At 43.5% G+C, this 115,343-nt stretch carries 89 protein-coding genes, 1 pseudogene and 1 riboswitch (1 of these 91 running past the window's edge); of the genes and pseudogenes, 43 read left to right on the plus strand and 47 right to left on the minus strand.

Annotated elements, in window-relative coordinates:
• The first annotated feature begins 222 nt into the window (after positions 1–222).
• A complete protein-coding gene (locus AB4298_RS14715) occupies positions 223–660 on the plus strand; it encodes a hypothetical protein (RefSeq protein WP_371987283.1) in 438 nt (145 codons plus the stop codon).
• Positions 661–728: 68 nt separating this feature from the next.
• Here AB4298_RS14715 and AB4298_RS14720 read toward each other — a convergent pair whose 3' ends face one another.
• Positions 729–1,076, minus strand: a complete 348-nt coding sequence (locus tag AB4298_RS14720; RefSeq protein WP_371987284.1) for a RidA family protein — start codon at positions 1,074–1,076, stop codon at positions 729–731.
• A 190-nt stretch (positions 1,077–1,266) separates the two neighbouring features.
• On the opposite strand from AB4298_RS14720, the gene AB4298_RS14725 reads away from it, so the two are divergent.
• Entirely contained in the window at positions 1,267–1,764 is a 498-nt protein-coding gene (locus AB4298_RS14725) for a hypothetical protein (RefSeq protein ID WP_371987286.1), read from the plus strand.
• 111 nt (positions 1,765–1,875) lie between these two features.
• Here the strand turns inward: AB4298_RS14725 and AB4298_RS14730 are convergent, their stop codons facing one another.
• The 5 genes from AB4298_RS14730 to AB4298_RS14750 form a co-directional block, all read right to left on the minus strand.
• Positions 1,876–2,586, minus strand: coding sequence for a TorD/DmsD family molecular chaperone (locus tag AB4298_RS14730; RefSeq protein WP_371987288.1), 711 nt, complete (start codon positions 2,584–2,586; stop codon positions 1,876–1,878).
• A gap of 84 nt (positions 2,587–2,670) precedes the next feature.
• Complete coding sequence (locus tag AB4298_RS14735) at positions 2,671–3,336, minus strand: DMSO/selenate family reductase complex B subunit (protein WP_028768110.1); 666 nt, start codon at positions 3,334–3,336, stop codon at positions 2,671–2,673.
• Positions 3,337–3,350: 14 nt separating this feature from the next.
• Positions 3,351–5,867, minus strand: a complete 2,517-nt coding sequence (locus AB4298_RS14740) for a DMSO/selenate family reductase complex A subunit (RefSeq protein ID WP_371987290.1) — start codon at positions 5,865–5,867, stop codon at positions 3,351–3,353.
• A 39-nt stretch (positions 5,868–5,906) separates the two neighbouring features.
• Positions 5,907–7,931, minus strand: a complete 2,025-nt coding sequence (locus AB4298_RS14745) for an MtrB/PioB family decaheme-associated outer membrane protein (protein ID WP_371987291.1) — start codon at positions 7,929–7,931, stop codon at positions 5,907–5,909.
• 17 nt (positions 7,932–7,948) lie between these two features.
• A complete protein-coding gene (locus tag AB4298_RS14750; protein WP_248999592.1) occupies positions 7,949–8,875 on the minus strand; it encodes a DmsE family decaheme c-type cytochrome in 927 nt (308 codons plus the stop codon).
• A 737-nt stretch (positions 8,876–9,612) separates the two neighbouring features.
• On the opposite strand from AB4298_RS14750, the gene AB4298_RS14755 reads away from it, so the two are divergent.
• Positions 9,613–10,065 carry a methyltransferase family protein gene (locus tag AB4298_RS14755; RefSeq protein ID WP_371987485.1) on the plus strand — a complete coding sequence of 151 codons (453 nt, stop codon included), beginning with the start codon at positions 9,613–9,615 and terminating at the stop codon, positions 10,063–10,065.
• A 112-nt stretch (positions 10,066–10,177) separates the two neighbouring features.
• On the opposite strand, the gene AB4298_RS14760 is transcribed toward AB4298_RS14755, so the two are convergent.
• Positions 10,178–11,614 carry a DUF1176 domain-containing protein gene (locus tag AB4298_RS14760; RefSeq protein ID WP_371987293.1) on the minus strand — a complete coding sequence of 479 codons (1,437 nt, stop codon included), beginning with the start codon at positions 11,612–11,614 and terminating at the stop codon, positions 10,178–10,180.
• A 478-nt stretch (positions 11,615–12,092) separates the two neighbouring features.
• Between AB4298_RS14760 and AB4298_RS14765 the strand changes: the two genes are divergently transcribed.
• The 6 genes from AB4298_RS14765 to AB4298_RS14790 all read left to right on the plus strand — a co-directional run bounded on the left by AB4298_RS14765 (position 12,093) and on the right by AB4298_RS14790 (position 17,462).
• Complete coding sequence (locus AB4298_RS14765; RefSeq protein WP_248999594.1) at positions 12,093–12,404, plus strand: hypothetical protein; 312 nt, start codon at positions 12,093–12,095, stop codon at positions 12,402–12,404.
• Between the two features lie 45 nt (positions 12,405–12,449).
• Positions 12,450–13,175 (plus strand): hypothetical protein, encoded by a 726-nt coding sequence (locus AB4298_RS14770; protein WP_371987294.1) that lies wholly within the window; start codon positions 12,450–12,452, stop codon positions 13,173–13,175.
• Between the two features lie 2 nt (positions 13,176–13,177).
• Positions 13,178–14,077 (plus strand): hypothetical protein, encoded by a 900-nt coding sequence (locus AB4298_RS14775; protein ID WP_371987295.1) that lies wholly within the window; start codon positions 13,178–13,180, stop codon positions 14,075–14,077.
• Between the two features lie 30 nt (positions 14,078–14,107).
• Positions 14,108–15,088, plus strand: coding sequence for a hypothetical protein (locus AB4298_RS14780; RefSeq protein ID WP_371987296.1), 981 nt, complete (start codon positions 14,108–14,110; stop codon positions 15,086–15,088).
• Positions 15,078–16,028 (plus strand): PA3715 family protein, encoded by a 951-nt coding sequence (locus AB4298_RS14785; RefSeq protein ID WP_371987297.1) that lies wholly within the window; start codon positions 15,078–15,080, stop codon positions 16,026–16,028. The genes AB4298_RS14780 and AB4298_RS14785 overlap by 11 nt, the downstream gene beginning before the upstream one ends.
• Positions 16,029–16,187: 159 nt before the next feature.
• A complete protein-coding gene (locus tag AB4298_RS14790; protein WP_371987299.1) occupies positions 16,188–17,462 on the plus strand; it encodes a hypothetical protein in 1,275 nt (424 codons plus the stop codon).
• A gap of 411 nt (positions 17,463–17,873) precedes the next feature.
• Here AB4298_RS14790 and AB4298_RS14795 read toward each other — a convergent pair whose 3' ends face one another.
• The 5 genes from AB4298_RS14795 to AB4298_RS14815 form a co-directional block, all read right to left on the minus strand.
• Positions 17,874–18,341 carry a GNAT family N-acetyltransferase gene (locus tag AB4298_RS14795; protein ID WP_371987300.1) on the minus strand — a complete coding sequence of 156 codons (468 nt, stop codon included), beginning with the start codon at positions 18,339–18,341 and terminating at the stop codon, positions 17,874–17,876.
• Positions 18,342–19,059: 718 nt separating this feature from the next.
• The gene (locus tag AB4298_RS14800; RefSeq protein WP_371987301.1) at positions 19,060–19,626 is read right to left on the minus strand and encodes a LemA family protein; all 567 of its coding nucleotides are present in this window, start codon (positions 19,624–19,626) and stop codon (positions 19,060–19,062) included.
• Between the two features lie 100 nt (positions 19,627–19,726).
• A complete protein-coding gene (locus AB4298_RS14805) occupies positions 19,727–20,989 on the minus strand; it encodes a DUF3137 domain-containing protein (RefSeq protein WP_371987303.1) in 1,263 nt (420 codons plus the stop codon).
• Positions 20,976–22,316, minus strand: a complete 1,341-nt coding sequence (locus tag AB4298_RS14810) for a DUF3137 domain-containing protein (RefSeq protein WP_371987304.1) — start codon at positions 22,314–22,316, stop codon at positions 20,976–20,978. Before AB4298_RS14810 ends, AB4298_RS14805 begins: the two co-directional genes overlap by 14 nt.
• Positions 22,317–22,602: 286 nt before the next feature.
• Complete coding sequence (locus AB4298_RS14815) at positions 22,603–23,181, minus strand: thymidine kinase (protein WP_220783297.1); 579 nt, start codon at positions 23,179–23,181, stop codon at positions 22,603–22,605.
• Positions 23,182–23,560: 379 nt separating this feature from the next.
• Here AB4298_RS14815 and AB4298_RS14820 point away from each other — a divergent pair, with 379 nt between their 5' ends.
• Positions 23,561–25,681, plus strand: coding sequence for a M3 family metallopeptidase (locus tag AB4298_RS14820; protein WP_371987306.1), 2,121 nt, complete (start codon positions 23,561–23,563; stop codon positions 25,679–25,681).
• A 236-nt stretch (positions 25,682–25,917) separates the two neighbouring features.
• Here the strand turns inward: AB4298_RS14820 and AB4298_RS14825 are convergent, their stop codons facing one another.
• From AB4298_RS14825 to AB4298_RS14835, 3 genes are all read right to left on the minus strand, one after another.
• Entirely contained in the window at positions 25,918–27,498 is a 1,581-nt protein-coding gene (locus AB4298_RS14825) for a Na+/H+ antiporter NhaC family protein (RefSeq protein WP_371987307.1), read from the minus strand.
• 80 nt (positions 27,499–27,578) lie between these two features.
• Positions 27,579–27,801: riboswitch (Lysine riboswitch) on the minus strand.
• A gap of 206 nt (positions 27,802–28,007) precedes the next feature.
• Complete coding sequence (locus AB4298_RS14830) at positions 28,008–28,931, minus strand: electron transfer flavoprotein subunit alpha/FixB family protein (protein WP_371987308.1); 924 nt, start codon at positions 28,929–28,931, stop codon at positions 28,008–28,010.
• Positions 28,931–29,680, minus strand: coding sequence for an electron transfer flavoprotein subunit beta/FixA family protein (locus AB4298_RS14835; RefSeq protein WP_371987309.1), 750 nt, complete (start codon positions 29,678–29,680; stop codon positions 28,931–28,933). The genes AB4298_RS14830 and AB4298_RS14835 overlap by 1 nt, the downstream gene beginning before the upstream one ends.
• A 356-nt stretch (positions 29,681–30,036) precedes the next feature.
• On the opposite strand from AB4298_RS14835, the gene AB4298_RS14840 reads away from it, so the two are divergent.
• The 8 genes from AB4298_RS14840 (at position 30,037) to AB4298_RS14875 (ending at position 40,285) form a co-directional block, all read left to right on the plus strand.
• Positions 30,037–30,429 (plus strand): H-NS histone family protein, encoded by a 393-nt coding sequence (locus AB4298_RS14840; RefSeq protein WP_248999608.1) that lies wholly within the window; start codon positions 30,037–30,039, stop codon positions 30,427–30,429.
• Between the two features lie 160 nt (positions 30,430–30,589).
• A complete protein-coding gene (locus AB4298_RS14845) occupies positions 30,590–33,634 on the plus strand; it encodes an amidohydrolase family protein (RefSeq protein WP_371987310.1) in 3,045 nt (1,014 codons plus the stop codon).
• Complete coding sequence (locus tag AB4298_RS14850) at positions 33,634–35,004, plus strand: amidohydrolase family protein (protein ID WP_371987311.1); 1,371 nt, start codon at positions 33,634–33,636, stop codon at positions 35,002–35,004. Before AB4298_RS14845 ends, AB4298_RS14850 begins: the two co-directional genes overlap by 1 nt.
• Before the next feature lie 122 nt (positions 35,005–35,126).
• Positions 35,127–35,507, plus strand: a complete 381-nt coding sequence (gene rcsF, locus AB4298_RS14855) for an Rcs stress response system protein RcsF (RefSeq protein ID WP_371987312.1) — start codon at positions 35,127–35,129, stop codon at positions 35,505–35,507.
• Positions 35,508–35,537: 30 nt separating this feature from the next.
• Positions 35,538–36,287 carry a tRNA (N6-threonylcarbamoyladenosine(37)-N6)-methyltransferase TrmO gene (gene tsaA, locus AB4298_RS14860; RefSeq protein ID WP_371987314.1) on the plus strand — a complete coding sequence of 250 codons (750 nt, stop codon included), beginning with the start codon at positions 35,538–35,540 and terminating at the stop codon, positions 36,285–36,287.
• A 2-nt stretch (positions 36,288–36,289) separates the two neighbouring features.
• Positions 36,290–36,934 (plus strand): acyltransferase, encoded by a 645-nt coding sequence (locus AB4298_RS14865; RefSeq protein ID WP_371987316.1) that lies wholly within the window; start codon positions 36,290–36,292, stop codon positions 36,932–36,934.
• A gap of 253 nt (positions 36,935–37,187) precedes the next feature.
• The gene (locus AB4298_RS14870; protein ID WP_371987317.1) at positions 37,188–38,900 is read left to right on the plus strand and encodes a proline--tRNA ligase; all 1,713 of its coding nucleotides are present in this window, start codon (positions 37,188–37,190) and stop codon (positions 38,898–38,900) included.
• A 260-nt stretch (positions 38,901–39,160) separates the two neighbouring features.
• The gene (locus AB4298_RS14875) at positions 39,161–40,285 is read left to right on the plus strand and encodes a patatin-like phospholipase family protein (protein WP_248999614.1); all 1,125 of its coding nucleotides are present in this window, start codon (positions 39,161–39,163) and stop codon (positions 40,283–40,285) included.
• 36 nt (positions 40,286–40,321) lie between these two features.
• Here the strand turns inward: AB4298_RS14875 and AB4298_RS14880 are convergent, their stop codons facing one another.
• Positions 40,322–41,035 carry an SGNH/GDSL hydrolase family protein gene (locus AB4298_RS14880; RefSeq protein ID WP_371987319.1) on the minus strand — a complete coding sequence of 238 codons (714 nt, stop codon included), beginning with the start codon at positions 41,033–41,035 and terminating at the stop codon, positions 40,322–40,324.
• A 33-nt stretch (positions 41,036–41,068) separates the two neighbouring features.
• A complete protein-coding gene (locus AB4298_RS14885) occupies positions 41,069–43,018 on the minus strand; it encodes a monovalent cation:proton antiporter family protein (protein WP_248999616.1) in 1,950 nt (649 codons plus the stop codon).
• Between the two features lie 203 nt (positions 43,019–43,221).
• Between AB4298_RS14885 and dgcS the strand changes: the two genes are divergently transcribed.
• Entirely contained in the window at positions 43,222–44,112 is an 891-nt protein-coding gene (gene dgcS, locus AB4298_RS14890) for a diguanylate cyclase DgcS (RefSeq protein ID WP_371987321.1), read from the plus strand.
• Positions 44,113–44,327: 215 nt separating this feature from the next.
• Here dgcS and tilS read toward each other — a convergent pair whose 3' ends face one another.
• The 17 genes from tilS to rpsB form a co-directional block, all read right to left on the minus strand.
• Positions 44,328–45,743 (minus strand): tRNA lysidine(34) synthetase TilS, encoded by a 1,416-nt coding sequence (tilS, locus tag AB4298_RS14895; protein ID WP_371987322.1) that lies wholly within the window; start codon positions 45,741–45,743, stop codon positions 44,328–44,330.
• A 17-nt stretch (positions 45,744–45,760) separates the two neighbouring features.
• Complete coding sequence (gene dnaE, locus AB4298_RS14900) at positions 45,761–49,231, minus strand: DNA polymerase III subunit alpha (RefSeq protein ID WP_371987324.1); 3,471 nt, start codon at positions 49,229–49,231, stop codon at positions 45,761–45,763.
• 163 nt (positions 49,232–49,394) lie between these two features.
• Positions 49,395–50,021: a ribonuclease HII gene (rnhB, locus tag AB4298_RS14905; protein ID WP_248999620.1), complete on the minus strand. Its 627-nt coding sequence runs from the start codon at positions 50,019–50,021 to the stop codon at positions 49,395–49,397.
• Positions 50,021–51,172: a lipid-A-disaccharide synthase gene (gene lpxB, locus AB4298_RS14910; protein WP_371987325.1), complete on the minus strand. Its 1,152-nt coding sequence runs from the start codon at positions 51,170–51,172 to the stop codon at positions 50,021–50,023. Before lpxB ends, rnhB begins: the two co-directional genes overlap by 1 nt.
• A 70-nt stretch (positions 51,173–51,242) precedes the next feature.
• Positions 51,243–52,013, minus strand: a complete 771-nt coding sequence (gene lpxA, locus AB4298_RS14915; RefSeq protein WP_248999622.1) for an acyl-ACP--UDP-N-acetylglucosamine O-acyltransferase — start codon at positions 52,011–52,013, stop codon at positions 51,243–51,245.
• On the minus strand, positions 52,010–52,471 hold the full coding sequence (fabZ, locus tag AB4298_RS14920) for a 3-hydroxyacyl-ACP dehydratase FabZ (protein ID WP_248999623.1): 462 nt from the start codon (positions 52,469–52,471) through the stop codon (positions 52,010–52,012). Before fabZ ends, lpxA begins: the two co-directional genes overlap by 4 nt.
• A 32-nt stretch (positions 52,472–52,503) precedes the next feature.
• Entirely contained in the window at positions 52,504–53,520 is a 1,017-nt protein-coding gene (gene lpxD, locus AB4298_RS14925) for a UDP-3-O-(3-hydroxymyristoyl)glucosamine N-acyltransferase (protein ID WP_248999624.1), read from the minus strand.
• 4 nt (positions 53,521–53,524) lie between these two features.
• Positions 53,525–54,022: an OmpH/Skp family outer membrane protein gene (locus AB4298_RS14930; protein WP_248999654.1), complete on the minus strand. Its 498-nt coding sequence runs from the start codon at positions 54,020–54,022 to the stop codon at positions 53,525–53,527.
• 59 nt (positions 54,023–54,081) lie between these two features.
• Positions 54,082–56,565 carry an outer membrane protein assembly factor BamA gene (bamA, locus tag AB4298_RS14935; RefSeq protein WP_371987326.1) on the minus strand — a complete coding sequence of 828 codons (2,484 nt, stop codon included), beginning with the start codon at positions 56,563–56,565 and terminating at the stop codon, positions 54,082–54,084.
• 31 nt (positions 56,566–56,596) lie between these two features.
• On the minus strand, positions 56,597–57,967 hold the full coding sequence (gene rseP, locus AB4298_RS14940; protein ID WP_371987328.1) for a sigma E protease regulator RseP: 1,371 nt from the start codon (positions 57,965–57,967) through the stop codon (positions 56,597–56,599).
• A gap of 14 nt (positions 57,968–57,981) precedes the next feature.
• Complete coding sequence (gene ispC, locus AB4298_RS14945) at positions 57,982–59,172, minus strand: 1-deoxy-D-xylulose-5-phosphate reductoisomerase (RefSeq protein ID WP_371987330.1); 1,191 nt, start codon at positions 59,170–59,172, stop codon at positions 57,982–57,984.
• A 4-nt stretch (positions 59,173–59,176) separates the two neighbouring features.
• On the minus strand, positions 59,177–60,034 hold the full coding sequence (locus tag AB4298_RS14950; RefSeq protein WP_248999628.1) for a phosphatidate cytidylyltransferase: 858 nt from the start codon (positions 60,032–60,034) through the stop codon (positions 59,177–59,179).
• 20 nt (positions 60,035–60,054) lie between these two features.
• Positions 60,055–60,855 (minus strand): polyprenyl diphosphate synthase, encoded by an 801-nt coding sequence (uppS, locus tag AB4298_RS14955; protein WP_248999629.1) that lies wholly within the window; start codon positions 60,853–60,855, stop codon positions 60,055–60,057.
• Positions 60,856–61,107: 252 nt separating this feature from the next.
• Positions 61,108–61,665, minus strand: coding sequence for a ribosome recycling factor (gene frr / locus AB4298_RS14960; protein ID WP_220781437.1), 558 nt, complete (start codon positions 61,663–61,665; stop codon positions 61,108–61,110).
• 32 nt (positions 61,666–61,697) lie between these two features.
• On the minus strand, positions 61,698–62,426 hold the full coding sequence (pyrH, locus tag AB4298_RS14965) for a UMP kinase (protein ID WP_248999630.1): 729 nt from the start codon (positions 62,424–62,426) through the stop codon (positions 61,698–61,700).
• A gap of 144 nt (positions 62,427–62,570) precedes the next feature.
• On the minus strand, positions 62,571–63,422 hold the full coding sequence (gene tsf / locus AB4298_RS14970) for a translation elongation factor Ts (protein ID WP_248469581.1): 852 nt from the start codon (positions 63,420–63,422) through the stop codon (positions 62,571–62,573).
• A 133-nt stretch (positions 63,423–63,555) separates the two neighbouring features.
• Positions 63,556–64,284: a 30S ribosomal protein S2 gene (gene rpsB / locus AB4298_RS14975; RefSeq protein ID WP_028768063.1), complete on the minus strand. Its 729-nt coding sequence runs from the start codon at positions 64,282–64,284 to the stop codon at positions 63,556–63,558.
• A 255-nt stretch (positions 64,285–64,539) separates the two neighbouring features.
• On the opposite strand from rpsB, the gene map reads away from it, so the two are divergent.
• The 4 genes from map to AB4298_RS14995 all read left to right on the plus strand — a co-directional run bounded on the left by map (position 64,540) and on the right by AB4298_RS14995 (position 69,562).
• On the plus strand, positions 64,540–65,379 hold the full coding sequence (gene map / locus AB4298_RS14980; protein ID WP_283107295.1) for a type I methionyl aminopeptidase: 840 nt from the start codon (positions 64,540–64,542) through the stop codon (positions 65,377–65,379).
• Positions 65,380–65,593: 214 nt separating this feature from the next.
• Positions 65,594–68,149, plus strand: coding sequence for a bifunctional uridylyltransferase/uridylyl-removing protein GlnD (gene glnD, locus AB4298_RS14985; RefSeq protein WP_371987333.1), 2,556 nt, complete (start codon positions 65,594–65,596; stop codon positions 68,147–68,149).
• Positions 68,150–68,182: 33 nt separating this feature from the next.
• Positions 68,183–69,007 carry a 2,3,4,5-tetrahydropyridine-2,6-dicarboxylate N-succinyltransferase gene (dapD, locus tag AB4298_RS14990; RefSeq protein WP_248999633.1) on the plus strand — a complete coding sequence of 275 codons (825 nt, stop codon included), beginning with the start codon at positions 68,183–68,185 and terminating at the stop codon, positions 69,005–69,007.
• Positions 69,008–69,220: 213 nt separating this feature from the next.
• Positions 69,221–69,562: a DUF3718 domain-containing protein gene (locus AB4298_RS14995; protein ID WP_248999634.1), complete on the plus strand. Its 342-nt coding sequence runs from the start codon at positions 69,221–69,223 to the stop codon at positions 69,560–69,562.
• Positions 69,563–69,623: 61 nt separating this feature from the next.
• Here AB4298_RS14995 and purU read toward each other — a convergent pair whose 3' ends face one another.
• The 4 genes from purU to AB4298_RS15015 all read right to left on the minus strand — a co-directional run bounded on the left by purU (position 69,624) and on the right by AB4298_RS15015 (position 72,793).
• Positions 69,624–70,457 carry a formyltetrahydrofolate deformylase gene (purU, locus tag AB4298_RS15000; RefSeq protein ID WP_248999635.1) on the minus strand — a complete coding sequence of 278 codons (834 nt, stop codon included), beginning with the start codon at positions 70,455–70,457 and terminating at the stop codon, positions 69,624–69,626.
• Between the two features lie 260 nt (positions 70,458–70,717).
• Complete coding sequence (locus tag AB4298_RS15005) at positions 70,718–71,182, minus strand: flavodoxin (protein ID WP_371987335.1); 465 nt, start codon at positions 71,180–71,182, stop codon at positions 70,718–70,720.
• 396 nt (positions 71,183–71,578) lie between these two features.
• Complete coding sequence (gene truC / locus AB4298_RS15010) at positions 71,579–72,448, minus strand: tRNA pseudouridine(65) synthase TruC (protein WP_371987337.1); 870 nt, start codon at positions 72,446–72,448, stop codon at positions 71,579–71,581.
• A gap of 24 nt (positions 72,449–72,472) precedes the next feature.
• Positions 72,473–72,793 carry a YqcC family protein gene (locus AB4298_RS15015; protein WP_371987338.1) on the minus strand — a complete coding sequence of 107 codons (321 nt, stop codon included), beginning with the start codon at positions 72,791–72,793 and terminating at the stop codon, positions 72,473–72,475.
• 124 nt (positions 72,794–72,917) lie between these two features.
• Here AB4298_RS15015 and AB4298_RS15020 point away from each other — a divergent pair, with 124 nt between their 5' ends.
• The gene (locus AB4298_RS15020) at positions 72,918–73,931 is read left to right on the plus strand and encodes a DUF3549 family protein (protein ID WP_248999639.1); all 1,014 of its coding nucleotides are present in this window, start codon (positions 72,918–72,920) and stop codon (positions 73,929–73,931) included.
• Positions 73,928–74,323 (plus strand): DUF3301 domain-containing protein, encoded by a 396-nt coding sequence (locus AB4298_RS15025; protein WP_371987340.1) that lies wholly within the window; start codon positions 73,928–73,930, stop codon positions 74,321–74,323. The genes AB4298_RS15020 and AB4298_RS15025 overlap by 4 nt, the downstream gene beginning before the upstream one ends.
• 1,275 nt (positions 74,324–75,598) lie before the next feature.
• Here the strand turns inward: AB4298_RS15025 and AB4298_RS15030 are convergent.
• Together AB4298_RS15030 and AB4298_RS15035 are read right to left on the minus strand one after the other, a co-directional pair.
• Positions 75,599–75,898, minus strand: a complete 300-nt coding sequence (locus tag AB4298_RS15030) for an Mpo1-like protein (RefSeq protein ID WP_248999641.1) — start codon at positions 75,896–75,898, stop codon at positions 75,599–75,601.
• A complete protein-coding gene (locus tag AB4298_RS15035; protein WP_371987342.1) occupies positions 75,891–76,529 on the minus strand; it encodes a GNAT family N-acetyltransferase in 639 nt (212 codons plus the stop codon). Before AB4298_RS15035 ends, AB4298_RS15030 begins: the two co-directional genes overlap by 8 nt.
• Positions 76,530–76,768: 239 nt before the next feature.
• On the opposite strand from AB4298_RS15035, the gene AB4298_RS15040 reads away from it, so the two are divergent.
• Positions 76,769–77,023, plus strand: coding sequence for a DUF2789 domain-containing protein (locus AB4298_RS15040; RefSeq protein ID WP_248999643.1), 255 nt, complete (start codon positions 76,769–76,771; stop codon positions 77,021–77,023).
• Here the strand turns inward: AB4298_RS15040 and AB4298_RS15045 are convergent.
• The gene (locus AB4298_RS15045; RefSeq protein WP_283107296.1) at positions 77,020–77,412 is read right to left on the minus strand and encodes a DUF3192 domain-containing protein; all 393 of its coding nucleotides are present in this window, start codon (positions 77,410–77,412) and stop codon (positions 77,020–77,022) included. The genes AB4298_RS15040 and AB4298_RS15045 overlap by 4 nt on opposite strands.
• A 138-nt stretch (positions 77,413–77,550) precedes the next feature.
• On the opposite strand from AB4298_RS15045, the gene AB4298_RS15050 reads away from it, so the two are divergent.
• Together AB4298_RS15050 and AB4298_RS15055 are read left to right on the plus strand one after the other, a co-directional pair.
• On the plus strand, positions 77,551–77,919 hold the full coding sequence (locus AB4298_RS15050; RefSeq protein ID WP_371987344.1) for a hypothetical protein: 369 nt from the start codon (positions 77,551–77,553) through the stop codon (positions 77,917–77,919).
• Positions 77,910–78,683 (plus strand): Zn-ribbon-containing protein, encoded by a 774-nt coding sequence (locus AB4298_RS15055; RefSeq protein WP_371987345.1) that lies wholly within the window; start codon positions 77,910–77,912, stop codon positions 78,681–78,683. The genes AB4298_RS15050 and AB4298_RS15055 overlap by 10 nt, the downstream gene beginning before the upstream one ends.
• Positions 78,684–78,767: 84 nt before the next feature.
• Here AB4298_RS15055 and syd read toward each other — a convergent pair whose 3' ends face one another.
• Complete coding sequence (gene syd / locus AB4298_RS15060; RefSeq protein WP_248999646.1) at positions 78,768–79,409, minus strand: SecY-interacting protein; 642 nt, start codon at positions 79,407–79,409, stop codon at positions 78,768–78,770.
• Positions 79,410–79,468: 59 nt separating this feature from the next.
• Between syd and queF the strand changes: the two genes are divergently transcribed.
• Entirely contained in the window at positions 79,469–80,326 is an 858-nt protein-coding gene (queF, locus tag AB4298_RS15065; protein WP_371987486.1) for an NADPH-dependent 7-cyano-7-deazaguanine reductase QueF, read from the plus strand.
• Positions 80,327–80,411: 85 nt separating this feature from the next.
• Here the strand turns inward: queF and AB4298_RS15070 are convergent, their stop codons facing one another.
• Positions 80,412–81,338, minus strand: a complete 927-nt coding sequence (locus AB4298_RS15070) for a LysR family transcriptional regulator (protein WP_371987347.1) — start codon at positions 81,336–81,338, stop codon at positions 80,412–80,414.
• A gap of 263 nt (positions 81,339–81,601) precedes the next feature.
• Between AB4298_RS15070 and AB4298_RS15075 the strand changes: the two genes are divergently transcribed.
• Positions 81,602–83,587, plus strand: coding sequence for an alkyl/aryl-sulfatase (locus tag AB4298_RS15075; RefSeq protein ID WP_371987348.1), 1,986 nt, complete (start codon positions 81,602–81,604; stop codon positions 83,585–83,587).
• A gap of 62 nt (positions 83,588–83,649) precedes the next feature.
• Here the strand turns inward: AB4298_RS15075 and AB4298_RS15080 are convergent, their stop codons facing one another.
• Positions 83,650–84,627 carry a 4'-phosphopantetheinyl transferase family protein gene (locus AB4298_RS15080; protein ID WP_371987349.1) on the minus strand — a complete coding sequence of 326 codons (978 nt, stop codon included), beginning with the start codon at positions 84,625–84,627 and terminating at the stop codon, positions 83,650–83,652.
• 448 nt (positions 84,628–85,075) lie between these two features.
• On the opposite strand from AB4298_RS15080, the gene AB4298_RS15085 reads away from it, so the two are divergent.
• The 8 genes and pseudogenes from AB4298_RS15085 to AB4298_RS15115 all read left to right on the plus strand — a co-directional run bounded on the left by AB4298_RS15085 (position 85,076) and on the right by AB4298_RS15115 (position 107,421).
• Positions 85,076–85,942: a transcriptional regulator gene (locus AB4298_RS15085; RefSeq protein ID WP_371987351.1), complete on the plus strand. Its 867-nt coding sequence runs from the start codon at positions 85,076–85,078 to the stop codon at positions 85,940–85,942.
• The gene (pfaA, locus tag AB4298_RS15090; RefSeq protein WP_371987353.1) at positions 85,942–94,272 is read left to right on the plus strand and encodes an eicosapentaenoate synthase subunit PfaA; all 8,331 of its coding nucleotides are present in this window, start codon (positions 85,942–85,944) and stop codon (positions 94,270–94,272) included. The genes AB4298_RS15085 and pfaA overlap by 1 nt, the downstream gene beginning before the upstream one ends.
• A complete protein-coding gene (gene pfaB / locus AB4298_RS15095; protein WP_371987354.1) occupies positions 94,272–96,581 on the plus strand; it encodes an eicosapentaenoate synthase subunit PfaB in 2,310 nt (769 codons plus the stop codon). Before pfaA ends, pfaB begins: the two co-directional genes overlap by 1 nt.
• On the plus strand, positions 96,581–102,547 hold the full coding sequence (gene pfaC, locus AB4298_RS15100; RefSeq protein WP_371987356.1) for an eicosapentaenoate synthase subunit PfaC: 5,967 nt from the start codon (positions 96,581–96,583) through the stop codon (positions 102,545–102,547). Before pfaB ends, pfaC begins: the two co-directional genes overlap by 1 nt.
• Before the next feature lie 254 nt (positions 102,548–102,801).
• Positions 102,802–104,430, plus strand: coding sequence for an eicosapentaenoate synthase subunit PfaD (pfaD, locus tag AB4298_RS15105; protein ID WP_249000890.1), 1,629 nt, complete (start codon positions 102,802–102,804; stop codon positions 104,428–104,430).
• Between the two features lie 91 nt (positions 104,431–104,521).
• Positions 104,522–104,729, plus strand: a pseudogene (locus AB4298_RS21385) (hypothetical protein); the annotation flags it as partial.
• 445 nt (positions 104,730–105,174) lie between these two features.
• Positions 105,175–106,671 carry a sensor domain-containing diguanylate cyclase gene (locus tag AB4298_RS15110; protein ID WP_371987359.1) on the plus strand — a complete coding sequence of 499 codons (1,497 nt, stop codon included), beginning with the start codon at positions 105,175–105,177 and terminating at the stop codon, positions 106,669–106,671.
• 201 nt (positions 106,672–106,872) lie between these two features.
• Positions 106,873–107,421 carry a prepilin-type N-terminal cleavage/methylation domain-containing protein gene (locus AB4298_RS15115; RefSeq protein ID WP_249000892.1) on the plus strand — a complete coding sequence of 183 codons (549 nt, stop codon included), beginning with the start codon at positions 106,873–106,875 and terminating at the stop codon, positions 107,419–107,421.
• Between the two features lie 76 nt (positions 107,422–107,497).
• Here the strand turns inward: AB4298_RS15115 and AB4298_RS15120 are convergent, their stop codons facing one another.
• Both AB4298_RS15120 and AB4298_RS15125 read right to left on the minus strand, forming a co-directional pair.
• Positions 107,498–108,451: an ornithine cyclodeaminase family protein gene (locus tag AB4298_RS15120; RefSeq protein ID WP_371987360.1), complete on the minus strand. Its 954-nt coding sequence runs from the start codon at positions 108,449–108,451 to the stop codon at positions 107,498–107,500.
• On the minus strand, positions 108,420–109,586 hold the full coding sequence (locus AB4298_RS15125; protein WP_371987362.1) for a DSD1 family PLP-dependent enzyme: 1,167 nt from the start codon (positions 109,584–109,586) through the stop codon (positions 108,420–108,422). Before AB4298_RS15125 ends, AB4298_RS15120 begins: the two co-directional genes overlap by 32 nt.
• A 197-nt stretch (positions 109,587–109,783) precedes the next feature.
• On the opposite strand from AB4298_RS15125, the gene AB4298_RS15130 reads away from it, so the two are divergent.
• Positions 109,784–110,716, plus strand: a complete 933-nt coding sequence (locus tag AB4298_RS15130; protein WP_249000895.1) for a LysR substrate-binding domain-containing protein — start codon at positions 109,784–109,786, stop codon at positions 110,714–110,716.
• 21 nt (positions 110,717–110,737) lie between these two features.
• Here AB4298_RS15130 and AB4298_RS15135 read toward each other — a convergent pair whose 3' ends face one another.
• Positions 110,738–113,056 (minus strand): penicillin acylase family protein, encoded by a 2,319-nt coding sequence (locus AB4298_RS15135; RefSeq protein WP_371987363.1) that lies wholly within the window; start codon positions 113,054–113,056, stop codon positions 110,738–110,740.
• A 237-nt stretch (positions 113,057–113,293) separates the two neighbouring features.
• On the opposite strand from AB4298_RS15135, the gene AB4298_RS15140 reads away from it, so the two are divergent.
• The 4 genes from AB4298_RS15140 to AB4298_RS15155 form a co-directional block, all read left to right on the plus strand.
• Positions 113,294–113,545 (plus strand): hypothetical protein, encoded by a 252-nt coding sequence (locus AB4298_RS15140; protein WP_371987365.1) that lies wholly within the window; start codon positions 113,294–113,296, stop codon positions 113,543–113,545.
• Between the two features lie 478 nt (positions 113,546–114,023).
• Entirely contained in the window at positions 114,024–114,500 is a 477-nt protein-coding gene (locus AB4298_RS15145) for a GNAT family N-acetyltransferase (protein ID WP_371987366.1), read from the plus strand.
• Positions 114,501–114,639: 139 nt separating this feature from the next.
• Positions 114,640–114,927 (plus strand): hypothetical protein, encoded by a 288-nt coding sequence (locus AB4298_RS15150; protein ID WP_371987368.1) that lies wholly within the window; start codon positions 114,640–114,642, stop codon positions 114,925–114,927.
• 142 nt (positions 114,928–115,069) lie between these two features.
• Positions 115,070–115,343, plus strand: partial view of a GNAT family N-acetyltransferase gene (locus tag AB4298_RS15155; RefSeq protein ID WP_371987369.1) — the 5' portion only. The gene runs 152 nt beyond the window's last position; only the first 274 of its 426 coding nucleotides appear in the window; its start codon is at positions 115,070–115,072; its stop codon lies beyond the right edge, outside the window.

Consider the following 115,343-nt stretch of genomic DNA (forward strand, 5'->3'; position numbering starts at 1 on the left):
ACCTGAATCACCTGAATCACAAAGTAAACCAACTTAAATACAAAAAAGATACAGAGAGTTAGATACGGCATAAATTAAACTGAACCGGAAAAATTTAAGCAAATGTCGTTCATATTCTGAGTAACAAAAGATGCTATGTCAGTGACTTTGTTGCTGTAAATAATGCACTTAAAGCATCATTGTCTAGAATTATGCTAATGACATAGACAAAAGGCGCTAACTTTGAAAATCGCAATTTCTGGTGAGCAAACCATTTCTATATTTCAGCTTACAGCAGTATTCAGTATGGTGTTTGCTTTGGTAGGCTTTAGCTATAACGTATGGCGGATGGAAATCACCGAGTACAACAGTAATGCACGTTCGGCTAGTTTTGAGCTGTTATTACAGCTGTCTGAACTTGAATCTATCGTCTATGCAGCTCACTACGATAAAGATGTAATTCAAGGTAACCCACGTCAAGGCTGGGTAAAGGTCAATTTGATTGCCGACTTGAGCATGATAACAGAGCCTGAACTCAGTGTGGCTGCAGAGGAGCTCAAACTGAGCTGGCAATCAAATTGGCAGCATATGGCCGATGATGAAGCCAGCGCACAGGCTGTTGTGACCCAAATTGACGAGACACGCGCTAGAGTGCGTCAACTGCTTAAACGGTTAGATTAAACCACTATCAAACAGAATCAACATCTCTATACGCCATCACCTGATCTCAGTGACTAAAATATTCAGTTTTACTTAACCGCAGCAACAAAGGCAATTTCAACTAAGTAACTAGGATCGGCAAGCTCGACTTTCAAACAAGCACGGCTTGGTGCGCAGCCTTCTGGTAACCATGCCTGCCAAGCTTGGTTAAATACCGCCACGTTGGCAAAATCAGTCACGTAAATCGTTACCGATAACAGGCGTGACTTATCACTGCCAACACTGGCTAATGTTGCTTCAGCTTGGGCAAAAACCTGCTCAGTTTGGCTTAGCATATTGCCTTCTACATCAGCTGCAATTTCGACAAAATGTACCATGTTATTAAACACGGTCGCATCAGACCAATTTGCACATGGGTTAACGCGTTGAATATCCATTGGGGAACCTTAAAAGTCATGGTGATAGAAGCCGAATTTTAACAGAAATGTGCCGCAGACCTAGTGAATTTAGTATCTTAATCCGATAATGCTGCACTAAGCACATCGGGCTAATTGCCAAAATGCTAAACTACTTCATAAGCTTGGTTTAGCCTCTGTGATGAGGCTGTTTATACGAGATTTTAATGAGATGACGTTAAGACGCTCTTTAGGGCAACAATGGAGTAAATCCATCCTTGCTAGTCGCTTAGCCCTAACACTGCAAAAATCAGAAAAAGTGGTGCAACTGTTTGGTGGCGCGACTTCTCTTAGCACAGTGACCAACACCATTTCGGCATTAGTTTTTGCTGAAGGTGAACCGGTATGGCTGCCACCTATGACAAGCGATGAACAAACGCCTTTGGCTAATGAACTCGCCCTTCACTGCTTGTTTGCCGCCAGTCGTTTATTATTTATCAAAGAGATTGAGCAAAGCGAACTCAACCAATCTGAGCATTTAGTGTTAACTATCGGCTATCAATGGAGCCAGTCGTTAATCACCCCCTGCGCAGATAATCAAGATACTGCAGCGCTACTCGACGATAATGCAAAACAGTTATGCCAGTTATTGCAGACGATTAATACCCAACTTGAGCAAGTCAGAAACGATAAACGCCAGTCTAGTCGCAATATGGGAAGTTTTAACTAAGGTTTTTTATCAGGCCACTTACGCCAATAAAACGCGAGTATGACAAATCCATAAAAAAAGCCCGTAAATTAAATTTACGGGCTTTTTAGTACTCACATCACCGCTAACATATTAGCGGAACAAGCGTTTATCCAGCGCTAACACTTGAAAATCTTGCTGCAGTTGCAATAAGAAGTCTGTGGTTAGCAATGCAATACCGCGATAAAAATCGGTGTTGGCATGCTCCACAGCGAGCTCACAGCAACGCATTGCCCAAGGTAATAGGTGCTGCTGTAATAACACTTGAGTAAAGCGGATCAAAGCTTGGTTATCTGTTTCGCTCTGCAAACGACCAAATGTTTGATCAAGTACAGCGAAAAACAAACCAATATGGTCGATGGGCTGCTTGTAATCAAGCTGCAACTCAACGCCATGAGCCCGATAAAAATCCATCAGTTCAACTGTGGTTCTATCGTTAATTAACTGCTCTTCACACAAGTAGACTGAGCCTTGCGGCACAGCTGTCGGTTCGCCTGGCCCAAAGAAAAGTTGGCCGTAGTCCAGCTTTAAGGTAATTAATGCCTTCTCTGCATCTTCCGCGCTCACTTCACTCGACCATTGCTGTAAAAAATCACCCAGCAATTGACGACCAATGCAATTTTGCTCACGTCCGCCAAACTCTGGCCAGCTGCCAGCCACATCACACTCTTTTAGCCCGTCGATAAAGTCAGTCTCAGGATAACGAATAAGACAATGATGCAGTATTCGCGCTAGCCCTTGATACTCAGCAAAGTCCACTGCAGCAATAGATGAATGACTTAACGACTCAGATTTTGAAGACATAATTTACCTTACAAGCTAAGCGGGCTATCAAGCCCGCTGCTGTTGTGCTATTTAAAGACCTTAATACTTAACCTTTAGCTGAAGTTATACTTCAGTTGGGTTAAGAATATCGCCGCCTTGTCCACCATTCACGTTCGCCTTAATGATAAGGTTTGGTGAAGTGATTGATTCAGGTGGTAATGGTGCAATGTGACCATCGCCGTTACCATATTTAGCGCGTAGGTTATCCATAGTGTCAAAGTCTAGTGCACGTAGCGGACAAGACTCAACACATACAGGCTTACGGCCTTCAGCGATGCGCTCGAAACAACCATCACACTTGGTCATGACTTTACGTTCACGGTCAATTTGTGGTGCATCGTAAGGACATGCACGAGCACAGCTCTCACAACCGATACATAGATCTTGTGCAACGTGTACTAGACCATCTTCGCGGCGTTTATGCATTGCGCCCGTTGGGCAAGCTTTAACACACACAGGCTCAGAACAGTGGTTACAACCAATAGACATATAGTAAGCAAATACACTTTGCTCAAAACAGCCATTTTGACCTTCAGTCCATTGTCCGCCACCGTATTCGTACACACGGCGCCAAGTCACACCATTTAGCGCAGGTACGCCATTTTGTTCAGGGTTGGTATTGTTACGGATCTCGTTACCTTGACGGTCTTTACAAGATACATGACACGCTTTACAGCCAGTACACTTAGTGCTGTCGACGTAAAAACCGTATTGAGTTGCTTCAGTCATAATTAACTACTCTCTTAAATCTTTTTAATGGCAACACGAATAGTGTGCTGTGGGTTACCTTTAGCGACAGGGCTAGGCTGGTAGCGAGTTAACGAATTGATTGCGCCGCCTTCGTCAACGATATGGCCTTTGCCATTGCTTGCAGTCTTGTTACCTGGCTTGTACCAAGCACCTTGTCCTAGGGCAAATACACCTGGAGCAACACGTGGTGTGATACGTACAGTTACTTCAATTGAACCACGCTCGTTGTACATCTCAACCTTGTCGCCTGAGCTTAAACCGTGCTTAGCACCGTCCATTGGGTTAACCCAAACAGCGTCTTCTACCGCTTCACGTAACCAAGGTACGTTGTGGTAGCTTGAGTGAGTACGGCCCTTAGTGTGGTAACCCGCTAACTGAATTGGGTAATCTTCTTTAGTGCCTTCATCTTCATAACCGTCCCACGTTACCGTGTACTGTGGAATAGCTGTGATGGTGTCACCCTTAACCTTTGTCTCAGACTCTTGATCCCAGTTAGCCGCACGCCATGCAAGTTCAGCAGAGTAGATTTCAATCTTGCCACTTGGTGTTGAAAGCGCTTTGCCTTCTTTAACGAAGCTTTGCAGTGCAACGTGGTTGTCGTTCATGTTCTTACGGAAGAAACCAATTTCTTGTGCTTCTTTGTAAGTGGCCGGGAACGCAGGAGAAACACCGATGTTATTGCTGTTAGCTTTAGTGCTTTGGTAAAGCTCTTCTAACCACTCATCTTCGTTCTTGCCATCTCTAAAGCCTGCACCAACGCCCATCTTGTCTGCGATCATCGCTGCCGCTTCGTACATAGACTTACAATCCCACATAGTCTCAACAGAAGAAGACATTGCAGTTAGGTAGCCTAATGAACCAGAAGCATATGAATCGTTAACTAAGTCGTTTGATTCTAACCAGCTAGTGTCAGGTAGGATGATGTCAGCAAACTTAGCGCCTGGCGTCATCCAGCAATCACAAGATACGATGAATAAATCTTCAGCATTACGGAAGATATCAGCCGTATTGTTGATTTCAGCGTGCTGGTTCAGTAGCGAGCTATCAGATGCTGACAGAATAAACTTGATGTTAGCGCCAAGTGGTGTATCAAGGCCATCAGTGCCGCGAATACCGTGGCTACGCGCCGTCATGGTTTCGCCGCTGTTAATCGCTTCAGACCAAGTAAAGAAAGAGATGCTTTCTTTAACTGGGTTACTACCTGTTGGAATACCTGCACGAGACATACTGCTCATGTATGGCAATTCACCGTTTGATGCACCGCGAGTACCTAGCTTACCGGTTAGCACTGATAGCATGTATAGAGAACGCATGCTTTGCTCGCCGTTTGCTTGACGGTTAACGCCAGCGCCCACAACAATGTAAGGTGCTTTAGCTGTCATTAGCTTGCCAGCGATGTAGCGGATTTTCTCTGCAGAAATACCACAGATTTTTTCAGCCCACTCAGGTGTTTTAGCGTCAGTGTAAATACCTTGACCTAGAATGTAGTCTTGGTAGTTTTCATCTGAGTTCATCACCTTCGCGTATTCTTGGTCAGTAGCATCGCTGCTCGCTGCAAAAATCGCTTTTTGATCTTCAATTGACTGCTTGTTGAAACCCACTGAATGCTCAAGTACAAACGGTAGAGATTGACCCGCAAAGTTAGCGTGGTTGATCATCACATAAGCAACCGCTTCAGCAAACGCAGCATCTGTACCTGGACGAATTGGTAACCAGCTTGATTCTTTACCTAACATAGAGTCAGTGTAACGAGGATCAATCATCACCACTTCTAGGCCGTTGTTTCTTTGTAGCGCCTGTAGGTAATCGTAACCTTCACCAGAACCCGACTGACGGATTTCGCTTGGGTTGTAAGCCACGCCTAAGAAGAAGTCACTGTCTTCGATAGTAATCGTTGACGAACCAGCAGTACTGCCAGTACCGAAAGTGTGCTTCGCCGCTTCCATCTGCTGCGCCCAAGAGTAGTTACCATAAGCATTAAGGTAACCGCCGTTTAGGTTAAATAGACGGTTGAAACACGCATTTGATGCAAAACCGTAGTAAGCACCAGAACCGTAGCTACGGAATACTGACTTAGCACCATTTTCTTGTGCGTAAACAGCAGCAAGCTTTTCAGCGATAATGCTAGTTGCTTCGTCCCAGCTAATTGGTACAAATTCAGCTTTACCACGCTCGCCAACACGCTTCATTGGTGTCTTTAAACGGTCAACAGCGTAGTTTCTTTGACGTAGTGAACGACCACGCGCACAAGCACGTACTTCATGTAATCCGTACTCATCGGTTACTTGGTGGTCAGTTTCAACACGGGTTACGATACCGTCTTTAGTAAAAACCTTAATTGGACAGTTAGAACCACAGTTAACTAGGCAAGATGACCAGTTCACCACTTCGTCAGTTACTGGCGGCTGTGGCGGAATAACATTGGCATCATCAGAGCTTGAATTACAGCCGGTAACTGTTGCGGCGCAGCCCAGCGCGGCACTCATTTTTAAGAAACTTCTACGTTCCATAATCTTGTTTTCCTCAAACTTATTAATATCTGAATCGACTTATTTCAGCTTGTAGCTGAAGGTCAACATCAGTTGATGGGCGTTGTAATTGTGGTTCAGGTCACCCAAGGTCACTAAACCTGGAATGCTATCGGGAGTGACCGCAGCACTGTCGGTATCAAAATAACGTTCAAACTGGTAAGCCAACTTGACAGCCATTTGCTCAGAGATCAGGTATTGGCCGTATAAACTCACACTGTGGTTGTACGAGTAATAGCTGCCATAACTGTTTGGATTTGAGTTGCCATAGTTGTAGCCATTGACACCTGTATTGCTTGATGAGTTAGCAAATAGATAATCACTACCTAAAATCAATCTGCCATCCATCAAGCCAGAGTAAGTTGCACCCAAACCTAGATTAATGAACTCGTCATTCACTTCAGTGTGCCAAACTGACGCTTGGTCACCGTTTTGGTCTGAATCAATCCACTGCTGACCCGCAAATGCATACACTGACAACGGCTCAGCAACTTGAATATGAACATTCATGTCGTAACCGTAATCTTTAGCCTGAGTCAGGCCGATTTCAGTGGCATCATAATCATCATTAGCGTAGTAAGTGCTAACATCGAAGGTTAGCCACTCAAGCGGCGCATAGCTTGCTCTGGCATTAACTTCTGTGCGCTTGCGATCGGCAAGATTGTACTTACGCATTAACGACTCAGTTTCGTCGCTGGTAAGCTCATTAGCTTGGTAGTCACTACCGCCGCGCTCGCCATAGCTGACACCAAAATCTAGGGTTAGCTTGTCGATTGCACGGATGTTTAGCTTGCTCCAAAACTCATTATCACGAGTCTCTTCACGCTCACCGTAGCTACGTTCAACTTGTTTATAGTCGTAACCAGCTTGTAAGCGGTAACCACTGGCAATACGGTAGCTCGCGTTGGTTTTAAAGGTTTGACGTTCAATATCCATAGGCACGTTTTGTTTAAACGCACCTGACATTGAATTGAACTCGTATTGAGCAAAGTCAAATACCGATGAGCGATTATCACGCTTGCTGTAGTCATAGCTTGCACCTAAACGTAAGCGACTGCTTACTCGCGTGCTAGCCGCTAGGTTTGAACTTAAAGTATCAACCTGACCGTCCCAGTTTTGGATTGGGTTGCCGCTCATCTGGATAAGGTCTTGGTCTTGGATCATACGACCTGTTACCACACGACCGCTAAATACACTCGAAGCTAAACGGTATTGACCAGACAAAGACACTTGATGTGCTTGGTTATCTGGTGTTGCGCTATAAACGTCATAGGCATATGGCAGACTTAAGTCGCTCATATTATTATCGTAACGTGAGCCGTTATAGCTCAGTTCTGACAACCAGTTAGCACCGTCAAGTACCACACCGGCACTGAATTTATCTGTAGTTTCATCAACTGCTTCAGCAAAGTTAGTTGGCGTTGGGCTAGTTAGGCTTGCACTGCGGTGACCGGTTTTATCTTCGCGGTCATAGCGTGCATAACTGCTTAGGCCAAGACCTAATACTTCAGAGAAATCATACTCAAAACCGATACCACTGCGCTGTCTTTGTAAGGCTAAATCCAATACGCGAGTTTGATCGCTTGGCGTAAGCATGCCATTGTTTTGCCAAAGATTGGTCGAAGCATTGCTGCCTTGGTTCGTGGTAATCGTTTGGTAATCGACATCAAGCTTATAGTGACCGCTCTTACCTGCTTCCATAGTCACAAAGCCGTTATCCATACCCAACTGGTGAGCTTGAACTTTTGCTTTGTAGCCACTTTGCTGATAAGCAAGATCGGCATTCACACCAGCGATAGCGCCGTCTTCTCCGGTGCCAAACTGATTGATAGCATGGTTGTCATCAGCATCAACCGCGCCAACACTCACGCCAACACTGCCAGTGTAGCCTTGGGTTTCAACACAACGCTTACACTGATAGTTAGCCGTTTTGCCTTCGGCGATATTGGCGTTTTGCACACCAAAATCAGCCGCAAACGCGCTGGTTCCTGCACCTAGCAACGCTAAGGTGATCAGGTTTAATGAAAAAGGGTTAATTAAACGCATATTTGTCACTCCTAGACTTAACGGGCAAAGTTGCTGCCAGCAGGATGGTTAGAACCATGGATCTTGCTGTGGCAATTTAAACAACTCTTACCCGCACTGAATGCATCTAGACCAGCTTGGCTTGTCATGCGGCTTGCATGGCCATCGTCTGCGTGACATTGCTGACATAACTGCGGAGTACGCGACTTAAGTAAGTTGTCGTTAACACTACCGTGCGGTGTATGACAGCTTGAACAATCTTCCATTACCGGCGCATGCTCCCATAGGAATGGACCACGTTTGTCGGCATGACACTCAGCACAAGTTTCATTAAGGCTTGGCTTAATCAACGCACTTTCGGTCATAGAACCGTGTGGGTTGTGACAATCAATACACGTCATCTGGTCCCACTTCATTGGGTGTGATGAACGCTTGTTCATGTCAGCTTTAGCGCGGGTATGACAAGAAGTACAAGTGTCGTTAACCGTTAAACGGTCAAGAGCAGGATCTTTTGCCGCATGAACGTTATGACAATCACTACAAGCCACTTCTTCTAGATTGTGAGTACTGTTATGCCATGCCATCTGTTTAGGGTCGTTATGACAACCTTGGCAAACACTGTTTTGCGTTTCAGCAGGTAGCTTGCTGTCAGGACTGAAGCTAATCATTGGCTCTTTACCACCACGATTATGCTTACCTAACGGGCCATGACATGCTTCACACTGAATACCGGCCATAGGAGACTTGCTGTTATTCATGTCACCGTGAACACCGTCAAAAATCTCCATGACTTTGGTATTCTTCTTATGACACATCAGGCAAGAGTCAGCCCCTTTCGGAGAGTATTTACCTTCGGCAAATTTTTCGGTTAGTTTTTGCTCGAGTTGAGCTGAATCAAGCTTATCCCAAGGTGTTGCTTTAACAGGAGCAACACAAATAAGCAGCGTGAGTAAACTGCTAGCCATTAACTTGGCCACAAGACTCACTGACTTTATGGTTTTTCTACTGGACATTAACTTACAGGCCGGTTGTATATCGAAGTGGGTATTTTATTCTTTAGCGATATCTGACTTCAACAATCCGCATATCTGCCAACAACTTGAGGCATGACGCGTATTTTATAGAAATACGTTCGCTGGCTCACACTATAAAGATCTATTTAAGCCGCACCTTATAAAAGTTAAAATGCATCAAACAACATTAAATCAATGAGATACAAAACAAACAATAATGATTATCATCATCACGAGTTACTAATATAGATTATAATTGTTAAGCAATTGATTTTGCGCGGTGAGATTTTTGAAGCTAGATCACGAAGATTTTTCGAACTATTCCGCAACTAAACAGAGATACCTCCAAATAAGTAAACGTAATGTTTAATAAACCAATAAAATACGTTATACAAAGCCATTTAATTATAACTTAATCATCTAAATAACGAGTCAAAGCCAAAAACAACAGACTAAACAGCCTGTGTATTACAAAGATAAAAGTACTTTCTCCGCTAAACCTTATTAGCAGAGAAGGTCGTCAACACTGTTTCTTATAATTAACCAAAGACTATTTATTGATAGGCTTGATTAACCTATTATTTTGTTAACATCTCAAATAACTCACAGGACGAGTTTTGTCGATTTTCACTAACAGATTAGAAAATACAATCCCGCCTCCAATTGTCGCTTTTGTTTTTGCTAGCATCATGTGGGCAATGACATTACTCACTCCAGCACTAACTCAAAATCCAGCTAATGGCGTAAGCCCAGACCTGTTTTATACGAGTACTGCGACGCTGGCCGTCATAAGGCTAATCGCCATATGCAGCTTTTTGGGTTTAGGTATCATTGCGGCCATCGCTGGCGTTATCAGCTTTCGACAGGCACGCACTACAGTTAACCCACTCAAACCTGAATCCACTTCTGCACTCGTCACCTCTGGCATGTATAAATTCAGCCGTAACCCTATGTATTTAGGTATGGCATTAGCTTTATGTGCTTGGGCTATTTATTTAGCTTCACTTTGCAGCGTGCTCGGAATTATAGGCTTTATGCTTTATATGCAGCGCTTTCAGATTGCGCCGGAAGAACGCGCACTGGAAGTGATATTTGGTCAGACGTTTATAGACTATAAAAAGCGAGTCAGACCTTGGATTTGACCCAAATAAAATAAAAGTAAATAGAATAGAAACAAAATAGAAAAGAAATCACATTGCTTGATAAGAGCCGATTATCATCTCTAGATATCGGCTCTCAATAACTTTTGAGCAATTAAAAGTCGCGGAAAATAAGCGACTCTTTAGTTAACTGCAGCTCCCTTAAGCGCTTTTGTGTTAGCTCAATCTTACAGCCTACCAATACAGGCATCGCCATAGAACCTTCAACATATGTCAGCATCTCAGCCTTACAAACATCATTACGATACGTTAACCAAGAGGCCTGCGCCTGACTATAGGCGGTGCTTAACTCACTATTACTTGCCACGTGTTCAAGGGCACTAATAGATTTAATAACCTCGGTGAGTTTCCACTCGACATTAGCTAACTCTCGCAGACCGCACTTAGTCATACCTTCTGTGCTATAAGCTTGCTCAGACAGACAATCAAATCCTGCGGCTGGATCATCACCAACAATCACCGTGCTCACTGTGGTAGGGATATACCAAGCCCCACCAGCCGCAATCTCTCGGCAGGCTCCGGTAGAATAAGAATCAGCTAAAACAAACTCACTGCCGTTCCAAATATAGCGTCTTGCAGACACGCAATCTCCTACACCGCGCCCACGCATAAACTCATCAATCACGCCATTAGCATAATTCACCGCACTGTCAGTGACTAACACAGGTTCGGTCTCAAAGTTATCATCAACCAGCCACACAGCTTCGCCATAGTTATATGCAGCGAACCAACACATAGTTGACACTACAAGCTTATTTGATGTCAGCCTGGCAACCTCAAGCTTTAAAGGCTCGTCTTCTGCTGGGACATTATCACAGGCGTTATCAAGTGCTGCTCTCATTCTAAGGATAAAGTCTGCATCTGTGGCCAATGCAAGATCTGCCGCAGTTGTAACGGGTATTGGCTGAGCGGGTACCGAAATAACAGGCGCTTGCTTTGGCTGCACCAAATTGTTGCTACGAACGCCTTTTTTCACAATCGCAAAAGGCGTGTTAACCAAGCTTTGATAATCGTCCATTTTTAATAAAACAGCAGTAGAGCCTTTAGTTGATAATCGCCACACTTTGTCCGCACTATCGATAAATTTAATCGACGCTTGGCCCTTCATGGTTAGTGCATTGAGTAATTGGCTAACTTGTTCCTTGCTTAGCTCATGCTCACCACTAAAGCTGAGGTCCATCTCTTCATAAGCTGGCAACTCAGGGCCTAATTGGCTTTGATAGTTATCATTAATGCTAAGCGTGATTGTTTCAGTAGACTTGTCACGGTTGTCAGTCGAATCCATTACAATCTGACCAAACTTCACTTTCGCGGTCAGCTGGGCGTCAGCTCCCGCAGCTCGCTCTAATATCACAGAAACCGGAGCGTACTCATCAAGTTTATGTTGGTGTTCAGGATTATGGTAACCCACTGTACGGCAAGTGTGAGTATTATCGCAGGTGACTTGCCAGTCACCATGAGAAAAGCTCTGCACCTGCGACGCTAACGTAAATGGAGAGGTAAACATTGAGACAAATATTGAAACAAACATGGAACCAGATCTTACTGTTTTCGAAAACGGCATCATTAAACACTCCAAACTATAAATTTAATTGGCAATCCTTTGCGTAAGCCTAAACTTCTGTTACTTGCCAATAGCAGATGACTTTTCGATAAAAAAACTATCCAACAAAAAATTAATGCTAACAAGTTAATTTATATCGTTTTGCTAAACACCCTACGCCTTAATGACGCCGCCATTGTGAATAGATAACAGCCAAGGGTATTCAACCTGAAAGCATTTTTGTGACCCGCATCACAAAACAAAAGGCGTTATAACAATTTACAATTCATACACTTGTAATCATAAAGCGACTATCGATATGGTGCCCGCACTCAATAGTGCGGGCCCTAAGTTAATCCAGGCCATTAGATATGCATTTATCTAAAAAGCATTTATTAACATGCTATTTAAAACTGCATTAATAAAAACAATCATTCATAAAAACAGTAAATCGGACTAATACAATATGCCAGATGCTACCTCAACATTGATGCAGACTCCTCTTGGCAAGGCCCTGTTTGTTATTGCTATACCGCTGCTGCAATTTATTGGCCCCAACTTTCTGATCGGTGTGGCACGGGTCGACCACGAAGGTGTAGGCACAGGTCTAGTGTTTATCTTTAAATGCTTAATTTGGGTAAGCGCACTGGTGATTGGCAGTTTGGTGTTTTCCAAGGTTTATTATAAAAGCCTCCGCTACGGTTTATGGGCAAATACTGCACTCGCTCTTTATATCCTTTACCTACTATCACAAAACCTGCCCTACCTTTTATCGTAACGTATTAGGCTCAAGGACTCTCAACACCACAAGCTAAGGAACTGCATGGGTAATATCTTCGCGCCAAAAACCACCAGAACACAAAAAGTGCTGGGATACTTTTTTATGTTACTGCTGGCTTTGATGATGGTTGCCGTGTTTAGCGATACCCTAGTTAATGATGTGCTTTACGAGCCACTCAGCTTTTTTGCCGCTTCGCTATCGGTGCTTTTGCTTTTTGCGCTGTTTTGGGGATTAAGGCAGAAAAATTCATGGCTAAGAGTAAACCTCGATAATCAACCTCGCAGCCCGATAAAAGTTATCTTATCTGTCACTATCGGCATTCCCATTTTATTGCATTTTTCAATAGCTAAAGGGTTACCAGTACTGCTACATAGCTTTGTTGCCGATAAAGCTGTCGTCATTGCTACGATTGATGATAAACGTTTTGGCTATTACAGCCGCACCTGTGATGGCGGTTTATACCTGCAAGGCTACCGTTTCTGGGGCAACGATTATATTTGCGGCATTAGTAAACAGGATTGGGATAGTTATCAATCTGGCGACAAGCTCGCGCTGTATGGTGAAAACTCACTATTTGGGTTTACCTACCAAAAATACACCCTGCTCACCGATGAGTTATTACAACAGATAATCGCACAATCAGCCGCCTTAAGAGCACAGGCCATAACGAGTAATAAAGGCATGAACCTTGAACAAGCGCGCAAGTTTATTGCAGATTCAGATCCTGCTCCAGACTCAAACTCAGACTCAAAAAGGTTGCCTCAATAATCATGTTTATATTAACGAACACTGGGTCTAACTCCCTATTAGCAACTTATATTGCAAGCATCGGTTTACTCAGCGGTTGTAGCTTGTTGCCAAGCAATGCTGATGCTGAAAATGCGCTAAAAATTCAAACTTTGATGACCGATTTAGGCAGTTGTCAGTTTGATGAGCATGAACGTAAAACCATGTACCAAGCCGCTAGTGCGGGGAACCGAATCCCTTTTCCTTTACTGATTTGTGAAGGTAAGCGCAGTGACTCCTATAGTCAGCGCTGGTTGCAAAGCCGCCGCAGTGTTGATTACAACATTCTTGGCAGCTACTTTGAGGCGACAGACACAAAATTGAGTAGCAGTCATGCTGGTTACGGTGCTGCACTGATTGAAATCACCATGCCTGACTGGGGCGCTGTATGCAGCAACCAAGGCTATGACGAAACAACCTGTGACCACATGGTTTATGGCATCAATGCACCGCACATAGATAACGTTTCAAAAAACAAAGCACTGCAGCTTGAGCTTTATCAAATGAAATTAGCGCAAGTCAAAACCATCCCAGTGATTAAAGACACTATTTTAATGCCCCTCAAACATAATGCTAAAGGTCAATTAATTGCTAACTGGGTAGAAGATGCCGGCGCACAAAGAACCTCTCGGGCACTGGCCGACAAGCTTGGTGAAGTGATTAACAATAACGGTAAACCAATACCTATTAGCAGTTATAACCAGCAATATGATTTGCTGCAGCAACAAGACTTACCGCAGCAATATCGAGGCGTGTTTTATTACGCGACACCGCAATATATCGATTACAGCAATCGACCGCTGCCGCAATACGCTATCCCGCTACGTAAAGGCGTACAAGTTAGAGGTTATAAAACCTCGATTTATCGCGCCCTTGCTAATTAATAAAATCACCAGAACAAGTTAATCGACCTTATGAATAAACCATTAATTATTTTTACCGCATTACTATTGGCTACTCTCTGTAGCGCCAATAGCTACGCACTCGGCAGCTTAAAAAAAGACACTTTTGAACAAGCGTTATATGAGCAACAAAAAGGTCAACAACAAGATTGTGGATTGAATCAATTAAACAGCGTGATCGATTTTGATTCCGCACTCCTCAGCAGAAAGCACGGTATTAGCGCGGCAACATACTATCCTGTGTGCTGGGTATTGCCGCATAATAAAGAGCAAGCGTTACTATCTTATTTCCAGCCCTACAAAGAAATCGAGCATAACTACACAAGCTATCTATGGCGAGTGATCATCGTTAACCGCTATAGTAATAAAGTTGAAGCACGCTATACGGGGATCATTAATGAAAGTAGCAACATCAAGGTGCATTCTGACACGAATAGTATCATCCACCGCGAGTACGCGCTAAACGACAATACGCCAGCAGTGGGTTTAATACTCGACCTCGTCAACTACGAAAATTCCCCACAAAGCCAGCAACATGGTGACTATCAAGCCTTTAAAACCAACCGCTTTATGACCTTATTTGTACAACAAGGTGATAAGTTACGCCCAGTACTGAAACACCTACCACTGGATTACGAAATTGAAGGCACAGATCTCGCTGGAAGTAACGGTGGCGTATACCTGCACTATGGCGTTGAAGGTGAAGTTGAGGTGTTACCAACAACTAGCCATGGCTACCATGATTTAAAGTTAATAACCCAAGGTCAGCAATACAGTACCGATGGCGAATACGATCAAGTAGAACCAATCAATTTTAACAGCGAGCTTAAATATGATGGCAAGCGTTATCCGTTTGTCACCGAGCGATTACCCTCCCCTGAGTTTTGGCAAATAAACCAAACTGGCGTCAATTTTTTAAGTGACAGCGACAATGAAAGCGCATCGAAAACAGATCCAAACAGCAGTCAATCGGAGAGCCAAAATGCTAACTAACAAGCCTTCAATAACCCCGTTCGGCTGCAGATTAACCGCGCTATTTAACAGCAGCCTTTTAACTTGCGCTATTTTGACTTGCACGCTAGCGTTTTCGCCAGCAAGTCATGCCAAGCAAGCGTGCAGCATAGATGCCCTGGAAGCAATGGAAAATGACAGTGGTGATGTTCGAGGGTTCAGCGCTGCTGTATGTAAGCAACTGCCGCACCAAGAACAATTTACCATGGGCGCATACTTACAATGGACAGGCGGAAGCTATGCAGGTGAAAGGCGTTACACCCTACGCACCGTCATAATGGACACTCAAACTCATGAGGTTATCGCTCGTCATACTGGCAGTTTATACGAGGGACCAGGATTAACCATTATTGCAGACTCGCTAGATAACAAAGAGCAAAATACGGCATCACAGTCACCTCTTTGGATTGATACCGCTAACTACAAGCTTAACAATGATACCCGCGCTCTGGGTGTACGAGTACAAGCGCAGCAACACCCTGAGGGCGCAACTGAGTATCAATCTGATTATTTGAATTTATTTGTTCATCAAGGCCGCTTTTTAATCCCAGTGGTAGAAAGACTGCCCCTTTACTATTGGAAAGTGTGGAAAAACGAGCCAAGTGGCTACCATGTTGCCAGAACACCTGAGGTCATTAAAAGTGAAACTAACGACAAAGCGGGTTTGACAAAGCGCTATATCGTTGAGAGCGGCAAAGGTGCGCTGCACATTGAGCCAAAACAATACAAAGGCTTTGCCGACCTTAAACTGCTCACTAAGACTAAGCTGTCAGGTGCTTTGCCCAAACGCACAGATGGTAGTCAAAGCCGTACCACCATTACCCATTTGCGGTTTAATGGTGAACGTTATTACATTCTAGAATCTAAATTTAGTGATAAAAGAGACTGGCAACACAGTGAGCGATGGTGGAAACCTAGGTAAAAGTTTAGTGCTACCACATTAAGTTCGAATTCAATAGCGGTGAATATTATTCCCCAAACGCCTGCTCATAGGCGTTTGGGCTGCAGTTACGATAGACAATAGAGCATAAACATTCGCTTGTAAAAATAAGAAAATAAGAAGTCTGTGACAAGGAGTTGCATGAGCCACAATACACAAGTAAAAGCCAATATTGAGCAGATAAAAGCTGATGTTGAAGCCACCACCAGCGAGGCGCAACTCATTGAAGTTGTCGAGTCGGTTAAGCATCATCCCGGCCCACTAGATTACAATGACAAGCTCCCTAGTTTACTAATGTGGTTACTGCTTGCATTTAGCAGCTATGGTATTTTAGTTAATTATGTCTACCCGCAATTTACCAGCGGTCTTACTCGTTTAGTGTTTGATGTTATTGAGAGCTCTGTCTATTGGCTACCGACAATCTCGGCTCCCTTTTTAGTCACTTCTCTCGAACGCCAAGGTAAACCTATACCGCTGTTTCGCTCCATAAGTCGCCCTTGGCTTAGAATGGCAGCCATAGCCGCCTGCCCCTTGCTCATCGCAAATATTTTTCCCCAATGGCATTTGGCTTATTGGTTCGTATTTGAAAAGCTCATTCAACTCATTAGCCTAGATGGACAAATCAAAATCCCGATTAACCTAGCGCTATTGGCTGGTGTTATTGTTCCTATCCTGTGGGTCTGGTTACGTGTGCGCAAACGTTGGCGCGAGCCAGTATCAGATCGCATCCACCATTTAGACATCCTCCACGACAACAATTTAACTCAGGTCAAGATAACGCCTGAAGCTAAATCCAAAGCACTTGAAGCTCAGTTCAAAGAGTTTCATCGGGGTAATCACCGCCGAACCATCGACGCCTTTTATGAAGGGCAATATCAAGGTAAAGCGCACAGTTTCCAGTTTAATCTGTATCACTTTCATTACGTAATTAAACGCAGACAAACCGATACTGACGCCAATGGTAAAACCACAAGACGCACAGTGTACGACCACTACCATCGTCACGGATTGTTATTTGATTTCCCCTACGTGAAAAGCGTTGCGCTCGATGCAGACGGCGTCCCCGCTATTAAAGGCACCAAATACAAAGATGCCTCCAACGCCTTTAATCAAAGTTATAAAACGGTTTGCCAACATAAAATGCAAGCCGCTAAATTGCTAAAACCCGCTACTGTAGAAAAGTTTCTGGAGCTAAAAGATGCATATCGCCGTTTAGTGTTTGAGGTGAACGCCAACGGCCAGTGCTGCCTAGCTATTGACGATGATGATTTACTTAAACTTAAGCGTCAATACGGATTGGCAACCCCTACAGAATTTGCCGAGGAACTAGCAGGTCGCAGTGAATTGAAAAAGTTAAATCATTTACTCGAAGCTGTAGAGCAACTCATGCGGCTCAGCGACAACAATTTTCGATGATGTATCGCTAAAACTCATCTCTCAGTGTTGCGCGGCACTGAGAGATGAACTCTTCATAAGTGATGTTCTGCTCTAAATGAAGTGTTGTTTCAAAGGTACAGCACAAATATCCATGGCAAACACCTTTTCAATCTTGGTGTTGGCATAACAAACTCCTCTATTTAGCCTGAACTAAAGCCTAGTAAAGGAAACCAGCATTCACAATTATGGGTATCTTAATTATTTGATCTCACGAGTTAATTAGCTAAAGTTCTCTAACTTATTTTTGGACAGAAATTGGTTAGAGTCAAAGCTCTTAAAGTGATGAATCTCATTAGGGAAAGTATGGAAAGCTACTATACGGTAACGCTCACGGCAGCGGCGCAGCTTTGCTGCGTCACGCCTGCCTGTACTTGTTAACTGAGTGACGTATCATTCATATCGGTTTATTACGAAACCATCTTTTTCATACGTCTCTGTATGGCAAAAGCCGAGCTTTAATAGCAGCTTATTTGAAGCTACGTTTTCTTCCACTACTTCTCCTATAATTTTTTTGAGGCCCAGCACTTCACGTGCGTAAGTAAGAACTGCGCCCACGGCTTCAGTTCCAAGACCCAGTCCCCAGTACTTGGGTAACATACGGTAGCCTATGTCAGGGCAACCAAGTTCTGGCTCATATTTTACGCCACAGAAACCTATTACCTTTTTGTCATCCTTGTGGACAAGGGCATAGCGGGCATAACCATACCTTTTGTATTCTGCCAGCCATACGTTTCTGATTATATTTTCAGCATCGGCCTTACTTTTTATGACGCCGGCGTCCCCAGTGAACTGCATAACATCAGAGCAAGTCGAGAACTCATAAACAGCATCAACGTCCTCCAATGTGAATTCTCGCATCTGAAGGCGATTTGTTTCGATAAGAATTGTGATAATGACACCTTTGAGTTCAGTTAACAGTATATTAGGCTGAATTCCGAATAAGAACGGTCTTAATAAGAACAGGTCGCCAATACTTTAATCACTCAAGACTAACAGCAAACCAGCTTGTTAACAATTAGTTACAGCATGGAGAGAACAGATTCCTTGTTTCTTTGCCTGAGTGAAACAAAGAACCTTCAAAATTGCATAAAGTGGAATGTTCACGCAGGAAGAAAAATCACTAGGCTCCGCCCTAAATGATAATTCCGAGGCAGGTCTTGTATCTTGCTCCCCACATTAGATTTTATAAGCCCAAAGCTTTAACTCTGCTATTTACCACTTTTAACAGTAAAAATGATTTTGGGGCAAAAATTAGTTACTGAACGTACAGACAACACCAATTCCCCATCGGAGTTACCGAGGTCATTGAAGAACAATCTCGTGATTGAGGCATGGATGCCGAAATAGCCTTAGGTGAGCCATGGACGGCGAATATGAGGCGATAGAGATTTTCGAAGATGAGTGAGGGAGACAACTCCGTTTGGGGCGTCATGGTGGATGCAAGGAGGATAAGGACGAACAGTCCTCCTTGCCCGGGTGTGGAATGGAATCCCACGACGTTTATCAGGCGCAGCTTGATTGCTTAAGTTCAGGCGCAGCCTGTTACCCTACGAGGGCTAAAGCCCAGACCAATGGGCTATAAATTAGGTTTATACTCAAACCCAGCTTGGGCTTCGCTATCGCTAAAGCTGGCGATTTTCTGCTTACGTACCAACATGCTGTTAATGAGCGAGCCAGGGAACATCTCAATCGCGTTATTAAAGTCTTCAACGTTGGCGTTGAAAATACGGATCGCTGCGCCAATTTGTTCTTGTTGCTCGCTAATTTCAGCCATTAACTTCATATATACATCAGACGCTTTCAGCTCGGGGTAAGCTTCAACAGTGACTTTAAGGCCTTGCATTAAATCTTGAGTGCGCTGCTCAGCGGCGGCAAGCTTTGCCGTGTCGACACCTGAACTCATTTCTGCAATGGCGCTACGTAGCTCAGTGACTTTCGTTAATACTTCAGACTCATGCAGCTTGTATTGCTCTACTAACTGCTCAACCATTGGAATGATCTTGTTCTTTTGGCGCTCTTGAGTCAGTACCGACGCCCATGCGCGATCAACCGCATTGTGTTTACCAATAATGCCGTTGTACAACATGATGATAGCGGCGACCACTACGGCAACAACAATTAAGCCTATTACTGAACTATCCATTTAACTTTCCTTTTTTATCTTCAATTTATCTTCAATTTAACCGGGGATCACTGGGCAAACTGTTTTGGGCTTTTGGCGATTAAGGGCTTTGGCCAACGATTTAAGCACTTGCCTTAAAATTGTTATCGCTATAGCGCATCACCTCGTGCACGATTTCGAGCATCTGTGTCATTTGCTTTAATTCAGTATGACCTGCTAACTCTTCAGCGAATGCTTTAGGGTTATTTAAACCGTTTACCCTTTTCACAGCTAGTAGGTCATCGGTTACTGCCAAGCACAACCTGCCTTGCTGGCTGAATTCGAATACTGGCTTTTTTAATTGTTTAGCAAACACCGCGAGCTTTTCTTCAACCGCTGGCGATAGTAAACGCGCAGCCGTCATCAGCTCGGTTGCATGGACTCGATATTGGCGATTAAACTCATTAGAGGCACTTTTATAGCGTTCACCTCGGCGCTTAATACCAAAGTCGTTGCTGATGCTCATGTCCTCTGCAAACGGAAAATCTAATAACACACCGTGGCGATAATAATGGTCCCTTACCGTGCGTGTAGTCGTTTTACCATTGGCGTCGGTCGTTGTTTCAGTGCGTTCTTCAACATAGTGAAAACGATAAAGCTGGTAGTCAAATTGATGTACTTCGCCTTGATAAGTACTTTTGTATAGACTTTCGATTTCGCGTAAATCGTTACCGCGCTTAAACTCTCTAAAACTAGCTTCTAGCTCTTTAGCGAGCTTTTTGCCATCAAACGGCACAGCCTCTAAGTTATTATTAAATAGAGCATCTTTTAAAAATATTTTATCTGATAACTTGTTACGCCACTTCATTCGGCCTCGTAGCCAAAACAGCATTAACACGCCAATCACGCCATTATGCGCCGCGAACCCTGAGCTCGGATACCACAAGCCTAAAAATGACGCCAGCGTATCGAAATACAGATCCCAGTACCAATATGGCCAAGCAGGAATAAGATTTAAGCTCGCACCGACTGCCGCCATTAACGCCATCCGGCCCCATATTGGGCCTGGAATAGGCAAGCGCTTGCCTTTATCCTCACAAAAACGCGTTATTGTGGCCAAGCACAACATTGGATACCAGAACACACTGTAGCCCAGTGCGCTTTTAAGAATGTGCATCACAAAATCAGGGACGACTAATCCCAACTCAAAAGCTATCGGCAACAAGGCGAAAAACAACGAAACTGCGCAGAAAAAACGATACCAATTATCCCGATAATCTAATGGGCCCTGATGGTGCTCGACTCTGCGCACTAATGCTATCAAGTCCTCTTGGCTTTTTGCTGCCTCAACATCGTTGCGGATCGCAGCGATATTGCGAGTGACTTGAGCGTTATAGGCTAACATGAGCATTGTTCTCCGAGTTTTTTATTTGCGTTAATGGGTTTAAATTGACACTTTCTTTAGGATTACGAACAAAATTGTTATCAGATAAACGCATAAGCTCATGGACTGCTGCAAGCAATTTTTGCACCCGCTTTAACTCGGTATGGCCGGCAATTTCTTGATAAAATTCATCTGGCTTTGCCAGTGAATGTTTACGTTTTTCAATAATCAGCTTACTGGTAGAGGCAATACACAAACGGCCATCTGGCGCGATCTCAACCATAGGTGAAATAAAGTTGCGATTAAGGTCAAGTAACGTTTCTATCATTGCAGGCGTTAAAAAGCGTGCCGCGGTGAGTTTATCGCAGGCCTGTACTCGATAAATGTCATTAAATGCATTTGACTCTGTTTGATACTTTTCAGCATAAACCGAGTCTTTAAGCTTTACCTCGTCTTCAGCATCTAGGCACAAACCGTTAGCGAATGGAAAATCGAGCAACATACCGTAACGGTCCCGATGTTCATGAACGGTTTTGGTTTTATAACCGCCATTACCATCTGAACTGGTTTGAGTGCGCTTTATCGTATATTGAAAGTGATAAAGCTTATAGTTAAAGCTGTGCTGCTCACCTTGATATTGCCCGGCAAACATTTGCTCAATATCACGCGTGCCACTACCGCGACGAAACTCTGCAAACTGCTTTACAAGTGCATCTAGTTTGTCTTCGGGTGCAGGCTTAGTTTGTTTTAAGCCATTATTAAATAGCGCGTCACAGAGGAATATTTTATCGGAAAGATGTTTACGCCAATTAGCTCGATAATCTAACCATACCCAGGTGATTGAACTGGTGATGATCAGAATAAACCACAACGCAAACTGCTGGTTGTCAATCTCTCCAACACTAATGACATAGCCAAAAATACGCAGCGCAGTCCAATAGGCTTCTGGCCATTCAGGTACATATATTGTCACCAGAGCCATTGCTGCCACCAGCAGTGTAAAGCTGACTACCATCGGGACAGGCAGCCATCCGCGCTCGTGGCAAAAACTGGCTAATAATGTACTCAGCGCGACAGGAAGCCAATAGCAAGAGTCATCGATCACTAACTTAGCTAAAGGCTCTACTTGTTGATACCAGAGGCGCATAAAGATGAAAAAGATACACAAGACACAAGCGCTGATCAGTAACCACTTAACAGAGTGCGTTATCTTATCGCGATAATCTAATGGTCCCGGATGGTGTTTAACTTGAGTGATAACCTCGAGCAGGTCATCTTGAGAGGTAGCGGCATCAACATCACTGCGCAGCTTGGCAATATGTTGTGCAACTTTTTGGTTATGCTGCATTGAAAATCCTTGTACAACCACAGGCAAAGACGGGTAAAACAAGTGAGGCATTATGCAGAAAAACAGCTAAAAATACAGCGGTTTAAGTCACTATTTACAAAGTAGAATCAATATAAGTATTTTATAAAATATAAAACGCTTTATAACGGGCTTTAAAGGTTAGTAAGGACTCACATTGTTTTTTATTGCTTGCTGATTATTCAATATGAGTAATACTAATCAGCGATGAACCATAAAAAAAGCCAACACTGATAAGTATTGGCTTTTAAATTCTTAGGGAAAAATACTAATCCCAGATAAATTCTCTGAAATGCTTACGACACACTGACTCGTAGCTTTCGTTACCACCAATCGCTACCTGCTCACCTTCACGCATTGGCTTACCATTACCATCAAGACGCACCACCATATTAGCTTTACGGCCACAGTGACAAATGGTTTTTAGCTCTACCAGTTTATCCGCCCAAGCAAGTAAATACTGACTACCCGTAAATAATTCACCTTGAAAGTCTGTTTTCAGACCATAACAAAGTACTGGTATATCAAGTACATCAACCACGTAAGTTAATTGCTTAACTTGCTCTTTGCTTAGAAACTGGGATTCGTCAATCAAGATACAGTGCAGTGCTTGCTCTGCAAGACTCGCGCGCACCATTTCAGTGAGGTTGTCGTTGCTACCAAACACTTGTGCGTCGGTTTCAATACCGATACGCGATGCGACTTTACCTACACCATAACGATCGTCAATTGAGGCCGTCATGACTAAGGTATTCATGCCGCGTTCACGATAGTTATAAGAAGACTGTAATAACGAAGTTGATTTACCCGCATTCATTGCTGAGTAATAGAAATAGAGCTGCGCCAAACTAAAATCCTTAAAGGTGAGTTCGGCGCTAGTTTAGCATTAATCTGGTAAAAAAATCATATTAACGAAACAGGACATTCGTTCAAATCACAAAATTTATGCTCAGCTTTATTTCCCCACAAACCTCTTGATAAGAAGGTGAGTTTAGTGAGTCATTCTTTGCTTTTTAACTGAACAGCTTATTTTAACTAGTTTTCCTCCACCAGCACTATGAAAGTCCACAAATGGCAAGGGCTATGACTAGAAGGAAATATGTGACAAACACAACAAAACCAACTCATAACTCTGCACAAAGCTACAAAATGAATCACATTAAGACACGTTTAATACCAAAGTATTAAATTAAAAACACAATTATAATAAAGGAAGTCGAAAATCTATGCATAAGTCACTTATTGCTGCAGCAATTGCTGCAACATTAACCCTGAGTGGGTGTTCTACAACACCTACAGAAAGCAGTCATTCTGTTATGGTCCAAGCGCAAAATCCATTCTTACAAGCAAGTATTTTGCAATATCAAGCACCTGATTTTACTAAAATCAAAGATGAGCACTTTCAGCCAGCTTTAACTTTGGGCATGCAGGCGCAATATCAACAGATCCTCGATATTGCTAACAACTCACAAGCGCCTACATTTGCTAACACCATTGTTGCAATGGAAAAAAGTGGTGAGCTACTCAACCGAACTTCGAAGGTGTTTTACAACCTAGCCGGTACTGATAGCAATCCCACACTGCGTAAAATTCAAAGCGAAATGGCGCCAAAAATGGCGGCTCACTCAGACAATATTAATTTAAACCCAGAACTATTTAAGCGTATAGAAACCCTATATCAGCAAAGAGATAGCTTAAATTTGTCGTCTGAAGAGAATCGCTTAGTTGAGGTTTACTACAAACGTTTTGTACGTGCGGGTGCCAAACTAACTGAAGATCAAAAGCAACAGATCCGTGTGCTTAATGAAGAGCAGTCAACGCTAACTAACGAGTTTGCACAGCGCTTAATGCGCTTAACCAAAGAGATTGCGATAATTGTTGATTCAAAAGCTCAGTTAGCCGGTTTATCGGAGGCTGCTATCAATGCTGCTGCTACTAACGGTCACGCAGGTAAGTATCAACTAAACATTACCAATACCACACGTCAGCCAGTACTAACTCAGCTGCAAGACAGAGAGTTGCGTCAGCAGATCTGGCAAGCATCGGCAGAGCGTGGGCTTAAAGGTAAAAATGAAACCGCTTCATTGGTTGCCAGACTTGCACAACTGCGTGCCGAACGTGCCGAGTTACTTGGTTATAAAAACTGGGCTGAATATCGCCTAGAGCCACAAATGGCTAAAACGCCTGAAGCCGTATACAAGATGTTTGGCTCTATGGTGCCAGCGGTGATTAAAAACACCGAAAAAGAAGCGGCTGATATCCAAGCGATGATCAACCAAACTGGTGGCGACTTTGAGCTAGCGCCGTGGGATTGGGCGTATTACGCTGAACTTGTACGTCAAGAAAAATACGACTTAGATGAAAGTGCAATTACGCCGTACTTTGAATTTGACCGTGTACTAGAAGATGGTGTGTTCTTCACCTTACAAGCGCTATATGGTGTGACGCTTAAACCACGCCCAGATCTGCCAGTTTACCATGAAGATGTAAAAGCCTACGAAATGTTCGATGAAGATGGCAGCAGCATGGCTATTTTCTACGCCGATTACTTCTCACGTGAAGGTAAGCGTGGTGGCGCGTGGATGAGTTCATTTGTGGCCCAATCTGAGTTATTAAACAACAAGCCTGTTGTGATTAACGTAATGAACATTAAAAAAGCGCCAGCTGGTGAGCCAACATTTGTTAGCTACGATGAAGTCACCACTATGTTCCATGAAATGGGCCACGGTACTCACGGCATGTTCTCAAAAGTGAAATACCCAACACTGTCAGGCACATCAGTATCACGCGACTTTGTTGAGTTCCCATCAACCTTTGAAGAAGATTGGGCTGCGCACCCTAAAGTGTTAGCCAACTACGCCAAGCACTATGAAACTGGTGAGCCTATTCCAAAAGAGCTACTTGAAAAGCTATTAAAATCACGCAGCTTTAACCAAGGTTTTGACACCTTAGAGTATATGTCAGCAGCCCTATTGGATCTTGAGTGGCACACACTTAAGGCCGGTAGCCCACTGCAAGATGTTGCTAGCTTTGAAGCGGCTGCACTTAAAAAGCACGGCGTCAATCTACCAGCAGTACCGCCACGTTATAAGTCAACTTACTTTGCCCATGCGTTCCCAGGTGGTTACTCAGCAAGTTACTACGCCTACATGTGGAGTGAAATTCTAGCAGCTGATGCGTTTGCTTACGTACAAACTCAAGGCGGGCTTGACCGTGAAATCGGTATGAAGTTTAGAAAAACCATTCGCGAAGTGGGCAACACAGTGGCACCTATGGATGCTTACAAAGCCTTTAGAGGCCAAGAGCCAACAACTGAAGCACTGCTAGAGCGTCGTGGCTTAAACTAACGTTAGAGCGTCGTGGCTTAATCTAATCCGGCTCAAGGTTAGTCTGCAATAAGCAGAGCGAGTGTTAACGCTAAAGCTTAAAATGAAAGCTCCCTAATCTGGGAGCTTTTTTTATATCTAATGATTCCTAGCTTTCCTTAGCAAAAATTTCAGCCAATAAAAAACCGCTCGATAAAGAGCGGTTTTAATTATCTTTGGAATTAGCCTTTAATCACTAAGCCAATGATAATGTCGCCTTACTGCTTACATGCTGCATCAGGCGAACAGGCTTTAATGCGTAGCACAATAATACTAATCACGAACAATACGCTACAAGCAACCAGACCTGCAGTAACAGACTCAGTGAAACCTAATACTAGATAACCCACCATGCTGATCCCTGCAACAATCAACGCGTAAGGCAGCTGTGTCATTACGTGGTCAATGTGATGACAGTTAGCACCTGTTGACGACAAAATCGTAGTATCTGAAATCGGTGAACAATGGTCACCAAATACCGCACCAGCAAGCACTGATGCAAGCATTGGTAGCATCATGCCGGTGTGACTACCCATCGCCATATCTGCTGCAATTGGCAACATGATACCGAAGGTACCCCAGCTAGTGCCGGTTGAGAAAGCGGTTAAACCTGCAAGAATAAACAACACAGCAGGTAACATCGCAAATGGAATATTACCGGTTGCTAGGCTTGCCATGTACTTACCTGTTTCTAGTTGACCAATCACACCTGCGATTGTCCAAGCAAAAAGTAAGATATAGATAGCAGGTAGCATCGACTTAGCGCCTTCAAACAGGCCTTTTGCGATCATCGATTTAGCAACGCCTTGGTAAATAACTAGCGCTAGTGTTACCGCTAATCCAATTGCAGCACCAAAGAATAGTGATGAACCGACGTCGGTATTTTCGAAAGCACCAATCAAGCTAAACTCAGCACCTTTTGCTGCTAATGCATCACCGCCGCTACTAACCATAAAGTAGAAAGTAGCAAACACAAGTACTGTGATCGGTAGGAATAAGCCCATGATCTTACCTGTATCCGCTTCTGGTAAGTCTGAGTTAGCTCCAGGTGGCAAACCTTTAGACTCGTCATAAAGCTCACCTTTTTGCGCTCTTAACTCATGTTGACGCATAGGACCAATGTCAAGACCCATTAAGGCAACACAAAGCAATAATAGCAGTGCAAAAATCGCGTAGAAGTTCATTGGGATCATCTGCACGAACACACTTAAGTGGCCGGTATCAGTAAAACCATGAGCAGTTAAGATGCCGCCAATCAAAGCGATAATGTATGCTCCCCAGCTTGATACAGGTGAGATAACACAAATCGGTGCGGCAGTTGAGTCCAGCAAATAAGCCAGTTTACTGCGTGAAATGTAGTATCTGTCAGTAAGTGGTCTTGCCACACTACCTACAACTAAACTATTGAAGTAATCATCAATAAATACCACACAACCTAAAAACATAGTTAATAGTTTGGCGTCGCGTTTATTACGAATATGAGTACGAGCCCAGTCAGCAAAAGCTCTCGCTGAACCACTTACGGTGATTAGCGCAGTGATCATTCCTAGTAATACTAAGAAGCCAAGAATATAGAGGTTCCAGCTGTTAAAAGCTCCATCATCCCATACTAGAGCTGACACTTTTTCTCCAAGATATTGTGCTGTTTGCATGGCAGAAAAATCGGTAAGCAATAAAGCTCCCAATAAAATGCCCACACCTAAGGAGAGTAAAACACGACGCGTTAACATCGCCAGTACGATTGCGACTACCGGAGGTAGTAGCGATAAAGCCGAATCGGCATAGCTTATAATTGTCATTTTTTTAATTTCTTCGCTAAATACGAATGGAGGCCGACTGAACTGGTGGGATATAGCAATAGATATCTGATTACACCTGTCCTATCAGTAGCGCTCCATAGCCATATTAATGGTTCGTCATTAATATAAAAATCTCTTATCTTCCAGATAAGAGATACTATGGCAGTGCTGTCCCTATTTGGTCACAGCCCCAGCAACAAGCCCCGATATGCTATGTCACTTCGGCATCAAATCCTTTCTCGATAGATCAGCGGAATCACCCTACTTATCGATACTGATATTTAATGCACCTCTACTTCTCAGGACGCAATTTAAGACTAGCTCAAAAAGCGTGACGGACATAAAAACATAAGCGGCTTTAGAGATGCTACCCTAAAGCCGCTTATCGTGACACAGATCACACACAATACCAAATAACACCTACACTGGTTAACACAAATAAAACCGTATATTCACAACCGACTTGAGATTGCTGTTAACCGCGTTATCGGTATGACCGCGCGAATCGATTAAAGTTGAGCCAGTAATTGTGGTACAGCTTCAAACAGATCAGCTTCAAGACCGTAGTCTGCCACCTGGAAAATAGGTGCTTCAGGATCTTTGTTTATCGCCACAATCACTTTAGAATCTTTCATACCTGCAAGATGTTGAATAGCACCAGAAATACCTACCGCTATATACAAATCAGGTGCAACAATCTTACCCGTTTGACCAACTTGTAAATCGTTTGGCACATAACCGGCATCAACTGCAGCACGAGACGCGCCCAATGCACCACCGAGTTTGTCAGCTAGTTGCTCTAAAATACCGAAGTTTTCGCTGTTACCTAATGCACGACCGCCAGATACCACTACCGATGCGCTACCCAATTCTGGACGCTCTGACTCTGTTAAGCTTTGCTCAACAAATTCAACTTGTGGCGAAATATCTTGTGAAAGCGTAACTAACTCTGCACTACCATCTGTTGCGACGGCATCAAAAGCGCTTGAACGTATTGTCATCACTTTCTTGTCATCTAAGCTTTGCACAGTCGCTAATGCGTTACCCGCATAAACTGGACGAACAAATGTATCGCTACTCACCACTTCAATGACTTCAGATAACTGAGATACATCAAGTAACGCTGCAACACGCGGCAGTACATCTTTACCAAAGCTAGAAGCTGCAGCTAAAACATGCTCGTAATCAGCAGCAATAGCCAACATAAGGTCTGATACGTTTTCAGCAAGATGATTAGCGTAAGATGCAGAGTCAGCGACTAAAACATTACGTACTCCATTTAGTTTTTGTGCTTCTGTGGCTACTGCAGCGCAGTCGTGACCAACAACTAATACATCAATGTCACCACCAATCGCTTGGCCACAAGCCACAACTTTAGCGGTATCGAGTTTTAAGCTAACGTTATCGTGTTCTGCTAATACTAAAATCGCCATTAGATCACCTTCGCTTCATTTTTTAACTTTTCAACTAGCTCTTCAACAGAACCCACCATAATGCCACCGCTGCGTTCTGCTGGCGGAGCCACTTTAATAATGTTTTGATGAGATTTAAGTGTTACGTCAAAATCAGTAGGCGTTAACGACTCAAGTGGCTTGCGCTTAGCTTTCATAATATTAGGTAGCTTGGCATAGCGAGGCTCGTTCAAACGTAGATCTGCAGTAACTACCGCAGGCAGTGATAAGTTAACTGTTTGCAGGCCGCCATCTATTTCACGCGTAACGACTAACTTGTCGCCATCGAGCTTTACTTCAGAAGCAAAAGTTGCCTGAGGCATTTTAGCGATAGCTGCAAGCATTTGCCCGGTTTGGTTATTGTCACCATCAATAGACTGCTTACCTAAGATAACCAGTTGCGCTTGCTCTTTTTGTTGTACAGCATGAATCAACTTAGCGATTGAAAGAGGCACTAAATCTTCGTCAGTTTCAATATGGATAGCGCGATCAGCGCCCAATGCTAATGCCGTTCTTAATTGCTCTTGTGACGCTTTAGGTCCAATACTTAATACCACAATTTCAGAGGCGCTTCCGGCTTCCTTTAAACGAACGGCTTCTTCAACAGCGATTTCACAAAATGGGTTAATCGCCATTTTCAAGTTTGCGGTATCAACACCGGTATTGTCAGCGTTAACTCTGACCTTTACGTTGGCATCGACGACACGTTTAACTGGCACCAATACTTTCATAGGGCTTCCTTCTTACGTCTCTTATAATGATTGGGATTAAGCAACCTAACAGCAATATATTACCAAGCTGCGATTACCAAAATTAAGCTCACTTTACGTGCTGTTAACGTTAACGTCAACTAGGTTTCAAACACCTGTTCATTCAGGTTGACACTACATAACATTTGCTTGAATTAAACAGCTATAAAACATTTATTAACCGACCATATTCGTTCTGTTATTCAATTTAACTAATAAAGGTTTTAAATAATGAATATGTATAATTCCAAAATAATATTTGATCCTCAGACAAATAGTTTCTATTATTTACGCAATTAATGTTATTCCCTCTTATTCTTAATCGGACCTAAATAATTATGAGCGATTTTCTTGAAATATTGACGCACGGCCGTCGCTTTAAAGCTGCAGTAAAAGAGTTATCACTTAATGATTTAAAAGAACTAGCAGTTAAGTTAGATAAAATTATTGAAGAAAAAGCTTCTCAGCAAGCAGAAGAACAAGAAGCAATGGCAGAACGTAATGCTAAGATCGAAGAGATCCGTAAGCAAATGGAAGCAATTGGTTTATCTGTAGATGATATTGGTGGTGCTGCAGTTAAAGCTGCTCCTAAAAAGCGTGCTCCACGCCCAGCTAAATACCAAATTGAAGTTGAAGGCGAAATGGTTCAATGGACTGGTCAAGGCCGTATGCCAACAGTATTTAAGAACCAGCTTGAACAAGGCCGTACTATGGAAGACTTCTTGATCTAACTTCAAGTCGACCTATTTATAAAAGCCTCGCTATTTGCGAGGCTTTTTCGTTTATAAGTTAAAATTTCACACCGATAGTTACAAATACTACTTAGTCTTTGCCAATAAGTTAGGGTACCCTGCTTGTATCCCTGTTTATCTAACAATAATAAGTAGAAGAATGCGTAAACATACAATCAAAACTCCTCTCGCTTTACTTAGCTTGTTATGCTCGCCAGCCCTACTTGCTAATGAGCAACTAACCGATAACACGCCAAGACTCACAGCCCTAAGTCATGCCACTCTGATGCTATCTCCTGGAGAAGTCGTAGAGAACGCTACCTTATTGATAGAGAATAATAAAATTAAGGCTATTGTTAAAAATAATGATGTGCCTGAAGATGCGTATATTATTGATTTAAGTGGCCATACTGTTTATCCCGGCTTTATTGATCCCTTTACTGATTATGCTATTGAGTATGAAAGGGAAGTAGAATCAACATCTGGCCCTGTTTATGAAATAAAGCGTATTGGTGGCAATGCCAGCAATGGCGCAATACATTCTGAAATGCAATGGTTTAATTATGTCTATCCAGATAAAGAACAAGCAAAAAAATGGATAGATAATGGCTTTACCAGTGTACAGTCTAGTTATTTAGACGGCATATTTCGTGGCCAAGGTGTTGCATTATCTTTAGCTGATAAAAAAGCAAATGACATTATTTATAAAGCCCAGACAAGTCAGTTTATGGCTTTTAACAAAGGAGCTTCAATTCAAGATTATCCGCAGTCATTAATGGGGAGTATGGCATTAATTAGACAAACCTTCTCAGATGCTAAATGGTATAACGAAAATAAGAATAAAAAGTCAATTTCTAGCAATATAGTTGAATTTAATATTGCCTTTGAAAGATTAGCTGATGCTAAAAAGCAGACATTCATTTTTGAAACAAAAAATTTGAATAACCAGCTACGAGCAGCAAAGCTATTAAATGAGCATGAATATAATGGCAGTCTTATTGGTAATGGTAGCGAATACACCAGACTTAACGAATTAAAGTCTTACCCTTTTAGCCTTATTCTACCGCTTAATTATCCTGCAGCGCCGGATATTACCGATGGCGATAGTGAGCGCGAAGTCAGTCTATCTTCTTTAAGGCATTGGGAGCGAGCACCAAGTAATTTGGCTATGGTTGCCGATGCTGAGATCCCATTTGCGTTAACTCAGCATGGGATTGACGCTGATAAGTTTTGGCCTAGGCTAAAATTAGCGGTTACTCGTGGTTTATCACAAGAGGCGGCACTAGCTGCGTTAACTACAGATGCAGCTGAAATATCAGGTGTTGAACATATCGCAGGCAAACTAAAATCAGGTTATATGGCCGATTTGGTTATTACCGACGGTAATATCTTTAAAGACGGTAAAATTGTCAGCATGTGGTTACAAGGTAAGGAGCAGCAAGTTGTTAACCGAGACCGCTCGCTGTTAGATACCCCTTACCAAATACAAATTGGTGAGCTAAATTTTGACTTAGCTATTGAGCAATCACCTAAGCTAAGTGGCACATTGTCAAGCGGCGAACAAGATATTAGCCTAGCAAACCTAGACTACCAGTCGGGCCGCCTCACCTTTAGCGCTAATCTATCAGAAGCTGGGATAGAGGGAGTTAGTCGCTTTACTTTATGGCTAGATAAACAGGGAGTTAGAGGCCGATTACTCAATGCCAATAACCAAACTCTACCTTTTGGTGGTATTAAACTAGAGCCTATTGCGACATCAGATGCCGCTAATGATAAGGCACTTGAAAACGTAAATCTGATTTCTAAGCAAACCTCACCAAATGTCGCCTATGGTTTAAGTGCACAACCTAAGCTAGACAAAGTGCATATTAAAAACGCCACTATTTGGACGTCAGATAAAAGTGGAGTACTAGCCAACAGCGACTTAATTATTTCTAAGGGGAAAATTGAAGAAATAGGACAAGATCTTAAAACCCCTTCAGGTTACAGCGCTATTGATGCAACGGGTAAACATGTTACTGCTGGAATTATCGATGAGCATTCACATATTGCATTAAATGGTGGCACCAATGAAGGCACCGATGCCATTACCTCAGAAGTGCGCATTGGCGATGTTATCAACCCTGATGATATTGCTATCTATCGCAGCCTTGCCGGTGGCGTGACCACCGCGCAGTTATTACATGGCAGCGCGAACCCAATTGGTGGTCAAGCACAAACCATTCAACTTAAATGGGGTGATACCGCAGAACAGATGAAGTTCGAAGGTGCGCCAGCCAGCATTAAATTTGCACTTGGTGAAAACGTTAAGCAAAGTAACTGGGGAGATGACTACACCCGCCGCTTCCCGCAAAGCCGCATTGGCGTGAAATCACTCTTTAGTGAAGCCTTTAATGAAGCCCTTGCTTATCGCAAAGCCCAAGTTAACTATAAGAAAATGCGTTCAAGCGAACGCAGGCGCACCGTAGCACCACAATACAATTACCGTTTAGAAGCGATAGCCGAAGTGCTAGAACAAACTCGTGATGTGCATATTCACTCTTATGTGCAATCTGAGATCTTAATGTTCTTGCGGTTAGCTGAAGCTTATAACTTCAAAGCAGGTACCTTTACCCATATTCTTGAAGGTTACAAGGTTGCTGATGAAATGGCTAAGCATGGCGCCTATGCCTCGACCTTTTCTGATTGGTGGGCCTATAAATTTGAGGTATACGATGCGATTCCTCAAAATACCTGTCTAATGCAAGACAAAGGCGTATTAACCAGTATTAACTCAGATGATTACGAGATGCAGCGTCGTCTTAATCAGGAAGCTGCGAAGTCGATGATGTATTGCGGCATGTCGGCAGAAGATGCTTGGAAGATGATCACCATTAACCCAGCTATTCAACTTGGCATTGCAGACAAAGTCGGCTCACTCGTTGAAGGTAAACAAGCCGACATTGTACTTTGGGACAATCAACCACTTTCAGTTTACGCAAAAGTTGATTCAACTTGGATTAGTGGCCGCCGCTACTTTGATCGTGAACAAGATAAAATCGCTCAAATCCAAGTTGCTAAGGAGCGCGCAGCTTTGATCCAAAAGGTGTTACTTAGCGATGACGCCCATAAGCAAGGCGAAACCCCAATCGACTTAACTGAGCCTGAATGGCACTGTGACACCCACTTCAATGCATGGCAGCAGTCAGCGACAGGAGCACTGTAATGAGTATTAACATCTCTTTGAAGCGTACTGCTTTTAAACCTATAACTATAAGCAAAGCAATTGCCCTACTTGGTCTCCCTTTATGTTTTATGGCTAATGGCCATGACATGTTGCCTGCCAAGGTGCAAACTCAGCCAATATTATTTACTAACGCTACTGTGCATACGGTAACAAATGGAGTGATGCAAGACAGTGATGTGCTGATTGCTGATGGTAAAGTGATCGCTGTAGCGCAAGATATTGATGCCGCTTCTGCAGGCATAACATCAACAACACCGCAAAAAACGGACTATTCGGAGTTACTAGATAACGCTCAAGTGGTCGATGCCAGTGGTAAGCATCTGTATCCGGGACTTATTGCACTTGATACCACCATGGGTTTAGTTGAAGTAGAAATGATGCGCCCAAGTAATGATGCTTATGAAGTGGGTTTTATCAATCCCCAATTAGAAGCCATTAGCGCCTTTAACCCAGATTCCGAAATTATTCCGACAGTCAGAGTTAACGGTATAACCCATGCTCAAGTTGTGCCGCAAGGAGATGGTTTAGCGGGGCAATCGGCACTGGTTGCTATGGATAGTTGGACTATTGAAGATGCTTTAGTTGCATCTAACAAACAGTTCCATCTGTATTGGCCACATGTTCGTTGGTTGTCCAAAGATGCTGATAAACGTAAAGAACAGCTTGCGGATCTAGACCGCCGAGTAGAGCATGTTTTCAACGCCTTTGCGGATGGTCAACGTTATTTACTGGCTAAGCAAGCCGGTAAAATCAACAAAATCGATCTTCGCTGGCAAGCTCTTGCCCCGCTTTATGAAGGTAACGGCCAATTGTTTATTCATGCGCAGTCGCAACAGCAAATAGAACAAGCAATTGCTTTAGCCAAACAATACAGTTTTAACATCGTTATTGTTGGCGGTTACGATGCTTGGCGCGTAGCTGATGCATTGGCAGAAGTGAATGCCAAAGTAATCTACAACCAAACGCTTGCCTTACCAAAGCGCAAAGATGAGCCCATTGATTTGGCCTTTAAAATCCCAGCTCTACTGAAGCAAGCACAAGTGCCTTTTGCCATTGGTTTTTCATCTGACTGGAATAGCCGTAATTTGCCCTTTGCCGCAGGGCAAAGTGTGGCTTATGGTTTAACAAAGCAAGAAGCGCTGCAAAGCATAACCTTAGATGCTGCAAAAGTTCTTGATATTGACGATATGGGCGCCATCGCTCCGGGTTTTAAGGCTAATATCATCTTAGCAACGGGGGATATATTAGATCCTATGCAAGCAGGTATCGAATCTATCTATATTGATGGCCGCAAAATTGATTTGAATAATCGTCATCAACAGCTTTATCAAAAGTATCTAAAGCGCTAGAATTTCCAACTTATAGCGCAATAAAAAATAAACCCTTTAAAAAGTGCTCTTAATGAGCACTTTTTTATTTAACGTTTTCAACGACTGCTCCTCAACCAATACAATAATACAGGCCAGCGATAATGAAATATTTACTACCATCAGCTTTACTTTTAGTGCTCAGCGGCTGTGCCGGTGACTATACCTTTAACAGTAACTTAGATAGCGATGCTATTAACGACTACTTTAAAGCGTCTGATGTGACAGTGTATGAAGGCGCATTACAACCTGTAGGCCCTTTTGAAGTAAAAGGCTTAGTTGAAGGGGAAACCTGTCAGGTTTCAGAAAATGATGCCCCTGCATCAATTGTTGAAGCTCGCACTATTGCTCGCCGTGCCGCAGCAGATAAACAAGCCAATGGGCTCGTTATCAAAAACTGCTTGCTGATTGAGGAAGCCACTCAAAACTGTGTTAGCCGCGCTTTATGCGTAGGCCAAGCAATTGTCACTACCAACCAAAAGTAATCATATTTACTTATTTTAGAAGTAACCTAAATGTCTTTTAACAGTCAGATCCAAGCCGTGGCTTATTGCCGCACGCCATATAAACAAAAATTTGGTATTCCAAGACAACCCGGTCTTGTTAGTGCCGCTCGCGGTTTTGTTGAGCTAGCACCACCATTTAACCAAATTGATGCTGTTAGAGGCCTAGAGCAATACTCACACTTATGGTTACTTTTCTGTTTTCATGAAAATTTAGCCGCTGGATGGAAAACCACTGTGCGCCCACCAAGGCTTGGCGGTAATGAAAAGCTTGGCGTGTTTGCTACCCGCTCAACATTCAGGCCCAACGGTATTGGTCAGTCAGTGGTTAAGTTGCACGCAGTGCATTCCCATAATGGTAAAGTCAGCCTTGAGATCTCTGGCATGGACTTGCTCGATGGCACGCCAATTATTGATATTAAACCTTATATTCCCTTTTCGGATTCGATTGAGAATGCTCAAGGGGGCATTGCCCAAGAAGCGCCAGTGTTAGCCAATGTATACTTTAATGAGCAAGCGCAAATTCAGCTTGAAAAGTATCAGCAAAATCCTGCTTACCCGCGCCTTGCAGAATTGATTGAAGGCGTTTTAGCGCAAGATCCCCGTCCGGCTTATAAAAAGGCCAAAGCCGATCCTAAGCTATACCAAGTGGCACTGTACGATTTGGATATCCTCTGGATTGTTACGGATGCAGGTATAAAGGTTATTGAGTTAAGAGCATCAACCATTAACCAAAAACTAGCTTCACAGGCGCATGACTAACGATGTCAGAATCAAACGCGCCAGCTAATTTAATGCCAAAGCCTGACTACCGCACTCAACATAAAAAGCGCTTGTCTTATATGCCTTGGCTGTATTTCTCGCTAAAAGATAAACACCTTGAGTGGGCAAAGCCTTGGCAAGATGAAGTTCAAGCGCATTTTAGTGCGGTTGAAACCGTCAGTATTGGCGAGCGCTCCTTTGTTGCCCCTGAAGCAAATCTATTTGCCGAGCCGGGCCGCAATATCATTATCGGCGCGCAGTGTATGATTGGCGCTGACAGCTTTTTACATGGGCCGATAACCTTAGGCAATGAAGTAGCGATAAATCATGGCTGCTCCCTTGATGGTGGTCGTCACGGTATCAGCATAGGTAATCAAACTCGGATTGCTAACAATGTCACCATTTATGCCTTTAACCATGGTATGGCGCCTGACACGCCAATCTACCAGCAAGCTTCAAACTCTAAAGGCGTAGTGATTGGTGAAGACGTATGGATTGGCGCCCAAGCAGGTATTGTAGATGGCGTCACCATAGGTAATCATGCGGTTATTGGTATGGGCGCTATCGTGACTAAAGATGTAGCTGATTATGCCATCGTTGCCGGCAACCCTGCCCGTGTCATAGGCGATAGACGCGATAAAAACTAGGCGAAGATCAGCTTAGTTGATGGATATTCAACTTAAGCCCCCCCTAAATTAGTACTTTAATGTTGAATATCTCCACTTTTATAAAAGCTTCCCCCGAACTATTTAGTATACAAAATCAACCTTATTGACCTTACAAAAGCTCTTAGCACTCTGCCAAAGCCAATAAAATCGATTAATTCCCTAAATACCTAGGTGACAGAACCTCTACAAGTGATAAAATAGCGCCCATTCAACTCAAATTTGGACACCGGTAATGCGCGTAAGCAAGTACCTGCTATCAACTCAAAAAGAAACTCCTGCAAACGCAGAAGTCGTTAGTCATCAGTTAATGTTACGTGCGGGTATGATCCGTCGTAACGCATCAGGCTTATACAGCTGGTTGCCGACAGGTTTACGTGTACTACGTAAAATCGAAGCGATTGTTCGTGAAGAAATGAACAAAGCGGGCTCGGTTGAAATTCTAATGCCTATGGTTCAGCCTGCCGATCTTTGGGTTGAAACAGGCCGTTTTGAAAAGTTTGGTCCTGAGCTACTTCGTTTCCAAGACCGTCACAACCGTGATTTCGTACTTGGTCCAACTCACGAAGAAGTGATCACTGATATCGTGCGTAAAGAGGTTAACTCATACAAGCAGTTACCGCTTAACCTATACCAAATTCAAACCAAATTCCGTGACGAAGTTCGTCCACGTTTTGGTGTAATGCGTTCACGTGAATTCTTGATGAAAGATGCTTATTCTTTCCATATCGATCAAGAAACCATGAATGAAACTTACGAAGCGATGTTCCAAGCTTATTGCAACATCCTAGAACGTTTAGGTTTAGCATTCCGTCCAGTTATGGCTGATACCGGTTCTATCGGTGGTAGCTTGTCGCACGAATTCCACGTGTTAGCTAACAGTGGTGAAGACTTAATTGCTTACTCTACTGAAAGCGATTACGCGGCAAACATTGAAAAATGTGAAGCACCAATGCCGACTGAAACTCGTCAAGCCGCTACTAGCGAAATGACGTTAGTCGATACGCCAAACGCTAAAACAATTGCAGAGCTTGTTGAACAACACGGTATTGCGATTGAGAAAACAGTTAAGACTCTTATCGTTAAAGGTTCGACTGAAGAAGCGCCATTAGTGGCTATCGTTATTCGTGGTGACCACGAGCTTAACGAAGTAAAAGCTGAAAAAATTGACGCTGTCTTAGCGCCATTTGAATTTGCTGATGAAGCGGCTATTCGTGATGCTGTAGGTGCTGGTACAGGTTCTATCGGTCCTGTAGGCCTAAACATGCCTGTATTTGTTGATCACAGCGTTAGCATCATGAGCGACTTTGGCGCGGGTGCAAACGAAGATGGTAAGCACTATTTCGGTATCAACTGGGAGCGTGACCTTCCAGAAGCGGCAGCATTCGACCTACGTAACATTATCGAAGGTGAGCCTAGCCCATGTGGTAAAGGCACGATTGCACTACTTCGCGGTATCGAAGTGGGTCATATCTTCCAGTTAGGCACTAACTACTCAGAAGCAATGAACGCTAACGTACTTGACCAAAACGGCAAGTCTCAGACACTACTTATGGGTTGTTACGGCGTAGGCGTAAGCCGCATGGTTGCTGCTGCAATTGAGCAGAACAACGATGACCGCGGTATTATCTGGCCAGAAGCGATTGCACCGTTCACTGTTGGTATTTTGCCAATGAACATGCACAAGTCGCACCGCGTTAAAGATATCGCAGAGCAGCTATACCAAGACCTAAATGATGCAGGCATCGAAGTGATGTTTGATGATCGTAAAGAGCGTCCAGGTGTAATGTTTGCCGATATGGAGCTTATCGGTATTCCACATGTAGTGGTTATTGGTGACCGTAATATCGATAACGGCATGTTCGAATATAAGAACCGTCGTACTGGTGAAAAGCAAGATATCCCACTAGACCAAATCGTTGAGTTCTTAAAAGCACAACAAGCCTAATCGCCAACGACCTTTTATCGCGAGCGTTAGCTCGATAATTTAGAAACGCCGATGCTAAACACATCGGCGTTTTTTTATGCCTCTAATTAACCCCCCCCTATTAATCCCACTTTCTGCCGAGTATTTACCAGCTATTGCTCAGTATAAATTAATCAATAATTTTACGCTTTTTCTTGAACAAGCCTGCCGAGTCACATATGCTGAAATTAACAACAATATTATAAATACGTTTTATTTTTCAAACGATAAGGAGCGTCGAATTGCCAGAAAAAACGGCGTTAGTACTTGGCGGTGGTGGAGCGCGAGCAGCCTATCAAATAGGGGTGCTAAAAGCGATTGTGCAATTTTACCCACGTAACCATGGTATTCCATTTAAAATTGTCTGTGGCACTTCTGCTGGCGCAATCAATGCTACATCTTTAGCAACTCACGCTTCATGTTTTCATCTTGGAGTGAGAAAACTTGAGTGGGTTTGGCGACATATCCACGCTAAAAAAGTCTACCATGCATCGATTGGCGGCGTATTAAAACACTTGAGTAAAATGGGTTTAAAAGGCCTACAAAGTAATGGTGTATCCAATACCGCTGGCAGCCTGTTTAATAGCGCTCCTCTGCGAGATCTACTCAATAATCTAATCAGTTTTGAGCGAATTGACCGCAACATCAATAGCGGCGCATTAGAAGCCGTAAGCTTAGACACCTCTTGTTATAATAACTCTCGTTCAGTTACCTTTTTTCAGGCTAATGCCCATATTGATAACTGGCAAAGAGCAAGGCGTCATGGCGTGCGCACTCGGCTTAATACCGACCACCTTTTGGCAAGCTCTGCGATCCCAATGGTGTTTCCCTCGATTAGACTTAATCAAGAGTACTACGGGGATGGTTCAGTGCATCAGTTGGCACCACTTAGCGGCCCTATCCATCTTGGCGCTGACAAAATCATGGTTATTAACCTTGAGAGCCCGCATAAGGTTAAAGCCAAAGAATTAGAACATCACCCAAAAACTGCAACCATTGCAGGCCACCTTCTCGACACCATATTTTCTGACACCTTAAATAGCGACTTAGAAAGGTTGGAGCGTATCAACAACACATTAGAGTTGATCCCTGAACAAAGCCGTAAAGGCTTACCTTTGAAGAATATAGAGACCTTAGTGATTAAGCCAAGCGAGGATTTAAGTGCAATGGCGTCTCGTTACTTTGAAGATATGCCTTTCGCCATCAAAATGATGCTTAGAGCACTTGGCATCAATCAGCACTCAGACTCGAGTATCGTTTCTTACCTGCTGTTTGAGCAAGGCTACTGCAGTGCATTAATCGAACTGGGATATGAAGATGCGATGTGTCAGATTGACGATATTAAACAGTTTTTCGATATTCGTTAAGATTTTATTTAACGAGGTCAAACAAGTAATAGCGCTTTAATTCAAGCTCTTAATAATCACCTCTGCTGCGCTTTTTCCCCAGTCTTGATATATGGCTTGTCCCGGATGAAAGCCATCTTTTGCCATAGCGCTGGCATCAAGTTGATGGCCAAAATCAAGCAAGGTAAAGCAGCTATTTTCTGCAGCTAACTTTTCTAGATAACGATTAAACTCATTGCTTCGCTTACCTAAAAACCAGCGCAGTGGCTGTGGTAAAACCGGAAAATCTCCCATAGGCGGGACACGTGTTAACACTAACCTTTGACAGTTTGCTTTAGTTGCAATCAATTCAATCAATACTTTTTGCTGCTTAATCCAGCGCTTTACGGACAAAGGACTTAATACATCATTAACGCCAAGCGAAACTATCACTACATCAAACCGCAATGACGGGGTTACGCTCAGTAACTGATCCAACATGCACGTTACTTTTTCAGTGTTGCTACCAGATTTAGCCAACAACTGCCAATTTACTTGGTATTGGCGAGCAAGCTCTTTGACCACAACGCCTGTAAGTGCCTCTGATTGTTGAGCCACTCCGACACCTGCTGCGGCTGAATCACCTAAAACCAAAACTGATAATGCACTGCCATCACCTGAAACACCGATACGCTCGCCAGCGGCCTCTGGTAGTCTTGGGGTATTTTGTTTGACTCTTTTGCCCTGTAAAAACAGCCAAGGCGCCAAAATGATAAAAACCAAATAATGCATTCTCTCTCCTTGAGCATTTTAGACAGACAAGATCTATCCTTGCAGTAAAAAGATCTCAGCCTTTTCTATGCGTCTAGGCTTACCCAACAATATTAAAATATCACCGGACTTAATCTGCCAATCAAACTCTGGGCTTTCGACCTCTGCCCCAGCCCTTCTAACGGCTCTTAACTCAACTCGTAGTTTTTCCCAAGGAATATCAGCCAATGTAAGCCCAACGGCATTAGCTCCCTTAGGTAAAGCTACAGCGTGCAATAACTCAAGGGTAAAGTCAGTCTCTGCCCCAGAAAAGAAGCCATGTAAGTATTGATAGTGATTACGACGTTCTATCTCAAGCCGCTTTAATATTCGTGCTAACGGCACGCCACATTGATACAAAACTTGGGAAACTAACATCAAGCTACCTTCCAAGGTTTCTGGAATAACCTGGCTTGCCCCAGCCTCCTCTAGTGCCTCCATGCCGGAATCATCACGGGTACGTACTAAAATTTTTGCCTCTGGTGCTAGCTGTCGGCAAAGCGGCAGAACCTCCTCTAAGATCCGTTCACTACTAAAGGTAATGACAATCAACTTAGCATCGCGTACTTTAGCCTGCTTTAGAATGCTTCTTTTACATACATCGCCAAAGTAAACCGGCTCACCTGCAGTTCTCGCTTCAGACACCCTTGTTGGATCAAGATCCAGCACCAAATAAGGAATAGCCTCTGTTTTCATAAAGCGTGCAATCGTTTGCCCAACGCGGCCATAGCCTAAAATAAGCACGAGATCGTCTTTAGCGTCCACCGTCACATTCAAAGGCTCACTGGTACCTTTTTTAGGTTTGAGACCTTGCAGCCTTCTGGCAATATCCACACTATGACGAACTAACCAAGGTGCAAGTGCCATCGAGAGCACTGCTACCATGACTAAAGTTGTACTGGTTTTGCTATCCAGCAACTGATAGTTAACTGCCAAAGCCAACACAACAAAACTAAATTCACCGACCTGGGCTAAACTCAGCGCCGTGGCGACAGAAGAGCGAAATGACTCTTTAACAATCTTCAGCAAAGAGAAAATAACCAGTGCTTTACCTAGAATGACAGCAATAAGAATAAAGATGATCTGCCACCAGTACTGCGCAACCAACTCAAAGTCGAGCAACATACCAATAGAGATAAAGAAGAGGCCCATCAACAAGTCTCTAAAAGGCCTAATATCAGCCTCAAGTTGACGCCGGTACTGGCTTTCACCTAATAGCATACCCGCCATAAACGCACCTAACGCCATAGACAAACCTAACCATTGAGTAATCGCGCCAGTGACTAAAGCCACAACTAATGTGGATAGTACAAACAGTTCATTGGAACGAGAGCGCGCCACTTCATCGAACAATTTGGGCAAGGCCCATTTACCAAATGCCATTAGCGCGATAAAAGCTAATACCCCTTTGAGCAAGGCGTAAACTACATCATTCCACAACAACGCTTCGCCATCACTGGCAAGTAAGGGGAGTAAGATTAATAACGGTACGACTGCGATATCTTGAAATAACAGCACACTAACTGATAGTTCGCCGTGTCTGCGCCTTAACCAGCCTTGTTCATTAAGGAGTTTAAGCACAATGGCTGTAGAGGACAAAGCAATTGCAGAGCCCACTACGACGGATTCTGTAACCGTAAGATTACATAACAATGCAATCCCCATACTCAGCAATGTGGTTACCACAACTTGTGCACTACCTAAGCCAAATACAGTGCGACGCATTGCCCATAATCGAGGCAAAGAAAACTCAAGGCCTAAGCTAAACATTAATAGTACGACGCCAAGCTCGGCAACCGATTGCATCTGATGTTGAGTAAACCAATGAAAACCGCTAGGGCCACTTATCACACCCGTCACCAAGTAAGCCAAAATTGCGGGTAACCCCGCACGCCTTAAGATCGCAATCGACACGATAGCGATCACCAGCATCAGCAAAATTTGAATGAGAAAGCTGTGTTCCATGGCGACTTGATACTCCTTAATCAAAGGCATTAGTCAAAATGCCGACACTGTTTTATTTCACCGATTTAACTAGAGAGTAACCTAATGACAAATAAAGACAAATATTATTACCTCTTATAAAGGCACGCTTCTTGCTTGATATTTTTATAAGAAAGTTAAAACACGGTTAAATGCCGCCGTTAAACACTGGGAGTAACTTAGCAATGGAATTTGGTCTTGCTACCGAATCTTTTCCTATTGAATATCGCAAGCCGATGGGAGTCTGTGCACCAGCACCGCAGGAGATTGACCTAGTCAATATTATCCAGCAGCTACACCAACATCTTGATCCGCGGACAGTGTTTGCCTGTTTTGGAAAAATAATGGGGCAACACTTGCCGCTTTATGGTGTCCGTTTAGATTATAAAGATTACCACTTTCATTGGGGGAGCCAAAAAGGGTATGCCATAGAGCAACACTTAACGATTGCCGACAGTCAGTTCACTGTTAACTATAATCTAAAAGCCCCTTTGGTGCCCTCTCAAACCCAGAAGCTCAACCAATTACAATCGCTTGTGCTACAACCACTATTTAACGCCATTCAATACAGAGAAATGTCACTGCAAGCCATGTATGACGCGCTAACTCAGCTTGGAAATCGTCATTATTACCAAGAAAGCTTGAAAAAAGAGATCGCTCGCGCTCAACGCCATAACAGCGATTTATCATTAATTGCATTAGACTTAGATAATTTTAAGCAATTGAATGATGACCATGGTCATCCGCTTGGCGACAAGGCTTTGATTGAATTTGCCAGAATGCTCAATTCAACAATTAGAGATACAGATCAGGCTTTTAGAATAGGAGGAGATGAGTTTACACTGCTTATTCAAGCAAATGCTGAAGATGCTACAATATTGTGCCAGCGCGTGCTCGATGCAGTTGCCACTCACCAATATTTAGATAATTATCAGGTGCGCACCAGTATGGGGATCAGCCAATGGCGTGCTAATGACTCAGAACAAACATTTTATCAACGTGCAGATAATGCGCTCTACCTGGCTAAAGCTGCAGGTGGACAATGTTATCGAATACACAGTGGCTTATCGGGTTAATAGCACTCTAAACAGTAAATAGTATTCTGATGAATTAAAGGCAGTTTATTGAGTTAATAGTGTTTTAGTGAATGAGGCCAACTCATTAAACCTGTTACAGAACAGGCTATCGACTCTGAATAAACACTGCTCATCAACAGATCCCTGCCAAAATTAAGCTTTGAGCGTTAACCAGTAATATTGCTCAATTATAGATAGCTCAAACAAAAGCACATTTAAGTGTTACTTAAACTCAGTGCTAAGCCAGTCTCACCTGATGTAGCTATGGCAGACTTTTCAATCCAAAACCCGATAGCGGCAACCAGCTTACCGTTATAACACAGCAGTGGTACGTGTCCTCGTTTCCATGGAGGTAATTCTAGCTCTTGCCAGATTTTTTTTAGCTCTCGACCCTTACTGCGAAAATGTGGGTGACTACGAGTACTTCCCGGCAAAGCGTATACAATGGACACCAGCTCTGTTGGCAATGGTAATCTCAACAATGGCTCTAAATCAGCTGCTATATACTTGCCTAATAAGCGTTGACCAGAAGGCAAGTCAATTCCATTATGTATCACCTCATCCAGCTTTATCTCTTCAAGCATTTCAACTTTATGTAAAGGTTTAAGTGAGTGAATACTCTTTGCTAAAAAATAGGCGTTATTTTTAAAACGCCGAATAACCACATCGGCTAAACGCACCTCTATATTGGCGTCCTCTTTGGCATCCAATAGTTGAGATAAAATTTGCTCGCCCTGTATTTTTGATGGTGGTGCAAAACCAAGTTGCTCCATGTGCCCACGCAATAGTAGCGATTGCCAAGCATTAGAGAAAGTCGCTAACTTAATGACTTCAAGGACGTTATCCACACCTATTAACTTTTGTACTTGCGGTAAACGTTTTACAGTTTCTTCTTCAAGTACTGATTGTTGCAATGCACATAGTTCGGCGCTGCGGCTGGCAGTAGCAGCTATGGCACTCCAACGTTGCTTAAGTTTGGGGATGATATCTAAACGCAGAAAATTTCTATCGTACTTACCATCAAAGTTACTTTCATCTTGGATATGCCCAATATTACGCTGTGCTGCATAGCCTTCGATTTGATCTTTACTGCAGTCAAGCAAAGGCCTTACCAACCATTGCTGTTGATTGACACGCTGCACCTTGCCCATAGCAGACAAGCCTTTTGGACCTAGACCGCGCTTAAGGGCCAGTAATACAGTTTCAAGCTGATCATCTTGATGATGCGCAGTCATTAGAATATCGTTCACTGAAAGCTCGGCTAATAAAGCCTGATAGCGTACATTTCTGGCTTCAGCTTCAATGCTGGTTCTAGGCGCGAGATTAACTTGCACGTACTTAATCACGCATGGCAAGTTGTAGCTTTTAGCTTGTAATAAGCAGTGGTCAACCCAGCTATTTGCATTAGTACTTAGGCCGTGATGGACATGTACCAACAGACACTCGTAAGCCGAGTTTATTTGGGCAAACTGACCTAAACCATACGCGAGGATCTCAGAATCGACTCCCCCACTATAGGCCAATACCAATTTACGTTTAGGCTGCTTACCAATCGCAACAGACTCAGTCGAACTCACATTTGGGGCCGGCAGCAGTGCTAAGCAATTTTGGATAAGTGAAGTTATATTCATCTTAAAAAGCCATTTACTTAAAAAACAATCTTGACCTGACCAGAACCCGTTAACGACTCAAGTGCTAACATAAGCTCGTCTGTCGGGTTGACTCGCCACTCATCCCCCAGAGTAAACTGAGCTTTTGATTGTGGTTGAGCATAGTTAATCAATACCGGCACGGCACCTGCTTTCCAGGGCTCTACCGCAGATTTGAATTCATTTAGCCATTGCTCATTGACCTTGTCTGACTGCAGTTCAATCTCAACGGCATTGGCAAAATGGCTACGCGCCTCCCCCATATCAATAATGTTACGTGCGGTCATTCGATTACCACCAGAAAAGTCGTCAAAGCTGACTTCGCCTTCGATAATCAAAATACGGTCTTTTTCGAGCAAGTGATTAAATTTCTCGAATGCTTCAGTAAATAACATGATCTCTAAACGTGCACTCTTGTCATCAAGCGTCACAAGCCCCATTTTTGAGCCACGTTTTGTCATCATCACACGTGTCGCAACCACTAGACCTGCGGCTTTCATGGTCTTGCCGCGATCTGTCGGATGTACATCTTTCAATCGACCAGATGTATAATGTTTTAGCTCTTTCAAATACTGATTAATGGGGTGACCCGTGAGGTATAAACCTAGGGTATCTCGCTCACCTTCAAGCCACACTTTATCTGGCCAAGGTGTGCATTCAACAAACTGCTGTTTACTATCTTCTGGCTCACTATTGAGCAAACCAAACATATCGTGCTGACCGATAGCTTCGGCTTTAGCATGTTGATCTGCTGCGCGAATGGCCTCTGGCAAGGTCGCCATCATGGCTGCGCGGTGGGGACCTAAGTTATCCAGCGCACCAGCGCAAATCAGCTTCTCAATCACTCTGCGATTAAGCTTTTTAAGATCGATTCGAGCACAGAAATCAAATAGATCTATAAATGGCCCGTTTTCACGTGCTTTAAGAATAGAATCAACCGGGCCTTCACCCACGCCTTTAACCGCACCAATTCCGTAAACAATATTTAAGTCGTCATCGACGGTAAATCTAAATAAGCCCTTGTTCACATCAGGTGGTAGCAACGGCATTCCCATGCGCTCACATTCATCCACCAAGGTGACAATCTTATCCGTGTTATCCATATCGGCTGACATTACCGCTGCCATAAACTGGGCAGGATAGTGAGTTTTTAGCCAAAGCGTTTGATAGGAAACTAACGCATAAGCAGCTGAGTGAGATTTGTTAAAACCGTAACCCGCGAATTTTTCCACCAAGTCGAAAATCTTCATCGACAGTGGACCATCTACGCCGTTTTCAATCGCGCCAGCTTCAAACGTACCGCGCTGCTTAGCCATCTCTTCTGGCTTTTTCTTACCCATAGCACGACGAAGCATATCCGCGCCGCCCAAGGTGTAACCAGCAAGTACCTGAGCAATCTGCATCACCTGCTCTTGATACAAGATAATGCCGTAAGTCGGTGACAGTAGCTCTTTTAACGATTCATGCTGATATTCAGCATCTGGATACGATACTTCCTCACGACCGTGCTTACGCTCGATAAAGTTATCTACCATGCCCGATTGCAGTGGACCGGGTCTAAACAGTGCCACTAGTGCAATCATGTCTTCGAAGCAGTCTGGCTGAAGACGCTTAATCAGGTCTTTCATACCGCGAGATTCCAGCTGGAATACCGCAGTTGTTTCATATCGTTGAAGTAACTTAAAGCATTTAGGATCCGTAAGCGAAATAGATTCTATGCGAACCCGCTCTTCTCCATTTTTATCTTTAACGCTATTCACCATCTGTAGCGCCCAGTCAATAATGGTGAGCGTTCGTAGACCCAAGAAATCGAACTTAACCAGGCCTGCGGTTTCAACGTCGTTCTTATCGAACTGAGTGACAGGGTTTAAACCTTCGGTATCACAATAAATTGGCGAAAAGTCTGTGATTTTGGTTGGTGCGATAACCACACCACCGGCGTGCTTACCGGCGTTACGGGTCACACCTTCCAAGATTCGGCACATGTCGATAAGATCTTTTACTTCTTCATCGCCATCGTAAGATTCTTGCAGCCCCGGCTCAACTTCAAACGCCTTAGCCAGAGTCATACCTGGCTCGGCTGGGATCATCTTCGAAATACGGTCAACAAAACCGTATGGATGGCCTAGTACACGACCCACGTCTCGAATTACCGCTTTAGCCGCCATAGTACCGAACGTAATGATCTGTGATACCGCGTCACGGCCGTAAAGCTCTGCTACGTGATCGATCACTTCATCGCGTCTATCCATACAGAAGTCGACGTCGAAGTCGGGCATAGATACACGTTCCGGGTTCAAGAATCGCTCGAACAGTAAGTCATATTCGAGTGGATCCAAATCGGTAATTTTAAGGGCGTAAGCCACCAAGGAACCCGCACCAGAACCACGACCAGGTCCAATTGGGATATCGTTGTCCTTACCCCACTGGATAAACTCCATTACGATGAGGAAGTAACCTGGAAATCCCATTTGGTTGATAACTTTGAGCTCTACATCAAGACGCTCATCATATTCGGGGCGCTTTTCTGCGCGCTCTGCAGGATCTGGGAACAGAAACTCTAAGCGCTCTTCTAGGCCTTTTTCAGACACATCAACCAAGAAGTCTTCAATGGTCAAATCACCTGTCGGAAAGTTAGGTAAGAAGTATTCATGCAAGCGCACAGTTACGTTACAACGCTTAGCAATCTCAACCGTGTTTTGAATGGCTTCAGGAATGTCTTCAAACAGTTCGCACATCTCTTCGCTGCTTTTAAAATATTGCTGGTCGCTATATTTTTTGGGACGACGTGGATCGGCAAGGGTAAAACCGTCGTAAATGGCAACACGAATTTCGTGAGCATCAAACTGCTCAGGCTTATTAAATACCACTTGGTTAGTCGCAACCACCGGGAGGCCTTTTTGCTCGGCAAGTTCAACGGCCATATGCAAATAGCGCTCTTCGTCAGGACGACCGGTGCGTAGCAGCTCTAAATAATATCTATCAGGAAAGTGGGTTTGATAAAACTCGATTAAATTATCAACTTGCGCTTTGTTTTCTTTTAATAGCGCGCGACCAACATCACCGTCTTTAGCACCAGACAGTAAAATCAAACCCTCGCTATATTTTGCTAGCCATTCATGATCGATAACCGCTTTGTCATTGATATTACCGCGTAAGTACGCGTCGCTGATCAATAACGTTAAATTCGAGTAACCAGTATTATCCATCGCAAGTGCGGTGATCGAGCAAAACTCATCAAACCCAGGCACTTGAACCCAAAAGTCAGTACCAATAATTGGCTTGATACCGTTGCCATGACAAGCCTCGTAAAACTTTACTAAACCGCACATATTCGTCTGATCTGTTAGGGCGACGGCAGGCATTCCAAGTTCGGCCACTTTTCCTAGAATAGGCTTAACCTTGGAGAGTCCATCAGACATGGAAAAGTCGCTATGAACGCGTAAATGCACAAAACGTGGATCAGACATAATATGGAGTATCTTTCTTTTTGATAGATGAAGACTGCTAGTCAATCTTACAGGGTAAAACATGGGCCAACAGCAAACAAGTTAAACTATTAGCCCAGATGAGAGATGTGTTAGTTTTCGCCCAAGTTAGCGATTAACTAAGCTAAGTACTAGGTCTTAACGACTAGCCGCCCTGCTTTGCTTCTAAAGCTTCACGAACAGGCCTAAAGCTCTTACGATGCTCTGATAACACGCCGTGCTGAGCAAGTGCTTCAAAGTGCGCTTTAGTTGGATAACCTTTATGCTTATCAAAGCCGTATGCTGGATATTGAGCAGCAAGAGCATCCATCTCACGATCGCGAACCACTTTTGCAATAATCGAAGCCGCACTTATCGCATCAATTAAGCCGTCGCCTTTGATGATAGCGTGACTTTCCACCCCAAAATCTGGCGTGCGATTGCCATCGACTAATACACTGCTAGGTTTAATAGTAAGTCCTGCTACTGCGCGCTGCATCGCCAGCATAGTCGCATGCAAAATATTAAGCTCATCAATCTCAACTGGGCTCGCAGAACCGACACTAACACTCAAGGCTTTTTGCTGAATTTGCTCGAACAATAGTTCGCGCTTTTTCTCCGACAATTTTTTAGAATCATTTAATCCTTCTATCGGATTATTCGGGTCTAAAATAACTGCTGCGGTAACTACATTGCCGATTAGTGGACCACGACCCACTTCATCGACGCCGGCATACTGACCAATACAGATCTCAGCAACCTGCTCAGGAGTAATTCCTTTAATTACAGCCATTACGCAGACTCCTCAATCAATTTAATTACAGCATCTGCCGCACGAGCACTGGCATCACAACGCAATGATTGATGCATTTGCATAAAGCGATCATAAGTCGGTGTGAAATCGTTATCGAGTTGAACACCAACTGCCATAGCAATTTTTTCTGGCGTGCAATCGGCTTGAATAAGCTCTTCAATCACATCGTCATTGGCGAGTAAGTTTGGCAATGAGTAACGCTTGGTCAGCATCATCCCTTTAGCAATCCGGTACGTTATTGGGCTAACGCGGTACGCCACAACCATAGGTCTTTTAACTAACATAGCTTCAAGTGTTGCAGTGCCGGAAGCTAGCAGTATGCAATCGGCTGCACTCATGACTTCACGAGACTGGCCTTCTACTAAGTGGATCTCTAGATCTGGAGCATGTTCACGTAATGCTTCCTCAAACTGTTCACGACGCTTTTGATTAACTAACGGCGTGACAAATTTGATATCCGGATAACGCTGCTTTATTAGGCTTGCAGCTTTAACAAAAGGTTCTGCAAGCTGTTTTAACTCCCCACCTCGAGATCCTGGTAAAATCGCCAAGTATTCTGCGCTTTGATCGAGTTCAAGTAGCTTTCGCGCTTGTACCTTATCATTCTCAAGTGGAATATCGTCTGCCAAGGTATGACCTACAAAGGTGCAAGGTACTTGGTGCTCATCATAAAACGCTTTTTCAAAAGGTAATAAAGACAATACCATATCAGTTGCTTTGGCAATTTTGAAAATACGCTTTGGTCGCCATGCCCACACTGACGGACTAACATAATGCACGGTTTTAATGCCGCGTTGCTTTAGTTTAAGCTCAAGGCCAATATTAAAATCTGGAGCATCGATACCAATAAAGCAATCGGGATTAATTTCAGTTAGCTTTACGATCAAAGTTTTGCGAACTTTTAGCAATCTAGGCAAACGAGAAAGCACTTCCACAATCCCCATTACCGCCAATTCTTCATATGAAAAAATAGATTCAAAACCTAGTGCTTCCATACGCGGGCCACCAATGCCAACAAACTTAGCATCAGGATAATTAACTTGCAGCGCTTTAATTAAGCCTGCCCCCAAGATATCGCCTGAGATCTCTCCGGCAACCATAGCAAAAATACGAGGATTGTTTGAACTCATAAAGTGACGTCTATCATTATTGGTAGGATGGAAATAAAGAACCCGCTTTGACACGGGTTCGATAACTTGCTTAGCGGATGATTCCTCGTTGAGAGGAAGCAACAAATTCAATTAACATTTGAACTTGTTCGTCATCAACTGCAGCCTCTTTAAGCTGCTCAATCGCTTCTGCAACGGTTAAGTTGCTACGGTATAGCGTCTTATAGGCTCTGCGGACTGAAAGCTGAGATTCTTTTGAGAATCCACGGCGCTTTAACCCTTCGATGTTTAATCCTCGAGGGATTGCTGGCGAACCAGACGCCATCACAAATGGTGGAACATCATTTAAGATTAGCGAACTACCCGCCGTAAAGGCGTGAGCACCAATGTGAACAAATTGGTGTACACCAGTCATACCGCCCAAAATAGCCCAGTCACCAACGTGCACGTGGCCCGCGATTGACGCGTTATTAGCCATAATCACGTTGCTACCTACAACACAGTCGTGTGCAATATGCACATACGCCATAAATAGGTTGTTTGAGCCAATACGCGTTTCCCACTCATCTTGAGTAGTACCGCGGTGAATGGTTACTGACTCACGAATAACGTTATTGTCACCAATAATTAATCGTGTCGCTTCACCAGCAAACTTCTTGTCTTGGCAATCTTCGCCAACTGAAGCAAATTGGTAAAACTTATTGCCTTTACCGATAACCGTTGGACCTTTCACAACAACGTGTGAGCTAAACCAACAGTCATCACCGATCTCAACATCGGCACCAATGTAAGTCCAAGGACCAATAGTAACATTGTTACCAATTTTGGCATCTGGGTGGATATAAGCTAATTTATCAATCACTTAGAAATCTCTCTACGTGCACACATGATTTCTGCTGAACAAACAATCTCGCCATCCACTTTTGCAACGCCAGTAAACACGCCAATCCCGCGGCGCTCTTTAATCATCTGTACTTCAAAATGAAGTTGGTCACCTGGCTCAACAACACGCTTAAAACGCGCTTTGTCGATACCAGCAAAATAATATAATGCGTCGTTAGACGGCTCATCACTCATTGTTTTAAAAGCAAGTAGACCTGTTGCTTGTGCCATTGCTTCTAAAATCAACACACCAGGCATCACAGGTTGAACCGGGAAATGTCCCTGGAAAAATGGCTCGTTAATTGTGACGTTCTTGATAGCGTGCAAAGTTTCACCCGGAGTGAAATCTAATACTCTATCGATCAATAAAAATGGATACCTGTGAGGTAAAAATTTTAGGATCTCTTTAATATCCATTGTATTTAATTGATTTGACACTAAACTTTCCTTTATCTGCTCAATGCAGTCATTTACTTTACGTTATTTTCTAGTGCTTTAACGCGCTGAAATAGCGTATCTAGCTGTCTAAAACGTACGGTGTTTTTACGCCACAGTTTATTATCCATTGCAGCTGTCGCCGATGAATAAACACCTTTCTCACGAATAATGCTGGTGACGTTGGTACTGCCTGTCACATGAACACCATCAGTAATACTCAAATGGCCTGAAATTGCACAGTTACCACCAATAATGCAATACTTACCAATAGTCACACTGCCTGCAACTACTGTGCTGCCCGCAATCGCGGTATTCGCACCAATGATATCGTTATGCGCAATCTGAACTTGATTATCTAAGATAACCCCGTCATGGATTTCAGTGTGATCAATAGCACCACGATCGACTGTTGTATTTGCACCGATTTCAACTCTATCACCAATGCGAACGCCACCAGTTTGTGGGATTTTAATCCATTGACCACGTTCATTGGCGTAACCGAAACCATCAGAACCTAAAATGGCACCAGAATGAATAATACAGTCTTGACCTAAATGCACGTCGTGATACACAGTTACATTTGCCCAAAGAAGTGTATTTGAACCAATCACACTGTCTTGGCCTACCACGCAACCAGCACCGATTTGGACGTCGTTACCTAAAATAACATTCTCGCCAATTACCGCATTAGCACCAATAGCCACGCCTTCACCTAGCATAGCAGAAGCCGCTATTTGTGCAGATGGGTGAATACTGTCAGCCGCCTTTGGCGTTGTATCAAGAAATTGTGCAATGCGTGCGAAACCCACGTATGGATCGTTTAATACGATCGCATTGCCTACAAAATCTTCAGCATCTTTTGGCGTCATTAAGATCGCCGACGCAGCTGAGCTAGCCAACTGCGAACGATACTTAGAATTTGCCAGAAAAGAGATTTGACCTGAACCTGCACCGTCCAAGGTGCCAACAGTTGAAATTTCAACTGTGTCATCACCTTGAACGTCTGCATTTAAATGGTCAGCCAATACTCTTAAAGTATAGCTTTTCATCTATTTACTTGCCTTTACCTAAAGCCTCAACCACCTTGTTACTAATGTCAGCGCTTGGCTTAACATAAATAACGGCACCGCGTTGAAGTACCATGTCATACTGCTCTTTTTCAGCAATAGTGTTAATTGTCTTTTGAACTTCTAACAATAGTTTGTTCTGCTCTTCACCGTTACGACGACGCATGTCTTCATCTAATGCTTTGCCTTTCAATTGTAGCTCAGCTTTCATAGATTCCATTTTACGCATCATTTCAGTCTTCTGAGCTTCGCTCATCAATGCAGCATCACGTTGTTGCTTTTCTAGCAAGCCACGAAGTTCTTCTTGCATCTTTTGCACTGCAGCAACACGATCACCGAACTCAGCTTTTAATGTTTCGTTCACTTGCTCACGCTGTGGCAACTGCTCAAATACAGCTTGCATATCAACTACTGCGATCTTTTCAGCGTGCGCCGCTAACGGTGCGCCTAAAAGAACCAAAACCATCATTGCGCGATTCAACATCTTATTCAAAACAAACTCCTTTATTTCAGCAAAACTTGCCGACTTTTTTCAAATTGATTTTAGAAAGTTTTACCAATATTAAACGAGAAGATTTCGGTTTCATCATCCTCGTATTCCTTGATTGGCCATGCAAGGCTAAATACCATTGGACCCATTGGCGATAACCACTGCACACTCATACCCCAAGAGGCACGAATACGGCTCGGATCGCTATAATCTTCTAGTTTATCAAACTCTTCAACAGGAAGGTAACGATACGAATCATAGTCAAACTCAGTATCCCATACGTTACCGGCATCGACGAAGAAGCTGGTACGAACAGAATTTGTATAGGCCTCATCCAAGAATGGCGTTGGCACAATAAGCTCTAAACTTGCTGTTGCAATGGCATTACCACCGATTGAACGACCAGAGCTTACCTGAATTTGGTTAGGATCACCCGGCAAGCTACAACCTTCACCCGATGGATCAGGCGAGCAAGGCTCACTACCACGGTATAAGTAGAATGAACGCGGACCTACAGAGTTCGACTTAAAGCCACGTAGTGAACTACTACCACCTGAGTAATAGTTTTCCCAGAACGGTAAGATTTGGTCGTTATCATTAAATTGACCATAACCATTACCATACCCTAAACGTCCACGAGCCAATACGACGAAGCTATGCTTACGATCGATAGGGAAGTAGAAGTTAGTGTCGAAGTCTGCTTTAAAATACTGTAGATCAGAACCCGGTACCGTCATCTTACCGTTCAGACGTTGTGACGAACCATCTGATGGGAAAGTACCACGGTTTAAGTTACTGCGAGACCAACCTAAACTCAACTCGAAGTTATCAAAACTTAAGCCTGCGTTCGGATCATCACTGTCGCGATAAATATCATAAAAACGAATTGCCTGCTCATAAGCCGAAATTTCAGAAATTTCGTTATGACGGTAACCAATACCACCATTAATACGGTTATATTCGTTGATCGGGAAACCTGAATTTAATGCGATACCATAAGAACTATTCTTATAAGCTTCAAGGTTTGCCTCGTCAGCATCAAACTCACTCCAATAGATGCTACCACCTAGACTAACGCCATCTTTAGTAAAGTACGGGTCGGTATAGTTAATATTGATATTCTTAGAGTATTTGTTGGTGTTTAAATTAACACCCGCCTGGTTACCCGTACCTAAGAAGTTACTTTGTTGAACACCAAACTGTAAACTTAAGCCTGATTCTGTACCGTAACCCACGCCCGCGTTGAACGAACCTGATGGCTGCTCTTTAACGTTAAAAGCCACATCAACTAAATCATCAGTGCCAGGAACCTGTACCGTTTCAGTATCAACCGTTTCAAAGTAACCAAGGCGGTTAAGATTTGACTTAGACAACTCAACTTGCGCAGAGTTAAGCCATGCACCTTCCATCTGACGCAACTGGCGACGCATCACTTCATCTTTAGTCACTGTGTTACCAGTGAAGTTGATATTACGCACGTATACGCGCTTGCCTGGCTTGATGTTGATATTAAGATTAACTTCTTTAGTCTCATCATCAATTTCAGGGTAAGTCTTAACTTCTGGGTATGCGTAACCGAATCGACCTAGATACTTACCGTACATTTCTTCAGTAAAGGTAACATCACCACCGTTATACATATCGCCCGATTTTAATGGCAAGATGGCTTCTAACACCTCTTCTTTACCCATTAAATCGCCCGTTAGGTTAACGTCTTTAACTTTGTACTGCTCACCTTCATCAACGTTAATCGTGATGTAAAGGCCTTTACGGTCAGGTGTCATAGCAACCTGAGTAGACGTCACATCAAAACGAATATAACCGCGATTCTGATAGTAGGTCTTGATAGTTTCGAGGTCAGCCTGCAGCTTTTGCTTTTGGTAGCGACGCTCACCAAACAGATCCCACCAAGCAACATAGTCTTTAAGTTCTAGCATGCCAATCAATTCAGCATCGCTAAACTCGGTATTACCCACTACGTTAATTTGACGAATTTCAGCCGCTAAACCTTCAGTAAAGGTGAATTTAAGCTCAACTCGGTTTCGAGGTAAGTTAATAATTTCAGCTTTAACTTTAGCGCCGTATTTACCTACACCATAATAAAAATCTTGTAGACCTTTTTCGATACCAGAAAGCATAGTACGGTCAAGAGACTCGCCGACTTTAACGCCAGAACCATCAAGACTCTCTTGTAACTGCTCATCTTTAATATCTTTGTTACCTTCAAAAGTAACAGAGCTAATAGTTGGTCTTTCAGTCACTTTCACTACCAGAACATTGCCGTCCCGTAGCACTTCGATCTTTTCGAAGTTAGTCGATGCATACAAGCTTTTAATCGCTTGCTGCAATTTTAATTGATCAACGGTATCCCCTACCTTCACAGGTAAGTTAAGCAAAGCCGCACCGAGTGCCACTCGCTGTAAACCTTCAACTTGGATATCAGCTACTTCAAAGGGTTGGAATGTTTCTGCCCAACCGTTCCCTGAAAAAGACGCTCCGACTAATAACATCGAGGCAAAAAGTTTATTCAATCTCATAGAGCACTTCTAATTATTTGTCTGTCCTTGCTCAGAGTCGGGAAAAGTCATTGAAGAGCGCAACACTCATCAACATCAGCAGCATTGCTGCCCCAATTCTGAATCCAATTTCCTGTACCTTCTCCGGTACAGGCCTGCCTGTAATTACCTCAACGAAGTAATACAAAAGGTGTCCTCCATCTAGCACTGGCAAAGGCAATAAATTAATAATACCTAAGTTAACGCTAATCAATGCAAGAAAACCTAAAAAATATACCAGTCCGACGTTAGCACTATTACCCGCACCTTGTGCAATAGAAATAGGGCCACTCAAATTTTTAACCGAAACGTCACCAGTAAATAACTTGCCAATCATCTTAATGCTGACAGAGACAAGTTGCCATGTTTTATCGACTGCAACAGGAAAAGATTCTAAAAATCCATATTCCAACTGCACTTTCATATTCTCTGGCCATGGCTCAGAAGTGGGTGCAACACCAATAACGCCCTCAAGTTTGCCGGCAGCATTCTCACGTGATTTTGGCGTAACATCTATTTTTAACTGTTCACCGTTACGACGTACGGTAATTGAAAGCGGCTTATTAGCTGAGTTTTGCACTATTTCAACAAATCGCGGCCAATCTTTATATTTCTCGCCATCAATCGCGACTAAGGTATCGCCCACTTTAATCCCTGCGATCCCAGCAGCACTGTCTTCGGTTACCATACCAAGTTCAGGCAAAATAGCAGGACGATACATCCCAAGACCAATCGCTGTGATTGGCAATTCTTTCTCAGGATTAAATTTCCAATCTTGCGTATTTAAAGAATAAGTTTTTTCATCGCCTGAAGCACCTTCTAAACGAGACAAAGGCGCAACAGTGACATCAACCTTGCTATCACCAATATGGCCGGCCAATGCAAGGTTCACTTCTTCCCAATCTCTGACCTTTTGGCCACCGACGGCAATGACTTGCATAGGTTCTTTAACGATAATTTGCGCCGCGGGAGTGTCGGCAATCGTTGAATCGATAACAGGCTTAACAGCGGGAACACCAATTAGATACATGGCATAAAGTGCGACTATTGCAAACAGGAAGTTAGCAATTGGTCCAGCACTAACAATCGCAATTCGCTGCCAAACGGTTTTGCGGTTAAAGGCTTGGTCTTTCAGCTCTTCAGGGACTTCATCAACACGCTCATCAAGCATTTTGACGTAACCACCCAATGGGATCATTGCCAACACATACTCGGTGCCGTCTTGCCCCGTCTTACGCCAAATAGCTTTGCCAAAGCCAATTGAAAAGCGTTCGACCTTCACACCACAGCGACGTGCAACCCAAAAGTGCCCATATTCATGGGCAGCAATTAAAATCCCTAAAGCAACAATAAAGGAACCAAGGTTCCATAAAAAATCGATCATTCCTTTCCTCTGAACTAATTCAGCTTATTGATGGCATCTAACGTATATCGACGGCTTTGTGCATCAAGCGCCAAGATATCGTCAATGTTATTTAATGGATGCGTTGCCGTATTCATTAAGCTCTGTTCGTTTATTTTTGCTATATCGGTAAAACGTATTTTGCCGTCTAAAAATGCTTGCACCGAAATCTCATTGGCAGCATTTAATACGGTTGTCGCTTCTTGGCCCTGTTTACATGCTTCAATGGCTAATGCTAAACAAGGAAAACGATTAAAGTCAGGTTCTAAGAAGCTTAACTGTCCGACTTTGAAAAAGTCTAAAGGTTCAACTCCTGATGTAATTCTCTGTGGAAAAGACATGCAATGCGCAATAGGTGTACGCATATCGGGGTTACCTAATTGCGCCAACACAGAACCATCGCGATATTGCACCATCGAATGAATCACGCTTTGCGGATGAATAACCACCTTTAATTGCTCCGAGCTCGCGTTAAACAACCAGCGGGCTTCAATGTATTCTAGGCCTTTGTTCATCATCGTAGCCGAGTCAACGGAGATTTTACGCCCCATAGACCAGTTAGGATGCTTACAAGCTTGATCAGGCGTCATGCCTGACAATGTCGATAGCTCAGATTTTAAAAATGGCCCGCCAGAGCCAGTAAGCAAAATATGCGATACGCCAGCAGCGGTTAAATCACAGCGGCCAATCTCTAATTGTGAACGCTCGGACAAACACTGAAAAATAGCATTGTGTTCACTATCAACAGGTAATACTTGTGCGCCAGACTTTTGCATTGCTTCGATAAACAGTTGGCCAGACATCACCAACGACTCTTTATTAGCCAGCAATACACGCTTACCCGCATTAACCGCAGCTAACGTTGAAGGAAGCCCCGCAGCGCCAACAATAGCAGCCATCACGGTATCGACTTCACTGCTGGCGACCAGTGACAATAACTCATCTTCACCAGTGGTGACCTCGATACCTAAATGAGCTGGCAGCTGTGCTTTTAATGCTCTCGCTGCATTAACATCGACCATATGAACAATTTTAGGTTGATGCAAATTACAAATCTCTAGCATCTTTGCGACATTGGTATTTGCCACTAAAGCAAACACCTTGTATTGCTCTGGATTACGCGCAACAACACTTAAAGTGCTTGCCCCGATAGAGCCTGTCGCGCCTAAAATCACCATGTTTTGCATTTAGTTACATCCAAAAAGCTATATAGATTAGTGTGAATACAGGTAAGGCAGCTGTTAAGCTGTCGATTCTATCTAATACGCCACCATGACCCGGTAGGATCGTGCCAGAGTCTTTAATCTTTGCCACTCGCTTAAACATACTTTCAGATAAATCACCTACTGCTGAAGCTAGTGCAGTAAATAAAGTCACTGCAATCAACAGGCCCATCTCTTGTTCCGGTGAAAAATACATCACACCAGCAACCACAAGCATGGTCGTTAGTAACCCCCCTAATAATCCCTCGATAGTTTTAGCTGGGCTAACATTTGGCATCAGCTTACGCTTACCAAAACGCTTTCCGGCAAAATAAGCACCTGAGTCGGTAGCCCAAACAACCAGCATAACCAAGAATACTAAGGTTGCTCCGTAATATGGAGATGATGGTGTGCTAAGCGCTTTTAGTGACAACAGAGAAACGAAGCAAGGGATAAGAGTTACCTGACCAAACATGGACTTAAGCATGTGGCTGTTCTCCCAAAAGCGAGCGCTTTTAGGGAAAGATAACACCATAATAAAAGAAATGAACCACCAGAAACCGCCAATCAAAATCACCCCAAGAAAAATCGGGTGTAACATGCCACGCAACCAAATTTCATCGGCTGGCACCATAATATTTAAAGCGGTTAGTAACACACCAATAGTGACAGTAAAACTCCACTGCGTCATGTTGCAGCGGCTATCGATGATACGCCCCCACTCCTTGGCGGCAATTAAAAAGACTCCCAATAGTGCCCAAGAAAAATACTCAGTAGGTAAACCGAAGATGGCACCAAAAACTAAGGGGATTAACCATATTGCTGTTATTATTCGTTGTTTTAGCAAAAAACTTCCCTCACAAATTATTACAAAGAGCGGATGGTGTCGATTTGAGTTCCTGTCAAACCGAATCGACGTTGGCGATTTGCAAAAATAGCAATCGCATCTTTAAACGCATCCTCATCAAAATCTGGCCACAAGGTGTCAGTAAAAACTAATTCAGCGTAAGCCGCTTGCCACAGCACAAAATTACTGATGCGGTAGTCACCACCTGTGCGGATCATTAAGTCAACTTCGGCTTGATTTTGCATGCATAAATGTTCGCTTATAGCCTCTTCAGTAAACTGAGCGCTGCTCAATTCACCTGACTCGACTTTAGCAGCAAGCTTTTGCGCAGCTTGCATGATGTCCCAGCGACCACCATAGTTTGCTGCAACATTCAGCACTAAATCATGATTATCAGCTGTTTTCTCTTCTGCCGCTGCAATCTGTTTTTGCAAGCGTGGAGAAAATCGACTTATATCACCGATAATGTTGAGGCGAACCCCATTGTTATGTAACAGCTTAAGCTCACGCTGCAACACAGTAAAAAATAACTCCATTAACAAGCTAACTTCTTTGTCAGGTCTGCGCCAGTTTTCACTTGAGAACGCAAACAATGTTAATGATTCAACACCTAAATTACGCGCAGTACTTACCGCTCGTCTAACTGCCTTCACACCGGCCTTATGACCAATGACTCGAGGCTTTCCCTGAGCCTGTGCCCAACGGCCGTTACCATCCATAATGATAGCGACATGTTTAGGGATCGACTGTTTTACCAAGGAAGAAATCTCACTTGGTAAGGCCTGTACCACTTCAGTATCAGACTGGGAATCGATTGACATCTATTACAACCCTTAAAAATAGACAAACGCCGTGTAGTATAACTCTACACGGCGTCTGAACTCTAGGGCATGTTGTCCAATCAAGTTTAATTTTTGTTCGAGCTCTTCGCTTTTATTTCAAGGCGTGAGCTATGAAGCGTTATTAGTTAGACAAAAAGCCTGTTATCACTCACTAAGAAAGTGAAAAAAACCAATAGTGCCTTTATACAAAAAATCTAAATGACCAACACTCCCTACACTGAGGAGGACTATTTAGAACTCCATCAGCTCCTTTTCTTTCGCAACTAGGATTTCATCAACTAGTTTGATGTGTGCGTCAGTTAACTTCTGCACATCATCTTCACTGCGACGAACATCATCCTCGGTACACTCTTTTTCTTTCTCTAACTCTTTAACACTTGAGTTTGCATCACGACGTACATTTCGAATAGCAATACGGCCGTTTTCAGCTTCTGCACGTACAACCTTGATTAGATCTTTACGACGCTCTTCTGTCAGTGCTGGCAACGGAATACGGATAGTTGCACCTGCAGACATTGGGTTCAAACCAAGATCTGAACTCATGATAGCTTTTTCAACAGCGGCAATCATAGTACGGTCGAATACAGATACAGTCAGTGTACGCGCATCACCAATAGATACACTTGCAACTTGCTTAAGCGGAGTCAGCGAACCGTAGTAAGGTACTTGGATGGTGTCCAATAAGCTTGGGTGTGCGCGGCCAGTACGAACTTTTGCCATTTGAGTTTTTGTCGACTCAACACACTTGTCCATGCGAGTTTGCGCATCGCTCTTAATTTCGTTTATCACGTTATATGTCCTTTTCAGTCACTAAATATAGCTTAATCAGCTTTAATCATTGTGCCTTCTTGCTCGCCCATGATTACACGGCGCAGTGCACCGGGCTTATTCATGTTAAATACTAGCAATGGCATATTATGGTCTCTGGCCATAGTGAATGCAGCCAAATCCATTACTTTCAATTCTTTGTCGAGTACTTCATTGTACCCCATAACATCATACTTGACGGCATCTGGGTTTTTAACCGGATCATCTGAATATACGCCGTCAACTTTTGTGCCTTTAATCACAACTTCTGCTTCAATCTCAATACCACGTAAACACGCAGCAGAGTCAGTCGTACAGAACGGGTTACCTGTACCAGCAGCAAAAATAACAACACGGCCTGATTTTAGCAAACTAATTGCTTCTGCCCAGTTGTAGTCATCACACACGCCTTTTAGCGGAATGGCTGACATTAAACGTGCATTTACGTATGCACGGTGCAATGAATCACGCATTGCTAAACCGTTCATCACTGTTGCTAACATGCCCATGTGGTCACCCACTACGCGGTTCATACCCGCTGCAGCTAGACCTTCACCACGGAACAAGTTACCACCGCCAATGACAACACCCACTTGAATACCTAGCTCAACTAGCTCTTTGATCTCCTGTCCCATACGATCAAGTACTTTAGGATCAATGCCGAAGCCTTCTTCGCCCATCAGGGCTTCACCACTTAATTTTAAAAGAACACGACGAAAAGCAGGTTTAGGATTGGTACTCATATTTATTAGTCCTGATTATGGCGATAGGGAGTAGTACACTTAACAAGTTTGTTCGAGCTCAATCTAGTCAAACAAAAACCTGTTGAGTAAATACGATAAGACCGCAGCAATTGCTACGGTCTTATGTTTGCTAAGATAAGGAGATTAACCCTTATTAGTAGCAGCGATTTGTGCAGCTACTTCAGCAGCAAAATCTTCTTCTTTTCTTTCGATACCTTCACCAACTTCTAAACGAATGAAGTTAGTTACTGAAGCGCCTTTCTCTTTAAGAATTTCGCCAACAGTTTTCTTTGGTTCCATGATGAAAGCTTGACCAGTAAGAGAAACCTCACCAGTGAACTTCTTCATACGACCGATAACCATCTTCTCAGCGATTTCAGCAGGCTTGCCTTCGTTCATAGCGATTTCGATTTGTAGAGCTTTTTCTTTCTCTACAACTTCAGCAGGAACGTCAGAAGGGTTAACATACTCTGGCTTAGAAGCAGCAACGTGCATAGCAACGTGCTTTAGAGTCTCTTCGTCAGCTTCACCAGCAACAACAACACCGATACGCTCGCCGTGACGGTATTCAGCTAGGTTAGCGCCATCGATGTACTCAACGCGACGTACATTGATGTTTTCACCGATTTTAGCAACTAGAGCAACACGAGTTTCTTCAAACTGCTCTTTAAGTGCTTCGATAGTAACTTTTGATGCAGCAGCAACGTCTAGAACTTCGTTAGCGAAAGCTAGGAAGTTAGAATCTTTTGCTACGAAGTCAGTTTGGCAGTTAACTTCTAATAGAGCAGCGTAACCTTCGCCTTTCTTGATTAGAATTGTGCCTTCTGCTGCGATGTTACCTGCTTTTTTAGCAGCCTTAGCAGCACCGCTCTTACGCATGTTATCAATCGCTAGCTCGATGTCACCGTTAGTTTCAGTCAGTGCTTTTTTACAGTCCATCATGCCAGCGCCAGTGCGGTCACGAAGTTCTTTAACTTGGGCAGCAGTAATTGCCATTGCTAAATCCTCTACAGATAATTCTTCAAATTCAATAGATATAGAACAGGGGGCCATCACACTAAGTAAAAGCACCCCTGTTCACCAATCATGTATCTTAGTTAATAAGGGTGATGATAATCATCAACCGATATTATTCAGCTTCTACGAAACCGTCTTGCTCAGCTTGTACAGCTAGGTCTTGACCACGGCCAGCTTTTGCAGCAGCAGCAACAGACTGAGTGTAAAGACGGATAGAACGCATAGCATCATCATTACCAGGAATGATGTAGTTGATACCGTCTGGAGAAGAGTTTGTATCAACAACAGCAACAACAGGAATACCTAGGTTGTTAGCTTCTTTAATAGCGATATGCTCGTGGTCAGCACCAATAACGAAAATTACGTCTGGTAGGCCAGCCATGTTCTTGATACCACCTAGAGACTTCTCTAGCTTCTCAAGTTCACGAGTACGCATTAGCGCTTCTTTCTTAGTCAGCTTGTCGAAAGTACCGTCTACAGACTGGCTTTCAAGGTCTTTAAGACGCTTGATTGATTGACGAACTGTTTTCCAGTTAGTCAACATACCACCTAACCAACGGTGATCAACGTAGTACTGATCACAAGAAACAGCAGCTTCTTTGATAGCTTCGCTTGCAGCACGCTTAGTACCAACAAAAAGAACTTTACCTTTCTTAGAGGCAACGTTGCTGATGAAAGCAAGTGCTTCGTTGAACATTGGTACAGTGTGCTCTAGGTTGATGATGTGTACACCGTTACGAGCGCCGAAGATGAATGGCTTCATCTTTGGGTTCCAGTAACGTGTCTGGTGACCGAAGTGAACACCGGCTTGTAGCATGTCGCGCATTGAAACTGTAGTCATTTTATTTACCTTAAAAATGGGGGGTTAGACCTCCACATATCCCATATCTTCGACCCGATTATGGGCACCCCGAAGAACGTGTCGATATGTGTGTGATTTAGTATTTATCAATAGCCATGTATAATGGCCGCCATCTTAACTCGGGCGAATCACTCAAAGTGATAACGACAAGAGTCAAACATAACGGCGCGCTTTATACCATAATATGAAAAAAAGCACAAATATTTACGTCGTTTTTCGTGCATAATCGTCATATTGAAAGACGACAAATTAAAGACAAAAGAGACATCAGAAATGAGTATAGTAATTAAGACAGCTGAAGAGATTGAAAAAATGCGTGTTGCGGGCAAACTAGCCGCTCAAGTACTCGAGATGATTGCTCCGCATGTAAAGGCGGGTGCGACAACAAACGAATTAAACGATATTTGCGCTAAGTTTACTGAAGAAAATGGCGCGATTTCTGCTCCACTTGATTACCATGGTTTTCCAAAATCAATCTGTACTTCAATCAACGATGTAATTTGTCACGGCATTCCAAGTGATCGCGCGCTCGTTGATGGTGATATTGTTAATATCGATATTACCGTGATTGTTGATGGGTACCACGGTGACACTTCTAAAATGTTCCTTATCGGTGATGTCAGTCCTAAAAACGTTCGCTTGTGTCGCATCGCTCAAGAAGCTTTGTATGTAAGCGTTAAGAAAGTCCGCCCAGGCATGAAACTCGGTGAAATCGGCACATTGATTGAAAAATTCATCAAGTCAAAGAAAACCGGCCTAGAAAAATACAGCATCGTAACCGACTACTGTGGCCATGGCATTGGTGCAGGCTTCCACGAAGAGCCACAAGTTATGCATTATAAAAATAATGACAAAACCGTATTACGCCCAGGTATGTGTTTTACTATCGAACCAATGATCAACGCTGGTCGTCATACTAGTGTTTTAGACAAAAAAGATAACTGGACGGTAACGACTTCTGACGGCAAAAACTCTGCTCAGTGGGAACACACCTTATTGGTTACCCAAACAGGTGTAGAAGTGCTAACTTTGCGCGAAGAAGAAAAAGAATTATCACGAGTCATCAGTCACTAATTTTTTTCGAGCAAATCAAAAAAGGCGTACTTAATGACGCCTTTTTTATTCGCTGTAAATTACCGCTCAAATAGCCAACAAACACCTGCACCAAAATAGAACAACTTACGTTATTCATCGCTTACTCATCATTAATCACCATAAAGCCCTTTAAATTAGCGATTTTTGCATAGATAATCGTTGCCAACGGATCCGTTCTCGGAAAAGAGATTTGATGAATAGTGCTCAAACAGCCAAACAAGCTTTAATCGAATTAAACCAAACGATACTGGAAAGCTTTAATGCTAAATCAGATGTTCGTTCGATAGTGAGTACTCGCTGCAAACATGTGGACCGATTGCTGCAACAGCAATGGCAAGCGCATCATCTTGATAATTTTCCAATCGCCCTACTTGCTGTTGGCGGATATGGCCGTGGCGAACTACATCCACAGTCCGATGTCGACCTGCTTTTTCTTACAGAAAAAGAGCTATCGGTTGAGGCCGAGCAAGCCCTAAGTGCATTTATCGCATTCATCTGGGATGCTGGGCTAGAGGTGGGACATAGCGTACGCAGTATTGAACAAACTTTAGAGCAAGGTCGCGCCGATATTACCGTTGCCACCAATCTACTCGAGTCTCGTTTACTTTGTGGCCCACAAGCATTATTTACTCTACTCTATCGTAATATTCGTCAAGCTGACTTTTGGCCTAGTAGCGAGTTTTACGTTGCAAAACGCGATGAGCAAATTGCCCGACATAGCCGAGCTAGCGCCTTTGATTTAGAGCCTAACCTTAAGAGCTGCCCCGGTGGCCTTAGAGATATTCAGACAGTGGCTTGGGTAGCCATGCGTCATTTCAATGCTGAAAAATTTGAAGAGCTTATCCAACATGGATTTTTAGAGCCAATAGAGCTCGATGAATTGTTAGAAGCGCAAGATTTTTTATGGCAATTACGCTGCTCGTTACACTTAATTTCTGGCCGCGATGAAAACCGTTTATTGTTTGACCTTCAGCCTCAAGTTGCCAAGTTAATGGGCTATGAAGATGGTACCCAACTTGCTGTTGAGCAGATGATGAAGAACTATTACCGCACAGTAAGACGGGTAATGGAACTCAATCAGATGCTATTGCAACTATTCAAGCGCGCGACCCTAGGCCATATAAAAGCACTTGAAGTCGTTCCAATTGACGACAACTTTCAGCGCCGCGGTATATTTATTGAAAGCTTACATAGTGATCTATTTGATAATCCAGAAAATATTTTGCAGCTGTTTTTATGTGTGGCTAAAAACTCCAACATACAAGCAATCTATGCGGTGACACTTCGTAGCCTACGCCGCGCAAGACGTGCTCAACTTCAAGCTTTAATGTATCACGAGTCGTGCCGCAATCTGTTTATGCAAATTTTAAGACACCCACGCGGCATAGTAGCGTTATCGCTCATGCACAAACACGGGGTGTTATCTGCGTATTTACCGGCATGGCGCGCCATTGAAGGACAAATGCAATTTGACCTTTTTCACGCATACACCGTTGATGAGCACACTCATAGATTACTGCTCAATATCGAGCGTTTTTCACAGCCAGAGCAAAAAGAAGAGTTTCCTTTAGGCTCGGTATTGATTAATCAATTACCTAAAAAAGGTTTATTGGTTCTTGCTGCGATTTTCCACGATATTGCTAAAGGTCGCGGCGGCGACCATAGCAAACTCGGCGCTACCGATGCACTCGAATTTTGTAAATTACACGGCATGAATGACCATGATGGCCGCTTAGTGAGTTGGTTAGTTGAAAACCATTTGGTAATGTCGGTAACCGCTCAACGCCGTGATATTTCCGATCCTGATGTTGTTGCTGATTTTGCAGAGCGTGTTCGTGATGCGGTCCACCTGAGCTACCTCTATTGCCTTACCGTTGCCGATATCTGCGCCACCAATGAGCGTACCTGGAACAATTGGAAAGGATCACTGCTCAGGGATCTCTATTTTTCAACCCAGCGCGTGTTAGCTCGTGGCAAAGAAAAGCCCGTTGATATTCGCGCTCGAGTTCGAGAACACCAAGCTAAAGCAAAGAAAGAGTTACTGCGTCGTGGTATTAAGGAAAAAGATATTGATAACCTTTGGCAGCGTTTCAAGGCCGATTACTTTCTGCGCAACCAACCTAATCAAATAGCTTGGCATGCTGAAGCCATTATCAAGCATAAACAAGATGAAACCTTAGTGTTGATCTCTAAGCATGCTACGCGAGGTGGAACTGAACTGTTTGTTTACGGCAAAGACAAGCCCAAACTCTTTGCCACCGTAATGGCAATTCTAGATAACAAAAACATTACGGTGCATGATGCCAGCATCATGACCTCAAAAGACCAGTATGCACTGGACTCTTTTGTTATTTTGGAACAAGATGGCCAACCGGTTAGCCAGCTTTCACGGATCCAAGGGATTAAGAAAACGTTAATCAAAGCCTTGAGTAATGAAACGCCTAAGTTGCCAAAGTTTAGAAATCTTTCAAGAAAGATGAAACCTTTTAAAGTTGCCACTCAAGTCAGTTTCCCTGAGACCCGAAGCCATGGTAAAAGTATGATGGAACTCATCGCACTTGACTCCCCTGGATTACTCGCCAGAGTTGGCGAAGTCTTGTATCGCTGCGAAGTTATTTTACTGGCAGCGAAAATCACCACCATTGGTGAACGGGCAGAAGATTTCTTTTTGCTGCAGACAGTCGATGGTCAGCAGCTAAATGACATTCAACAGAATAAATTACGTGACGCACTAACCAGTGCTTTATAGATTTACATTAAACAAAAATATTGGGAGAAGTTAATGGAGGCTTTACGCCAACGTATTGAGGCGGCTTTTGAAGCGCGCGCAGAAATCACTCCAGCAACAGTTGACGCTAGTGTTCGTGCTGATGTTGAGAAAGCCATTGCAATGCTAGACACTGGTGAAGCCAGAGTTGCTGAAAAAATTGATGGTGAGTGGCATGTGCACCAATGGCTAAAGAAAGCAGTTCTGCTTTCATTCCGCATTTTCGATAACCAAGTCATCGACGGCGCAGAAACCAAATACTTCGACAAAGTACCAATGAAATTTGCTGACTACGATGAAGCACGTTTCCGTGAAGAAGCTATCCGTGTTGTACCACCAGCAGCGGTACGTAAAGGCTCATTCATTGGTAAGAACACCGTATTAATGCCATCTTATGTTAATCTTGGAGCCTACGTAGACGAAGGCTCTATGGTTGATACATGGGCTACCGTAGGCTCTTGTGCACAAATTGGTAAGAACGTTCACTTGTCTGGTGGTGTCGGTATCGGTGGTGTTTTAGAGCCATTACAAGCAGGTCCAACAATCATTGAAGACAACTGTTTCATTGGCGCTCGCTCAGAAATCGTTGAAGGCGTTATCGTGGAAGAAGGTTCAGTGATCTCAATGGGTGTTTACATCGGCCAAAGCACACGTATTTTTGACCGTGAGACAGGTGAAGTACATTACGGCCGTGTTCCTGCAGGTTCAGTTGTTGTTGCCGGTAACCTACCATCTAAGTGCGGCACTTACAGCCTATACGCGGCTATCATCGTTAAGAAAGTTGATGAGAAGACCCGTGGTAAAGTAGGTATTAACGAGCTACTGCGCATCGTTGACTAATTTATTTACCAGTACTTAGCTAAATTTAAAAGCCTGCATTAACGCGGGCTTTTTGTTCTTATTTTTTCACAATTGACACACTTTGAAACCTACAGCAACACTCTGCATCTGACTCAATATTTTGATACAACTTAGATAGCTTTATGACGCTACAACCTGCTTAGTAGACTTTAATAAGTGTTGAACCCCAATATTGAGTGTTAGGAGCAAGACATGATTAAATCATTCGCGTTAGCAGGTGCTGCACTAGCCATGTCATTTAGTGTTAGTGCTGCAATGTCACCACAACTAGAGCATACCCTCGTCCAAGTGTGTAAAGCGGGTCTCAGCAATAACCTAATAACGTTTAACCGTACAATGAAAGATTATCGCATCAATAAAAATCGCGTATTTCCGCGATTAGTGTGTAACGGAGAAAGCTTTTACAATTTTACTGTTAATGCCGGTGCAGATAAGACCGCGAGAAAAATCGCCCCATATAACATTGGCTCTGTCACGATTAAAGATCTCGCAATGACAAACAATAATAGTCAATTATATGTGGTCAACTTCTAATGATAGTTGTACAAAAAAAGAGGCTTCAGCCTCTTTTTTAATAGCTAATTCCAGCACACGATTAAAACACCACCGTTTTATTACCGTAAACAATCACATCTTCGTTCACTACTAAGTGAAGCGCCTTACTTAATACGCTTTTTTCGACATCACGACCACAACGCGCTAGCTCTTCAGCACTAAAACTATGATCAACAGGAATAACATCTTGCTTAATAATCGGGCCTTCATCCAAAGAGTCTGTGACGAAATGCGCCGTTGCACCAATAATTTTTACTCCGCGCTCCCAGGCTTGCTTATATGGCGACGCGCCAATAAACGCAGGTAAAAAAGAATGGTGAATATTAATGATTTGGCTCGGATACTGGCAAACAAACTCGGGGGTCAACACCCGCATAAACTTTGCTAGAACAATATAATCGGGGCTGTAATTTGTTATCACTTTTAGCATCATTTCTTCATGCTCAAGACGATTTAAATCTTGATGGCAGATATGGTGAAAAGGAATGTCAAACTTTTCAACTAAAGGTTGTAATACTTGGTGGTTACCTATAACCGCAGCAATTTCAACATCAAGGGCCCCAGAGTATGACTTAATTAATATGTCTCCCAAGCAGTGCGCTTCTTTAGTAACCATGACCACAATGCGCTTTTTACCAGCATCGACTAGCCGAGTGTGATTTCGTTCAGGTAGCACGGCCTGCAATTCGCTTAATAATGAAGGGGAAAAACACTCTCCTTCAAGCTCTGTACGCATAAAAAAACGGCCTTGAGCATTATCAACAAATTCACTATTTTTAATGATGTTTAAACCATGAGCAAAACATACGCCGGTAATTTTGGTGATAAGTCCTGGTGCATCTGCACAATCAATAATTAATACTTTCCGTTCCATATGCCCTCTACCATCACTAAAGTCGCTTACTATTCATCAAGCTACCTCGCAAAAAAGCGACATACAATCATGCAAGTTAAATTATTGTTATTTTGGCTTTTTAATTATAAAACCTGTACTTTTTAAGCAGAGATTTTAAAGATACTGTAAAAAAACAGCGGGATTGAGTCCTAGCTTCACAATAAAAGTAAGCCAAAAGAGAGACACAAAAAAGCGCGTTAACGATACGCGCTTTTTAAATAAGAACTCGATTGCTGCAACTAAGCAGCAAGCTCTTTATCAACCAACTCATTCCAACTTGGCAACCAAGTGAGCGCCTCAACCTCTGGCTCCATCGTCTCACCTGCATCAATCTTTAAAAAATCGCCAAGACGCTTTGCGCCTAACTCCTCGAATAACGAAAGAAACTGCTCACCAGCCCCGCAGAAGGTTTCGTAACTTGAATCGCCCAAGGCTATCAGGCCAAACTTCAATTCGGGTAAATAAGGCGCTTTTGATTGCATTTCATAGAACCAAGGCTGAATGTCATCAGGAATATCACCTTGCCCTGTCGTCGAGCAAATAATTAACAACAATTCGTTTTCAGGCGGAATAAAGCCACCGAGTTGATCTGGTTGGTAAAGTACTGCATCGCGGCCAGCATCAATTAATGCTTGCTGTAAGGTCTCTGCCACAAACTGCGCGCCACCATAAACTGTTCCAAAAACTAGATTCACTTTTTTCATGTTTTACTTCGCCTAAAAGCCATTTAGTTATATCCTTAACATACTGTATCAGTGAACATTGCTGCAAGCTTTGTGGCGATAATAAAGTGACCTCAAGAAGGACAGACTCAATGAAGCATTCTTGTAGACAAAGGCACCGTAAACACCTTCAACGCAGTGCTCATATCCGAAGAATGTGTTACTTCAACACAGTACAATGCTTTAAAACCAGTCACAGTCCCCTAAACACAAATACTGCCAACAAGAGCGAACTCACCAATTTCAGCACAGTGTCCACTACAGCTAAACAAATTAAGTCATAATGTATTGAAACTTATCCTTGGCCGACCACAAATAAAAAAGCCGCGGCATAATCAATGCTACGGCTTTTTCTAAGCGTTAAAAATACGCAAAAATTTATGCGATATCTATAGAGACTTTTTCCGTCGCCAATTGTTCATCGTGCCATCCAAGCCCGGTAAATAAATCCAGCCACTCTTGCTCAAGCTCTGTTTCAACACTCATTCGTTCACCGGTTCTTGGGTGATTAAACGTTAGCTTTTTAGCTATTAACCATAAACGATTAACTCCAAAATGAGTTCGGAAAAACTTATTTTGCTTACCATCGCCATGAGTCGTATCGCCAAGAATTGGGTGGCGTAAATGCGCCATATGTCGCCTTAGCTGGTGCTTGCGCCCAGTATGAGGTGACAATTGTACCAAACCATAACGGCTTGTTGCATAGCGCCCTGACGAAAATGGAATTTCACTGTTTAATAATGGTTTGTAGGAAGTAACCGCATCTTGAGCCGCTTTGTTAGGATCGACATCTTTATCACCTAAATCGTCGAGCTCTTCTTTAAGTGGGTAATCGAGTGTGGCAGCTTCATGCATATTACCGCGAACAAGCGCTAAATACTCTTTATCAACGGTATGAGCAGCAAACTGTTCACATAGAGCATTAGCCATCTCACTGCTCTTAGCAAACAATAAAATCCCCGATGTAGGCCTATCTAGGCGATGTACAGGAAATACATGACAGCCAACGAGATCACGGGTTAATTGCATAGCAAAAAAACGTTCACGGCGAGCAAGATAGCTACGATGAACGAGAAGGCCTGCAGGTTTGTGAATAACAACAATATCGTCATCTTCAAACAACACCTCAATGTGCGGTGCAACCTCTTGTTCTTCATTGTCAACGGGCGCTTGTTCTGTAAAAGCCTGTTCAAGCAATGCTTTGTCAGCCAGTCCGCTTTGCGCTGTCTCTGTTATTTTATCACTCATTATAAAAGCTCTCTTGTCACCCTGTTATGATACTGCGCCGACTAATGTATCTAACTCAGTTAGCAGTAAAATAATATTTTTATAACCCAATTTATCAGCCCATACATGCTCCGCCATCGGCGCAATTGACATTGCAGAAGGCAGCGGGATAGCGTTGTCTAGCATAAAGTGCATTTTTGGCAAAAATATAAACTGTAGCCACTGCTCAAATGGCATAACATCACACGCAAACGGCGTGGTGCTGGCAAGTGCCTGTTCACTCGGAGGTGTACGGGCTAACAAACCTTGCAGTTCGAGTTCTTCTGCTAATGCCAGTAACTTTCCCCTTACTTTTACGGCTGTCAAACTACCCTCTCTCACTGTTGGAAACTGTCGTTGTCACAAGCATTGGAAAATTAACGCGCGATGATACCATCTCAACAGAGTTATCCCTATAATATGCGCTAATTTACCTACACTCGATAACGATATGACACAAATAACGACTCTAAGTGAATTTTTAAAAACTGCTAACACTCAATTCCAAGTTTATGACATGGGCCGTCGAGTACAACATATCGATATGATGGCATTTCATCAGATAGAAGAACTGCATTCTCCTTATCCATCACCTATCCAAGGTCATGCGCAGTTTGCGATTGTCTTTTGGGACGCTAGCCAACAACATTATATTTGGTTTATTAAACTTCCCCTTGATGAACGAGGATTATTGTCTTCTGCGCCAAGGATACAGTTTATCAAGATGATAATTGAAGCGCTTGGTCGCGATCCGACTCAGCCGCTCACCGAGCAACAACAAGAGCAAATGGCTAACCACCCATTTAACTTCAAACCGACTCAAGAAAAGCTTGCTGTCTTTAATGCCTTGGTTAGAAAGCAGCTCAGCCAGAAAGCCTCTCCACAATATGAATTTGCCTATCAGTATTTGTCAGGGCAACACCCAAGTGAACAATGGCAAAACATTGGCCTTCAGGGGATTGCCGATGTATGTATCAGGAACAATGAACTAGACCATCACAATATCTTAGTTGATGGCTTTGACAGCTGGGCCTTAGAAGTGCAAGTCGCTGTTTGCCAGTGTTTAGAACATTTAAATATTGATGAAGCTTTAGCACTGAAACTACAGGCTCAATTATCAATGGTCGATATTGCCCACAAACCCTATTTTCTCAGAGGATTAGCGTCGCAGCCTCAACTAACTCAACAAGCGATCGCTCATTTAGATGAAGCGGACCTATTGGCTGCGGATATGCTAATCTCGATTGCAGCCAGAAATTGGTCTGCCTTAAAAGATGAGCAAACTCTCACTATCTACTTAGAGGCCTTAGCAAAACAACAACAGCACTTCTTTAACCAGATTTTTGCTGATATTGTGGCTATACCATTAATTCGCACTCAGCTGCTTAGCCAACTGCGAAACCCTGATCGCAGTGCACAACTCGCAACTGCCATTGGTGGATTGTTCAAGGTAACAAAGGGATGATGACAGATTTTTTAATTATTGCCGCGGTCGTAATGATCGCCGCATTTTTTTGGCAATTAAGACAAATGGCTGAACTTAGCCGTGTATTCACCAACAAAGAATGTCAAAAGCAAAAAGTACAATTGCTCGCGATTGCACAAGAATCAGCGAAACCGAGTTTAGGTGGCACTAGCGGACTCACCTGGAAGGTGAAATATTTATTCGAATTTAGCACCGATGGCATCAATCAATATCGTGGTAGCTTGTGGATGCACGGGAAAAAAATACAAAAGATACAATGGCCTATCTTCCCGGAGCCTGAATGGCATGAAGCCCCTGAAGCTCGTGGTTCTGTTGGCGGCGGATGTGGCGGCCGTTCAAGAGGTAATTGTAGCTCTGGGGGCTGTAAATAAGTGTTAAGAGTGTGCCGGCAAAGGTCGGCATGCCAAGCTAAAATCAACCACTTAATACAACAAATAAAAGCTAAAGCTTTCAGATAGAAGCTCTTAAAGAAGTAAAGGCACGGCCCACAAGGGGTCGTGCCTTTTCTATCATTGTGTAAGCTCATCCTGCTATACGAGTGCTCCCTGCACCATCCATGCGTAACTTAGCTCCTGCTTCGTCCCTGTCCTTTGCTTCCTTGTATCTTACGATACGAATCCATTCTCTTGATTATCCATTTATCAAGCTTACTCAATCCTGAGTGTGTCCAATGTCTTCCTTGAGCGTCCTTTCTTTTACTATCCTTAGTATGTCACCTTCCTAGGTAACAAAATTTCCATCCTGGATTGTCTGGCCAGTCCTTGGTCGTAACTGCAATTAATCCATAATTGCCTCACTCCATGAGCCCTGTAATACACAAGCTTAAACAGTGCAAATCCTGACGCACTTACTTAAGCTTGCTAAACCATGCTTCCTAGCACAGTTAAATAGTAATCTAATATTGCGACTAAATAAGGCCTTAAACATTTATTTAACATGAACGTTTAAGTTTGAAATTCAACCAGAAACCCATAAGTCATTGAATTTAAGAAATATTAAGTATATTAACTAGCTGAACACTGCATATTTAAGTTTAATTTCTTACGAGCTTGTAAGAGATATCGCACAAACTTACAAGCGAATAATATAAAAACTCCAAAATAGAAGGGGCGCACCTATTGGTGCGCCCCGGGTACCACTTTATTTTAGCTTTCCCGCTATATATGCGCGATCCCTGCATCTTCCTTGGTTAACTTGCTTCCTGCTTCTTCCTTGTAAATCCATTTATATCCCTGTACTCAACGTACTGAATCCTTTCATTAGCTTATCCTAAGCTAAAATCCTCTTCCTAAGGTTGTCCTTATTGCATCCTGCAAAATTGTTTTCAGCTAAAAAATCACTTTATCCATAAAGCATTTAGCTCAATACAATCACAACTTTCTTTCTAAAAAGCGATTTCAGCTAAATCCTTTAAGCCGCGATCTCTTTCTGGTTCCCAGTTTACCTTTAGAGCCAACTCAAGATGGAGACTAATAACAACAACACAAGGAGGCAACATATAGGCAACAACACAAAGCCAGTATAACCTACTGATAAATAACAACTTAAGCATCAATAGTAAACAAAGGCTCTCTTTGTAATTATTGATATCCCACAACAAGGTGAGAGATCTCTTACAAAGAAACTATCTCAATATGAATTTATCATTAATTTCTGTTAGTTAACGCTCGAAATAACATGACCCAATCAGCCATAAAGCTATATAAAGGATACTCAAATGTTGCAGGCCGATTTTTTTCAAAAATATAATGTCCTATCCACGCAAATCCATAACCAATCACAGGTAATAGCAGCAACATGCCCCACTGCTGACTAAATAGAATATAGATAAAAGTAAGCACAACTAAACTACTACCAATGTAATGTAATATCCTGCATGTCCGATCTTGATGCTGCGATAAATAAAATGGATAAAACTCGGAAAAAGAGCGATAACGTTTATTCATTTACCACTCCTCGGTAAAACATAAGTTCGCCACTAACCTTGCCAACTTGTAACGGTTCAATCGCTTCAAACCCATGTTTAGCAAACAAGCTAATATGCGCTTCATGATTTGCAAAAACTCCCACCCCATCTAAATGAGGTTGCTCATCGCACCAACTAAGAACCGCGTTAACCAATTTTCCACCGTAGCCTTTGCCTTGTTCATTATTTGCTATCGCAATAAACTGCAAAATACCGCATTGATTACTGGGCAAGTTTTCTATAATTGTATTCTCTTTTTTGATAAGCGCTTGTGTTGATTGCCAGCCTGCACTTAATAACATCTTTAAACGCCAATGCCAGTAGCGAGCTTCTCCCAAAGGCACTTGTTGAGTCACGATACAGGCCACGCCAATTAGGCGTTCGCCAACAAATATACCGATTAAAGCTTGTTCTTGCTGCCACAGTTCATTGAGCTCTTCTCGAATAGCCCCACGAAGCTTTTGCTCATACTGTGCTTGATCACCAGTAAACAGTGTTTCTAGAAAGAAAGGATCATCATGATAGGCGTTATAGAGTATTGAGGCAGCAATGCGTAAATCTTCTGCAGTTAGATAAACCGCACGACAGTCTTCCATGGCTTGATTTTCCATTGTTGTTTTCCTTGAGCAAGATCACACAACACCAATGTAACAAGACTGTAAATAAGTGCAATTAATAATCAATGAACACTATCGCCGTACGCGTTCATTTTAATGAAAGGGTTAATCGCAGATAAGGATATTAGTCAGGAAAGCTGAGCATCGAAGTACAATGGTAAACGTTAACTTTTACCATAAACAATGAGCTTATCAACCATACTTAATACTAAACAATTGATATGGGATTGATTATGGATACCACGCCGCAAGATCTATCACACCTCTTCTTACAGCTAGGCTTAGCAGATGATCATTCAGCCATAGAGCAATTTATAAATGATCATCAACTAGCTAACGACATATTGCTCCATAAAGCTCCTTTCTGGACGGCTTCTCAAAAACACTTTTTGGAAGAATCATTTAATGAAGATGCCCAGTGGACCGAGGTCATCGATCACTTAGACACCTTATTAAGAAAAGCTAACTCTAACACCAGCAACAATTAGATTTTGCTATAGGCCATTTCGCCCCAACCAACTACAGCATTGTTGCTAATGACCACAGGAGTGCATTCATCTTTGGTCGTTTTACCGTCACCATGAGTACGCTGAGTTCGATAAAAAAGAACATGTACTTCTTTATCTTGTTGAACATAAGCCTCATTAAAATCAGCGGTTCCCATCAAGGTTGTGACTTGGTCTTTAGACATGCCCAAAGCGATCTTCGATAAATTGTCACGGTTTTTATTTTGTACCTTTTCCCACGAGCCATTGTTATCCCAATCAGATTCTCCATCACCAACATTGACCACGCAGCCCGTTAGCCCTAAGCTTGCAATCCCAAAAAATGCTAAACCTAATAATTTATTTTTCACTTTAACGTCCTGTATTAACATTGCTTTTTGTTTTGATTAAAAAGCAATTAACATACCAAGATTTAACCATATGTTTTTATTGATTTTATTAGTTATTAGATTATCTGCATTAACGACTAGAGTAATGAACATACTAATGAGTAAGGAATTTGACTAACCATGAGTCCATTAGACCAAGTGCTAGCCGCAGCCAAAAGGATCTGTGATGAAGGCAGAGATCCTAGTTTAGCGCTCATTAAAACAAAACTCGGTACTAGCATCCCAATGCGAGTCTTGATCCAAGGCTTACAACAGTTTAAATCCATGAGTGCTGAAGATAAGCAAGCCATTGCAAGCCATGCTGTTAACGCTGCGAAACAAGAGCAAAAGCCAGGTATTTTATCTCCAACAGAACAAGCTGATAAAATTACCCAACTTGAAAGCGACTTTAGTGAACTAAAAAGCGAATTCGCTTTGCTAAAACAAGAATTTAATCAACTAAAACAATCTCAAACCGCCACCAAAGAGCCTGACAATACATGCATGTAATTGAATTAAGATTTGAATGCTTTGATAACACGACAATTACTGCTGCAGAAAAGGCCATCAATGGCTTACTTGAAGCCTATCGAGCGAATGGTCAGGTATTGGGACGTGAGTTTGCGGTTGCTTTTAACGATGGCGAATTTAAAGCACGCATGCTAACACCGGAGAAAAGCAGCTTATCTAAGCGTTTCAATAGTCCTTGGGTTAATAGTGCGCTAGAAGAATTAACTGAAGCAAAATTGCTTGCTCCGCGAGAAAAGTATATTGGCCAAGACATAAATTCAGAAGTTTCAAGCCAAGAGACTCCCAGCTGGCAGTTGCTATATACCAGCTATGTACATATGTGCTCACCTTTAAGAAACGGTGATACTTTGCAGCCTATTCCACTTTACCAAATTCCTGCAACAGCCAACGGCGATCACAAACGTTTGATCCGTTGGCAAACAGAGTGGCAAGCCTGTGATGAATTGCAAATGGCTGCCGCAACTAAAGCAGAGTTTGCGGCACTTGAAGAATTGACCAGCCACCAAAGCGATCTATTTAGGCGCGGTTGGGATCTGCGCGGCAGAGTTGAATACTTAACTAAAATACCGACCTATTACTATTTATACCGCGTTGGCGGCGAAAGCTTGGCAGTTGAAAAGCAGCGTCCGTGCCCAAAGTGTGGCAGTAAAGAGTGGTTACTCGATGAACCTTTATTGGATATGTTCCATTTCCGCTGCGATACCTGTCGCATTGTGTCCAATATATCTTGGGATCACTTATAAAAAGTTATCAAAATGGCGCTGATACACTTTTACTAAAAGAAAAATATAAGCGCCATTTTTGCAATCTCTACTGATAGTTCAAGATTATTTACCGCGTAGGTTTGCCCACATCAGCTTCATTCTTTGCCAAATACCAGGATGATCAAGTTCGGGCATTGATTCTTCAATTTGCTTAATCGCTGGTGTTACTCGCGGCGTCAGCAGAGTTATAAATTCAGCTAGGCTATCAGCCAATTTTTGAGTTTGCACTTCACCAGGGATCTCAACCCAAACACTACCATCACTATTATTGACGGTTAGCATTTTATCTTCCCCCTCTAACACACCAATGAACCAGGTTGGTTCTTGCTTAAGCTTTTTCTTCATCATTAGATGACCAATAATATTTTGCTGCAGGTACTCAAAATCAGTTTGATTCCAAACTTGGATCAACTCGCCCATGCCCCACTGTGAATCAAAATATAACGGCGCAGCAAAGTGACTGCCAAAGAAAGCATTTATATCCGCTTGTAAACTTAACTCGAGAGCAGTTTCAACATTATCAAATTGACCAGCTTGTTGGCGTTTAACCGCTTGCCAAAAAACTGCGCCATCACTGTCTAACTCGCCAACAATACAGTCAGACTCTTGCCCTTCAGCATAATATCTAGGCTGTTCACCCAATTTATCCATGTAGGCTTGTTGATATTTAGATAAAAAAAGATCTAAAGCAGGTAAAGAAGACACTTAAGCCAGTTCCAAAATCAGTTATAATAGGGGTCTATTTTGACATGGAAACCGTATTGATGACACAACATCATGATCCCTATAGTAACGCGCCCGAACTTTCTGAACTAACACTTGGAAAGTCGACTGGTTATCAAGAGCAGTATGATGCATCTTTACTACAAGGCGTGCCGCGTAAATTAAACCGTGATGCCATTAGGCTGACAAATGAATTGCCATTTCATGGCTGTGATATTTGGACAGGTTATGAGTTATCTTGGCTAAATGCCAAAGGTAAACCAATGATTGCGATTGCCGACTTTAATCTTAGTTTTGATAGCAAAAACCTCATTGAGTCTAAATCGTTTAAGCTTTATTTAAATAGCTATAACCAAACTCGGTTCGACAGTCTACTCGATGTACAAGAGCGCTTACGTCAAGATCTAAGTCAGTGTGCAGAAGGTGAAGTAACGGTAAAAGTTATCGAACCTAAGCAATTTCATCACCTACGCGTAGTTGAAATGCCAGGCACTTGCATTGATGATTTAGACATTGAAGTCGATGACTATAGTTTTAATCCAGACTATTTAGTTGATAGCCTTGATAGCAAAGCCATAGTTGCTGAAACACTGACTTCAAACTTATTAAAATCAAACTGCCTTATCACCTCTCAGCCAGACTGGGGCACAGTGATGATCCGTTATCAAGGGCCTAAGATCGATCGTGAAAAGTTACTGAGATATTTGATTTCATTTAGGCAACACAATGAGTTTCACGAGCAATGTGTAGAGCGTATTTTCGTTGACCTAAAGCGCTTCTGCCAATGTGCAAAACTCACGGTTTATGCTCGCTATACTCGCCGCGGAGGTTTAGACATCAATCCATATCGCAGTGACTTTGAGCATCCTGCAGACAATCAACGTCTCGCTAGACAGTAAAGTCAGCATTAGTGATTAACACTAACACCTAAAAATAAAATGCCTATAAGCCTCAGCTTATAGGCATTTTTTATACCTATTCCCATTAAACCGTAACAGCTAGCCCTTTTAGTTTTATTGCTAAGTTCAACTGCTTTCTAAGCCAAATATTGGCAGGGTTCTGCTCAAGCTTGTGGCTCCAAACCATGTAATACTCAATGGGCTCAGCCGCAAAAGGTAAATCAAAAACTTGCAGACCAAAAAGGTCGGCATATTCGTCGGTATAAGCTTTTGATGCGATTGCTAATGCATCACTCTTAGACGCTACAGACATCATACTTAAAATCGATGATTGCTCGCTGTGCATCTGTCTGGCAGGTAAAACATGTTTGGTTAAGAGATCGGCAACACTTAAGTTGTAACGACGCATTTTAAAAATGATGTGCTTTTCATTAAAGTATTGCTCTGGCGTCAAAGTACCTTGGATCCTGGGGTGCGATTTTCTAGCGACACAAACTAATTTATCCTGCATTACCTTTTGACTCTTAAATGCAGCCGACTCCGGCAGCCAAATATCCAATGCTAAATCAACTTTTTCCAACTGCAGCTCCATCTGCAACTCTTCTTCTATTAACGGTGGCTCGCGAAATACGATATTGATAGCCAGATCTTTTAGCACATGCTCTACAGTGCCTTGCAACAATTGTATGGCAGACTCGCTCGCATACACATAAAAGGTGTGCTCACTTGAAGCAGCATCGAATGCCTCAAAACTCGCAGCAACTTGCTCAATCGTTGACATAGCCGGAGCAAGTTGTTGATACAGAGTCATTGCACTCGCAGTGGGCTTTACGCCCCGCCCTACTCGTATAAATAACTCCTGACCAACAGCTGTCTTTAATCTAGCAACCGCATTACTGACCGACGACTGAGTTAAATCCAACTCTTCCGCCGCCCGGCTAAAAGATGAAGTACGATAAACCGCGGTAAAGATTCGAAATAAATTCAAATCAAATGCTTTTTGCTGCGACATAAATATTACAGGCCCCGATGCCAAAACCAAGTGACTAAATTAAGTGAGTAAATCAAGCGAAAGCTACAGCTGTAATCTTGCAGCTATTGCCACTCAATATATTCATATTATAAATAGTGAACTCTAAGTTAGCCCTAATTATTAATCAATTCAAGTTACCTATACTGGCCTCAATTAAGCTGATGTCTCATTAGTGCCCTACAAACTAATTGCAACATTGAGACATAAGGCTTTGAACGAATTCAATCTTATAAGGGTGACTTATGAAAAAGACTCTACTTGCTATCTCAATCGTGTCAATTTTCTCGTTTAATGTAACTGCAGCTCAACATGAGCATGACCACATTACAGTGCATTACCAAGGTAAAGAGGCAACAGCGCATACTATTGCTCATAATAAGGCAGTAGCAGATACGCTTAACTTTGCCGATACCCGTGCATTTGAGCAATCCTCAAAAAACCTTGTTGCTAAATTTGATAAAGCGACCGCCGATATTCTACGCGCTGAATTTGCTTTTATCAGCGACAATACTCCAGATTCCGTCAACCCATCACTTTATCGCCAAGCGCAGCTTAATATGGTGCCCAATGGCTTATATAAAGTCAGCGATGGCATTTACCAGGTCCGCGGTACCGACTTATCTAACCTCACACTTATCCGCAGTGATAACGGTTGGATAGCTTACGATGTTTTGTTAACCAAAGAAGCAGCAAAAGCCTCACTACAATTTGCTTTGAAGAATCTACCTAAAGATGGCGATTTACCCGTTGTTGCGATGATTTACTCCCATAGCCATGCGGACCACTTTGGCGGTGCTCGCGGGATCCAAGAGATGTTCCCTGATGTCAAAGTCTACGGCTCTGATAACATCACTAAAGAAATTGTCGATGAGAACGTACTTGCCGGCAACGCCATGAGCCGCCGCGCAGCGTATCAATACGGGGCAACACTGGGTAAGCATAATCACGGTATTGTCGATGCTGCGTTAGGCAAAGGCCTATCAAAAGGTGAAATAACTTATGTCGCACCAGACTACACCCTAAACGGCGAAGGCAAATGGGAAACCTTAACCATTGATGGCCTAGAAATGGTGTTTATGGACGCATCAGGCACCGAAGCGGAATCAGAAATGATCACTTATATTCCGTCAAAGCAAGCGCTTTGGACCGGTGAACTAACTTATCAAGGTATGCATAATATCTATACGCTGCGCGGAGCAAAAGTACGTGATGCACTTAAGTGGTCAAAAGATATTAACGAAATGATTAATGCCTTTGGTCAAAATGTTGAAGTCCTGTTTGCCTCGCACTCAGCGCCGGTTTGGGGTAACCAAGAGATCAACGAGTTCTTACGCCTACAGCGTGATAACTACGGCCTAGTGCATAACCAAACCTTGAGGCTCGCCAACGACGGTGTCGGTATACAAGATATTGGCGATGCGATTGAAGACACGATTCCAGAGTCTATCTACAAGACATGGCATACCAATGGTTACCACGGCACTTATAGTCATAACGCTAAGGCGGTTTACAATAAGTACCTAGGTTACTTTGATATGAATCCTGCCAACCTTAATCCACTGCCAACCAAGCAAGAATCGGCCAAATTTGTCGAGTACATGGGCGGCGCCGATGCCGCAATTAAGCGTGCTAAAGATGATTACGCTCAAGGTGAATATCGCTTTGTTGCAACGGCATTAAATAAGGTGGTGATGGCCGAGCCAGAAAATGACTCCGCTCGTCAATTGCTAGCCGATACTTATGAGCAACTAGGCTATCAAGCAGAAGGTGCAGGCTGGAGAAACATTTACTTAACTGGCGCTCAAGAACTTCGCGTTGGTATTCAAGCGGGCGCACCTAAAACTGCATCGGCTGATGTGATAAGTGAAATGGACATGCCGACTCTATTTGACTTCCTTGCAGTTAAAATTGATAGTCAACTGGCGGCTAAGCACGGTTTAGTTAAGATGAATGTTATCACTCCCGATACCCAAGACATTCTCTATATAGAGCTAAGCAACGGCAACTTAAGCAATGCAGTGGTCGACAAGGAGCAAGCCGCAGATGCCAACCTTATCGTCAATAAAGCCGATGTAAACCGCATTTTACTTGGGCAAGTCACCCTAAAGGAGTTGCTAGTAAGTGGTGATGCCAAACTCACAGGTGATAAATCAGCCTTTAGCAAAATTGCCGATAGTATGGTGGAGTTTAATCCGGCCTTTGAGATTGTACCGACTCCAGTTAAATAAACTGTCTAAGCTTGCATAACTAAAAGTTAGAAATGAAAATGGGGCTATTCAAGCCCCATTTTTTATAGTTCAAAACCAGCAAGTAAGCTCCTAAGATCCACAGCAAACGCATTAACCCTGACTTTTTCACATGGGCCAATGCTCAATGCAAAACGATAACTTTCATCTAAGTGTCCCAGCCAGCAATGCCAATCCTTAGCGGTTATCATTGTACTTAAAGTATCTTGTTGTTCCGCAGCTTGCTCACCTGAGCCTTTGCTATCAATGATGCCTACTGCAACATCTTCATTTAACCTGCTTTGCAATGTCGCCAGACCGATATTTTGCAGCAATAATAACTCTTTTAAACCGACAGAGCTGTCGATGTTGTTATTCGCCCTGACATCAACACTATTAATGCTGTGATCACCTTGCCAAGAATTAACAGTAAGGCTAGCCTCAAGCGCTGGCGAGAAATCAAAAGCAAAAGACTTAAGTGATAATGCAAGGCCTAGCCCTTTGGCTTTAATATAAGATTCCTTAAGCGCCCAAAGATCAAAAAAGCGCTCTCGCTGTAATTCTGCCGGCAGTGCAAGTAACGCTGCTTTTTCAGGTTCAGAAAAGTAGTGACTCAGAATTGCATGAATATTGGTGCTGCTGCGGCAACGCTCAATGTCGACGCCAAATTCTACAGCATCTAGGTTAATACGCTTTTCAGCGTTAGGCACACAGATCCCAACCAATAGCCAATCGCCGCTGTGACTCAAATTAAAATGAATGCCAGTTTGCTTGAACTGGGTATCAGTTAATCTAGGCTTACCTTTTTCACCGTATTCAAAGCACCACTCATTGGGCAATAAATCACTGTGCTGCGACAGCAAGGCACGCAGATAACCTCTGACCAGCAAGCCTTGAATTTTAACCTCTTGTTTAATGTAGCGATCAACCTTAACTAACTCGTCTTCAGGTAACCACGACTTTAGTAATTCAGAGGCTTGGTCATCACACTCTTCTATGGTTAAAGGGCAAAAGTATAGCGAGATCGAATAAGATTCAGGCAAAGGAGACTCTATTACAGACTGGTATTGCCACTATTGTGGCTTGTTTACTTTGAAAAAACAGCCACCTAATACAGAAATGTTTTACAAATGCTCCGTGAACCCGCTCAAAAATGCTGCCAATTGAAACACAAGGCGTTAACTGATGGTTATTCATCAGTAGGTAAAGTGTAAATAAGCATTAATCAAACACCGTTCACACTTTTATTTTAGCGCTTGATTCAACTGCTAAAAACACCAGCTTAGCTTACAAGCGTTCTCTCAATCTGGTCGTATCTGTAATTATTCAGTCCCAGGTGATTGTATTGCCCCATCAGCTCAGGTAGTCTGCTGTGCCATTAGCTAAACAATATTGACTAGATAACGATAAAATGTGGCTTAGCGCTAAGTTCACCTTTACTTGCATCGTTATTAAGTCCCAACAGATTATTAACGGATATCCGCTAAACTGATGGCAAAAACAAATAGTGAACACTTAGAAGAAGCTAATATTAGTTCGAATAAGTGTACGCAAATAGAAAATGAAGCTAGGCATCGCAATGCCACGACTACACCCGAGATGCGTCGATTCATACAAGAGTCGGATCTCAGTGTCAGTCAACTTTCTAAAATATTAAATATCAGTGAAGCCACCGTACGTAAGTGGCGCAAACGCGACTCTGTCAAAAACTGCCCCAATACTCCGCATCACCTCAATACCACGTTAACCCCACTGCAAGAATATGTGGTGGTGGGTTTGCGTTACCAATTGAAGATGCCACTAGACACCCTATTAAAAGCAACCCAAAAATTTATTAATCCAAATGTTTCACGCTCCGGGTTAGCAAGGTGTTTAAAGCGTTACGGTGTATCTCGCGTCAGCGACATACAAAGCCCGAATGTGCCGATGCGTTACTTTAATCAAATCCCGGTGACCCAAGGCAGCGACGTGCAAACCTATACCTTGCACTATGAAACGCTGGCTAAAACCTTGGCACTGCCAAGTACCGACGGTAACAATGTGGTGCAAGTGGTATCACTGACTATTCCGCCACAATTGACCGAAGAAACACCCAGTTCAATTTTGCTCGGCATCGATCCTCACAGCGACTGGATCTATCTCGACATCTATCAAGATGGCAATACTCAAGCCACAAATCGATATATGACCTATGTACTTAAACATGGGCCATTCCATTTACGAAAGTTACTCGTACGTAACTATCACACCTTTTTGCAGCGCTTTCCTGGTGCGACGCCAAATCGCCACACCTCAGAAGAAACGCATACAACAAACAACAAGACGCCTGATACTCAGGCACCCAGCGGAGACTCATAATGAGCCAGACCTCTAAACCTACAAAATCAGCAAACGCGACTGAGCAAGCACAAGACTCACAAGCTGATTCACGCCTAAATAAACGCCTTAAAGATATGCCTATTGCTATCGTGGGCATGGCAAGCATCTTTGCCAACTCTCGCTACCTGAATAAGTTTTGGGACTTAATCAGCGAGAAAATCGATGCGATTACTGAATTACCATCGACTCACTGGCAACCAGAAGAGTATTACGACGCCGATAAAACCGTAGCCGATAAGAGCTACTGTAAGCGTGGTGGTTTCCTGCCAGATGTGGACTTCAACCCAATGGAATTTGGCCTGCCGCCAAACATTTTGGAGCTTACCGATTCATCACAGCTATTATCGCTGATCGTTGCTAAAGAAGTCTTGGCCGATGCCAACCTGCCTGAAGGTTACGACCGAGATAAAATCGGTATTACTTTAGGTGTCGGCGGTGGTCAAAAAATTAGCCACAGCCTAACAGCACGTCTGCAATACCCAGTATTAAAGAAAGTATTTTCAAACAGCGGCATTAGCGACACCGACAGCGAAATGCTGATCAAGAAATTCCAAGACCAATACGTACACTGGGAAGAAAACTCATTCCCGGGATCTTTAGGTAACGTGATTGCAGGTCGAATCGCTAACCGTTTCGACTTTGGCGGCATGAACTGTGTGGTCGATGCAGCCTGTGCAGGCTCGCTTGCCGCAATGCGCATGGCACTGACAGAGCTAACCGAAGGTCGATCTGAAATGATGATCACCGGTGGTGTGTGTACCGATAACTCACCGTCTATGTATATGAGTTTCTCAAAGACACCAGCCTTTACCACTAACGAAACCATTCAGCCATTTGATATCGACTCAAAAGGCATGATGATTGGTGAAGGTATTGGTATGGTAGCCCTTAAACGCCTTGAAGATGCTGAGCGCGATGGCGACCGCATTTACTCTGTGATTAAAGGTGTGGGTGCATCATCAGATGGTAAGTTTAAATCGATCTACGCCCCTCGACCATCGGGTCAAGCTAAAGCACTAAACCGCGCCTATGATGACGCTGGTTTTGCGCCGCACACATTGGGACTCATTGAAGCTCACGGAACAGGTACTGCAGCAGGTGACGCAGCAGAGTTCACCGGCCTTTGCTCAGTATTTGCTGATGGCAACGATAGCAAACAGCACATCGCACTTGGCTCTGTTAAATCACAAATTGGCCATACTAAATCAACAGCGGGTACCGCTGGTTTAATCAAAGCGGCCCTTGCACTGCATCACAAAGTGCTACCTGCAACGATTAACGTCAGTCAGCCAAGCCCTAAGCTTGATATTGAAAACTCACCGTTTTATCTAAACACTGAGACTCGCCCATGGCTGCCACGTGTTGATGGTACGCCGCGCCGCGCGGGTATTAGCTCATTTGGTTTTGGTGGCACTAACTTCCACTTTGTACTAGAAGAGTACAACCAAGAACACAGCCGTAGTGATAGCGAAAAAGCTAAGTATCGTCAACGCCAAGTCGCCCAAAGCTTCCTAATAAGCGCAAACGATAAAGCTGCGTTAATTAACGAGCTAAACACACTAGCAGCATCAGCGAACCAAGCAGAATTTATTCTTAAAGATGCAGCCGCAAACCACTCAGTCCGTGAGCTTGATAAAAATGCACCACGTATCGGTTTAGTTGCAAACACCGCTGAAGAGTTAACAGGCCTAATTCAGCAAGCTGTAGCAAAACTGTCTGCAAGCGATGATAACGCATGGCAACTACCAGGCGGCACAAGTTATCGCGCCGCAGCAATCGACGGTAAAGTTGCCGCACTGTTTGCAGGCCAAGGTTCACAATACCTAAATATGGGTCGCGACCTTGCTTGTTATTACCCAGAGATGCGTCAGCAATTTGTGATGGCTGATAAGGTATTTGCTGCAAACGATAAAACGCCGTTATCGCAAACCTTATATCCAAAGCCAGTATTTAATAAAGATGACTTAAAAGCCCAAGAAGCGATTTTGACCAATACCGCCAATGCCCAAAGTGCAATCGGTGCAATTTCAATGGGTCAATACGCCTTATTCAGCGCTGCAGGCTTTAATGCCGATATGGTAGCCGGTCATAGTTTTGGTGAATTAAGCGCACTGTGCGCTGCAGGTGTTATCAGCTCTGATGATTACTACAAACTAGCCTTTGCCCGTGGCGATGCTATGGCGACTAAAGCCCCGGCTAAAGACGGCGTTGAAGCTGACTCTTCACAGGATAATGGTAGCATGTTTGCAATCATAACCAAGAGTGCTGCAGACCTTGAAACCGTTGAAGCCACCATTGCTAAATTTGCTGGCGTTAAAGTCGCAAACTATAACGCGCCAACTCAATCTGTCATTGCAGGCCCAACAGCCACAACTGCAGATGCTGCTAAGGCGCTAAGTGAGCTTGGTTATAAAGCAATAAACCTACCAGTATCGGGTGCATTCCACACTGAATTGGTTGGTCATGCTCAAGCACCATTTGCTAAAGCGATTGACGCAGCTAAATTCAATAAAGCCAGCCGCGCACTTTATTCAAATGCCACTGGCGCGCTGTACGATGCTACCGCTGCAAAGATTAAAGCCTCGTTTAAGAAACATATGCTTCAATCAGTACGCTTTACTAGCCAACTAGAAGCTATGTATGACGCCGGTGCACGCGTATTTGTTGAGTTTGGTCCGAAGAACATCTTACAAAAGCTTGTTCAAGGCACGCTGGCCAATACTGAAAATGAAGTTTGCACAATCTCTATAAACCCTAATCCTAAAGGTGATAGTGATCTGCAGCTTAAGCAAGCAGCAATGCAACTGGCCGTTACCGGTGTTGTATTAAGCGAAATCGACCCATACCAAGCCGATATTGCCGCTCCAGCTAAAAAGTCACCTATGAGTATTTCGCTAAACGCTGCTAACCATATCAGCAAAGCGACTCGCGCTAAGATGGCCAAATCTTTAGAAACTGGCATCGTCACTTCACAAATCGAACATGTGATCGAAGAAAAAATCGTTGAAGTTGAGAAGTTGGTTGAAGTAGAGAAGCTCGTAGAAAAAATCGTAGAAGTCGAAAAGATTGTTGAAGTTGCAGCAGTTACATCAGGTAACGAGCAAGCCACTTATCATTCAACCAATGCAACCCCAGTTGAAGCCCATTCAGCTCAAGAGAATCAAGTAGTGTCTAAAAATAGTAAGCCAGCAGCGCATAATATTAGCAGCGATGCACTCAGCAACTTTTTTGCCGCCCAGCAGCAAACAGCCCAGCTACATCAGCAATTCTTAGCTATTCCACAGCAATATGGTGAGACGTTCACTACATTGATGACAGAGCAAGCTAAGCTGGCAGGTTCTGGTATTGCGATCCCAGAGAGCTTACAACGCTCAATGGAGCAGTTCCACCAGCTACAAGCGCAAACACTACAAAGCCACACGCAATTCCTTGAGATGCAAGCGGGCAGCAATATTGCCGCATTGAACCTGCTAAATGGCGGCCGAGCAACTTACGCTCCAGTCATTCACAATGAGGTAATTCAAAGCCAAGTTGTTGCTCAAGCTGCGATTGCAGCGCCAGTTAACGCTACGCCAGTGCAGCCTACTCAAGCCCCACAAGCCCAGCCTGCACCGGTAACAGCTCCAGCTCCTATTCAGGCTCCAGCTGTACAATCAGCTCCTGTTCAAACGGCTCCAGTACAAGTTGCTCGTCAAGCTGCGCCTGCTCAAGCGACTATCGTTCCGACCCATACAAGTGTTGCGACTACAACGCCTTCAGCCTTGAGCGCGCAAACAGCCTTGAGCACTGAATCAGCCCTGAGCGCTGCAAATGTTCAAGCCACTATGCTTGAAGTGGTTGCCGAAAAGACCGGTTACCCAACTGAAATGCTAGAGCTTGAAATGGATATGGAAGCTGACTTAGGCATCGATTCTATCAAGCGCGTTGAAATTCTTGGCACAGTACAAGATGAGCTACCGGGTCTACCTGAGCTTAGCCCTGAAGATTTAGCAGAGTGCCGCACACTGGGCGAAATCGTAGCGTACATGAACAGCAAACTTTCATCTGTTCCAGTTACTGCTTCTGCGACTATTGCACCAGCTGTAAACGGTTTGAGCGCTGAAACAGCACTGAGCGCAGCAAAAGTGCAAAGCACTATGATGTCAGTGGTTGCTGAAAAGACTGGCTACCCAACTGAAATGCTAGAGCTTGAAATGGATATGGAAGCCGATTTAGGCATCGATTCAATCAAGCGCGTTGAAATTCTTGGCACTGTACAAGATGAGCTACCGGGTTTACCTGAGCTTAGCCCTGAAGATCTAGCTGAGTGTCGTACGCTTGGTGAAATCGTTAGCTACATGAACTCTAAGCTGTCTACAAATGCCGCTGCGTCTCTTAATGTTGGTACCGCTGAAGACTCTACTGTTTCATCTACACCAGCTGCAAACGGTCTAAGTGCTGACAAAGTACAGGCTACTATGATGTCAGTAGTTGCCGAAAAGACTGGCTACCCAACTGAAATGCTAGAGCTTGAAATGGATATGGAAGCCGATTTAGGCATCGATTCAATCAAGCGCGTTGAAATTCTTGGCACAGTACAAGATGAGCTACCGGGTCTACCTGAGCTTAGCCCAGAAGATCTAGCCGAATGTCGTACTCTAGGCGAAATCGTTAGCTATATGAACTCTAAGCTTTCTACAAGTACCGCTGCGTCTCTTAATATTAGTGCTGCTGCAGCGCCTCAAGCAGCTGCTATTCCTGCAGCGAATGGTCTAAGTGCTGACAAGGTACAGGCGACTATGATGTCTGTGGTTGCCGAAAAGACTGGCTACCCAACTGAAATGCTTGAACTTGGCATGGATATGGAAGCCGATTTAGGTATCGACTCAATTAAACGCGTTGAAATTCTTGGCACAGTGCAGGATGAGTTACCAGGTTTACCTGAGCTTAACCCAGAAGATCTAGCTGAGTGTCGTACGCTAGGCGAAATCGTTACTTATATGGGCAGTAAACTGCCAGCTGAAGGCTCTATGAACTCTCAGCTTTCATCAGTTGCTGTTACAGCTTCTGCGACTGTTGCACCAGCTGAAAATGGTCTAAATGCAGAAACAACCTTGAGCGCACAAAAGGTACAGGCGACTATGATGTCTGTAGTTGCAGAAAAAACCGGTTACCCAACTGAAATGCTAGAGCTTGGCATGGATATGGAAGCCGATTTAGGCATCGACTCAATTAAGCGTGTTGAAATTCTTGGCACAGTACAAGATGAGCTACCGGGTTTACCTGAGCTTAACCCAGAAGATCTAGCTGAGTGTCGTACACTGGGCGAAATCGTTAGCTACATGAACTCGAAGCTTTCTACAAGTGCAGCTGAAGGCTCTCCTCTTTCATATGCTGCTATTGCACCAGCTACAAACGGTCTAAGCGCAGACAAGGTACAGGCGACTATGATGTCTGTAGTTGCAGAAAAAACCGGTTACCCAACTGAAATGCTTGAACTTGGCATGGATATGGAAGCCGATTTAGGTATCGACTCAATTAAACGCGTTGAAATTCTTGGTACAGTTCAAGATGAGTTACCGGGTTTACCAGAGCTTAATCCTGAAGATCTAGCAGAGTGTCGTACGCTGGGCGAAATCGTGGCTTATATGGGCAGTAAACTGCCAGCTGAAGGCTCTGCTAATACAAGTGCCGCTGCGTCTCTTAATGTTAGTGCCGCTGAAGGCTCTACTCTTTCATCTGCACCAGCAGCAATCTCGGCAGAACCAACCGTAGAGCTTCCTCCTCATAGCGAGGTAGCGCTAAAAAAGCTTAATGCGGCGGACAAGCTAGAAAATTGTTTCGCCGCAGACGCAAGTGTTGTGATCAACGATGATGGTCACAACGCAGGTGTTTTAGCTGAGAAACTAATTAAACAAGGTCTTAAAGTTGCCGTTGTGCGTTTACCTAAAGGTCAGCCTCAATCGCCACTTTCAAGTGACGTTGCCAGCTTTGAACTTACCTCAAGCGATGAGTCTGAGCTAGAGACAAGTATTGCTGCAGTTATCGCGCAGATTGAAACTGAGGTTGGCACTATTGGTGGCTTTATCCACTTGCAACCAGAAGCGAATACCGCAGAGCAAACAGCAGTTAACCTCGATGTGCAAAGCTTTACTCACGTGAGCAATGCGTTCTTGTGGGCAAAACTGTTGCAACCTAAGCTAGTTGTACAGTCACAACAGTCAGCAACAGACACTCGTCGCTGTTTTGTCACAGTAAGCCGTATCGACGGTGGCTTTGGTTACTTAAATACTGACGCCCTAAAAGGTGCAGAACTTAACCAAGCGGCATTAGCGGGGTTAACTAAAACCCTAAGCCATGAATGGCCACTGGTTTTCTGTCGTGCGCTCGATATTGCAACCGATGTTGATGCCACTCATTTAGCCGATGCGATCACTAGCGAACTATTTGATAGCAACGCTCAACTTCCTGAAGTGGGTATCTGTTTCGGTAAAAAAGATCAGCTAACTCGAGTGACCTTAGTTGCCGGAGAAGCTGCAGACAAAACAGCAAAAGCTGAGCTTAACAGTACAGATAAAATACTGGTGACCGGGGGTGCAAAAGGCGTAACCTTCGAATGTGCACTAGCACTGGCTAAACGTACTCAGTCACACTTTATCTTAGCAGGCCGTAGTGAATTACAAGCTTTGCCAAGCTGGGCTGCAGGTAAGCAAACCAGCGAGCTAAAGTCAGCGGCAATCGCTCATATTATCTCGACAGGTCAAAAGCCAACGCCAAAGCAAGTTGAAGCCGCGGTGTGGCCAGTACAGAGCAGCATTGAGATTAATGCTGCCCTAGCTGCCTTTAGCGAGGTTGGAGCATCAGCTGAATACGTGAGCATGGATGTAACCGACAGCGCAGCAATCACCGCAGCACTTAACGGTCGCTCAAATGAGATCACCGGTCTTATTCACGGCGCAGGCGTACTAGCAGATAAGCATATTCAAGATAAAACTCTTGCTGAGCTAGCTCGCGTTTACGGCACTAAAGTCAATGGCTTAAAAGCATTGCTCGCAGCACTTGAACCAAGCAAGATAAAATTACTTGCTATGTTCTCATCTGCAGCTGGTTTTTACGGTAATACCGGCCAAAGTGACTATGCGATGTCAAACGACATTCTTAACAAGGCAGCGTTGCAGTTCACTGCTCGCAATCCACAAGCTAAAGTCATGAGCTTTAACTGGGGTCCTTGGGATGGCGGCATGGTTAACCCTGCGCTTAAAAAGATGTTTACCGACCGTGGTGTATACGTCATTCCACTAAAAGCAGGCGCAGAACTATTTGCGACTCAGCTATTAGGTGAAACTGGCGTGCAGTTGCTAATTGGTACTTCAATGCAAGGCGGAAGCGACACAAAAGCAACTGAGACTGCTTCTGTAAAAAAGCTTAATGCGGGTGAGGTGCTAACGGCATCGCATCCGCGTGCTGACGCACAAAATTTACCTTTGCAAGCAGTCACTGTTACTCGAACATTAACCCCAAGTGCGATGGTCTTCATTGAAGATCACCGCATTGGCGGTAACAGCGTGCTGCCAACGGTATGTGCTATTGACTGGATGCGTGAAGCGGCGAGCGATATGCTCGGCTCTCAGGTAAAAGTCATAAATTACAAACTGCTAAAAGGTATTGTATTTGAAACCGATGCAGCTCAAGAGTTAACCCTTGAGCTAACGCCAACAGGTGAAGATGCAACACTGAATGCGTTGATCAGCAGTAATGGTCGCCCACAATATCAAGCAACACTTGTAGGTAACATCACCACTGAGTACGCTAGCAAGCAGTTTAACTTAAGCGCAGCTAAGGTTATCACCACAGCGAAGGAACTTTATAATAACGGCACCTTGTTCCATGGTCCGCGCTTACAAGGTATCGAGTCGGTAACGCATTTCGACGACCAAGGTCTAATCGCCAAGGTAGCCTTGCCTAAAGTTGAACTTAGCGATTGTGGTGAGTTTTTACCACAATCTCATGTCGGCGGCAGTCAGCCATTTGCTGAAGATCTATTGCTGCAAGCCATGCTGGTTTGGGCAAGACTTAAAACTGGCGCGGCGAGTTTGCCATCAAGCATTGGTGAGTTTATCTCAAACCAACCAATGGCCTTTGGTGAAACCGGTACCATTGAGCTTGAAGTGATTAAGCACAACAAACGCTCACTTGAAGCTAACGTTGCGCTATATCGTGACAGCGGCGAGTTAAGTGCCATGTTTAAGTCGGCTAAAATCACCATTAGCAAAAGCTTAAATCCCGCATTTTTACCTGCTGCGTTAGCAAATGACAGTGAGGCGAATTAGTGGAAGCAACGCCTAATTCAAGTGTGATGCCACTTCGCATCGCACTTATCTTACTGCCAACGCCGCAGTTTGATATTAACACTGTCGACCAGTCAGTTTTAGCGAGCTATCAAACCGTGCAGCCAGAGCTAAATGCCCTGCTTAACAGTGCACCGTTACCTGAAATGCCCAGCATCACTATCTCTGATGATAGCGATGCAAACAGCTTTGAGTCGCAGCTAAATGCTGCGACCAACGCAATTAACAATGGCTATATCGTCAAGCTTGCTACAGCAACTCACGCTTTGTTAATGCTGCCTGCATTAAAAGCGGCGCAAATGCGGATCCATCCTCATGCGCAGCTTGCGGCTATGCAACAAGCTGAAGTTACGCAAATTAGTCAAGCATCTGGTGATCTAAAGCCTGCCTCAAATGCGCTAAGCCTGTCTCTTTTACAAGCCAAACGTAGCTTAAGTGATGTCAGCGTGAATGAGTGTTTTGAGAATCTCAATAGTGAACAGCAGTTCACAGAGGTTTATTCGCTTATTCAACAGCTTGCTAGCCGCACCCATGTGAGAAAAGAGGTTAATCAAGGTGTGGAACTTGGCTCTAAACAGGCCAAAAGCCATTATTGGTTTAGCGAATTTCATCAAAACCGCGTTGCCGCCATCAACTTTGTTAATGGCCAACAAGCAACCAGCTATGTGCTAACCCAAGGCACAGGCTCATTAGCACCTAAGTCGATGCTAAGCGGCCAAAGATTAATGTTTATCTTGCCCGGCAATAGTGAGCAAGATATTGCAGCATCGATAGCTAAGCTAATGCAGCAATTAGCCAGCTTGCAGGTAACAGAGACTGGTGAGCTTTCTCTAGCGCATCAGCAAGTGCTGCTCAGCATAATGCATGACAATTTGGTTAACGCAGCGAGATTGTTTAATAGCCATAATAAGCGCGCTTATCAGGCTGTTATTCAAGCGAGCTCATTCGCCGCGGCTAAACAAGAGTTAAGTGCGCTGAACGATGCCTTGACCTCACTTTTTGCCGAACAAACAAACGCTAATTTAAGTAATGACTGCTTAATCCAATATAAAACCCCAGCAGGCAGTTATTTGACCCTAACGCCGCTAGGTAATAGCGATAACGACGCCCAAGCGGGTCTCGCTTTTGTTTATCCTGGTGTGGGTACGGTTTATGCCGATATGCTTAATGAATTGCATCAGTACTTCCCTGCTCTTTACGCCAAACTTGAGCGTGAAGGCGATTTAAAGTCGATGCTACAAGCTGAAGACATCTATCATCTTGACCCTAAACATGCTGCCAAGATGAGCTTAGGTGACTTAGCCATTGCTGGCGTGGGTAGCAGCTACTTGTTAACTCAGCTGCTAACCGATGAGTTTAATATTAAGCCTAATTTTGCTTTAGGTTACTCAATGGGTGAAGCATCGATGTGGGCAAGCTTAGGCGTATGGCAAAACCCGCATGCGCTAATTAGCAAAACCCAAACCGACCCACTTTTCACTTCGGCAATTTCCGGCAAACTAACCGCTGTTAGACAGGCTTGGCAGCTCGATGACACCGCCGCTGAGATCCAGTGGAATAGCTTTGTGGTTAGAAGTGAAGCCGCGCCAATTGAGGCGTTACTAAAAGATTATCCACACGCTTACCTCGCGATTATTCAAGGTGACACCTGCGTCATTGCGGGCTGTGAAACCCAGTGTAAAGCACTACTTGCAGCACTGGGTAAGCGCGGCATTGCTGCCAATCGCGTAACGGCCATGCATACCCAACCTGCGATGCAAGAGCATCAAAATGTGATGGATTTTTATCTGCAACCGTTAAAAGCTGAGCTTCCTAGTGAAATAGGCTTTATCAGCGCCGCAGATTTAACCGCTAAGCAAACGGTGAGTGAGCAAGCACTTAGCAGCCTAGTCGTTGCTCAGTCTATTGCCGACACCTTCTGCCAAACCTTGGACTTTACCGCGCTAGTACATCACGCCCAACATCAGGGCGCTAAGCTGTTTGTTGAAATCGGTGCTGATAGACAAAACTGCACCTTGATCGACAAAATTGCTAAACAAGATGGTGCCAGCAGTGCACAACATCAGCCTTGTTGCACTGTGCCAATGAACGCCAAAGGTAGCCAAGATATTACCAGCGTGATTAAGGCTATAGGCCAATTAATTAGCCATAACGTGCCGTTATCGCTGCAACCATTTATTGATGGACTCAAGCGCGAGCTAGCGCATTGCCAATTAATCGCCCACTCGGCGGCAAAGCAGTCAACTGCGATTGAGTCTAACCAAGACCATTTACTTCAAGGGGAAGTCTAATGTCATTACCAGACAATGCTTCTAACCCTCTTTCCCAAAGTGGAAAAGGCGCGACTAACGCAAGTAAAACCAGTAAACAAAGCAAAATCGCCATCGTCGGTTTAGCCACTCTATATCCAGATGCTAAAACCCCGCAAGAATTTTGGCAGAACCTGCTGGATAAACGTGACTCTCGCAGCACCTTAACTAACGAAAAGCTCGGTGCCAACAGCAGCGATTACCAAGGTGTGCAAGGTCAGTCTGACCGCTTTTATTGTAATAAAGGCGGCTATATTGAAAACTTTCAATTTAACCCTGCGGGCTACAAGCTGTCAGAGCAAAGCTTAACTGGTTTAGATGACAGCTTTCTTTGGGCGCTAGACACCAGCCGCAATGCGTTAACGGATGCCGGAATTGATATCAACGGCGCAGACTTAAGCCGCACAGGTGTAGTAATGGGCGCTTTATCGTTCCCAACTACCCGCTCCAACGATCTGTTTTTGCCGATTTATCACAGCGCGGTTGAGAAAGCCCTGCAGGATAAACTCGGCGCAAAAGCATTTAAGTTAAGCCCAACTAATGCCCATACAGCTCGAGCGGTAAATGAAAGCAACCTAAATGCTGCCAATGGCGCCATTGCCCATAACAGCTCAAAAGTGGTTGCCGATGCATTAGGTCTTGGCGGCGCACAGCTAAGCCTTGATGCCGCCTGTGCAAGTTCGGTTTACTCATTAAAGCTTGCTTGTGATTACTTAAGCACTGGCAAGGCCGATATCATGTTGGCTGGCGCAGTCTCTGGCGCGGATCCTTTCTTTATCAACATGGGATTCTCGATTTTTCACGCCTACCCAGATCACGGTATTTCAGTGCCGTTTGATGGCAGCAGTAAAGGCTTATTTGCCGGCGAAGGCGCTGGCGTATTAGTGCTTAAACGTCTTGAAGATGCAGAGCGCGACAATGACAAAATCTATGCGGTTGTCAGTGGCGTAGGTCTATCAAACGACGGTAAAGGCCAGTTTGTATTAAGCCCGAACCCTAAAGGTCAGGTAAAAGCCTTTGAACGTGCCTATGCCGCCAGTGATATTGAGCCAAAAGACATTGAAGTGATTGAGTGCCACGCAACGGGTACACCGCTGGGTGATAAGATTGAGCTCACTTCAATGGAAACCTTCTTTGAAAACAAGCTGCAAGGTTCTGATGCACCGTTAATTGGTTCAGCCAAGTCTAACTTAGGCCACCTATTAACCGCAGCCGGCATGCCGGGGATCATGAAAATGATCTTCGCCATGAAAGAAGGTTACCTGCCGCCAAGTATCAACATCAGTGATGCCATCTCTTCACCGAAAAAACTGTTTGGTAAACCCACTCTGCCTAGCATGGTTCAAGGCTGGCCAGATAAACCGTCTAACAATCATTTTGGTGTGAGAAGTCGTCACGCCGGCGTATCGGTTTTTGGTTTTGGTGGTTGTAATGCTCACCTTTTGCTTGAGTCATATAACGGCAAAGGCACTGTAAAGACAAAACCCACTCAAGCCGCGCGTCAAGCTGAGCCGCTAAAAGTGGTTGGCCTTGCCTCACACTTTGGTCCGCTTAGCAGTATCAATGCACTCAACAATGCTGTGACTCAAAACGGTAACGGTTTTATCGAACTGCCGAAAAAGCGCTGGAAAGGCCTTGAAAAGCACAGTGAATTACTGGCTGAATTTGGCTTATCAGCAGCGCCAAAAGGCGCCTATGTCGATAACTTCGAGCTAGACTTTTTACGCTTTAAACTGCCACCTAACGAAGATGACCGTTTGATCTCACAGCAGCTAATGCTAATGCGAGTGACAGACGAAGCGATTCGTGATGCCAAGCTAGAGCCGGGGCAGAAAGTGGCGGTACTAGTCGCAATGGAAACCGAGCTTGAACTGCATCAGTTCCGCGGCCGGGTTAACTTGCATACTCAGTTAGCACAAAGCCTTGCTGCCATGGGCGTCAGTTTATCAACGGATGAATACCAAGCGCTTGAAGCCATTGCCATGGACAGTGTGCTTGATGCTGCCAAGCTGAATCAGTACACCAGCTTTATTGGCAATATTATGGCGTCACGTGTGGCGTCACTATGGGACTTTAATGGCCCAGCCTTTACTATTTCAGCAGCTGAGCAATCAGTCAGCCGTTGTATCGATGTGGCGCAAAACCTCATCATGGAAGACAACCTTGATGCCGTAGTCATTGCTGCGGTTGATCTGTCAGGTAGCTTTGAGCAAGTTATCCTCAAAAACGCTATTTCACCAGTGGCAATCGAGCCAAATCTCGAAGCTAATAAGTGGAAGGTAGGTGAAGGTGCTGGTGCTATCGTATTAGTCAAAGATGAAGCGACATCTGGCTGCTCATACGGCCAAATTGATGCGCTTGGATTTGCTAAAACTGCCGAAACCGCTTCGGCAACCGACAAGTTACTGAGCCAAACTGCTACCGACTTTAATACCGTTAAAGTGATTGAAACCATGGCAGCACCTGCTAGCCAAATTCAATTAGCGCCAATAGCAGGCACTCAGATTATTCATACCGCTGCTGAGCAGCGTATTGGTCACTGCTTTGCCGCAGCGGGTATGGCAAGCCTATTACATGGCTTACTTAACTTAAATACTGTAGCCCAAACCAATAAAGCCAGTTGCGCGCTAATCAACAATATTAGTGAAAACCAATTATCACAGCTATTGGTTAGCCAAACAGCGAGCGAACAACAAGCATTAACTGCCCGCTTAAGCAGTGAGCTTAAATCGGATGCTAAGCACCAGTTGGTTAAGCAAGTCACCTTAGGTGGCCGCGATATCTACCAACATATTGTTGATACGCCGCTTGCAAGCCTTGACGTGATTACGCAAAAGATGGCGCAAGCGACAGCATCGACCGTGGTCAACCAAGTTAAACCGATTAAGGCCACTAGTTCAGTCGAAACGGCTAGCTCATTCGAAACGGAAAGCTCAGTAGAGCCACAAATAACAATTGCAGCACAACAGACTGCAAACATTGGCGTCACCGCTCAGGCACCCAAACGTGAATTAGGTACCCCACCAATGACAACAAATACCATTGCTAATACAGCAAATAATTTAGACAAGACTCTTGATACAGCTACTGGCGATCTTGCTAGTTTCCAACTCAATCAACAGCTCACTCAGCAAGCTCACTTAGCTTTTCTAGAGAGCCGCAATGCCGGTATGAAGGTGGCTGATGCTTTATTGAAGCAGCAGCTAGCGCAAGTAACAGGGCAAACTATCGATATTCAGGCCGGCGATATTCAAGCCGTCGATACTCAAACTATCGATGCCCAAACAAGCGAGAATGTGGCTATTGCTGAAAAATCGCCAGTTCAAGTGACTGCACCTGCTCAAAGCAGTATTGTCGAGTTAAAACCAGATCACGCTAATGTGCCACCTTACACGCCGCCAGTACCAGCGTTAAAGCCGTGTATCTGGAACTATGCCGATTTAGTCGAATACGCAGAGGGCGATATCGCCAAGGTATTTGGCAGTGATTATGCCATTATCGACAGCTACTCACGCCGCGTACGTCTACCAACCACCGACTATCTATTGGTATCGCGCGTCACCAAACTTGATGCGACCATCAATCAGTTTAAGCCATGCTCAATGACCACTGAGTACGACATCCCTGTTGATGCGCCTTATCTAGTTGATGGGCAAATTCCTTGGGCGGTAGCAGTAGAATCAGGCCAATGTGACTTGATGCTTATCAGCTACTTAGGTATCGATTTTGAGAACAAAGGCAATCGTGTTTATCGTTTACTTGATTGTACCCTCACCTTCTTAGGTGACTTGCCTCGTGGCGGCGACACGCTGCGCTATGACATTAAGATCAACAACTATGCTCGCAACGGCGACACCTTGTTGTTCTTCTTCTCGTATGAGTGTTTTGTTGGCGACAAAATGATCCTCAAGATGGATGGCGGTTGTGCTGGCTTCTTCACTGATGAAGAACTTGCCGACGGTAAAGGGGTTATTCGCACTGAAGAAGAGATTAAAGCTCGCAGCCTAGTGCAAAAGCAGCGCTTTAACCCACTACTTGATTGCCCTAAAACTCAGTTTAGCTATGCCGATATTCATAAGCTATTAACGGCTGATATTGCAGGTTGTTTTGGCCCAAGCCACAGTGGCGCCCACCAGCCGTCTCTTTGCTTCGCATCAGAAAAATTCTTGATGATTGAACAAGTTAGCAAGGTTGACCGCACCGGTGGTACTTGGGGGCTAGGTTTAATCGAAGGCCATAAGCAGCTTGAAGCAGACCACTGGTATTTCCCGTGTCACTTTAAGGGCGACCAAGTGATGGCTGGCTCATTAATGGCTGAAGGTTGTGGTCAATTACTGCAGTTCTATATGCTGCACCTTGGTATGCACACCCAAACTCAAAATGGTCGCTTCCAGCCACTTGAAAACGCATCACAGCAAGTACGCTGTCGCGGGCAAGTGCTACCACAATCTGGTGAGCTAACTTACCGTATGGAAGTGACTGAAATCGGTTTCAGCCCGCGCCCATATGCTAAAGCTAACATCGATATTTTGCTAAACGGCAAAGCGGTTGTGGATTTCCAAAACCTAGGGGTGATGATTAAAGAGGAAGGTGAGTGTACTCGTTATCCGCTTTTGACTGAATCAACAACGGCTAGCACTACACAAGTAAACGCTCAAACAAGTGCGAAAAAGGTATATAAGCCAGCATCTGTGAACGCACCATTAATGGCGCAAATCCCAGATCTAACCAAAGAGCCAAATAAGGGCGTTATTCCGATTTCCCACGTTGAAGCGCCAATTACGCCAGACTACCCGAACCGAGTACCAGATACTGTACCGTTTACGCCGTATCACATGTTTGAGTTTGCTACAGGTAATATCGAAAACTGTTTCGGCCCAGAGTTCTCAATCTATCGCGGCATGATCCCGCCACGCACACCATGTGGTGACCTGCAGGTGACCACTCGCGTTATCGAAGTCAACGGTAAGCGCGGCGACTTTAAAAAGCCATCATCGTGTATTGCTGAATATGAAGTACCTGCAGATGCTTGGTATTTCGATAAAAACAGCCACGGCGCAGTGATGCCGTATTCGATTTTGATGGAGATCTCACTGCAGCCTAACGGCTTTATCTCTGGTTACATGGGTACAACCCTCGGCTTCCCAGGCCTTGAGCTGTTCTTCCGTAACTTAGACGGTAGCGGTGAGTTACTACGTGATGTTGACCTACGCGGTAAAACTATTCGTAACGACTCACGTTTATTATCAACCGTTATGGCGGGTACTAATATCATCCAAAGCTTTAGCTTCGAGCTAAGCACTGATGGTGAGCCTTTCTATCGCGGTACCGCAGTATTTGGTTACTTTAAAGGTGACGCGCTTAAAGATCAGCTAGGTCTAGATAACGGTAAAGTCACGGAGCCATGGCATGTGGCTAATGGCGTAGCGGCAACCACTAAAGTAAACCTACTCGATAAGAGCTGCCGTCACTTTACTGCGCCAGCTAACCAGCCACACTACCGCCTAGCAGGTGGTCAGCTGAACTTTATCGACAGCGTTGAGATTGTTGATAATGGTGGCACCGAAGGTCTAGGTTACTTATATGCCGAGCGCACCATTGACCCAAGTGACTGGTTCTTCCAATTCCACTTCCACCAAGATCCGGTTATGCCAGGTTCACTCGGTGTTGAAGCGATTATTGAAACCATGCAGACTTACGCTATTAGTAAAGACTTAGGCGCTGGTTTCAAAAATCCTAAATTTGGTCAGATTTTATCGAACATTAAGTGGAAGTATCGCGGTCAAATTAATCCGCTGAACAAGCAGATGTCGATGGATGTGAGCATTACTTCAGTCAAAGATGAAGATGGTAAGAAAATCATCACAGGTAATGCCAGCCTAAGTAAAGATGGTCTGCGCATATACGAAGTATTTGATATAGCCATATCCATCGAAGAATCTCTTTAAATCGGAGTGAGTGACTGGCTATTTTACTCAATTTCTGTGTCAAAAGTGCTCACCTATATTCATAGGCTGCGCGCTTTTTTCTGGAAATTGAGCAAAAGTATCTACGTCCTAACTCGATTTATATAATGAATGATTTAATAGCAACTAGCTGCGATCTAAACCATTAAAAAGTGAATGAATTAGATTGAAAATTTAGTTAAAAGAACAGCTAAGAGCCACAAGCTCGATATAAATAATTAAGGGTCTTACAAATAATGAATCCTACAGCAACTAACGAAATGCTTTCTCCGTGGCCATGGGCTGTGACAGAGTCAAATATTAGCTTTGACGTACAAGTGATGGAGCAGCAACTTAAAGACTTCAGCCGTGCATGCTACGTGGTAAACCACAGTGAGCAAGGCTTTGGTATTGCGCAAACCGCTGATATCGTGACCGAACAAGCGGCTAACAGCACTGATCTTCCAGTCAGCGCCTTTACTCCGGCTTTAGGTACTGAAAGCCTAGGCGACAGCAATTTCCGCCGCGTTCACGGCGTCAAATACGCTTACTATGCTGGCGCAATGGCGAACGGCATTTCATCTGAAGAGCTAGTGATTGCTTTAGGCCAAGCAGGCATTTTGTGCTCATTTGGCGCAGCCGGTCTTATCCCTAGTCGCGTAGAAGCGGCGATTAACCGTATTCAAGCGGCGCTACCCAATGGCCCTTACATGTTCAACCTTATCCATAGCCCAAGCGAGCCAGCATTAGAGCGTGGCAGCGTTGAGCTATTTTTAAAGCACAAAGTGCGCACCGTTGAAGCCTCAGCTTTCTTAGGCCTAACGCCGCAAATCGTTTATTACCGCGCAGCAGGCTTAAGCCGCGATGCACAGGGTAAAGTCGTTGTAGGTAACAAGGTTATCGCTAAAGTTAGCCGCACCGAAGTGGCTGAAAAGTTTATGATGCCAGCGCCAGCTAAAATGCTACAAAAACTAGTGGATGACGGTTCTATCACCCCTGAGCAGATGGAGCTAGCGCAACTTGTGCCAATGGCGGATGACATCACCGCAGAAGCCGACTCTGGTGGACACACGGATAACCGCCCACTAGTGACACTGCTGCCAACAATTTTAGCGCTGAAAGAAGAAATTCAAGCTAAATACCAGTACGACACCCCTATTCGTGTCGGTTGTGGCGGCGGCGTTGGTACACCCGATGCAGCGCTGGCAACGTTTAACATGGGCGCAGCCTATATTGTTACCGGCTCTATCAACCAAGCTTGTGTTGAAGCCGGAGCCAGCGAGCACACTCGTAAACTACTTGCCACCACTGAAATGGCCGATGTGACTATGGCGCCAGCGGCAGATATGTTCGAGATGGGCGTAAAACTGCAAGTGGTTAAGCGCGGTACACTATTCCCAATGCGCGCTAACAAATTGTATGAGATCTACACCCGCTACGACTCAATTGAAGCAATTCCATTAGACGAGCGTGAAAAGCTTGAAAAACAAGTATTCCGTTCAAACCTAGATGAAATTTGGGCAGGTACAGTGGCGCACTTTAATGAGCGTGATCCTAAGCAAATTGAACGTGCAGAGGGCAACCCTAAGCGTAAAATGGCGCTGATTTTCCGTTGGTACCTAGGGCTTTCAAGCCGCTGGTCAAATTCTGGCGAAGTAGGCCGTGAAATGGATTATCAAATTTGGGCTGGTCCGGCTCTTGGTGCCTTTAACCAATGGGCAAAAGGCAGCTATTTAGATAACTACCAAGACCGTAATGCAGTCGATTTAGCCAAGCATTTAATGTATGGCGCAGCGTACTTAAATCGTATTAACTCTTTGACGGCCCAAGGCGTTAAAGTGCCTGCACAGCTACTGCGTTGGAAGCCAACTCAAAGAATGGCTTAATACGCCTTAAAAAGCATCAGTCTAGAAGGCCACTAATCTGATTAGTGGCTTTTTAAAAACCGAAAGTCACACTTTATGCGCTGTTCAGGTCGCCCTTAACCAATGCCCAAAAGGTAGCTACTTAGACAACTATTCAAAAAAAGCTATTCAAAAACAAGCAAGACCGTAATGCAGTCGATTTAGCCAAGAACTTAATGTACGGCGCTGCGTACTTGAATCGTATTAATTCTTTGACTGCTCAAGGCGTAAAAATACCAGCACAATTACTGCGCTGGAAGCCAACTCAAAGAATGGCTTAAAGTCAGCCTTGAGCGGCTTTTATAAAAAGGCAAATCTATCTAAAAGCCACTAATCTTGGTTAGTGGCTTTTTATATTACCGAAAGGCAATAAAAACTTTCAGCAACCTCATTAATAATGCTACTCATTTGCATTGATAAAGAATGAACAAGTTCCTCAGTAAAACAACAAGGTATCTGCTTTATCTAGGTCTAAAAATTGGCTAGAGATTAGTTATTGAGCTTTACTCATATTATGGGTCGGTTCTACCAAGGTTTCTCATTATCGTAAAAATAAAATCTCAAACCTTTAATCAATTACAACTTAGGATCTCTGCGGCCATTTTTATCCTATTTGCTGCAGCAATCTTTGCCTTTAGATATTGGGTACAACTGCCAGTTCTTGAAAGTTCGTTGCTCAAATTATCAGAACAAGAGCTAACATCACTAAATTACGCATTTCAGCAAATGAGTAAACCGCTACAAACCATTAATTACGACTACGCAGTGTGGGACAGAACCTACAGCTATATGAAGTCTAATTCTGCTACAGCAAAAAGGTATTATGAAAAACATGAATTTCCTAACGACACCTTCAAAAGTCTAAAGGTCGATGGGGTATTTATTTTTAATCGAAAAAACCAGCCTGTGTTTACCAAAGGCTTTAATCACCGCAGTGATACACCTCTTAGCTTTGACCTAATGGACTTTAATAAATACCCACAAAATATTGCTCTTTCACCACAAACCAAACAAACTTTTCCACCGAAAAACAGTCCTATCGACAACCCAGATAATGTACCGTCAACCGATGGCATAATCGCCACTCGCTATGGCCCAGCGATATACAGTTCTACCAGCATTCTAAAATCAGACCGCAGCGGTGCACAACTTGGATATTTGGTTTTCATTCGATTAATTGATAAATCTTTTATTAGCGAACTTTCACAATATACCGCAGCTGGAGTAGAAATAGCCGATATAGAGAGCACTGACACTTACCTGCCCACTCTCGGCTCTAATATTAAACTCGCTAAACTATCGCCAACATCCGAGCGATTGATTAAAAATGTCGATGGCAAACCGCTTTTCAAATTAGTGCTTTACCACACCAACACCCAAGCTCCCCCTCTATTAGCGCCAAATGTGTTTATTTTACTTGCAGAAATGTCGATGCTGTTAATTCTCGCTTATTCTCTATATTCATATTTTTTAGTCACCCCCGTTAGAAAGCTCGCGATTGATATTCAAGATATGGATCGAAGCCGTGAAATTAAGAAGCTGAGATACCATTACCCCATTACAGAACTCATCAAAGTCGCAACTCATTTCAATGCGCTAATGGGCACGATTCAAGAACAAACCAAACAACTTAACGAACAAGCTTATATTGATAAACTGACTAATATCCCAAACCGCCGCAGCTTTGAGCAAAGACTTGAAACCTATTGCCAATTATTAGCAAGACAACAGATAGGCTTTACCTTAATTATTGCCGATGTTGACCATTTCAAACAATACAACGATACCTTAGGACACTTAGCTGGCGACGCAGCCTTAATTAAAGTTGCCCAGACACTGACCCAACAGTTCTATCGTGCTGAAGACATGTGTGCTCGCTTTGGTGGAGAAGAATTTATAATGCTATTTAGAGACATTCCAGATGAACCTCTACAGGCTAAACTCGATGCGATGCTATTGTCATTCAAAGATTTAGCTTTGCCTCACCCAAGCTCAGATACCGCTCCCTATGTCACCATTAGCCTCGGTGCGTGCAAAGTTGACCCCATCGAAGATTACCAGTTTAAAAACAACTCTAATGTAATTGGCAGACAAGTTTCACTCCTCGCCGATAAAGCGCTTTATCAAGCCAAAGATGCTGGTCGGAATCAATATAGAAAAGTATCAATTAGGCTAGATAGGATTGAAGAGTGTGAATCCAGCAATCCAAGTGATCAGCCATAACTTAAACTTTATAATTAGCTTTAAGCAGCCTTCCAATCAGCAAGCTTGCCTTTCAGTTAAATGCCTCTAATTCCGAACATTATATTTATTGATTCAACACGCAATAAATTTCATTTTTAAACCTAGATCAAATAAATCATAGAAATGAAGGTGTAGACTGCTGCTCTAACTCTATGACTAGTATGAAAAAGTGATATAACAATGAAATCAGATGAAAAAGGATTTACATTAATTGAATTGGTAATCGTAATTATCATACTCGGTATATTAGCTGTCGTCGCAATACCTAAGTTTATTAACTTACAGGACGATGCCAGAAAATCAGCAATGGCAGGCCAATTTGCCGCCTTTGAAAGTGCAGTATCGCTTTATCATAGTGGTTGGGCCGCCGCAGGAAACTCCACAGCTGTAGAAAAACTCGCAGGGTTTGGCCAAGGCGATGTGGCGTCAAGCCCGACCGGATTTCCATATTCGACCTCTGGTACCAGCACTCACCCGTTTACAGCCTGTGAAGAGCTTTGGCATGGTATTACTACCACTGACTTTACAATTGCGGCGGTTACAGACTCCGACCTAATGACCGCAGATGTCGATATTGCTTACACGTATCGTGCAGATGAGTGTATTTATCGCGACCTGTATTTTATTCAGCGTGGTGAATCAACAAAAGTAATGGAATATAACTTTAAAACTGGCGCAATAGATATAATTGATGCGTTCTATAATGCTGATGGTTCATTACAACCATAAATACGACTTCATTTTTAAAGGGCTGTTATTACAGCCCTTTAAACTAGATCAACATTAACCTTTTCATACCACTGCTTTACTTACCACTCTGACTTAACTCAAGAATATGCGATGCAACAAACAAGTCTTGGATCGCAATACCTGAGCTATCAAAAATGCTCACCTCATCAGCACTTTGACGTCCTTTTGCGGACTCGTTTATCACTTGACCAATCTCAATTATCGGCGTATTTCTACTATGTTGAAACTCACCAATAAAAATAGATTGAGAAGCAAAGTCGCAAAACAAGCGAGCATGACTATATAGGTCAGTTGGCAACTCTTGCTTACCCACTTTATCAGCGCCCATTGCAGAAATATGCGTTCCTGGTTGTACCCACTGCGCTTCAAATAAAGGCGCTTGAGCCGTGGTTGCTGTGATAATTATATCTGCTTGTTCACAAGCAGCTTGTGCATCACAAGCTTCGGCATTAATGCCTTTTTCTAATAAACGCTTAACCAAGAATTCAGTTTTACTAACACTACGGCCCACTACCAATACCTTAGTCAATGAGCGAACCTTGCTCACAGCTAACACCTCATATTCAGCCTGATGCCCAGTACCAAAAATGGTTAGTACTGAGGCATCTTTTCTTGCCAAATAGTTAACAGCGACCGCATCTGCAGCACCAGTGCGGTAAGCATTAACGGTTGTGGCAGCAATCACCGCCTGCAACATACCGGTTAATGGGTCGAGTAGGAATACATTGGTGCCATGGCAAGGTAAGCCTTTATCTTGATTTTCTGGCCAGTAGCTACCCGTTTTCCAACCTACGAGTTCAGGTGTTGATGCCGACTTGAGTGAAAACATCTCATTAGGGTTAGCCCCTTCAGCATTAACCACAGGGAACAAGTTTGCTTTATCGTCTATGGCAGCGACAAACGCTTCTTTAACAGCGTTGTAAGCCAGCTCATGGGAGATAAGCTTTGATGTTTGCGCTTCAGATAAATAGATCATATTACCAACCTTGTACTCTATTCCAAACGTCATAACTGCCGCTGTTAGCATCAAAAACATGATACTTGGCGTGCATTGAAGCTGTTGCACAAGCATGATTAGGCAAAATATGCAGGCGACAGCCTACAGGGAACTGCGTCAAGTTAATCTCACTACCATCTACCGTAGCAATAATGCCATGCTCTTGGTTAACAGTAATCACTTGCAGCCCTGCTAATACCTCTCCATTGTCGTCACACACTAAACCGTAACCACAATCTTTAGGTTGCTCAGCGGTACCTCTGTCACCAGACAGAGCCATCCAACCAGCATCTATAAATATCCAATTTTTATCATGATTATGACCAATCACACTGGTCACTACAGTCGCGGCAATATCACTTAACTGACAAACATTTAATCCTGCCATGACTAAATCAAAGAAGGTGTACACACCCGCTCTAACCTCGGTGATCCCATCAAGGTTTTGATAGCTATGCGCTGTTGGTGTTGAACCAATACTGACGATGTCACATTGCATACCCGCAGCGCGAATGCGCTCAGCAGCTTGTACAGCCGCAGCAACTTCATTTTGCGCCGCATCAATTAATTGCTGTTTTTCAAAACACTGATAAGACTCACCAGCGTGAGTTAGCACACCGTGAAAACTCGCTGCACCAGACGTTAGCAACTGAGCAATTTCAATCAACTTAGCCGCTTCTGGTGGAATACCACCACGATGACCATCACAGTCGATTTCAATTAATGCTGGAATTTGGCATTGGTTAGTTTCACAAAATTGATTCAGCTGCTGAGCCTGCTCAACGCTATCAAGCAGCACTCGAGTATTAATGCCTTGACTAAGCATTTTAGCTATTCGAGGTAGCTTGCCATCTGCAATACCTACCGCATAGATAATGTTGCTATAGCCTTGTGCCGCTAAGGCCTCAGCTTCTTTTACCGTTGACACCGTAACTGGTGAGTCTTTAGTTGGTAATAAATACTGTGCCGCTTCTAATGATCTTAGGGTTTTAAAGTGTGGACGTAAACTTGAGCCAAGCCCCTCAATTTTTTGACGTAGTTGACTGAGGTTATTAATAAATACTGGCTTATTTACATATAAAAACGGTGTATCAATTGCTTGATACTGACTTTGCTGAATAGTGGAAAGTATTTGAGTAGATGGCATCTTTAATATCCTAGTTCACCAATCAATCTGACAAGTTTGATGCCTAGCCACAGTGGCTTGTATTCGTGAGGCTTTGGAAAGTGCTTATATTCAAAGTATTTGAAAGACATCAAACTTCTTGTTTAATGCTCAGTATCCACCAGCAGACATTTATTTTATATTAACTATTATCAAGATATAGATTAGGTTTAAACCAAATGATTAGCAGCGAAGATCTGCGCTTTATTGTCGTCATTGCCAGTCATCGCACTTTGGCTGATGCGGCGCGAACATTAAATATCACTCCGCCTTCAGTCACTTTAAGGTTGCAGCATATTGAAAAAAAACTATCGATTAGCCTTATTCAGCGGCCATCTCGCGTTGTCAGCTTAACTGAAGAAGGTCAACTGTTGCTCGATAAAAGCATTAATATTTTACAGAGTTTAGATGAGCTACAAGAGCTAATTGATCAACGTAAATCATTAGTCTCTGGCAAGTTAAGAGTACTCGCACCTCTAGGGTTCGGTAATGATTATATCGCTCCCCTGCTAGCTCAATACAAGCTTAGCCATCCACAACTAGATATAGAACTGGAGCTATCAGATAACCCTAATTGGTCAAGTCACCATAAATGGGACATCATCATTTATATTGGCGTACTAAACGATTCCTCACTAAAAATGATCACCTTAGCCACAAACCAACGGTTTATCTGTGCATCGCCACAATACCTTGAAAAAATGGGTTACCCGCAATCGCCGCAAGATCTACTTAAACATCATTGCATCGCATTAAGAGAAAATAATGAAGACGTGACCTTATGGCAATTTAGTCACAATAAACAACTCACGCACCAAGAAATAAGAATAAATCCAAGTCTTGCCAGCAATGAGGGACGAGTTATCAAAGACTGGGCACTGGCAGGGCTGGGGATTATTATGCGATCCGAGTGGGATGTACAGCCGCAAATCAACAGCGGAGAACTCGTACGCTTATTACCTGAATATAGCTTACCAAACGCCAACATTGTTGCCCTACTCAGTAGCCCTCTAAAAGAAAGATCTGCACGAATATCTGGTTTTGTTAATCTGTTAAAACAGCAGCTTGGACATGCTCCATGGCATACCAAGCTACAGCATACAACGCAGTAAATCGATCAGCGCTAGGATTAGCTATTGATTTACCGAGCTAACGCTACTGGGTAAGATCTGTAATTGATGCGTCATATCGCCAGGCAAAAGCGGCGTACTTTGCTGAGTCGCATACTCTTCAAACCCTGCTCGATAGAACGCTGATAATGGGTGGCCTGATTGCCCCCCTGGCACTGTCATGATGGCATTTATCTCATCACCGGCCTGTACAATAAAGCGCTGAGATGCACCAAATGATGCGCCTTGTACCGCAGGCATAAAGCTATCACCAAAACCTTCTACCACTGGCATATCAAGTAATTGGCTTAGTACTGGGATTTGTTTAGAAAATGGATGCTGGATCTTAAGCTGATTCACTTTACCCCAAGCTAGATCTGCTAAATGGCCTTGCTCACTGTATTTTGCCAGCAATGTGTCACGACTTTTAACATAGCTTGCCAACATCAACTCTGCCCACGTTTGGTACTCTGACGGTAACCAACTCTCTGGTTCATTTTCAATAAGTTGCCAAATCCCAGGTTCAAGATTACGCTTTATCGGCGCTAAACTTTGGTTGTAATTGGCAAGTTCTGTCTCAAGTGGAGCAAATGCACTGTCGATAAGTTGCGTTCTAAAATGGCGCACTAAAGTATATCCAACAGAATCAGCACAAGCGCAAGCCTGCCAGTTTTTGACATACTCAATATCTGCAGCATATAGCGTAGGATCTCGCTCAAGATGATTAAGTAACAAGCTTTGCCACGACTGTAAAAATCGCGCTTGATTATCTAACTGTAGCCGATAAAAATCATCAACCGCAAAACTGTCTGACTCAAATAAACGATCTTTAATCTGCGTGCTGCGTGCTCCCAAGGCATAACCTCCATCACCTAAAATCTGATGATCTTGCACCGACACTACCCTGGAGTTACCCGACCATAATCTATGCTGTTCTGGATTTAAAACCTGAGGTAACTGTTGATTACGCTTTTGCCAATTGACTGGTTGATACTCCTTGGTCGAAATTGCTATATCACTCGGATTAGTTCTAGATGGGAAAGCACCTGCGGGTTTCCAAGCCGCATTACCAGAGTCATCGACCAACAACATGTTTTGCACCGGAATACCCATCGTTGATGCTAATTCAAGTCCCTCTTCAACACTGGTAATGCTATCTAACTCCACAAGCTGCATATCAACAGCATAAGGCTGATGTCCAACCCAAGAAAGCGCATAACGTTGCTCGCCAAGTTGCTTTACTGGGCCATAGGGCGACATTTCAATCTCGAACATCACCTCACCTTCAGGCAAAGCAATACGCTCATTTTCAATATAAGTAGGTGTTTTTTTATCCAAGGCTATCCAATCCGCAGTGTCGATATAGGCATTGGTAAAGCCCCACGCAACATTACCATTACTGCCAACAACAATCGCCGGTGCGCCAGGAAGCGACACCCCAGTGATCTGCACATTTTGTTTTTGGTTAAGGCTGTAATTAAGCTGAGCTCGATACCAGATAATAGGTACCGCAAAGGATAAGTGCATATCATCTGATAACATCGCCTTACCATTGTCACTCAAGGCGGCAGTTATCGCCCAATTGTTACTACCAATCTCCAGTGGTTCTTCAATCATACTATCAATAGCCTGACTCAGTAACATCGGAGACAGTGGCGGAATAGCCGCGCTATCCAACGCGATTAAACTGGAATCTAAAGCCGCTTGATAATGGCTTGGCTGTGTTAAAAATCGGCGCATAGGTTGACCAAATAGTTGTTCTATTTGAGTTAAAGCTAAATCCCGTTTAATGGTATTACCCTGCAAATCTAAATACATACTAAAAATAACTAGCAAGCTATCAGCAGCTTGCCATGGTTTAGGCTCTGCACCTGTAAGTATGTATTCAAATGAACTGAGTCTCTGAGCAGCTAACGCATCATTCACCCCATTAGCGTAGATCGTTAGCAAGGACAAATGCTGTGGGGTTAAGGTCTCTACAATCTGATTAGCGCGTTTGCGTAACTGATGAAAGCGACGACGCTTATCTAAGTTAAGCGCTTTTTCACCAAAAATCTCAGCAAGTTCACCTGCCGCATTTCGCCTTAATAAATCCATTTGAAAAAAACGGTCTTGCCCATGGGCGTAACCAAGGCCATAAGCAGCATCTTGACGGTTATCAGCATGAACAATAGCCGTACCTAAACGATCTCGTCCAACACTGACCTTATTGCTGATGCTTTCACTACTAATGGTTTTATCTAAGTCAGGAAGGCTAAGTGAAAATGCCCAATATGAACCGGCCACAGTCATAACAGCTAATGATGACGTAACAATTAGCGCTATTTTTATTATTTTATGCATTGCCTTGGCTTTCCTAGCGGTAAATATAGAGATATTAATCATCATAAACTGAGTTACAAAAATGTTAAACAGTCATTTAAATTTGCCTTTGTAAATATCAGCAAGCTAGCTTTACGTAAAATAGAGCAGGAAACTACCCACAAAAATTAAGAATTAACCTAATAAGGCTTGCTTGTTTATTCGCTTTATTTAGCCAGAGTTTATGGCAAAATAGCGCTAAATTAACGAGGACAATTTATGGCGAAACCAAATAAGAAAGGCCCAACAAAGACTGTTGAGATCTTCTGCGCCAAATGTAAAACCCAACTGTTTAAGTATCGAAAAGGGGGCAAAGGCGCACTAGTTAAGTGCTTTAAAGAACGTATTGTTGATGATTACACCAAAACGCCCTGCCAATGTCCGAGCTGCGACCAAACATTCGCTAGAGACACGCTAATTCGCGGCGCTCCCGCATTTAAGATGATTGGTGGCAAGGTCACAATGAAATAATCGCCTTGGAATAAAGGCTGGTTACATTTTTGGGGATTGGTGTTACCAAGTGGGATATTTGAACTTGTAACTTCATAGCTATCAATCGCCTGCAGCGGGCGTATATGCAGACACTGCTGCGAGACGCTGTGAATATATCCCTATACGCTCTGCGGTTTCATCCCTGAAACCGAAGCCCGCAGCCGTATCCTCACTTGGTTAGACAAGCATTATTCTGCTGATTCGTAGTAATAGCTAAAAAGCTCGTTCATTATCTGTCTCTAATTCCTAATTCGCTACGCCCCCTTTGTGGACTCTACATCACAAATAAGTAGATTCTGACTTTCACTATCAAAAGAGTCAGAGATTTCGCAGTAAGACATCGATTAAGGTATTGATTAAAAATATATTTAAAGTCACCTTGTTAGCGCTGGATTAAATAGATTGACTGTTCTTATTCGGAATTCAGCCTTATATACTGCTATACACCAGAGGTAAAATGGAATTTTATCTACTCGCTGAACAACCATCCACTGCATCAACAGTTGCCAAATGGTACTTTGATAAATGGTGTCGGGACACTGGGCGTTATCCGTTAGAGTTTATTCAAAAAAATGTTGCTGCGGCTACCAACATAGAAATCACTTCAATGCTCATACTTTGTCACATAGGTAATGATTTAGTCGGTGCTGCTGAACTTAAAATCAAAGAAATGGACGCATTCCCTGAATATGAATTTGGGCTTGGCGGTGTATACGTACGTAAAGATTTTCGCGGTCATAGGATTGGCTCTGCTTTGGTTGCTGAGGCACTAAAAAGAGCCCTTTACGCCAATATCAAAAAGCTATATCTTCAAACTGAAAATTTATCTGGTGGCTTATATACAAAGTTCGGCTTTAATCACTTGCATCAGGTAGCCTCAAAAGGCGTGTGTAACTGTCATGTGCGCAGATACAGGTGTATAACAAGCTGCTAAGACCTGATTCACCAAGGCTGTCACGCGATTTGCTGAGTAAATCGCATGACAGCCTTGGTTTACTTATTAGCTGGGAGTTAACACTCCAAGATCTATCAAAATATTGTATAAGAAACCGTAATCTATATTGGAGTATTTTATGGAATTTGAATTCACATTAGACCAAATAAAACTTGTAGCAGAAGAACAAGGCTATTACATAAAAGACCATGGTGAAAAGCAGTTTGAAGTATATTTTGATAATCACAATGCAGTAGCATTTTATGTTTATGCGAATAGCTCATCAGGATATATAGAAGTTAGTCAATGGGAAGCTGAAGCTGAACGTTATGGTCGGTGTGTCTACTCTCTTCGTATTTACAGCGATGTAGCACACTTTTGTAATGTACTGGTTTCTAGTGCTGCAATAAGAGCTAGACGGAAGTAAACGTTGATCAGCGTGCTAATAAGAGACTATGGCGTCAATAGTTAGCTTTTGGTGCTTCAAAACTACACCGTCTCTTAGCATCGGTATTGCGTTGCTCACACCTTAATGCAGCGTTTTATAACTCTCTATCACGGATGAAGAAATGAATATCGAAGTAACAACCTCACCTAGTAAACAAGATCTTGAAACTATCAGTAAAGGTATTCAATCCTATAACCAAAAGTACATTTCAGACGATGTAGTTTTCGAAGCCGATACTAAATTTGCTGCTTTCGCTAAAGATGAAAATGGAAAAGTTGTTGGAGGTATAAGAGCAGTAGCTTTCTGGAATTATTGTATCCTCGAGCTGTTGTGGTTATCTGACGAAACCAGAGGTCAAGGCATTGGTAGTCAATTAATGGATGCTGCCGAAAACT

Source organism: Shewanella sp. 10N.261.52.F9 (assembly GCF_041471165.1).
Classification (GTDB): Bacteria; Pseudomonadota; Gammaproteobacteria; order Enterobacterales; family Shewanellaceae; genus Shewanella; species Shewanella marinintestina.

Excerpts from the sequence above, each read along its gene's own strand:
- AB4298_RS14720 (WP_371987284.1), bottom strand. The coding sequence starts at position 1,076 with ATGGATATTCAACGCGTTAACCCATGTGCAAATTGGTCTGATGCGACC.
- AB4298_RS14725 (WP_371987286.1), top strand. The coding sequence starts at position 1,267 with ATGACGTTAAGACGCTCTTTAGGGCAACAATGGAGTAAATCCATCCTT.
- AB4298_RS14730 (WP_371987288.1), bottom strand. The coding sequence starts at position 2,586 with ATGTCTTCAAAATCTGAGTCGTTAAGTCATTCATCTATTGCTGCAGTG.
- AB4298_RS14735 (WP_028768110.1), bottom strand. The coding sequence starts at position 3,336 with ATGACTGAAGCAACTCAATACGGTTTTTACGTCGACAGCACTAAGTGT.
- AB4298_RS14740 (WP_371987290.1), bottom strand. The coding sequence starts at position 5,867 with ATGGAACGTAGAAGTTTCTTAAAAATGAGTGCCGCGCTGGGCTGCGCC.
- AB4298_RS14745 (WP_371987291.1), bottom strand. The coding sequence starts at position 7,931 with ATGCGTTTAATTAACCCTTTTTCATTAAACCTGATCACCTTAGCGTTG.
- AB4298_RS14750 (WP_248999592.1), bottom strand. The coding sequence starts at position 8,875 with ATGGCTAGCAGTTTACTCACGCTGCTTATTTGTGTTGCTCCTGTTAAA.
- AB4298_RS14755 (WP_371987485.1), top strand. The coding sequence starts at position 9,613 with ATGTGGGCAATGACATTACTCACTCCAGCACTAACTCAAAATCCAGCT.
- AB4298_RS14760 (WP_371987293.1), bottom strand. The coding sequence starts at position 11,614 with ATGTTTGTTTCAATATTTGTCTCAATGTTTACCTCTCCATTTACGTTA.
- AB4298_RS14765 (WP_248999594.1), top strand. The coding sequence starts at position 12,093 with ATGCCAGATGCTACCTCAACATTGATGCAGACTCCTCTTGGCAAGGCC.
- AB4298_RS14770 (WP_371987294.1), top strand. The coding sequence starts at position 12,450 with ATGGGTAATATCTTCGCGCCAAAAACCACCAGAACACAAAAAGTGCTG.
- AB4298_RS14775 (WP_371987295.1), top strand. The coding sequence starts at position 13,178 with ATGTTTATATTAACGAACACTGGGTCTAACTCCCTATTAGCAACTTAT.
- AB4298_RS14780 (WP_371987296.1), top strand. The coding sequence starts at position 14,108 with ATGAATAAACCATTAATTATTTTTACCGCATTACTATTGGCTACTCTC.
- AB4298_RS14785 (WP_371987297.1), top strand. The coding sequence starts at position 15,078 with ATGCTAACTAACAAGCCTTCAATAACCCCGTTCGGCTGCAGATTAACC.
- AB4298_RS14790 (WP_371987299.1), top strand. The coding sequence starts at position 16,188 with ATGAGCCACAATACACAAGTAAAAGCCAATATTGAGCAGATAAAAGCT.
- AB4298_RS14795 (WP_371987300.1), bottom strand. The coding sequence starts at position 18,341 with ATGCGAGAATTCACATTGGAGGACGTTGATGCTGTTTATGAGTTCTCG.
- AB4298_RS14800 (WP_371987301.1), bottom strand. The coding sequence starts at position 19,626 with ATGGATAGTTCAGTAATAGGCTTAATTGTTGTTGCCGTAGTGGTCGCC.
- AB4298_RS14805 (WP_371987303.1), bottom strand. The coding sequence starts at position 20,989 with ATGTTAGCCTATAACGCTCAAGTCACTCGCAATATCGCTGCGATCCGC.
- AB4298_RS14810 (WP_371987304.1), bottom strand. The coding sequence starts at position 22,316 with ATGCAGCATAACCAAAAAGTTGCACAACATATTGCCAAGCTGCGCAGT.
- AB4298_RS14820 (WP_371987306.1), top strand. The coding sequence starts at position 23,561 with ATGCATAAGTCACTTATTGCTGCAGCAATTGCTGCAACATTAACCCTG.
- AB4298_RS14825 (WP_371987307.1), bottom strand. The coding sequence starts at position 27,498 with ATGACAATTATAAGCTATGCCGATTCGGCTTTATCGCTACTACCTCCG.
- AB4298_RS14830 (WP_371987308.1), bottom strand. The coding sequence starts at position 28,931 with ATGGCGATTTTAGTATTAGCAGAACACGATAACGTTAGCTTAAAACTC.
- AB4298_RS14835 (WP_371987309.1), bottom strand. The coding sequence starts at position 29,680 with ATGAAAGTATTGGTGCCAGTTAAACGTGTCGTCGATGCCAACGTAAAG.
- AB4298_RS14840 (WP_248999608.1), top strand. The coding sequence starts at position 30,037 with ATGAGCGATTTTCTTGAAATATTGACGCACGGCCGTCGCTTTAAAGCT.
- AB4298_RS14845 (WP_371987310.1), top strand. The coding sequence starts at position 30,590 with ATGCGTAAACATACAATCAAAACTCCTCTCGCTTTACTTAGCTTGTTA.
- AB4298_RS14850 (WP_371987311.1), top strand. The coding sequence starts at position 33,634 with ATGAGTATTAACATCTCTTTGAAGCGTACTGCTTTTAAACCTATAACT.
- rcsF (WP_371987312.1), top strand. The coding sequence starts at position 35,127 with ATGAAATATTTACTACCATCAGCTTTACTTTTAGTGCTCAGCGGCTGT.
- tsaA (WP_371987314.1), top strand. The coding sequence starts at position 35,538 with ATGTCTTTTAACAGTCAGATCCAAGCCGTGGCTTATTGCCGCACGCCA.
- AB4298_RS14865 (WP_371987316.1), top strand. The coding sequence starts at position 36,290 with ATGTCAGAATCAAACGCGCCAGCTAATTTAATGCCAAAGCCTGACTAC.
- AB4298_RS14870 (WP_371987317.1), top strand. The coding sequence starts at position 37,188 with ATGCGCGTAAGCAAGTACCTGCTATCAACTCAAAAAGAAACTCCTGCA.
- AB4298_RS14880 (WP_371987319.1), bottom strand. The coding sequence starts at position 41,035 with ATGCATTATTTGGTTTTTATCATTTTGGCGCCTTGGCTGTTTTTACAG.
- AB4298_RS14885 (WP_248999616.1), bottom strand. The coding sequence starts at position 43,018 with ATGGAACACAGCTTTCTCATTCAAATTTTGCTGATGCTGGTGATCGCT.
- dgcS (WP_371987321.1), top strand. The coding sequence starts at position 43,222 with ATGGAATTTGGTCTTGCTACCGAATCTTTTCCTATTGAATATCGCAAG.
- tilS (WP_371987322.1), bottom strand. The coding sequence starts at position 45,743 with ATGAATATAACTTCACTTATCCAAAATTGCTTAGCACTGCTGCCGGCC.
- dnaE (WP_371987324.1), bottom strand. The coding sequence starts at position 49,231 with ATGTCTGATCCACGTTTTGTGCATTTACGCGTTCATAGCGACTTTTCC.
- rnhB (WP_248999620.1), bottom strand. The coding sequence starts at position 50,021 with ATGGCTGTAATTAAAGGAATTACTCCTGAGCAGGTTGCTGAGATCTGT.
- lpxB (WP_371987325.1), bottom strand. The coding sequence starts at position 51,172 with ATGAGTTCAAACAATCCTCGTATTTTTGCTATGGTTGCCGGAGAGATC.
- lpxD (WP_248999624.1), bottom strand. The coding sequence starts at position 53,520 with ATGAAAAGCTATACTTTAAGAGTATTGGCTGACCATTTAAATGCAGAC.
- AB4298_RS14930 (WP_248999654.1), bottom strand. The coding sequence starts at position 54,022 with ATGTTGAATCGCGCAATGATGGTTTTGGTTCTTTTAGGCGCACCGTTA.
- bamA (WP_371987326.1), bottom strand. The coding sequence starts at position 56,565 with ATGAGATTGAATAAACTTTTTGCCTCGATGTTATTAGTCGGAGCGTCT.
- rseP (WP_371987328.1), bottom strand. The coding sequence starts at position 57,967 with ATGATCGATTTTTTATGGAACCTTGGTTCCTTTATTGTTGCTTTAGGG.
- ispC (WP_371987330.1), bottom strand. The coding sequence starts at position 59,172 with ATGCAAAACATGGTGATTTTAGGCGCGACAGGCTCTATCGGGGCAAGC.
- uppS (WP_248999629.1), bottom strand. The coding sequence starts at position 60,855 with ATGTCAATCGATTCCCAGTCTGATACTGAAGTGGTACAGGCCTTACCA.
- pyrH (WP_248999630.1), bottom strand. The coding sequence starts at position 62,426 with ATGAGTACCAATCCTAAACCTGCTTTTCGTCGTGTTCTTTTAAAATTA.
- tsf (WP_248469581.1), bottom strand. The coding sequence starts at position 63,422 with ATGGCAATTACTGCTGCCCAAGTTAAAGAACTTCGTGACCGCACTGGC.
- rpsB (WP_028768063.1), bottom strand. The coding sequence starts at position 64,284 with ATGACTACAGTTTCAATGCGCGACATGCTACAAGCCGGTGTTCACTTC.
- glnD (WP_371987333.1), top strand. The coding sequence starts at position 65,594 with ATGAATAGTGCTCAAACAGCCAAACAAGCTTTAATCGAATTAAACCAA.
- dapD (WP_248999633.1), top strand. The coding sequence starts at position 68,183 with ATGGAGGCTTTACGCCAACGTATTGAGGCGGCTTTTGAAGCGCGCGCA.
- AB4298_RS14995 (WP_248999634.1), top strand. The coding sequence starts at position 69,221 with ATGATTAAATCATTCGCGTTAGCAGGTGCTGCACTAGCCATGTCATTT.
- purU (WP_248999635.1), bottom strand. The coding sequence starts at position 70,457 with ATGGAACGGAAAGTATTAATTATTGATTGTGCAGATGCACCAGGACTT.
- AB4298_RS15005 (WP_371987335.1), bottom strand. The coding sequence starts at position 71,182 with ATGAAAAAAGTGAATCTAGTTTTTGGAACAGTTTATGGTGGCGCGCAG.
- truC (WP_371987337.1), bottom strand. The coding sequence starts at position 72,448 with ATGAGTGATAAAATAACAGAGACAGCGCAAAGCGGACTGGCTGACAAA.
- AB4298_RS15020 (WP_248999639.1), top strand. The coding sequence starts at position 72,918 with ATGACACAAATAACGACTCTAAGTGAATTTTTAAAAACTGCTAACACT.
- AB4298_RS15025 (WP_371987340.1), top strand. The coding sequence starts at position 73,928 with ATGATGACAGATTTTTTAATTATTGCCGCGGTCGTAATGATCGCCGCA.
- AB4298_RS15030 (WP_248999641.1), bottom strand. The coding sequence starts at position 75,898 with ATGAATAAACGTTATCGCTCTTTTTCCGAGTTTTATCCATTTTATTTA.
- AB4298_RS15035 (WP_371987342.1), bottom strand. The coding sequence starts at position 76,529 with ATGGAAAATCAAGCCATGGAAGACTGTCGTGCGGTTTATCTAACTGCA.
- AB4298_RS15040 (WP_248999643.1), top strand. The coding sequence starts at position 76,769 with ATGGATACCACGCCGCAAGATCTATCACACCTCTTCTTACAGCTAGGC.
- AB4298_RS15045 (WP_283107296.1), bottom strand. The coding sequence starts at position 77,412 with ATGTTAATACAGGACGTTAAAGTGAAAAATAAATTATTAGGTTTAGCA.
- AB4298_RS15050 (WP_371987344.1), top strand. The coding sequence starts at position 77,551 with ATGAGTCCATTAGACCAAGTGCTAGCCGCAGCCAAAAGGATCTGTGAT.
- AB4298_RS15055 (WP_371987345.1), top strand. The coding sequence starts at position 77,910 with ATGCATGTAATTGAATTAAGATTTGAATGCTTTGATAACACGACAATT.
- queF (WP_371987486.1), top strand. The coding sequence starts at position 79,469 with ATGACACAACATCATGATCCCTATAGTAACGCGCCCGAACTTTCTGAA.
- AB4298_RS15070 (WP_371987347.1), bottom strand. The coding sequence starts at position 81,338 with ATGTCGCAGCAAAAAGCATTTGATTTGAATTTATTTCGAATCTTTACC.
- AB4298_RS15075 (WP_371987348.1), top strand. The coding sequence starts at position 81,602 with ATGAAAAAGACTCTACTTGCTATCTCAATCGTGTCAATTTTCTCGTTT.
- AB4298_RS15085 (WP_371987351.1), top strand. The coding sequence starts at position 85,076 with ATGGCAAAAACAAATAGTGAACACTTAGAAGAAGCTAATATTAGTTCG.
- pfaA (WP_371987353.1), top strand. The coding sequence starts at position 85,942 with ATGAGCCAGACCTCTAAACCTACAAAATCAGCAAACGCGACTGAGCAA.
- pfaC (WP_371987356.1), top strand. The coding sequence starts at position 96,581 with ATGTCATTACCAGACAATGCTTCTAACCCTCTTTCCCAAAGTGGAAAA.
- pfaD (WP_249000890.1), top strand. The coding sequence starts at position 102,802 with ATGAATCCTACAGCAACTAACGAAATGCTTTCTCCGTGGCCATGGGCT.
- AB4298_RS15110 (WP_371987359.1), top strand. The coding sequence starts at position 105,175 with ATGAGTAAACCGCTACAAACCATTAATTACGACTACGCAGTGTGGGAC.
- AB4298_RS15115 (WP_249000892.1), top strand. The coding sequence starts at position 106,873 with ATGAAATCAGATGAAAAAGGATTTACATTAATTGAATTGGTAATCGTA.
- AB4298_RS15120 (WP_371987360.1), bottom strand. The coding sequence starts at position 108,451 with ATGACGTTTGGAATAGAGTACAAGGTTGGTAATATGATCTATTTATCT.
- AB4298_RS15125 (WP_371987362.1), bottom strand. The coding sequence starts at position 109,586 with ATGCCATCTACTCAAATACTTTCCACTATTCAGCAAAGTCAGTATCAA.
- AB4298_RS15130 (WP_249000895.1), top strand. The coding sequence starts at position 109,784 with ATGATTAGCAGCGAAGATCTGCGCTTTATTGTCGTCATTGCCAGTCAT.
- AB4298_RS15135 (WP_371987363.1), bottom strand. The coding sequence starts at position 113,056 with ATGCATAAAATAATAAAAATAGCGCTAATTGTTACGTCATCATTAGCT.
- AB4298_RS15140 (WP_371987365.1), top strand. The coding sequence starts at position 113,294 with ATGGCGAAACCAAATAAGAAAGGCCCAACAAAGACTGTTGAGATCTTC.
- AB4298_RS15145 (WP_371987366.1), top strand. The coding sequence starts at position 114,024 with ATGGAATTTTATCTACTCGCTGAACAACCATCCACTGCATCAACAGTT.
- AB4298_RS15150 (WP_371987368.1), top strand. The coding sequence starts at position 114,640 with ATGGAATTTGAATTCACATTAGACCAAATAAAACTTGTAGCAGAAGAA.